Genomic DNA, 115,343 nt, shown 5'->3' with positions numbered 1-115,343 from the left:
TGATGCCAATCACTTTAATGTCATAGCGTGCCAGCACCCTGGCCGCGCCCAGCATATTGCCATCGCCGCCAACCACCACGGCCAGATCGGCCTGCTGGCCTATTTCCGCCAGCGTGCCGGTCTTTACATCGGTTAAGCTCAGCTCGCGCGCAATCTGCTGTTCGACAATCACTTCATATCCCTTATCGGTCAGCCAGCGCCAGAGCATCTCATGGGTGGTTAACGCGGTAGGATGGCGCGGATGACCCACGATCCCGATGCAGCTAAAGTGTTTGTTCATGTGGCGGGTATTCCTCATAAGCCAAAACGGCCTGGCAATGTGATGGGTTCACTTGAAACCGTCAAACTGATCCCCATAATAAGCCAACCAGCGAAATGAATGTGCAAAACGCGGAGAAATTCATGAGTAGTAAAGAACAGAACACCCCAAACGAGCAAGTCTCAGACGAAATTCAACAGGATCAACAGCCGGCGGACGCGGAGACAGCAACTGAGGTGGATCCGCGTGATGAGCGCATTGCGCAACTGGAAGCGGAGCTGACCCAGGCGCAGGGCGGCGTGCGCGAAGCGCAGCTGCGTGCGCAGGCGGAGATTGAAAACATCCGTCGCCGTGCAGAAATGGATGTCGAAAAAGCGCATAAATTTGCGCTGGAAAAATTTGCCAACGAGCTGCTGCCAGTGATTGATAGCCTGGAACGCGCGCTGGAAGTGGCTGATAAAGAGAACACCGGGCTCGCCTCAATGATTGAAGGCATCGAGCTGACGCTGAAATCCCTGCTGGGCGCCGTGCGCAAGTTTGGCGTTGAAGTGGTGGGCGACACCCACGTGCCGTTTAACCCGGATCTGCATCAGGCGATGTCGATGATGGAATCGGATGAGGTTGAGCCGAACCATGTACTGATGGTAATGCAGCGTGGCTATACCCTGAATGGTCGCCTGCTGCGTCCGGCGATGGTGGCGGTCTCTAAAGCCAAAGCCTGAGCAGAGTAGTGCATCACAACGGCCGCCTGACGCGGCCGTTGTTGTTTCAGGGGAGGACTGGCGTCCAGTCGATCGGCGTTTCTCCCGCCTGGCTGAGCAGTGCGTTGGTCTGCGAGAAGTGCCGGCAGCCAAAAAAGCCGCGATGCGCTGAGAGCGGAGAAGGATGGGGAGCTTTCAGCACGTGATGACGCTGCGCATCAATGATGCTGCCTTTCTTCTGCGCGTGCGATCCCCACAGCAGAAAAACCACGCCCTCACGGTGCGTATTGATGGCATCAATCACCGTATCAGTAAACGTCTCCCAGCCAAGCCGCGCGTGCGAGTGTGCTTTGCCCGCCTCAACGGTCAGTACCGTATTCAGCAGCATTACCCCCTGCGTGGCCCAGCTCTCCAGAAAACCGTGCTGCGGCCGCTGAAAACCCTCAATATCCTGTTCCAGCTCTTTGTACATGTTAAGCAGAGAGGGCGGGATGGCCACGCCAGGCAGCACCGAAAAAGCCAGGCCGTGCGCCTGATTCGGTCCGTGATAGGGATCCTGACCCAAAATCACCACCTTGATATCGCCCAGTTCTGTCAGTTTAAACGCGTTAAACACATCTTTCTGTGGCGGATAAACGGTCACGCCCGCCGCCCGCTGCTGCGCAACCGCCTGCAGCGTCTCTTTGAAATAGGGCTTCTCTTTTTCATCTGCCAGCACATCGTGCCAGGTCAGCTTGTCACTCATGGTTAACTCCTGACGATAGTTTTCCTTAGCTTAGCTGCTTCAGCGCGGGAGCAGAAGAATTAACCCCGCCGTTTCAGCTTGATGCAGGTCAAGGCACCGGCGGCGTCCCGGTGATATACCAGCCTGTCTATCTGTCAACGGCGTTCAGAGACAGAACGCCCCTTTCTGGAGATCGCTATGATTACCGGCATTCAAATTACCCAAACCCATAACCCGCTGCTGCTGAACTCATTCTGGCTGCTGGATGAAGAGGCGGGACAGGCGCGCTGTCTGTGCGCCAGAGGCCTCTATGAGGAGGATCAGGTGGTTGCCCTGAGCGAGCTGGGCGAGATGGCATACCGTGAAGTGCCCCTGGAGCAGAAACCGCAGGTGCGCGTTGAGGGCGGACAACATCTTAACGTCAATGTACTGCAGCGGGAAACGCTGGAAGATGCGGTTAAGCATCCCGAAAAGTATCCACAGCTGACCATTCGCGTATCCGGTTATGCCGTACGGTTTAATGCCCTGACGCCAGAGCAGCAGCGCGATGTGATCACCCGTACCTTTACAGAGAGCCTGTAACTGAAGTAGCGATGAAAAGTTGCTCATGCTGCAGGCCAGTGCGGAAGCGGTCCGGAACGCATGCGTTGATTAAAATGCGACATTTACCGGCGTTCGCGCTGACCCGCCTGTCAGTGGCCCTTAAGGCCAGCTGAACGTAAAAAAAAAGCGCCGGTTCAGGCGCTTTTTTTACTGCAGTGACGTTTTATTCCGCACCTGACTCCGGCGTGGTTGATCCGCTTGGCTTGCGGCGTTTACCCACGTTTTTGGTGTCACGATGGCGTTTTTTCACGCGCGGCTTTTCGTCTTCTTTCTCTTTCTTCTCTTTGCGTTTGGCAAGCGCCTTTTTCGACGGCTTTCCGGTGACTTTAGCACTCGGCGCACGCGACTCAGGGCGCAGCTCATCAATCACGCGTGATTTCAGCGGCTCATTAACGTAGCGGCTGATTTTACCCAGCAGAACGTGATCGTGCGCCTCAACCAGCGAGATAGCGATCCCTTTGCGTCCGGCGCGGCCGGTACGGCCAATGCGGTGCAGATAGGTATCTGCCGTACGCGGCAGGTCAAAGTTGATCACGTGAGTCACGTCATCAATATCGATACCGCGCGCCGCAACGTCAGTGGCAACCAGCACATTGACGCGACCATCGTTGATGCGTTTAATCGCTTCATTACGGTTCGCCTGTACCATCTCACCTTCGAGGTAGCTGCTGCGCAGGCCCGCTTCATGCATCCAGGTCACCAGCTCGTGCAGACGTTCACGCTTGCGCACAAACACAATCGCACGCTTCACTTCCGGCTGCTTTAACAGGTGCACCAGCAGTTTGGTCTTGTGCTCAAGGTTATCAGCACGGTAGTACCACTGCTGAATGCGTTTGCGTTCGCTTTTGCTCGGGTCGGCTTCAATCGCGACCGGATCGTTGAGCAGGCGTTCAGCAAAATCTTTGATGTGCTCGCCTTCCAGCGTGGCGGAGAAGAGCAGCGTCTGTTTGCGCCAGCGCGTCTCACCGGCGATGGTCTCGATATCCTGGGCAAAGCCCATATCGACCATGCGGTCCGCCTCATCAAGAATCAGTGTTTCTACCGCGCGGCAGTCAAAGTTCTCTTCTTTGATGTACTGCAGCAGACGGCCGGTGGTCGCCACCACAATATCCTGATTTTCGCTGAAGACTTCAGCGTGGTTCATATAGGCAACGCCGCCGGTGATGGTGGCGATATCCAGATGGGTATGCTTCGCCAGCTCACGCGCCTGATCGGCCACCTGCATCGCCAGTTCGCGGGTAGGGGTGAGGATCAGGATACGCGGCGGACCCGACTTCTTACGCGGGAAGTCCAGCAGATGCTGTAATGCGGGCAGCAGATAGGCGGCGGTTTTCCCCGTTCCGGTGGGTGCCGAACCTAACACGTCACGGCCTTCCAGCGCGGCAGGAATGGCTTCAGCCTGAATGGCCGTCGGGCGCGTGAAGCCTTTTTCCTGCAGGGCATCCAGCAGGCTTTCGTCGAGTTCGAGTTCGGAGAATGTGGTTACTGTCATGTTCTACCTCAGTTTGGGGCGCTGATTATAGACAGATCGGCCGCAATCTTCATCTGTTTGTGTTCATCAGGCGCAGATGAATTCATTGTGCGACCACGTTACACTCTCGCCAGATAACAATTCAATGGCCGAAAGCATGTCTCAGTACCAGCCGCCAGCACGGGCGACATTAAGAAAAGATGGGTTTACGTTTAAACAATTTTTTGTCGCACACGATCGCTGTGCAATGAAGGTTGGCACGGATGGCGTGCTGCTGGGGGCGTGGGCGCCGGTGGCCGGGGCACGGCGTATTCTGGATATTGGCTGCGGCAGCGGGCTTATCGCCCTGATGCTGGCGCAGCGCACGCCGCAACAGGTTACGCTGGATGCGGTCGAGCTTGATAGCGAAGCCGCCGCGCAGGCGCAGGAGAATGTGCAGGCCTCGCCGTGGGGCGCTCGTATCACCGTGCACCAGGCGGATATCCTTAACTGGAGCAGCCGGTGTGAAAAACGCTATTCGCTGATCGTCAGCAATCCACCTTTCTTTGTGCCCGGTATGGCCTCATCCAGCGTCGCGCGAGACACGGCGCGCAGCACCGCCACGCTCGATCACGCCGCGCTGCTGCAGTGCGCGGCACAGCTTATCGAAGAAGAGGGGCTGTTTTGCGTGGTGCTGCCGGTGGAGAGCGGCGAGGCGCTGGTGCAGCTTGCCCGCGCCGATGGCTGGCATCTGCGGCTGCGCTACGACGTTGCGCCTTATGCACAGCGGCCACCCAACCGGCTGGTGCTGGGCTTTTCACCTGCGGCAGGCGAGCTGATACAGGAGCGGCTGGCGATCCGCAATGAAGATAAAAGCTACTCCGCTGACTGGCTGAGCCTGGTGACAGACTTCTATCTTTTCCGCTGAGTATTGGCTGTCACCATACTGCAGCAGCGGTCGCGATCTGTCGTTACGTTCGCAGGATCCCTGCTGCATCGTGTTGCAAAGTGGCGAATTTTGCGCGCTGCCGTCAGCTATGCTGAAAAGAAGAGTAATAAAGATGAAAAAGAGATCGCCTTACGCTACTCTGCCAGCACCGATCGGCACTGCATAAGCTATTGAAAGCGGGTCAGCCGCTACGTCATAACGGGTTGCAATGCCGCGACGAAAAAACAGGTCGTAGTGAACTTCAGGCCAGAACAGAACTCAAAGCGCATGCTTGCTCACGGGTATGAGATGTGCTGGCAGTCCACTTACGCATAAAAGAGTTTTGGGGAGACATTACCTCGGATGAGCGAGCAGTTAACGGATCAGGTTCTCGTTGAGCGGGTTCAGAAAGGAGATCAAAAGTCCTTTAACTTACTGGTAGTCCGATACCAGCATAAAGTGGCGAGCCTGGTTTCACGCTATGTCCCTTCGGGTGACGTGCCCGATGTGGTACAGGAATCATTTATCAAAGCCTATCGCGCGCTGGAGTCGTTCCGCGGGGATAGCGCTTTTTACACGTGGCTTTACCGCATCGCGGTAAACACAGCAAAAAATTATCTGGTGGCTCAGGGCCGTCGTCCGCCTTCCAGCGACGTAGATGCAATTGATGCAGAAAACTTCGAAAGTGCGGGCGCGTTAAAAGAAATATCGAACCCTGAGAACTTAATGTTGTCTGACGAACTGAAACAAATTGTTTTTCGGACAATTGAGTCACTTCCTGAAGATCTCCGTATGGCTATCACGCTCCGGGAGCTGGATGGTCTGAGTTATGAAGAGATCGCTGCCATTATGGATTGCCCGGTTGGTACTGTCCGATCGCGCATATTTCGTGCCCGGGAAGCCATTGATAACAAAGTTCAACCGCTTATCCAACGTTAGTGATAACGGCTACTGAAAGGGTACCAAGGCATGCAGAAAGAAAAACTTTCCGCTTTAATGGATGGTGAAACGTTAGACAGCGAGCTGTTGTCCTCGTTGTCAAAGGATGTCGAACTTCAAAAAAGCTGGGAGAGCTACCATCTTATTCGCGACACCCTTCGCGGGGATGTAGGCGAAGTGCTGCATTTTGATATCTCCGCCCGCGTGGCCGCAGCCATCGAAAATGAACCGCTGCGCCCTGCGGCAACACCGCTGATCCCTGAAGCGCAGCCGGAACCGGCACGCTGGCAAAAAATGCCGTTCTGGCGTCGCGGCGGCAGCTGGGTAGCGTCAGTCACGCAAATTGGCGTAGCCGCCTGCGTATCACTGGCGGTCATTGTTGGCGTGCAGCACTACAACGGCTCTTCTGCCGGTGGGGCAGCAGAGTCCTCAGATGCTCCGGCGTTTAATACGCTGCCGATGATGGGTAAAGCGTCACCGGTAAGCCTGGGCGTACCGTCTGATGCCTTTGAGACCAACAGTTCAAATCAGCAGGTTCAGGATCAGCGGCGTCGCGTTAACGCCATGCTGCAGGATTATGAGCTGCAGCGTCGTCTGCATGCCGATCAGGTACAGTTTGAAAACAGCGTACCGCAGCAGGCGCAGGCCACCGTTCCCGGAACGCAGTCGTTAGGAACTCAACAGCAGTAATGAAGCAGCTCTGGTGCGCCGTTAGCCTTATGGCCGGCAGCCTGCTCTGGACATCAACCGCCCCGGCACAGACGTCGTCTTCCGGGGCGTTGTTACAGCAGATGGAGCAGGCGACTCAAAATCTCAATTATGAATTTGCGTATATTAATGTCTCACGACTGGGCATTGAGTCTCTGCGCTATCGTCACGCCGTGGTGGATAAGCGCGTCTTTGCGCAGCTGCTGCAGATGGATGGTCCGCGCCGTGAAGTGATCCAGCGCGGTAACGACATCAGCTATTTTGAACCCGGGCTGGATCCGTTCTCACTGCCGGGCAACCATATTATCGACGCGCTGCCTTCACTGATGTTTGCTGATTTCTCCCGGCTGGGTCAGGCGTATGACTTTGTGCCGGTAGGGCGATCGCGTATGGCTGACCAGATGTGCGAAGTTGTGCGTATTGTCTCCCGTGACGGTACGCGCTACAGCTATGTGGTCTGGCTGGACGTGGATACCAAACTGCCGCTGCGCATCGATTTACTGGATCGCGATGGTGAAACGCTGGAGCAGTTCCGCGTTATCAGCTTTGCAGTGGATGAGGGCGTGCGCAATCTGATGCAGGGGCTTGAGAAGGCAAATCTGCCGCCGTCGCTCTCCCTGCCGGCGGGCGACAAAGTGGAACTCAGCTGGCAGCCTGGCTGGATACCGGCAGGCATGAAGCTGATTTCGCAGAGTCGTCGCGCAATACCCGCCATGAATAAAACCGTCGAATCGCGTCTCTACAGCGACGGGCTGTTCAGTTTTGCCATTAACATTGCGCCTGCCGATAAAAATAGCGTGCCTCAGCAATTGCGCACGGGACGTCGTACGGTGCAGACCGTTGTGCGCGATAATCAGGAGATCACCGTGGTGGGCGAATTACCGCCCGCAACCGCGAAACGTATCGCCAGCGCTATTGATGCAGGGGCAAAGAAATGATGAGAGAGTGGGCCACCGTGGTGGCATGGCAGGATGGCATTGCCACACTGCATTCCGAAGCGAAAACTTCCTGCAACAGCTGTTCAGCGCGTAAAGGCTGTGGCAGCCATGCGCTCAACAAGCTGGGGCCGAAGAACGCCCATGTCATGACCATTCCCAGCGCTGAGCCGCTACAGCCGGGTCAGCGCATTGAGTTAGGCATTCGCGAAAGCAGCCTGCTCGGCTCAGCGCTGCTGGTCTATATGACGCCGCTGTTTGGCCTGTTTGCTGTGGCTGGCCTGTTTCAGATGCTGTTTCACAGCGACCTCGCGGCCGCCTGCGGGGCGCTGCTTGGCGGCGTGGGAGGATTTATCATTGCCAAAGGCGTTTCATCGCGCTATGCCGGACGCGAAGCCTTTCAGCCGGTGATCCTCAGCGTGGCGCTTCCGCCTGATGCGCTGCGGGTTGAAGATGTCAGCTGATGCCGCCCGGGCCGCCTGCTGTGCGGCCTTTTCATTTCCGCTTACCCGCTGAATTCTGTTGCAAATCCCACAGGTTCCATTCTTTAACGCGCGGCGTTAACAGTGTAATATGCGACGTCATTAATGAGGCCGACAGGGTTCCGGGTAAAGATCGCTTGCCTGAATGTGTCTGTGCTCACGTTTTCAACTGATTCTCTACGTGAAGATATTCATATAAATGAAGCACATACGAAATTTCTCTATTATTGCTCACATTGACCACGGCAAATCAACGCTCTCCGATCGTCTGATTCAGATTTGTGGTGGCCTGAGCGATCGTGAGATGGCGGCGCAGGTTCTTGATTCCATGGATCTGGAGCGCGAGCGCGGCATTACGATTAAAGCGCAGAGCGTCACGCTCGATTACACAGCGCCAGACGGTGAAACTTACCAGCTCAATTTTATCGACACCCCGGGCCACGTAGACTTCTCGTATGAAGTTTCCCGCTCGCTGGCGGCCTGCGAAGGGGCGCTGCTGGTGGTCGATGCAGGACAGGGCGTTGAAGCACAGACGCTGGCGAACTGCTATACCGCCATGGAAATGGATCTGGAAGTGGTACCGGTACTGAATAAGATCGACCTGCCCGCTGCCGATCCTGAGCGCGTAGCCGAAGAGATTGAAGATATCGTGGGTATCGATGCCGTAGATGCCGTGCGCTGCTCGGCTAAAACCGGCATCGGCGTGCCGGATGTGCTGGAGCGCCTGGTGCGCGATATTCCGGCACCGGAAGGCGATCCGGATGGCCCGCTGCAGGCGCTGATCATCGACTCCTGGTTCGATAACTACCTTGGCGTTGTTTCCCTGATCCGTATTAAAAACGGTACGCTGCGCAAGGGCGAGAAGGTCAAAGTCATGAGTACCGGTCAGGTTTATAACGCTGACCGCCTGGGTATCTTCACACCCAAACAGGTTGACCGCACCGAACTGAAGTGCGGGGAAGTGGGCTGGCTGGTGTGCGCCATCAAAGACATTCTGGGTGCGCCGGTGGGCGATACGCTGACGCTGCAGCGCAACCCGGCAGATAAAGCGCTGCCTGGCTTCAAAAAGGTCAAACCGCAGGTTTATGCCGGTCTTTTCCCGGTGAGTTCAGATGACTATGAGTCATTCCGCGACGCGCTCGGCAAGCTGAGCCTGAACGACGCCTCTCTATTCTATGAGCCAGAGAGTTCAACTGCGCTGGGCTTTGGTTTCCGCTGCGGCTTCCTGGGTCTGCTGCATATGGAGATCATTCAGGAGCGCCTGGAGCGCGAGTACGATCTCGATCTGATCACCACTGCGCCAACGGTTGTGTATGAAGTGCAAACCACCGATGGCGAAGTGGTATATGTTGACAGCCCGGCCAAGCTGCCGCCGCTCAACAATATTGAAGAGCTGCGTGAGCCGATTGCAGAGTGTCACATGTTGCTGCCACAGGAGTATCTGGGTAACGTGATTACCCTGTGCGTGGAGAAGCGCGGCGTGCAGACCAATATGGTTTACCACGGCAACCAGGTCGCGCTCACCTACGATATCCCGATGGCTGAAGTGGTACTCGACTTCTTCGACCGTCTGAAATCGACATCGCGCGGCTATGCGTCGCTGGACTACAACTTCAAGCGTTTCCAGGCGTCAGACATGGTGCGCGTGGACGTATTAATTAACGCAGAGCGCGTTGATGCCCTGGCGCTGATCACCCACCGCGATAACTCGCAGTACCGCGGTCGCGAGCTGGTGGAGAAGATGAAAGATCTGATCCCGCGCCAGCAGTTTGATATCGCGATTCAGGCGGCGATTGGCAACCACATCATTGCGCGTTCCACCGTGAAGCAGCTGCGTAAAAACGTCCTGGCAAAATGCTACGGCGGTGACGTCAGCCGTAAGAAAAAACTGTTGCAGAAACAGAAAGATGGTAAGAAACGCATGAAGCAGGTCGGCAACGTTGAGCTGCCGCAGGAAGCTTTCCTCGCCATTCTGCATGTCGGTAAAGACAGCAAATAAGGAACCACAATGGCTAACATGTTCGCCCTGATTCTGGTTATCGCTACGCTGCTGACCGGCATCATCTGGTGTATCGATCGCGTGAAGTGGGCACCTGAGCGTCGGGCAAAACAGGCCGCTGCACAGGCGCAGGCGGGTAACTCGCTCGACAGCAAAACGCTGGCGAAAGTGGCTGCGCAGCCAGGCTGGATTGAAACGGCGGCATCGGTATTTCCGGTGCTGGCGGTGGTACTGATTGTACGTTCATTTATTTTTGAACCCTTTCAGATCCCCTCCGGCTCAATGATGCCCACGCTGCTGATTGGCGACTTTATTCTGGTGGAGAAGTTTGCCTACGGTATTAAAGATCCCATTACGCAGACCACGCTGATCCCGACCGGACATCCAAAGCGCGGCGATGTCGCCGTGTTTAAATATCCGAAAGATCCCAGCGTTGACTACATCAAGCGCGTGATTGGTCTGCCGGGCGATAAAGTGATGTTTGATCCGTTCAGTAAAACGCTGACCATCAATCCCGGCTGCGGTAACGGCAAATGTGATACGGCGCTGCCGGTCACCTATACCAATATTGAGCCAAGCGACTTTATCCAGACGTTCAGCGGCTTTGACGGCAACGAGACCGGCAACGGCTTCTTCCGGAAACCGCAGGGTGAAACGCTGCGCGGTGGCCTGCGTCTCGGGACGCGCAAAGAGACGCTGGGCGATGTGACGCACAATATTCTGCTGGTGAATGAGGCGCAGAGTCAGGCGAACATGTACTATCAGCAGCCGGGCCAGCCGCAGGCGACCTGGGTGGTACCGAAGGGTCAATATTTCATGATGGGCGACAACCGTGACAACAGCGCCGACAGCCGCTACTGGGGCTTTGTGCCTGAGAAGAATCTGGTCGGTAAAGCGGTCGCTATCTGGATGAGCTTTGAAAAACAGGAAGGTGAGTGGCCGACAGGCGTACGCCTGAGCCGTATCGGCGGCATTCACTAAATACGGGTGGCTTCCTGTCTGACAGGAAGCCACTGCACACGAAACAGAACGCGCTGCTATCAGCCCTGTTTCGTATGCAGAGTTACAGACGCACAGAACAACTGGAATCGCATGAACCCCATTCTCATTACTAAGCTGCAGCGCAAACTGGGCTACACTTTTACTCATCCGGAACTTTTGCAGCAGGCCCTGACACACCGCAGCGCCAGCAGCAAGCATAACGAACGGCTTGAATTTTTAGGCGATTCAATTCTCAGCTATGTGATTGCCAACGCGCTTTATCACCGCTTCCCGCGCGTGGACGAAGGCGATATGAGCCGCATGCGCGCCACGCTGGTGCGCGGCAATACGCTGGCTGAGATGGCGCGTGAGTTTGAACTGGGCGAGTGCCTGCGTCTTGGACCAGGCGAACTGAAAAGCGGCGGCTTCCGTCGCGAGTCGATCCTTGCGGATACGGTAGAGGCGCTGATTGGCGGCATCTTCCTCGACAGTAATATCCAGACCGTTGAGAAGCTGATTCTCGACTGGTATCTGAACCGTCTGGAGCAGATAAGCCCGGGCGATAAACAGAAAGATCCCAAAACGCGCCTGCAGGAGTATCTGCAGGGTCGCCATCTGCCGCTGCCTTCCTATCTGGTGGTGCAGGTGCGGGGCGAAGCGCACGACCAGGAGTTCACCATTCACTGTCAGGTGAGTGGCATGGCCGATCCGGTCGTGGGCGTAGGCTCCAGCCGCCGCAAAGCGGAACAGGCTGCCGCCGAACAGGCTTTAATTAAGCTTGGACTCGAATAAATTGTTTTACGACAGCGCCATCCCGGCGCTGACTAAGTCAGGACCCGAATGAGCGAACACGAAACTTATTGCGGCTTTGTCGCGATTGTAGGCCGGCCCAACGTCGGTAAATCAACCTTACTGAACCAGCTGCTGGGGCAGAAGGTCTCGATCACCTCACGCAAACCGCAAACCACGCGCCACCGTATTATGGGCATCCACACCGAGGGCGCTTATCAGGCGATCTACGTGGATACACCCGGGCTGCATATGGAAGAGAAGCGGGCGATCAACCGCCTGATGAACCGTGCTGCCAGCAGCTCAATTGGCGACGTGGAGCTGGTAATTTTCGTCGTGGAAGGCACGCGCTGGACGCCGGATGATGAGATGGTGCTCAACAAGCTGCGCGACGGCAAAGTCCCGGTGGTGCTGGCGGTGAACAAGGTGGATAACATTCAGGATAAAAGTATCCTGCTGCCGCACCTGCAGTTCCTGAGCCAGCAGATGAATTTCCTCGATATCGTGCCTATCTCTGCTGAGAATGGCAAAAACGTCGATACCATCGCAGCGATTGCCCGTAAGCGTCTGCCGCTGGCGGAGCACCACTTCCCGGAAGATTACATCACCGACCGCTCACAGCGCTTTATGGCTTCGGAGATCATCCGCGAAAAGCTGATGCGTTTCCTCGGTGCCGAACTGCCTTACTCTGTGACCGTTGAGATCGAACAGTTTGTGGCCAATGAGCGCGGCGGCTACGACATCAATGGCCTGATTCTGGTAGAGCGTGAAGGCCAGAAGAAAATGGTAATTGGCAATAAAGGCTCGAAAATCAAAACCATCGGCATTGAAGCGCGGCGTGACATGGAAGAGATGTTTGAAGCCAAAGTGCACCTTGAGCTCTGGGTGAAAGTTAAATCGGGCTGGGCAGACGACGAACGTGCGCTGCGCAGCCTGGGCTACACAGACGATCTGTAACTGATGGAAGGCTGGCAACGCGCGTTTGTGCTGCATAGTCGCCCCTACAGCGAAACCAGCCTGCTGCTCGATCTCTTTACGGAAAGTCAGGGCCGCGTTCGCGTCCTGGCTAAAGGCGCGCGCTCGCGTCGCTCTCAGCTGAAAGGCACCCTGCAGCCTTTTACGCCGCTGCTGGTCCGCTGGGGCGGACGCGGTGAAATCAAAACGCTGCGTAATGCCGAAGCGGTTTCGCTGGCGCTGCCGCTCAGCGGCATCACGCTCTACTGCGGTCTCTATGTCAATGAACTGCTGTCGCGCGTGCTGGAGCAGGAGATCCCCTTTTCTGAACTCTTCTTCGATTACCTGAACTGTATTCAGGAGCTGGCCGCCGGCACCGCCTCGCCGGAACCGGCGCTGCGCCGTTTTGAGCTGGCGCTGCTCGGGCATCTCGGCTACGGCGTCGATTTTCTGCACTGCGCCGGCAGCGGCGAGGCGATCGATGACGCCATGACCTACAGCTACCGCGAAGAGAAGGGCTTTATCGCCAGCCTGGTGCTGAATCAGCGCAGCTTTACCGGTCACCAGCTGCGCGCCATTGAAGCGCGCAGTTTCCCCGATGCCGATAGCCTGCGGGCCGCCAAGCGCTTTACGCGCATTGCGCTAAAGCCCTATCTCGGCGGCAAACCGCTGAAGAGTCAGGAGCTGTTTCGCCAGTTTATTCCAAAGAAGAAACCCGATGCGCCGCAGGCGTAGCGGCGGTCAGACCACCTGAACGTATCGTCGCGATACACTGCACTGACATTAAATAAAGAGAAGCGTAGTTATGGCTGAGTTGCTGTTAGGCGTCAATATTGATCATATCGCTACCGTACGTAACGCGCGTGGCACCCACTATCCCGATCCGGTACAGGCCGCTTTCGTGGCCGAGCAGGCGGGCGCTGATGGTATTACCGTGCATCTGCGTGAAGACCGCCGGCATATCACCGACCGCGATGTGCGTATTCTGCGCGATACCATTCAGACGCGAATGAACCTGGAGATGGCGGTCACGGATGAGATGATCGCCATCGCCTGTGACATCCGGCCGCACTTTGTCTGCCTGGTGCCGGAGAAGCGTCAGGAGGTCACCACGGAGGGCGGCCTGGACGTGGCGGGCCAGCAGGCGAGCGTCAGCGCAGCGGTACAGCAGCTGTCAGAGGCGGGCATACTGGTGTCACTGTTTATCGATGCCGACCGCCGGCAGATTGACGCAGCGGTTGCCAGCGGCGCGCCTTATATCGAAATTCATACCGGCGCATACGCCGAAGCGCCGGAAGGGCAGGCGCGTGACGCTGAGCTGATGCGTATTCGCGAAGCAGCGCACTACGCTGCCTCTCTCGGGCTGAAGGTCAATGCCGGCCACGGACTGACTTATCACAATGTGCAGCCCATTGCGGCGCTGCCGGAGATGCATGAGCTGAATATCGGCCATGCCCTCATCGGCCGCGCGCTCTTCAGCGGGCTGGCAGATGCGGTAAGCGAAATGAAGCAGCTGATGCGGGAAGCGCGGCGCTGATGGCGATTCTCGGCCTCGGCAGCGATATCGTGGAAATTGAGCGCATCGCCGGCGTTATCGAACGATCCGGCGATCGCCTGGCGCGCCGCGTACTGAGTGACGCGGAGTGGCAGCAGTATCAGGCGCATCAGCAGCCGGTGCGTTTCCTTGCCAAGCGCTTCGCCGTGAAAGAGGCGGCGGCCAAAGCCTTTGGCACCGGGATCCGCGGCGGACTGGCGTTTAATCAGTTTGAGGTGTTCAACGATGCGCTGGGAAAACCGGGTCTGCGCTTTTTTGAGCAGGCGAGCATCATTGCTGAACGGCTGGGCGTGCAGCGCGTGCACGTGACGCTGGCTGATGAGCGCCACTACGCCTGTGCCACGGTGATCATCGAGGACTGAGCGTTACGCGCTCAGTGCGGCCAGAGCTGTACGAATTTCTCCCACAGCGCGTCGCGGCTTTCGGCGCGCTGTGGGTCGCTGACAATCGTATTGTCGATAGGACAGACGCTCTGGCAGGTTGGCGTTTCATAATGTCCCACGCACTCGGTGCAGCGTGCCGGATCGATTTCATATATCGCCTTACCCAGCGCGATAGCCTGATTGGGACACTCCGGCTCACACATGTCGCAGTTAATACATTTCGCCGTAATCAGTAACGCCATTCTTCACGTCCGTTAATCCTCATTAAAAACGCGGTCATTATAAGCTGGTTTAACGCTTATATCAGCTTTTTCACCAGCGCTTCGCTGTGGCGAATGTGGCTCGATGCCCGCTCCGGATCGTGCTGCACCAGCGCCATAAACAGCAAATCTGTCAGGGCCAGCTGGGCGCTGGTTGAGGAGATTGCCGCGCTGCGCGTGCTCTGCTCCTCTGCAACGGTATAGAGGCAGATTGACGCGCACTGCTGCAGCGCATTTGGCGTAAAACCGGTAAAGGCCACCACATCTGCACCGATAGCGGCTGCTTCCTGTGCCGCCAGATTGATTTCGCGTCGTTCGCCGGTGTAGGAGATGGCCAGCAGGACATCGCCCGGCGCCATCGCCTGAACGCTGGCGAGCAGGGCGTGCATATCCTGCTCTGCCACCGCGTTAATACCGATTTTCATCAGTTTCCAGGAGAAATCTTTCGCCACCAGACCGGATGCCCCGATACCCACCAGCAGAATGCGGTTGGCATTCTTCAGCAGATGCAGCGTCTCCATCAGCTTCTCTTCGCTGTTAATATCCAGCGTGGCGCGGATCGCGGAGATCTTCTCCGTCAGCAGCTTCTCTCCCACGATCTTCAGCGGATCGTCGCTGAGGATATGATTATGCACGGTGATCGCATCGCGATCCGCCAGCGATTCACTCAGCGCCAGCTTCAGTGCAGGAAAGCCTTTATAACCCAGCTTCTGCGCAAATTTCACCACGCTCGACTGGCTGACGCCCGCCTCTTCAGCCAGCTTCTGCGAGCTGAGATGGCGCGCCCGATCGGGCTGTGACAGTAAAAAGTCGGCCAGCCGGCGCTCATTCAGCGCCAGCCGGGGATAGAGCTGACGGATTCGCAGCAGTGAACTCATGGTCGATCCTTACTCCCGGTTTTATAGCATGGCGCGGCTAACCTCTCCGCAGCATGCGCAGCAATAGTCAATATTCCATGACATCAAGAATAAACTATTCAGTGGGCTTTGTAGCTAGCGGAATTAAAAATCACAGCTTCGCTAAGCGCGGTTGCTGGCTACACTGTAGAGCAGCAACTGATTTAAAAAAGGAGAGGGGTTTGACACAGGACTCGCAACGTCGCGTCGTATTTTTCGACCTGGACGGCACGCTGCATCAGCAGGATATGTTTGGCACCTTTATGCGCTTTTTACTGCGCCGGCAGCCGCTGAATCTGCTGCTGGTGGTTCCGCTGCTGCCGGTTATTGGCCTCGGGCTGCTGATTAAGGGCCGGGCAGCGCGCTGGCCAATGAGTCTGCTGCTCTGGGCAATCACGTTCGGGCACAGCGAAACGCGCCTGCGCGCGCGTGAAGCGGAGTTTGCGCAGTGGTTCCGCGAGCGGGTAGTAGCGTTTCCGGTGGTGCAGCAGCGCCTGACCGATTACCTGCAGAGCAACGATGCCGATGTGTGGCTGATTACCGGATCACCGCAGTCGCTGGTGGAGCAGGTCTATTTTGACTCCGCTTTTCTGCCGCGTGTGAAACTGATTGCCAGCCAGATGCGGCCAGGACGCGGCGGACGCGTGCTGGCGATGCGCTGCCTGGGCCACGAAAAGGTTGCGCAGCTGGAAGAGCAGATTGGCACGCCGCTGCAGCTCTACAGCGGCTATAGCGACAGCAAGCAGGATAACCCGCTGCTGTTTTTCTGCCAGCATCGCTGGCGCGTAACGCCGCGCGGTGAACTGCAGCAGCTGGAGTGAATCGCGCGGCGTTTTTGTCTATAATGCGCCGCCTTTTGATTCTGCAGGAGTTACCCGGTGAAGCCACAAACTGATGAATACTGGATGCGTTATGCGCTGCAGCTGGCGCAGCGTGCCCGGGAGCAGGGTGAGGTGCCGGTCGGAGCCGTGCTGGTGCAGGGAGATAAAGTCATAGGCGAGGGCTGGAACCGGCCGATTGGCCAGTGCGATCCCACCGCACACGCGGAGATCATGGCGCTGCGCCAGGGCGGCAAAGTGCTGGATAACTATCGCCTGCTGGATACCACGCTCTATGTCACGCTGGAGCCGTGCGTCATGTGCGCCGGCGCCATGGTTCACAGCCGCATTACCCGCCTGGTCTACGGCGCGAAAGATATTAAAACCGGCGCGGCCGGTTCGCTGCTGGATGTGCTGGGGCACCCGGGGATGAATCATCAGATTGAGATCGCCTGCGGCGTGCTGGCGGAGGAGTGCGCCGGCATGCTGAGCGACTTTTTTCGTATGCGACGCGAGCAGAAGCGCGCGCTGCGTCAGGCACAGCGCGCAGATTAGTTCATGGCAATTTTAGGCTCAACCGCCGGATAGCCGGCGCCCAGCTCTGCTTCCAGCGCTGAACGCTGCGCCAGGCGGCGCTCCTGCTCCTGCAGATAGCCCACCAGGCTTAGCTGATACTTACGGATATTCTCCACGTAGTTATACGCTTCGTGCCCGCGCGCATAGCCGTAGGCGGTTTGCGCGTAGTAGCGCTTCTGGCTGAGCATCGGCAGGCGCAGTTTTACATCCGCCCAGCTGTCAGGGTTACCCCCCTGTTTTGCCGTCAGCCGGCGCACGTCGAGCATGTGCGCATATCCCATATTGTAAGCTGCCAGCGCAAACCAGATGCGCTCGTCATCAGGCACGCTCGCTGGCACTTTATCCATCATGCGCTGCAGATACTCACTGCCGCCGCGAATGCTCTGCTCCGGATCGAGCCGGTCATCAACGTTAAGACTATCCGCCGTGTTGCGCGTCAGCATCATCATGCCGCGCACGCCGGTGGGCGAGGTCGCCTGCGGATTCCAGTGCGACTCCTGATAGGAGATCGCCGCCAGCAGGCGCCAGTCCATGCTCGCCGCATATTTCTCAAACAGCGGTTTGATATCCGGCAGCGTATTGTCAATTGCGCGCAGGAAGGTGCGGGTATCAACATAATCAAACGTGCCAACGTGACCGAGATACTTCTCCTCCAGCCGCGCCATGGTGCCTTCTTCACCCATCTGGCTGTAGAAATCGAGCATGGCCGCGTTGAGGCTGCTGTCAGCATTGCGCGGCAGATACCAGGTCACTGGCTCTTCATCGGTAATATCAAAGGCTACCGCCAGCTGCGGATGAATACGCTGCAGCAGGCCCACGGTCACCGAGTCGCCTACCGTGTAGTCAAGCTTGCCGTCAGCCACCGCCTCCAGCAGCGCTTTCTGTCCCTGATCGGTGGCGATAGCCCAGTCGAGATCGGGATAGCTGTTGGCTTTTTCTGCCCGCAGCGTGGAGAGATAGGCTGAGCCGGACTGCACCACCAGACGGCCTTTCAGGTCGCCCAGCGTGCGCGGACGCGGTTTATCGATACGGTAAACCAGCTGCTGCGACACCGAATAGTAGCTGGGACCGGCCTGATAGTGCGCCAGACGCTCACTGTTATAGATAAGCCCGGCGGCGAGCAGATCGGCTTTTCCGTCATCGAGATCGTCAAACAGATCGCCCAGGCTGGGTCGCACAGTGACTTCCAGCCTGACGCCGAGGTAGTCTGCAAAGCGCTTTGCCAGCTCGTAATCCATGCCAGCCGGTGCCTGATTGACGGTGTAATAGGTCAGTGGCGAATTGACGGTGCTGATGCGCAACACACCGCGTGATTTGATCGCTGTCAGCGCGTCCCGATCGCCCCCGTACCAGGGGATTGCCGGCCACAGCGCCAGCGCCAGCAGCACGGTGATCAGACCGATAAACAGATAATTTAATTTTAGGCGTTTCAAATGGTTGTCTCTTAATGGCTCACAGGCCTCTGTCCTTTAAAGGCAGTATTGGTATTGTTTTTTACTCCCAGAGCGAGGGGCATTTTGCGCAACAAAGCGAAACAGGGCAACTCATATAGCAAGTTTTGCGCAAAATTCAGGCAAATCCCGTATGGCAGTTTTTCTGCGCAAACGGTTTCGTTACCCGCGCGCTTTCTCTATAATACCGCCCGTTTTCCCTGTTGCGCCCAAGGAAGCGTCGCCCGGCGCTTCGAAGACGAGAGATCTTTAATGATGGAAATTCTGCGTGGTTCGCCCGCTCTGTCAGCATTTCGTGTAAACAAACTGCTGACCCGCTTTCAGAACGCTCATCTGCCGGTGAGTGATATTTACGCCGAGTATGTCCATTTTGCTGATGTTGCCGCACCGCTCAGCGCGGATGAACACGCCCGCCTGCAGCGTCTGCTGAAATATGGCCCTTCTCTCGCTGAACATGCGCCTCAAGGGCGTCTGCTGCTGGTCACGCCGCGCCCCGGCACTATCTCTCCCTGGTCATCGAAAGCCACGGACATTGCTCACAACTGCGATCTGCCGCAGGTTAAGCGCCTGGAGCGCGGCCTGGCGTTCTATGTTCAGGCGCCGCAGCTGACAGAAGCGCAGTGGCAGCAGCTGGCTGGCCTGCTGCACGATCGCATGATGGAGTGCGTATTCAGCGATCTGCAGGCGGCAGAGCAGCTGTTTGCTCATCATGCGCCGCAGCCGCTGCAGAGCGTTGACGTGCTGGGAACCGGACGTCAGGCGCTGGAGCAGGCGAATAGCACGCTGGGCCTGGCGCTGGCGGATGACGAAATAGATTACCTGCTGGATGCCTTCACCCGTCTGGGTCGCAACCCCAACGACATTGAACTCTATATGTTTGCGCAGGCGAACTCAGAGCACTGTCGCCACAAAATTTTCAACGCTGACTGGATCATCGATGGCAAAAAACAGCCGAAATCGCTGTTTAAGATGATCAAAAATACGTTTGAGCAGCATCCCGATCACGTGCTGTCAGCTTATAAAGATAACGCTGCCGTGATGGAAGGTTCGGAAGTTGGCCGCTTCTACGCTGATGCGCAGCAGGGCGAGTACGCTTTTCATCAGGAAGCCGCGCATATCCTGATGAAGGTAGAGACGCACAACCATCCAACCGCTATCTCCCCCTGGCCGGGTGCTGCCACCGGTTCAGGTGGTGAAATCCGCGATGAAGGCGCAACCGGGCGTGGCGCCAAGCCGAAAGCGGGTCTCACCGGCTTTTCCGTTTCTGATCTGCGCATTCCGGGCTTTGAGCAGCCGTGGGAAGAGGATTTCGGCAAGCCGGATCGTATTGTTACCGCACTGGATATCATGACCGAAGGCCCGCTGGGCGGCGCGGCGTTTAACAATGAATTTGGCCGTCCGGCGCTGAACGGTTACTTCCGCACCTATGAAGAGCAGGTTAACAGCCACAACGGCGTTGAACTGCGCGGCTATCATAAGCCGATCATGCTGGCAGGCGGGATTGGCAATATTCGTGCCGATCACGTGCAGAAAGGCGAGATCGTCGTGGGCGCCAAACTGATTGTGCTGGGCGGACCGGCGATGAACATCGGCCTCGGCGGCGGTGCTGCGTCATCCATGGCCTCCGGTCAGTCCGATGCCGACCTCGATTTTGCCTCAGTGCAGCGCGACAACCCGGAAATGGAGCGCCGCTGTCAGGAAGTAATTGACCGCTGCTGGCAGCTGGGCGAAGCCAACCCGATTCTGTTTATCCACGACGTCGGCGCGGGCGGTCTCTCTAACGCCATGCCTGAGCTGGTCAGCGATGGCGGACGCGGCGGTAACTTCAACCTGCGCGACATTCTCAGCGATGAGCCGGGCATGAGCCCGCTGGAAGTGTGGTGTAACGAGTCGCAGGAGCGCTATGTGCTGGCCGTTGCGCCAGAGAAGCTGGCGCTGTTTGATGAGCTGTGCCAGCGCGAGCGCGCCCCTTACGCGGTGATTGGCGAGGCGACTGAAGAGCAGCACCTCTCGCTGAGCGACAGCCATTTTGACAACAAGCCTATCGACATGCCGCTGGATGTTCTGCTGGGCAAAACGCCAAAAATGACGCGCGACGTCACGCGGCAGCAGGCAAAAGGCGACGCGCTGCAGCGTAACGGCATCACGGTTGCGGATGCGGTTAACCGCGTGCTGCATCTGCCTGCGGTGGCTGAGAAAACGTTTCTTATCTCCATCGGCGACCGTTCCGTGACCGGCATGGTGGCGCGCGATCAGATGGTGGGACCGTGGCAGATCCCGGTGGCAAACTGCGCCGTGACCACGGCCAGCCTCGACAGCTATCACGGCGAAGCTTTCGCCCTGGGCGAACGCGCGCCGGTCGCGCTGCTTGATTTTGCCGCCTCCGGGCGTCTGGCGGTAGGCGAAGCGCTCACTAACCTGGCCGCTACCGCGATTGGTTCACTGAAGCGCGTGAAGCTTTCTGCGAACTGGATGGCAGCAGCCGGACATCCGGGTGAGGATGCCGGCCTCTACGAAGCGGTAAAAGCCGTTGGCGAAGAGCTCTGCCCGGCGCTGGGGATCACTATCCCGGTCGGCAAAGACTCAATGTCGATGAAAACCCGCTGGCAGCAGGGCAATGAAGAGCGTGAAATGACGTCGCCGCTCTCGCTGGTGATCACCGCGTTTGCGCGCGTGGAAGATGTCCGGCGTACCGTAACGCCGCAGCTGCAGGCGGAGCAGGATAACCTGCTGCTGCTGGTGGACCTCGGCAACGGTGCCAATACGCTGGGCGCAACCGCGCTGTCGCAGGTCTATCGCCAGCTGGGCGATAAGCCGGCTGACGTGCGCGACGCCGCGCAGCTGGCAGGCTTCTTCAACGCTATCCAGACGCTGGTCAGCGAACAGAAGCTGCTGGCTTACCATGACCGTTCCGACGGCGGGCTGCTGGTGACGCTGGCGGAGATGGCCTTTACCGGCCACTGCGGTATTGAGGCGGATATCGCCGCGCTGGGCAGCGATGCGCTGGCGGCGCTGTTCACCGAAGAGCTGGGCGCGGTGCTGCAGATCAACGCGGCCGATCTGGCAGCGGTAGAGAAGGTATTTGCTGACCACGGTCTGCGCAGCGCGCTGCATGTGATTGGCAAGGCGCTGCCGGGCGACCGCTTTGTGATCCGCGCCGGCGAGCATCCGGTCTACAGCGAAAGCCGCACGACGCTGCGTACCTGGTGGGCCGAAACCACCTGGCAGATGCAGCGCCTGCGTGATAATCCGGCCTGTGCCGATCAGGAGCATGAGGCGAAGCAAAACGACAGCGATCCGGGTCTGAACGCTCAGCTGACCTTCCGGCCGGAAGAAGATGTGGCTGCGCCGATGATCGCCACCGGCGTGCGCCCGCGCATCGCCGTGCTGCGTGAGCAGGGCGTTAACTCACACGTTGAGATGGCAGCAGCGTTCCATCGCGCCGGCTTTACCGCCGTGGATGTACACATGAGCGATCTGCTGGCGGGACGTCGCGGCCTGGAGGAGTTCCATGCGCTGGTGGCGTGCGGCGGTTTCTCTTACGGCGACGTACTGGGTGCCGGCGAAGGCTGGGCAAAATCGATTCTGTTTAACGATCGCGTGCGCGACGAGTTTGAAAACTTCTTCCATCGTCCGCAGACGCTGGCGCTGGGTGTCTGCAACGGCTGCCAGATGATGTCAAACCTGCGCGAAGTGATCCCCGGCAGCGAGCTGTGGCCGCGTTTTGTCCGCAATCAGTCTGAGCGCTTTGAAGCGCGTTTCAGCCTGGTGGAAGTGGCGGCCAGTCCGTCGCTGCTGCTGGAGGGGATGGCAGGTTCACGCATGCCGATTGCGGTATCACACGGTGAAGGCTTTGTTGAAGTGCGCGACGGCGCCCATCTGGCGGCGCTGGAAGCAAAAGGCCTGGTGGCACTGCGCTTCACGGATAACTTCGGTAAAGTGACCGAAAGCTATCCGGCTAACCCGAACGGCTCGCCAAACGGTATCACGGCGGTCACCAACGAAAGCGGTCGCGTTACGATCATGATGCCGCATCCGGAGCGCGTCTTCCGTACCGTCAGCAACTCCTGGCATCCGGCAGAGTGGGGCGAAGACAGCCCGTGGATGCGCATTTTCCGTAATGCGCGTAAGCAGCTGGGCTGATCTGCGTTTTACAGCAGGTGCCTGTAAGCAGTAAAAAAAAGCCGCCGCAGTAAAGGGCGGTTTTTTTATCTGACGCAGACGACTGTCGCTCAATTCCGACAAATCGCCTGCCGCACTGTCTCTTTATGGAGACACTTAACTCTTTGATTTATATTAATCAGAAAAATCCGGGCTAAATGCGTCGCTAAGCAGAGACACTTTTATGCGGTCAGCAGCTCAGAGCCACCTGCCGGAGGCAGCGATACTATGGCGCCACTCTGATAAATAAAGAGTTTTAAAAAGTGGCACGATAGTTGCTATAATCAGACCGTGGCTCATTCGCCTGTCTGTGATTGCCCCGTAATTTACGGCAGAGCTCACAGAACCCTGAATGACGCACCAAACGGAGCCTGCCGTCCACCTGACCGATAATCGTCTGCATTGCAGCGTTATCAAGCACCGGACGTAACGTTGAGTTAGGCTCCACCTTTTCTGAGCGGCAGACCTTCGGGTCTGCCGTTTGCATTTCCGGCTTTCTAAGCGCGCCAGAGTTAGCTAGCATGCCTGCAGCACACTTTTTACGAGAGCGCGGCAGTATGAGATGGCGTCCGTTTCCCCGATCCCTGCGACAACTGGTTCTGATGGCCTTTTTACTGGTGCTGCTGCCGCTGCTGGTGCTGGCGTGGCAGGCGTGGGAAAGCCTCTCTGCGCTCAGTAATCAGGCGGCAGATACCAACCGCAATACCTTTACCGACGTGCGGCGCAGCGAGGCGATGGCCCGCACCGCCCTGGAGCTTGAGCGCAGCTATCGTCAATATTGCGTACTCGGTGATGCTGCGCTGGTCAGACTCTATACCACCCAGTGGACCCGCTACGGGCAGATGCTGAACAGCCATGCGGCCAGCCTGCCGGAACTGCCCACGTTTACCCTGCTGCGCAGCACGCTGCCGCAGCTCGCCACGGCCGCCTGCGAAAACGGTAATCCTTCAGCGTCCGGTGCCGCTGCGCTGGAGCGATTTTCTGATGCTAACGCGCGTATGGTGCAGGCGACGCGCGACGTGGTGTTTTCCCGCGGGCTGCAGCTGCAGCGCGATATCGCCGAGCGCGGTCAGTTCTTTGGCTGGCAGGCGCTGATCCTGTTCCTGGTTACGCTGATGCTGGTGCTGCTGTTTACCGGCATGATTATCGGGCCGGTAAAGCGCGTGGAGCGGATGATCAACCGGCTGGGGGAAGGGCAGTCGCTGGAAAATAACGTCAGCTTTCGCGGACCGCGTGAGCTGCGCTCGCTGGGACAGCGTATTGCCTGGCTTAGCGAACGGCTAAGCTGGCTGGAGGCACAGCGACATGAATTTTTACGTCATCTTTCACACGAGCTGAAAACGCCGCTCGCCAGCCTGCGCGAAGGCACAGAGCTGCTGGCCGATGGCGTTGCCGGACCGCTTAATGCAGAGCAGCAGGAGATCGTCGCTATTCTCGACAGCAGCAGTCGCCATCTGCAGCGCCTGATTGAGCAGCTGCTGGATTACAACCGCAAGCTGAACGAGATGCCGCTTACTCCGGAGCCGGTCGCGCTGGATGCAATCGTGGCGGCTGTCACCCGCGTGCATTCACTGCCTGCCAGCGCCCGGCGAATAAAAACGCACGTTGATCTGCAGGCCACCCGCTGTCTGGCGGAAGCGACGCTGCTGGAGCGCGTTATCGATAACCTCTACTCGAACGCCGTGAACTATGGTCGTGAATCCGGTAACATCTGGCTGCACAGCCGGCAAAAAGGCGACCGGGTGTGGATTGATGTGGCGAATAGCGGTACTCCGATTCCGCCAGAGGAGCAGGCGATGATCTTCGAACCTTTCTACCAGGGCAGCCAGCAGCGGCAGGGGCCCGTAAAAGGCAGCGGCCTGGGCCTGAGCATTGCAAAAGATTGTCTGCGGCGCATGCAGGGAGACCTGCAGCTGGTCAGTCACAAAGAGGCAGATGTCTGTTTCCGCATTATTTTACCCGCCGGTGCCAGGAAGCCTGAACCATGAAATGCCTTATCAGACAAGCTCTTCTGAGCGTACTTATTTTAAGCGGCGTGAGCGCCTGCCAGCCGCATGCGGTGCCGGTGCCCCAGCGTGAGCATATAAGCGTCACTGAACCCGATACCCGGCTGCCGGACTACCTTACTACCGCCTGTCAGAACGTATGGCCTGCTGAAACCGCAGCGGCGGTAAACAATCCGCTTTACTGGCAGCGAGCGATTGACTGCAGCGAACGGTTTTCGGCGGCTGAAGCCCGCGCAGAGGCCCGCCGCTGGCCGGTGCAGAGCTGGGCGCGCGCCTTCAAGCAGGGCATTCTGCTGGCGAACGGTAACGTCACGCCGGTTGAGCGCCGTCAGTATATCGCCACGCTCGACAGCTACAGCGCAGACTTTCCCGCAACGGTGCGTCCGCTGATCCAGCTGTGGCGCAGTAACCAGGCTGCGCAGCTGGAGCTGAGCGAGGCGCGCAGCCGCTACAGCGCGCTGCAGCAGAGTCACGATAGCGAACTGGATGCCCTGCGCCACCAGCAGGCCCGGCTGCATCAGGCGCTGAACGAAACCCAGCGTAAACTGGAGCGGCTGACTGACATAGAGCGCCAGCTTTCATCGCGTAAAGCGCCGGACAGCAGCGACAGCCCGCACGCCGGGGATGAAATCCGGGAGGAGCAGCCATGAGTGCACGTGCCCGTTTACTGCTGGTGGATGATGACCCGGGCCTGCTCAGGCTGCTCGGTATGCGTCTCAGCAGTGAGGGTTTTCAGGTCGCTACCGCCGCCAGCGGGGCTGAGGCGCTGCGTCAGCTGCAGAAAGAGCCAGCAGATGTGGTCATCAGCGATCTGCGTATGGATGAGATGGACGGGCTGGCGCTGTTTGGCGAAATTCAGCGGCGTCACGCCGGGCTGCCGGTCATTATCCTGACCGCGCACGGCTCCATACCCGATGCGGTTTCTGCCACGCAGCAGGGGGTATTCAGCTTTCTCACCAAACCCGTTGATCGCGACGCGCTGTATAAAGCGATCGATGAGGCGCTGGCGCTGCGTGCACCGATCAGTGACGACCGGTGGCGTGAAGCGATTGTCACCCGGAATCCGCTGATGCAGCGGCTGCTGGAGCAGGCGCACATGGTGGCGCAGTCGGACGTCTCCATACTGATTAACGGTCAGAGCGGCACCGGGAAAGAGGTGCTGGCGCAGGCAATTCATGCTGCCAGTCCGCGCGCGGCGAAACCCTTTATCGCCATTAACTGCGGCGCACTGCCGGAGCAGCTGCTGGAGTCAGAGCTGTTTGGCCACGCGCGGGGCGCATTTACCGGCGCGGTCAGCGCGCGCGAAGGATTATTTCAGGCAGCAGAGGGCGGCACGCTGTTTCTGGATGAGATTGGCGATATGCCTCCGGCGCTACAGATCAAACTGCTGCGCGTGCTGCAGGAGCGCAAAGTGCGTCCGCTTGGCAGTAACCGGGATGTGGAGATCAACGTACGTATCCTTTCTGCCACCCATCGCGACCTGCCAAAAGCGATGGAGAAAAAGAGTTTTCGGGAAGATCTCTACTACCGGCTCAATGTCGTGAATCTTAAACTTCCGGCGCTGCACGAGCGTGCTGAAGATATTCCGCTGCTGGCTAACCATTTACTGCGTCAGGCCGCCGGGCGCCACAAGCCATTTGTCCGCAGCTTCTCTGCCGGTGCAATGAAGCGGCTGGTCAGCGCCAGCTGGCCGGGTAACGTCCGTCAGCTGGTTAACGTTATTGAGCAGTGCGTTGCGCTGACCGTTGCACCCGTGATTGGTGAAGCGCTGGTGGAGCAGGCGCTGTCGGGCGAGAACACCGCGCTGCCCACCTTTGCGGAGGCGCGCAACCAGTTTGAGCTGAACTATCTGCGCAAGCTGCTGCAGATGACCAAAGGCAACGTTACTCACGCCGCGCGTCTTGCTGGACGTAACCGTACCGAGTTCTATAAGCTGCTGTCTCGTCATGAGCTGGACGCCAGCGACTTTAAAGAGTAGTTAGCCGCGCCACCGGCGCCGTTAGCGATATATACTTTCTGTTATCCGTCCGTCATGGAGGGAGCGAAAAAGGGATCTGCGATGAAAAAGATCGATGCAATTATTAAACCATTCAAACTTGATGACGTGCGTGAAGCGCTGGCGGAAGTCGGCATCACCGGGATGACGGTGAGCGAGGTCAAAGGGTTTGGACGTCAGAAAGGCCACACCGAACTCTATCGTGGTGCCGAATATATGGTCGATTTCCTGCCCAAGGTAAAAATCGAGATGGTGGTCGGGGATGACATTGTCGATACCTGCGTGGAAACCATCATGAAAACGGCGCAGACCGGCAAAATCGGCGACGGTAAAATTTTCGTATTTGACGTGGCGCGCGTGGTGCGTATCCGCACCGGCGAAGAGGATGAAGAGGCAATCTGATCCTCTGTCCGGCGTCACAGTAAAAGCCTGCCTGCCGCAGGCTTTTTTATTGTTGCAATTACAGCACCTTGTGCGGGCCGAAAACCTCATAGTGAATGCGTGCGGTATCGACGCCTGCATCCAGCAGCTGGCGAGCGACAAACTGCATAAACGGCAGCGGCCCGCACAGCCAGAACGTGCGGTCCGGCTGGTTCAGCTCCGCTGACACGCAGGCCAGATCCATTACGCCCTCTGCATCATACCGGCCGGCATCGTCGCTGGCAGGCTGGCGATACCAGACGTGGCTGCGAAAGTGCGGCAGGGTGGCGCCCAGCGCGGCAACTTCCCGCGCAAAGGCGTGCTGCGCGCCATTTTCAGCCGCGTGCAGCCAGGTCACGGCTGCCGGATGCTGTTGCTGCGCCAGCACCGCGAGCATCGCTAACATCGGCGTCTGACCGACGCCCGCTGAGATCAGCGTCACCGGCGTCGCTGGTTCTGTCTGCAGCACGACGTCACCCGCCGGCGCGCTGCACTGCACAATATTTCCCACCCGGGCGCAGTCGTGCAGCCAGCCCGACACGGTGCCGTGCGCTTCACGTTTGACAGCAATACGGTAGGCTTTGCCGTCAGGCGCGTGCGTCAGCGAATACTGGCGATGCTGCATAAACCCGTTTTCTGTCAGACGCAGGCTGAGCGTCAGGTATTGTCCCGGCAGAAAATCGGCCACCGGCTGCCCGTCATTGGGAACCAGCTCCAGACTGGTAATCACGCTGCTTTCCGGCGTAATGCGGCGGATACGAAAGTCACGCAGGCCGCGCCAGCCACCACTCTTCTGCTCAGATGCCTGATAGATAGCTTCTTCACGCTGAATAAAGACCTGCGCCAGCAGCGCATACGCTTTGCCCCAGGCCGCAAGTACCTCCTCGTCCGGATTGAGCTGCTCCTTCATGGTGGCCAGCAGCGTGGCGCCTACCAGATCGTACTGTTCAGGCCGGATATTCAGGCTGGCGTGCTTCTGCGCAATTTTCTCGACCGCCGGCAGCAGCGCTGGCAAATCCTCCAGATGGGTGGCGTAAGCGCAAATCGCATTAAACAGAGCTTCACGCTGATCGCCGCTGCGCTGATTGTTCATGTTAAACACGTTTTTCAGTTCAGGATGATCGTTCAGCAGTTTGTGGTAAAAACAGCCGGTAAGAGCGGGTCCCATTTTGGCTATAGCGGGCACGGAAGATTTAATGGTCGCGATAGTCTGAGCGTCAAGCATGGTGTGTTCCTCAGCGGATAACTTAAAAGATGTATTTTAAATGCATCTTATGCCGTGCACGTCCGGCTGTAAACCGGCAGCAGCAGCTTTTAGCGCGAGCCGGGTACGCATTCCGGGCGGTTTACGCTGATCTTCCGTCAATCCATGCCCTTTTTTTGCGTGCAGCTAAAGCGTAAAAAAGGCGTTCCAGCGGCATGCCAATCGTTTGCGTAAAAAGAGCGCCCTGGCGCTATCGTCCCCTGGCAAAACCGTTTACACTGTTGGCCTTCGCCCCTAAGCGGGGGCTTAAATTGCCGTTAAAGTTGCTGAGTCAGGAGATGCGGATGTTAAAGCGTGATATGAACATTGCCGATTATGATGCCGATTTGTGGCAGGCTATGGAGCAGGAGAAAGTGCGTCAGGAAGAGCACATTGAACTGATCGCTTCAGAAAACTACACCAGCCCGCGCGTTATGCAGGCGCAAGGTTCACAGCTCACCAATAAATACGCGGAAGGCTATCCGGGCAAGCGCTACTACGGCGGTTGTGAATATGTTGATATCGTTGAGCAGCTGGCGATCGACCGCGCAAAAGCCCTGTTTGGTGCAGATTTTGCCAACGTTCAGCCTCACTCTGGTTCGCAGGCAAACTTCGCTGTTTACACCGCGCTGCTGCAGCCGGGTGATACCATTCTTGGTATGAATCTGGCGCACGGTGGTCACCTGACCCACGGTTCACCGGTCAATCTTTCCGGAAAACTCTACAACGTTATCCCGTACGGCATCGATGAAACCGGCAAAATCAACTATGACGAACTGGCCGAGCTGGCGCAGACGCATAAGCCAAAAATGATCATCGGCGGCTTTTCTGCCTACTCCGGCGTCTGCGACTGGGCAAAAATGCGTGAAATCGCTGACAGCATCGGCGCCTGGCTGTTTGTGGATATGGCTCACGTGGCAGGTCTGGTGGCAGCTGACGTCTATCCTAACCCGGTTCCGCACGCGCATATCGTGACCACAACTACGCATAAAACGCTGGCGGGTCCGCGTGGCGGCCTGATTCTGGCGCAGGGCGGAGATGAGGATCTGTATAAGAAGCTCAACTCTGCGGTCTTCCCTGGCGGACAGGGCGGCCCACTGATGCACGTCATCGCCGGTAAAGCTGTAGCTTTCAAAGAGGCGATGGAGCCGGAGTTCAAAACCTATCAGCAGCAGGTGGCTAAAAACGCTAAAGCGATGGTTGAAGTCCTGCTGGAGCGCGGTTACAACATCGTTTCCGGCGGTACGTATAACCATCTGTTCCTGATCGATCTGGTGAGCAAAGGCCTGACCGGTAAAGAAGCGGATGCCGCTCTGGGACGTGCAAATATCACCGTGAACAAAAACAGCGTGCCAAACGATCCGAAAAGCCCGTTTGTGACCTCTGGCGTGCGTATCGGTACACCAGCGGTAACCCGTCGCGGCTTCAAAGAAGCAGACGTGCGTGAACTGGCTGGCTGGATCGCCGACGTGCTGGATAACGTGAATGACGAGGCCACCATCGAACGCACCAAACAGAAAGTGCTCGATATCTGTGCCCGTCTGCCCGTTTATGCCTGACAGGTTTTAACGGATGAAAAAAGGATGGCTCCGGCCATCCTTTTTTATTGGTGCATTTTCCACTGCTTAGCGCACGATTGATCCGCTCTGCGGGTTTCTTTTTAGCCGGTGCTTTGCCAAAGTAGCGCCCAAACCGCAGGCAGTGGCGCGCGCCACAGGAGAGAGCATGACCATCGCATCAGCCAGATGGCTGGGACTGAGCTATTTCACCTACTTTTTTTGCTACGGCATCTATTTACCTTTCTGGAGCGTCTGGCTGCAGGGCAGCGGACTCGATGCGGAAAAAATTGGCCTGCTGCTCGGTTGTGGCATGGTCGCGCGCTTCGCCGGCAGCCTGCTTATCGCTTCACAGGTTAAAAATCCGGCTCAGCTGATTGTCGCGCTGCGGCTGCTGGCGCTTCTGACTGCACTGTTCGCTCTCGGCTTCTGGTTCGGCGGCCAGTGGCTCTGGCTGCTGCTGGTCATGGTAGGGTTCAATCTCTTTTTCTCTCCGCTGGTGCCGCTGAGTGATGCGCTGGCGGCAACCTGGACGCGCCAGATTGGGCTGGCCTACGGTCCGGTGCGGCTGTGGGGATCGCTGGCGTTTGTCATCAGCTCGGCGCTCACCGGCATGCTGGTCAGCGCTTATTCTTATCAGGCGGTTTTGCTGCTGCTGAGTCTGGGCGTCGTGGCCATGCTGAGCGGGATGCTGCTGCCACCGCAGACGCGTCCGCAGGGTGAGGCGCGACAGGGCGCCAGTGGCGGCTGGGCGGCGTGGCGCGATCTGCTGCGGGAAAAGAGCGTCTGGCGTTTTATGATCTGCGTTACGCTGCTGCAGGGCGCGCATGCCGCCTACTACAGCCTCAGTGCCATCTGGTGGCAGCAGGCGGGCTACTCCGCCTCCGTGGTGGGGTATCTGTGGTCGCTCGGCGTGGTGGCGGAGATTGTAGTCTTTGCCCTCAGTAACCGTCTGTTCAGACGCTGGAGCGCGCGCGATCTGCTGCTGCTTTCCGGCGTCTGCGCGTTGCTGCGCTGGACGCTGCTCGGTGCCACGACCGCGCTGCCGCTGCTGGTTGTCGCACAGATTTTGCACTGCGGCAGTTTTACCATCTGCCACCTGGCGGCGATGCGCTTTATCGCTGCACGTAAAGGCACCGAGGTGATTCGCCTGCAGTCGCTCTACTCGGCGCTGGCGATGGGGGGCGGAATTGCCGTGATGACCATGATCTGCGGTGTCCTGTTTGCCCACCTGCAGGGGCATCTCTTCTGGGTCATGGCGCTGGTGGCGCTGCCGGCGCTGTTCCTGCGCCCTGCGGCTCAGGCGTCCAGCAGCTGAAGAATACGCTGCTGCTGATGATCGCTTAACGGCAGTTCTGCATGGATCAGCGGCGGCGAAAAGAGCGGCAGCGAAATAGCATAGGGAGTCACTACCAGCGCCACATCGCGCGGTGCGCCCTCGCGCTGGAAGTGCAGCATATCCTGATAGGTTATATTGATCGGCAGCAGCGTCATGTCGCGCAGCTGCTGCTCCAGCAGCTGCTCCAGCGCGGCGTCGACGCCGGTGAGCAGCAGTACCTGCTTCTCCTGCAGCGCGCTCTCCTGCATCATCCAGGCACCAAACAGCACCGCCACCAGGCTGGTCTCTTCCGCGCTGAACTGCGTGCCAAAGTCGCTGCTGAAATGGTACAGCGCGCGCTCGGTGGTGCGCATCAGCCGCGGATAGAGCCGCGCCACATCCAGCGCCACGCTATTATCGATGCCAATAGAAAAATGGCTGCGGTCCAGCGCCTGCGCCAGATGAGTATAGAGCTGGAGCTTCAGCTCATGCTGGTTGCGGATGCGCGTTTTTGCCAGCTGTTCAAAACGCGCAATCAGCGCTTCGGTGGCACTCATCAACCGGTGCGCCTGTGGCACACTCAGCTGGGTGGCATCAGGCGCATGAATCAGACTGAAGAGCAGCGTCCAGAAATCGGTTTCGCTGGCATCGGGCATCAGATGACAGCGTTTCTGCCAGTGGTGAATGACATCGTCTGCTGCGGCACGCTCCGCTTTGTCTGCCAGCCAGCTGCGCTGCCGCTCGCTGAACAGCGCCGCCTGACGCTGACAAAGGGCATACTTCATAAAAATAAGCAGAAAAAGCTGGTCGCGGGGAGAGAAATTGCGCATCAGCCGCAGGCTGCAGTGCTGGATCAGCGCCTGCAGGTTGATCTCATCCCACAGCGCTTTTTCAATCTGCAAAACTTTGAGCCGCTGACGCAGGGCGGGAACAAAATGGTCGCAGACAAACGCCTGCGACAGGCGCAGCGCGCGTCGCAGCCAGTGGATCAGGCAGAGTCTTCTGTCCAGTTCCGTGCCGTGAATGCGAAAGCTGCCATCCACCATCTGATGCAGTTCCAGCTGATGAAAGCGCTGTATCTCATCGCCCACATCCGCGATATCCTGACGGGCAACCGCAGGATCAACGCCGTTCAGCTGGCACAGTTTATCGAGCGTCAGGGCGGGGGCGGGCAGAAATAACAGCAGTAACAGATGGCAACGTCGCTGGGAACGGCTGAAGAGCGGTGCTGTAGCAGGCGCAAAACTCATCACGTATTTTATCCGCAGCTCATTTTTCAGCTAAGAATAGCCAATATCGCGCTGAAATTACGCTATCGGTGCAGACTTTTACTCAGAGCTTCAGGGCGGGTCACAGTTTTTTTCGGGCCACGTAAACCTTTACCTTATAAATTGTTACTTTATAACATATGAAAATTGCGCTTTTACTGGTTACGCTGTTTTTCTCCGCTGCGGCTGCATGCCATCCGCACAGTTTTATTGCGATGAAAGCAGAGCTGAAAAGCCAGAACGATCGGCTGACCGGCATAAAAATGGTCTGGACGATGGACGAAATCACCTCCGCCGACCTGCTTTATGATGCCGGGCAGGCCAGTCCGGGTGATGTGGTATGGAAAAAGCTGGCGGCTCAGGTGATGGCTAACGTACTGGGTCAGCACTATTTTACCGAGCTGTGGCAGGAGAAAACGCGGATAAAATTTCTTAATTTGCCGCAGGAGTACAATTTGTCGCGTAGCGGACATAAGGCCGTGCTCGAATTTATTGTGCCGCTGGGCGAGCCGCAGCCGTTGGCCGGGAAGCGTTACCGTATGCTGACGTTTGATCCCAGCTATTTTGTTGATATGCAGTATGAGACGTCACAGGATATTGCCATGGATGAGAACCTAAAGGCGCACTGCCAGCTGAAGCTTACGACCCCACAGCCGGACGCGTCGCTGCAGCAGTATGCACTGTCGCTGGATAAAGCTGACGCGCCGCCGGAAGATATGGATTTGGGCCGCCAGTTTGCCCAGACGGTGACGCTGATATGTCGCTGAATATTCCGCTCCCTACGCGGCGTCGCTGGCCACTGCCCGCCGCCGGCCTGTTGCTGCTGCTGACCGCAATGCTGCTCTGGCACGCCTGGCCGCACATTCTGTTACAGAGCGTGCTGTGGCAGAAAGCGCTTAACCATTCCCTGACACAGCTGCTGCAGCAGGTCGCAGCACAGCCGCGCCAGGCGGGGATAACGCTGCTGCTGCTGAGCCTGGCGTATGGCGTCCTGCACGCGCTGGGACCGGGGCATGGCAAAGTGGTGATCGCCACTTTTTTAGCGACGCACCCTGCGCAGTTGCGCACCAGCATTCGTCTGACTCTGCTGGCTGCGCTGCTGCAGGGCGGGGTAGCCATTGCCCTGGTGACGCTGATGCTGGTGGTACTGCAGACCTCATCGCGCCAGCTCCATCTCAGCAGCTACTGGCTGGAAAAGGGGAGCTACCTGCTGGTTATCGCGCTGGGCTGCTGGCTGGGCTGTCGCGCCGTGAAATCGCTGCGGGCAGCCCTGCGTCCGGCGGCGGGCTGGCAGATCCGGGCAATACATACGCAGCATCAGCATGACGCAGCCTGCGCATGTGGCCATACGCATGTACCGGATGCGCATCAGCTGGCGCACGCGGTGAGCTTCAGGACTCAGCTGCTGCTGGTCCTCTCCATGGGCCTGCGCCCCTGTTCAGGGGCGCTGATGATGCTGCTATTCGCTAAAGTGATTGATGTTTATCTGTGGGGCGTGGCCGCTGCGCTGGCGATGGCGCTGGGGACTGCGCTGACGGTGTCGCTGCTGGGTATCGTGGTTCAGCGTTCGCGCGTGATGGCAGCAAAATTGAGCCGTTCAGCAGCCGATCAAAAACGGAGTGCGGTAGTGATGGCGCTGCTTATGCTGCTGGGGGCCATTGCGCTGATACTGGCCGGAATACTTCTGTGGCAGAGTGCACTCCCCGCTGCCAGCAACGGCCTGCGCCCCTTTTAACCGGACCCGGGATAAACATCCGGCCGCGCATAATCTGCCGGATGTTTAATTTTCCGCTATCAGAGAAAAATATCCTGCTGTGCACCTCTGGTGTAAATAGCATTCTCTGTCTACGCTAAATGACATCAGCTGAGAATTAACTTTTTTAAAATAAACTTTTATCAGTCGTCGTTTTTTGCGAGGAGAATACTATGCCTGAAATCCGGACTCATAATGGCATCACGGAGACCGTGACCGATACACATGCGGGACTGCCGTTAAAACGCATTTCATGGAGCGCAATATTTGCAGGTGTTATCGCTGCGCTGATTGTTCATATATTACTGGGAGTATTGGGGACGGCAATTGGTGCCACCACCATCGATCCACAGCAGGAGCAAAATCCTCTGGAGCATCTTGGTACTGGCGCGCTGATCTGGACCGGTGCCAGCATGCTGATTGCGATGGCGGTAGGTAGCTATATCGCCGGCCGTCTGGCACAGCGCGAAGGCGCACTGCACGGTTTACTGATGTTTGGTGTCAGTACGCTTATTACTCTGTGGCTGGCTTTCTCTCTGGCAAGCGGTATTATTGGCGGCGCCTTTAATATTCTGGGTTCAGGTGTAAATGCGCTGGGTAATGGTATTTCTTCTGTTGCGCCTTCGCTGACCAATATGGCGAAAGAGAAGCTGCAGGAAAATAATATTAACCTCGACGATCTGCAGAATGAGCTGGAGACCACGCTGCGCCAGACCGGCAAGCCGGAATTACAGCCAGAAAATCTGCAGCAGGATGCAAATAACGAAGCGAACAACGCTGAGAATCAGGCAAAAAATACGGCACAAAATCCGCAGAACGCGGATGCTGATTTGAGCAACTGGTTTAAAGGCGTGCTGAGCCGTCATTCTGATACGCTGCAGGCTGCTGACCGCGATGCGCTGAAAAATATTATCAAAGCGCGTACCGGTAAGAGTGACCAGGAAGCAGAACAGATTGTTAACCAGGCAGAGCAGAGCTATCAGCAGGCGATGCAGAAGTATCAGCAGCTGAAGCAGGAAGCGGAGCAGAAAGCACGTGAAGCAGCAGAACAGGCTGCCGCTGCTACGGCGAAAGCGAGCTGGTTCACCTTCATCATGCTGATTATCGAAGCCGTGCTGGCAGCGATTCTGGGTGGTGTAGGTCGCCGTACTCAGCCGCGTCAGGTGTTAACGCACGAACGTCGTTAATCAGTACCATTAAAAAAGGCGGCCCGCGGGCCGCCTTTTTTTGCTTAGCGCTTCAGCGCTTCGCTCAGCTCTTCGCGCATATTAGCCAGCATGGCTTTTACGACGCGCGGATTGCCGGCTACGATGTTACCTGAGTGCAGATAACCGTGGTTGCCGGTGAAGTCAGTCACCAGACCGCCAGCCTCACGTACCAGCAGCTCACCCGCTGCAAAATCCCACGGCTTCAGGCCAATCTCGAAATAGCCATCCACGCGGCCGGCTGCGACATAAGCCAGATCCAGCGCGGCTGAACCGCTGCGACGGAAGTCTGCGCACTGGGTAAACAGTTTGCCAACAATATTGATATATGGCGTCGCGTGCTGCTTAACCTTGAACGGGAAGCCGGTCGCCAGGATGGTGCCATCCAGATCGCGGGCGTTGCTGCCGCGCAGACGATAGCCATTCAGCTGTGCGCCCTGACCGCGTACGGCGGTGAAAAGTTCATTACGCATTGGATCGTAAACCACAGCCACTTCAGTGCGGCCTTTAATGCGCACGGCAATAGAGACGGAGAAGTGTGGCAGACGTTTGATGAAGTTGGTGGTGCCATCCAGCGGATCGATTACCCATTGAATATCCTGATCCTCACCCGCCAGCTCACCGCTCTCTTCGGTGATGATGGTGTGTTGTGGGTAAGATTTACGAATGACTTCGATAATCAGGCTTTCTGCGTCACGGTCAACATTGGTCACGAAGTCGTTGCTGCCTTTCTGGCTGGCTTCGACAGCGTCGGGAGTTTCGTAATTTTTGGCAATTAAATTTCCGGCCTTGCGCGCTGCGCGCACGGCGATGTTGAGCATCGGATGCATCGGTATCTCTCGCTGGATGTTAAAGAACGGGGAAAACGGCGCGGAGTATAGCAGCGTGTTCAGCAAATGTCCTGCATTTATGTTAGGATGCGCGTCATCATTTTCTCACCCGCTCATAATTATGCTGCAAAATATCCGAATTGTACTGGTTGAAACGTCCCACACCGGCAACATGGGTTCTGTTGCCCGCGCCATGAAAACCATGGGGTTAAGCAACCTTTATCTGGTGAATCCGCTGGTTAAACCTGACTCGCAGGCGATCTCTCTTGCGGCGGGTGCCAGCGACGTTATCGGCAACGCCCGCATTGTTGATACGCTGGATGAGGCGATTGCCGGCTGCAGCCTGGTGGTCGGCACCAGCGCCCGTTCACGGTCGTTGCCATGGCCGATGCTGAATTCACGCGAGTGCGGCATTAAGAGCGTGGAAGAGGGGCAGCAGGCACCGGTCGCGCTGGTATTTGGCCGTGAGCGCGTCGGACTGACCAACGACGAACTGCAGAAGTGCCATTATCACGTAGCTATTCAGGCTAACCCGGAGTACAGCTCGCTGAATCTGGCGATGGCGGTGCAGATTATCGCTTATGAAGTGCGTATGGCGTGGCTGGATGCGCAGGAAAAAGCGGCTCCGCAGCCGGAATATGAAGCCTCACCTTATCCGCTGGTGGACGATCTGGAACGCTTTTATCAGCATATCGAGCAGATGATGCTGGAAAGCGGCTTTATCCGTACCGGCACGCCGAGCCAGGTGATGAGCAAACTGCGCCGCCTCTATACGCGCGCCCGTCCGGAACGCGATGAGCTGAATATTCTGCGCGGCATGCTCTCCTCCTTTGAAAAACCCAAAGGCGATAAGGGTAATAGTTGAGTAAAACGCCAGGTTAAATAGTTGAGTAAATTACTAGGTTAAATAGTTGACCAAAATACTCGGGAATGGCAGACTGCGCTGACTGACATTCCACCGATAACCCGCCTGAGTAAGGGCGGATGCCGACGAGGTTTTACGCTATGAGACTGACATCCAAAGGACGCTATGCCGTTACCGCTATGCTGGACGTAGCCCTGCATTCGCATGAGGGGCCGGTACCGCTGGCGGATATTTCCGAGCGTCAGGGGATTTCACTCTCCTATCTGGAACAGCTGTTCTCGCGTCTGCGTAAGCACGGCCTGGTTGCCAGCGTGCGCGGGCCGGGTGGCGGTTATCTGCTGGGCAAAGATGCTAATGCTATCGCAGTGGGTGCGGTGATCACCGCGGTAGATGAGTCGGTGGATGCGACCAAATGTCAGGGTAAAGAGGGCTGTCAGGGTGGCGAACGCTGCCTGACTCACGTGCTGTGGCGCGATCTCAGCGAGCGCATCAGCGATTTCCTGAATAATATTACGCTGGCTGAGCTGGTGAATAATCAGGAAATCCTGGATGTTGCTGACCGTCAGAACAGCGTGGATAACCGTCGTTTTCAGCAGCATCGCGTGCAGGAAACCATCAACGTTAATCTGCGTGCCTGATCGCAATCCTATTGCCTGACTGAAGACTGACTTTTACAAAGCCCCGGGCGCTTAGCGATTAAGCCCCCGGGGCTTTGTGCTGTTAGCGCTCCCGTCACCGGCCGCATGACCGGTTTACTCTCTGCAGGCTGAATCATGCTATAAAGACCTGTGTTTTATTTTACGGAGTTACAGCGCCATGAAATTACCGATCTATCTGGATTACGCAGCGACCACGCCTGTGGATCCACGGGTCGCCAGCAGAATGATGCAGTGTCTGACGCTGGATGGCACCTTCGGTAATCCCGCATCCCGTTCCCACCGCTTTGGCTGGCAGGCTGAAGAGGTCGTTGATGTTGCCCGCAATCAGATTGCGGCGCTGGTTAACGCCGATCCGCGCGAAATAGTCTTTACTTCCGGCGCGACCGAAGCGGATAACCTCGCCATTAAAGGGGCAGCACACGCCCGTCAGGCGCGCGGACGGCATATTATTACCAGCCAGACGGAACATAAAGCGGTACTCGATAGCTGTCTGCAGCTGGTGCGCGAAGGGTTTGATGTGACCTGGCTGACGCCCGGCAGCGACGGTATTGTCACGCCGGATATGCTGGCTGCCGCACTGCGCGACGATACCGTGCTGGTGTCGCTGATGCACGTGAACAACGAAACGGGTGTCATCCAGGATATTGCGGCGCTGGGCGCGCTCTGTCACGCGCGTGACATTTTGTTCCACGTGGACGCCACGCAGAGCGTGGGCAAGCTGCCGCTTGACGTCAGCACGCTGCCGGTGGATCTGATGTCGTTCTCGGCGCATAAGCTCTATGGACCCAAAGGCATCGGTGCGCTCTGGGTACGCCGCAAGCCGCAGGTGAAGATTGACGCACAGATGCATGGCGGCGGGCACGAGCGCGGTATGCGTTCCGGAACGCTGCCGGTGCATCAGATTGTCGGTATGGGTGAAGCCTATGCGCTGGCAGGCGAGGTAATGGCAGAAGAGATGACGCGACTCGCCACGCTGCGTCAGCGGCTCTGGCAGGGCATCAGCCAGCTGAGCGGCGTACAGCTTAACGGCTCGCTGGCGCACAGCGCACCAAATATCCTCAATATCAGCTTTGCGCAGGTTGAGGGTGAAACGCTGATTATGGCGCTGAAAGATCTGGCGCTTTCATCCGGCTCAGCCTGTACCTCGGCGAGTCTGGAACCCTCCTATGTGCTGCGCGCAATGGGCGTTGAGCCGGAGCTGGCCTACAGCTCGCTGCGCTTTTCGCTGGGGCGTTTCACTACGCAGGAGGAGATTGACTACGCGATTGCGCTGGTCAATAAAGCCGTCAGCCGGATGCGGGCCGTTGCCCCGGCAGCCGCCCGCTGATCCATGCCACTCCGCGCCGGTCTGGCGTGGAATGAGACCAAACGTAAACGGAGCGACGCGATGACAACACAACCGATGAATATTACGCTCAGCACGCAGCCTGCTGATGCGCGCTGGGGCGAAAAAGCCCTGCTGAGCAGCAGCGAGAGTGGTATGACGCTGCACCTTACGGGCAGTGATGCGCTGCTGACGATTCAGCGCGCGGCGCGCAAGCTCGACAGCCAGGGGATCCGTCACGTTGCGCTGTGCGGTGACGACTGGGATCTGGAAAAGTGCTGGGCATTCTGGCAGGGCTATCGCAGCCCGAAAGGCGCGCGCCAGGTGGAATGGCCGGCGCTCAGCGACAGCGATCGCGCTGAATTCGATCGTCGTCTGCAGATTATTGACTGGGTGCGCGATACCATTAACCTGCCCGCGGAAGACCTGAGCCCGGAACAGCTGGCGCACAGCGCTATCGATCTGATCAGAGACGCGGGTGGCGATGCCGTCAGCTATCGCATCACTAAAGGCGAAGATCTGCGCGAGCAGGGGTATAGCGGTATCCATACCGTTGGGCGTGGTTCGTCGCGCGTGCCGGTACTGCTGGCGCTTGACTTCAACCCGACCGGTGACGCAGATGCGCCGGTTTACGCCTGTCTGGTCGGTAAAGGGATCACCTTTGATACCGGCGGCTACAGCCTGAAGCAGAGCGCATTTATGGACTCTATGAAGTCCGATATGGGCGGAGCGGCGACCGTCACCGGCGCGCTGGCGCTGGCGATTGCCCGCGGGCTGACGAAGCGCGTAAAACTCTATCTCTGCTGTGCCGATAACATGGTCAGCGGCAACGCATTCCGTCTTGGCGATATCATCCGCTACCGCAACGGTAAAACCGTTGAGGTGATGAACACCGATGCGGAAGGGCGTCTGGTGCTGGCGGATGGCCTGATTGACGCCAGCGAGCAGAAGCCGGAGCTGCTGATTGATGCTGCCACGCTGACCGGCGCAGCCAAAACGGCGCTCGGCAACGACTATCATGCGCTGTTTACCTTCGACGATGTGCTGGCTGAGTCGCTGCTGGGCAGCGCCACCGGCGAAAATGAAGCGTTCTGGCGTCTGCCGCTGGCGGAGTTTCACCGCAGCCATCTGCCGTCAAATTTTGCCGATCTCAACAACATCGCCAGCCCTGCTCACGCCGCCGGCGCCAGCAGCGCGGCCGCATTCCTCTCGTGGTTTGTTGAAAAATATCAGCAGGGCTGGCTGCATATCGACTGCTCCGCCACCTACCGCAAAAGCGCGGTGGATCAGTGGTCAGCAGGCGCAACCGGACTCGGCGTGCGTACCCTTGCCAACCTGTTACTGAAATAATCCCGCTTCGGGCAGGCTGGCTCCTGCCCGCTTTTTTGGAATGAAACACGCATGAGTAATCGTCTTGAAGAGGTGCTGAAGCTGGCGGCCACCGAGCCGGCGCATCGCCCGGAGTTTTTTCAGCTGTTGCTGGCCGCAGATGTCTGGGTGCCAGGCGAAAGCCCGGCTGAACAGTTTAACGCGACCTCGCCCGTCGAGTTACAGCACTGGGAGAAAGAGGGAGGCGGTAGCGTGATCCCGTTCTTCAGCTCTGAGGCGGCTATGCGCGAAGCGATAACGGATGAACAGCCGTGGCTGCGCCTGCCGGCGCGTACGCTGTTTGAGATGACGCTGGGGGAAGCGCTGTTTCTGAACCCGAAATTACCAGCGGGTAAAGAGTTTACGCCGGGTGAAATCGCGCATCTGCTGGGTGAGGAGGGAAGTGCGCTGAGCCAGCAGACAGTGCTGGAGGGCGGCCACGCGCTGCTGCTGTCGGAGGTAGCTGAGCCGCCGGCACAGATGATCGACTCCCTGACCCAGCTGTTTGCTAAATATAAACAGGTGCGCCGCGCCTACATTGCCAGCCTGCGTGAAAGCGTGAACGAAGCGCCTAATCTGCTGATTGGTATAGAAGCTGACAGTGATATCGATGAAATTATTCAGGCCGCAGGCAGCGTGGCGACCGATACGCTGACCGATGATGCTCCTGTTGATATCTGCGAAGTGGATGCCGGACAGCATGGCGTCAGCCATTTTTTTACCGCGCATATCACGCCATTTTATGAGCGGCGCTGGGGCAGTTTCCTGCGCGATTTTAAAGGCAGCCAGCGCATCATTTAACCATCGTATGTTGATGCGTATGGCCCTGGCACGCGCATAACGCGGGAATTCCCTGTAGGGGCGCCATTCATGGCGCCCTGGTTTCAGGCAGGTGACTATTTTTCAATCGGTAAATCGTCGCGGCTGCCCCATTCGCCCCAGGAGCCGTCATAGAGCGTTGCGTCGCGGACGCCCAGCGCCGTCAGCGCCAGAATCAGCACCACCGCCGTTACGCCCGAGCCGCAGCTGGCAACGATGGGCTTATCCAGCGCCACGCCTGCCTGCGCAAACTGCTGACGCAGCTCGGCGGCGGGTTTCAGCGCGCCATTCTCCACCAGACTGTTCCACGGCAGATTCAGGCTGTACGGAATATGTCCGCGCAGCAGGCCGGGACGCGGCTCATCCACCTCAGCGTTAAAGCGGTTTGCTGCGCGCGCGTCCACAATCTGCGCGCCTCCTTCATGGCTGAGCAGCAGTACATCGTTCAGTCGCTTCACCTGACTGCTGTCGAAGTGTGCCGCGAAGTCACCTTCCGGCAGCGCCACCGGGCCGTCTGCGGTAGTCAAACCTGCGGCTTTCCAGCCCTGCAGACCGCCGGCCAGAATGGAGATGCGCTGGCAGCCAAAGGTGCGCAGCATCCACCAGGCGCGCGGGGCAGAGAAGAGATTACCCTCGTCATACACAATCAGATGCTTATCCTGCACCACCCCCAGCTCACGCATTGCGACAGCAAAACTCTCCGGGCGGGGCATCATATGCGGGTAAGGGCTGGTGTGATCGGAAAGCGCTTCGATATTAAAGAAAGCTGCCTGCGGCAGGTGACTGGCCAGATACTCTGCGGTGACATCGCGCACTGCATCCTGACCCGGCGGAACCATGCGCGCATCCAGCACCTGTACTTCTTCATCACCGTAGTGCTCATGCAGCCACTCAGCAGATACAAACAGGGGAACCGTCATTGCCATCTTCTCTCTTCTTGCGGAAAAGGTCAGTCTCCGGGAATGTGCAGGCTATCTCAAGCCCGCAATGGCTAAAGTGAGCGCCGCGGGATGAAAATGCAGCATCTGTTCTGCTGAAGATATCCGGCCTGCAGCACAGGGCGTAAACCCGTGGCGGGTGCGTCACGGTGCAGCCTGCACCGCAAAAAGTAATTATTTTCAATAATTCCACCAATCACTCATAGGCAACACGCGTCGATCTCCCTATAATCGGCGCGTTTTTCTTACCGGGAGAGGGTTCCCGGTTTATTCAGGATGCTAATTCAGAGGTAATCATGGCAATCGAACGTACTTTCTCCATCATTAAACCAAACGCCGTTGCTAAGAACGTTATCGGTGCTATCTACAACCGTTTTGAGAGCGCGGGCTTCAAAATCGTTGGCGCAAAAATGCTGCACCTGACCAAAGAGCAGGCTGAAGGCTTCTACGCTGAGCACAAAGGCCGTCCATTCTTTGATGGTCTGGTTGAGTTCATGACCTCTGGCCCGGTAGTGGTTTCTGTTCTGGAAGGCGAAAATGCCGTTCAGCGTCACCGTGACCTGATGGGTGCGACCAACCCGGACAACGCACTGGCAGGCACCCTGCGTGCAGATTACGCAGACAGCTTCACCGAAAACGCGACCCACGGTTCTGACTCTGCAGAGTCTGCTGCCCGTGAAATCGCTTACTTCTTCGCTGAAAACGAAGTCTGCGCGCGCACCCGCTAAGTGCATTGCGGCTGAAGCGGACAGGGGAGTTTACACCTTTTACGCTGGCGTAAAACGGTTACCCTGGCATCGTGCCACAGTTATAGTACAATAATGCGCCCCTGTTGAGCCTGGCTCAGCCGGGGCGCTGTTTTTTCTTCTTCCTAACCAGAGCCGTAACGTGTAACAACGAGGCCAGAGATTATTATGTCTGAACAGATTGTGACGCCAGCTGACGCGTCCCCCGCCGTGGTTTCTCCTAAAAACGAAAAAATTAACCTGCTCGATCTCAATCGTCAGCAGATGCGTGAATTTTTTATCGAAATGGGCGAGAAGCCGTTCCGTGCCGATCAGGTCATGAAGTGGATTTACCACTACTGCTGCGACGATTTCGAGCAGATGACGGATATCAATAAAGTGCTGCGCGGCAAGCTGATGCAGCGCGCAGAGATCCGCGCGCCGGAAGTAGCGGAGGAGATGCGCTCCAGCGACGGCACCATCAAATGGGCGATTCGCGTAGGCGATCAGCTGGTGGAGACGGTCTATATTCCGGAGGCGGAGCGCGCCACGCTGTGCGTCTCTTCTCAGGTAGGCTGCGCGCTGGAGTGCAAATTCTGCTCTACGGCGCAGCAGGGTTTTAACCGCAACCTGCGCGTTTCCGAAATTATTGGTCAGGTATGGCGCGCGGCCAAAATTATTGGCGCCGCGAAAGTCACCGGCCAGCGTCCTATTACCAACGTGGTGATGATGGGCATGGGTGAGCCGCTGCTCAACCTGAACAACGTCGTGCCGGCGATGGATATTATGCTGGATGATTTTGGCTTTGGCCTCTCCAAGCGCCGCGTCACGCTCTCCACCTCAGGCGTTGTGCCCGCGCTGGATAAGCTTGGCGATATGATTGACGTAGCGCTGGCGATCTCGCTGCACGCGCCGAACGATACCATTCGCGATGAAATTGTCCCGATCAACAAAAAATATAATATCGAAACCTTCCTGGCGGCGGTGAAGCGCTATATCGGCAAATCCAATGCCAATCAGGGCCGCGTGACCATTGAGTATGTGATGCTGGACCATATCAACGACAGCACCGACAATGCGCATGAGCTGGCAGCGCTGCTGAAGGATACGCCCTGCAAGATCAACCTGATCCCATGGAACCCCTTCCCGGGAGCCCCTTATGGCCGCAGCTCCAACAGCCGTATCGATCGCTTCTCTAAAGTGCTGATGGACTATGGCTTTACCACTATCGTGCGTAAAACCCGCGGCGATGATATCGATGCGGCCTGCGGCCAGCTGGCGGGCGATGTGATCGACCGTACCAAGCGTACGCTGCGTAAAAAGATGGCGGGTGACGCTATCTCTGTGAAGGCGATCTGAAACCGCACGCCCGCCGATTCGCTGCGGGCGTAAAGCGTGGCACTCTCCCGGTTTATTCGCAGGGAGAGCGCTATGCTAAAAGGATTAGGTATTGCCGTTGCGGCAGGCTTTGTTGTAACCGGGTGTGTCACCGGCCCGTCATCACATCGTGCGGCGGATATTCGTCTGCAGCTGGGACTGCACTATTTAGCCGCAAATAATTTAGCGGCTGCTGAACGCAATCTGCTGCAGGCGCAGCGCGTGGCTCCTGAAGATTACCGCGTGCCCCTGGCGCTGGCGCGGGTCGCTCAGGCGCAGCAGAATAGTATACAGACGCGCCGGTACTACCAGCGGGCACAACAGTTAGCGCCCGCTAATGGTTATGTCGCTAACAATTACGGTGCGTTTCTCTGCAGATTAGGGCAGTATGGCGAAGCGCATCAACAGTTTAAGCTGGCAAGTGCGGCGCCGGAGAGCGATGCCCGTCAGGATCTCCTTCTGATTTCAGGCTATTGTTATCTGCAGGCGGGCGACGAGGCCGCCGGGCGCAAACGGCTGCTGCAGGCGCTGGAAGCCGCACCTGAGCAGGGAAACTGGCTGCTGGAGGAGGGTGAACGGCAGCTGATGCAGCCGGCAGGAAAAATGCTTCCCGTGCTTTTAGAACTCTACCATCAGCGTCTGCCCGCAACGGCAGAGAGTCTGTGGTTACAGATACGTTTCGCCGCGCAACAGGGAAACGCTGCTGACGTTACACGTTATGGCGACCGGTTGGCGCGAAGTTTTCCACAATCGATACAGTACCAGCGTTATTTAGCTAATGAATACTGAAGCCACTCAAGAAAAATCTGCAGTACATTCCACAGGTGAACGCCTGCGTCTGGCCCGTGAGCAGATGGGGCTGACGCAGCAAAACGTCGCTGAGCGCCTGTGCCTGAAACTTTCTACCGTGCGTGACATTGAAGAGGATAAGTCGCCGGCCGATCTCGCATCGACCTTTCTGCGCGGTTATATTCGCTCCTATGCCCGCCTGGTTCATGTACCGGAAGACGATCTGCTGCCGATGATGGCAAAGCAGGCGCCGGTGCGCGCGGCCAAAATCGCGCCGATGCAGAGCTTCTCGCTGGGCAAGCGCCGCAAAAAGCGCGATGGCTGGCTGATGATCTTTACCTGGCTGGTGGCGTTTGTTGTTATCGGCCTGACCGGCGCCTGGTGGTGGCAGAATCACAAGGCTTCGCAGGACGATCTGGTCTCAATGGCCGATCAGAACGGCAGCAGCGACGGCGGTCAGTCTATTCCGCTGGGCGATACCAGCACCGACAGCACCAGTGACAGCGACACCAATGCCGCCGGCACGCCGGTTGATAACGGTGCCGGCGCGGTGACCTCACAGAGCAGCACCGCTGGCAGCGCGGATAACAGCAGCCGCGCGCCGGCTGCCTCTTCGGCCACCTCTGGTGATAACGCGGTCGTTTCTCCTTCGCAGGCGCCGGTTGATAACGCGCCGCCAGCGGCCACCTCGCCGGCACCGGCCAACAGCGTCGCAGCTGGCAGCATGCCAACCGCGAGCGCGGCTGTCAGCCAGCCTGCAGGCGATCCCAACGCTGTGGTTATGAATTTCAAGGCCGACTGCTGGCTGGAAGTCAGCGATGCAACCGGCAAAAAACTGTTCAGCGGGATACAGCGCAGCGGTGGCAAGCTCAGCCTCTCCGGCACGCCTCCGTATCGTCTGAAAATTGGCGCACCGCGTGCGGTTGACGTGCAATATCAGAATCAGCCCGTTGATTTAAGTCGTTTTATCCGTAATAACCAGGTTGCCCGTCTGACGCTGGGTGCGCAATAACGCGCAGCGCGCTTTCCGGGGAATTGTGGAGAGAAAATATGCATAACGAAGCACCCATTATCCGTCGCAAATCAACGCGTATTTACGTCGGCAAGGTGCCAGTCGGCGATGGTGCCCCCATCGCCGTTCAGTCCATGACCAATACCCGCACCACCGACGTGGAAGCCACGGTTAACCAGATCCGCGCGCTGGAGCGTGTGGGTGTGGATATCGTGCGCGTCTCGGTACCGACCATGGACGCGGCGGAAGCCTTTAAACTGATTAAGCAACAGGTCAACGTGCCGCTGGTAGCGGATATTCACTTTGACTACCGTATCGCTCTCAAAGTGGCGGAGTATGGCGTTGACTGCCTGCGTATCAATCCGGGCAACATCGGCAACAACGAACGTATTCGTCAGGTTGTGGACTGCGCCCGCCATTACAACATTCCGATTCGTATCGGGGTGAACGCCGGTTCACTGGAGAAAGATCTGCAGGAGAAGTATGGCGAACCCACGCCGCAGGCGCTGCTGGAATCCGCTATGCGCCATGTCGATCATCTCGATCGTCTGAACTTCGATCAGTTCAAAGTCAGCGTTAAAGCCTCTGATGTGTTTCTTGCCGTAGAGTCTTACCGCCTGCTGGCAAAAGCGATCGATCAGCCGCTGCATCTCGGGATCACCGAAGCGGGCGGCGCGCGCGCGGGTGCGGTGAAGTCGGCAATCGGCCTTGGTCTGCTGCTGGCAGAGGGCATCGGCGATACGCTGCGTATTTCGCTCGCAGCCGATCCGGTAGAAGAGGTAAAAGTTGGCTATGACATCCTGAAATCACTGCGCATCCGTTCGCGCGGGATCAACTTTATCGCCTGTCCGACCTGCTCACGTCAGGAGTTTGATGTGATCGGTACCGTGAATGCGCTGGAAGAACGGCTGGAAGATATTATTACGCCGATGGATGTCTCCATTATCGGCTGCGTAGTCAACGGTCCGGGCGAGGCTACCGTTTCGACGCTCGGCGTTACCGGCGGCAGCAAGAAAAGCGGTTTCTACGAGGATGGCGTTCGTCAACGCGATCGTCTCGACAACGATGACATGATCGATCAGCTGGAAGCGCGCATTCGTGCCAAGGCATCCATGCTGGATGAGAGTCGTCGAATCAGCGTGCAGCAGCTGGAAAAATAACCAGGCGGTGCGCGCCCGGCGCGTACCAGTTTATGAATGAACCTGTGCGGTTTCATCCTCATAAGGTATGATGCCGGACAGGTTTTTTTGTATTAAGAGATTTTAACGTGGCGAAGAATATTCAAGCGATTCGCGGGATGAACGACTTCCTGCCAGCCGACACCGCAATCTGGCAGCGTATCGAGGGCACCCTGAAGCAGGTGCTGGCCAGCTATGGCTACAGTGAAATCCGTCTGCCAATCGTCGAGCATACCCCACTGTTCAGCCGTGCCATTGGTGAAGTGACCGATGTGGTTGAAAAAGAGATGTACACCTTTGAAGATCGTAACGGCGAGAGCCTGACGCTGCGCCCGGAAGGCACGGCGGGCTGCGTACGTGCCGGTATTGAACATGGTCTGCTCTATAACCAGGAGCAGCGCCTCTGGTATGTCGGTCCGATGTTTCGCTACGAGCGTCCGCAGAAAGGGCGCTATCGTCAGTTTCATCAGATGGGCGTCGAAGTGTTTGGCCTGCAGGGGCCGGATGTTGATGCTGAGCTGATTATGATGACCGCGCGCTGGTGGAAAGCGCTGGGCATCGCTGACCACGTTGAACTGGAGCTGAACTCCATCGGCTCTCTGGCGGCGCGCGCGGACTACCGCAGTGCGCTGGTGGCGTTTCTGGAGCAGCATCAGGATGTGCTGGATGAAGATTGCAAACGCCGCATGTACACCAATCCGCTGCGCGTGCTGGACAGCAAAAATCCGGAAATTCAGGCGCTGCTGAATGATGCGCCAACGCTGGGCGAATTCCTGGATGAAGAGTCGCGCGCCCACTTCACCGGACTCTGCGCGCTGCTGGATGATGCCGGTATTCGTTATAGCGTCAACCAGCGTCTGGTGCGCGGCCTCGACTACTACAACCGCACCGTCTTTGAGTGGGTCACCAGCAGCCTCGGCTCGCAGGGCACCGTATGCGGCGGCGGGCGTTACGATGGCCTGGTTGAGCAGCTGGGCGGACGAGCCACGCCAGCGGTAGGATTTGCCATGGGTCTGGAGCGGCTGGTGCTGCTGGTGCAGGCGGTGAATCCTGAATTTGAACCGACGCGGGTTGTTGATGTCTATGTTATCGCTTCAGGGCAGGGCGTTCAGTCTGCGGCTATGCAGCTGGCGGAAACGCTGCGTGATGCCAACCCGGCGCTGAAGCTGATGACCAACTTCGGCGGCGGCAACTTTAAAAAGCAGTTTGCCCGTGCAGATAAATGGGGCGCACGCATTGCGCTGGTGCTCGGCGAAGATGAAGTGAAAGCGGGCCAGGTGGTGATTAAAGATCTGCGCACCGGCGACCAGCAGACGCTGGCTCAGCAGGACGCCGCTGCGACGTTGCAGACGCTGCTGCAGTAAGCAGCACGCGGCAACAGCCATTTTAAGGAGAGGGATTGCGTGGAAGTTTACAGCAACGAGAATGAACAGGTTGATGCGCTGCGCCGCTTTTTCGCCGATAACGGCAAAGCACTGGCGATTGGCGTGGTAGTAGGGATCGCGGCGCTGGGCGGCTGGCGCTACTGGAGTTCGCATCAGGAAAATTCAGGCAAAGCGGCATCTGCGGAGTATCAGCAGCTCACCAGCGCGATGCAGGCGGATAAACCGGAAAGCCTGGAGGCCGTTGCCAGCTTCGCCAGCGAAAACAGCAATACCTACGGTGCACTGGCCGCGCTGGACCTGGCGAAGCAGTACGTTGAGACCAGCCAGCTTGATAAAGCCATTGCGCTGCTGCAGAAAGGACTAAACGACACCAAAGATGCCAATCTGCAGGCGGTTATCAACCTGCGTCTGGCGCGTATTCAGCTGCAGCAGAAGCAGGCTGATGCCGCGCTGGCTACCCTGGATAACGTTAAGGGTGACGGCTGGAGCGCGATTGTGGCAGATATTCGCGGTGAAGCATTGCTGAGCAAAGGCGACAAGCAGGGCGCGCGCGATGCCTGGAGTAAAGGCGCGGGTTCGCAGGCTTCTCCGGCACTGAAGCAGATGCTGCAGATGAAAATAGATAACTTAAGTTAAGCCAGACAAGAGAGCGCACATGGAATTACGTAAATACCTGCTGCCAGGGCTGATTTCCGTCACTCTGCTCAGCGGTTGCTCGCTATTCAGCGGCGAAGAAGATGTAGTGAAGATGGCTCCGCTGCCGAAAGTGGAAAATCAGTTCACGCCGGAAACTGTCTGGAGCACGTCAGTAGGCGACGGCATTGGCGATTTCTACTCCAACCTGCATCCGGCATGGCTGGACGGCACCGTTTACGCTGCCGACCGTTTTGGCGTGGTAAAGGCGCTGGATGCCAGCAACGGTAAAGAGAAGTGGAAAGTCGATCTCTCTGAGAAGACTGGTTTCTTCTCGAAAAACATCTCTGCGCTGCTCTCCGGCGGCGTCACCGCCAGCGGCGATCGGATCTATATTGGCAGCGAGCGCGGGCAGGTATTTGCACTCAACAGCAGCGACGGCTCGCTGGCGTGGCAGACCAAAGTCGCCGGTGAAGCGCTCTCCCGTCCGGTGGTCAGCGATGGCCTGGTACTGGTTCACACCAGTAACGGTATGCTGCAGGGACTGGATCAGAGCAGCGGTGCGGTAAAATGGACCGTGAACCTCGATATGCCGGCGCTTTCGCTGCGCGGTGAGTCTGCGCCTGCGGTCGCCTTTGGCGGCGCTATCGTTGGCGGTGATAACGGTCGCGTCAGCGCGGTGATCCTGAACCAGGGTCAGCTGATCTGGCAGCAGCGCATTTCACAGCCGAGCGGCGCGACGGAGATCGATCGTCTGAGTGACGTCGATACCACGCCGGTTATCGTTAATGGCGTGGTCTATGCGCTGGCGTACAACGGTAACCTGACCGCACTCGACCTGCGTTCCGGTCAGATTATGTGGAAGCGTGAAATCGGCGGCGTTAAAGATTTGATTGTCGACGCCGGACGCATCTATCTGGTGGATCAGGACGACCGCGTGATAGCGCTTAACGCCGATGGCGGCGTAGCGCTGTGGCGTCAGAGCGATCTGCTGCACCGTAATCTGACGGCACCGGTGCTGTTTAACGGTTATCTGGTTGTGGCAGACAGCGAAGGTTACGTGCACTGGATCAACACGCTGGATGGCCGCTTTGTGGCGCAGCAGAAACTGGACAGCGACGGCTTCCAGACCGAGCCGGTTGTGGCCGGTGACAGACTGCTGATTCAGGCGAAAGGCGGCGAGGTTTACGCCATCAGCCGTTAAGTCCTGAGCGCGCGGGAATGGATTTCCGTCAGTAATTACGGCTCCTGATTCGTCAGGAGCCGTTCTGTTTTTTGTCAGGCGTGATATTCTAGGCGCCTTAAGCCTGAAGCGGGCGGCAAATGTCGTTATACTCACGCCATTCGGGCGATTCATTTTTAAACTGAGGCAAGTGTTATGGTACCTGTGGTCGCGCTGGTTGGGCGTCCCAATGTGGGGAAATCCACGCTGTTTAACCGCTTAACGCGCACCCGTGATGCGTTAGTGGCCGATTTCCCTGGACTGACTCGCGATCGCAAATATGGTCGCGCCGAAGTGGAAGGGCGCGAATTTATTGTTATCGATACCGGCGGTATTGATGGCACCGAAGAGGGCGTAGAGAACCGCATGGCGGAGCAGTCGCTGCTGGCGATTGAAGAAGCGGATGTGGTGCTGTTCATGGTTGATGCCCGCGCAGGCGTTATGCCGGCGGATCAGCAGATCGCTAACCATCTGCGCTCCCGTGAAAAAGCGACGTTCCTCGTAGCGAACAAAACGGATGGCCTGGACGCCGATGCCGCCGTGCTGGACTTTTACGCGCTAGGTCTGGGTGATATTCATCCGATTGCCGCCTCGCACGGTCGCGGCGTTACCTCGCTGCTGGAAACCGCGCTGCTGCCGTGGATGGACGTGGCAGACCCGCAGGAAGTCAGCGAAGAGGATGAAAACGAAGCTTACTGGGCCGCATTAGCCGCAGAAGAGAGTGGCGAAGAGGCGGAAGAGGAAGAGGAGTTTGATCCGACCGGCCTGCCGATTAAGCTGGCTATCGTGGGTCGTCCTAACGTAGGTAAGTCAACGCTCACTAACCGTATTCTTGGTGAAGATCGCGTGGTAGTCTATGACATGCCAGGCACGACGCGTGACAGCATCTATATCCCGATGGAGCGTGACGAGCGCGAATATGTCCTGATCGACACCGCCGGGGTGCGCAAGCGTGGCAAGATCACCGATACCGTTGAGAAATTTTCGGTGATCAAAACCCTGCAGGCGATCGAAGATGCTAACGTCGTGATGCTGGTGATTGACGCGCGTGCCGGTATCTCCGACCAGGATCTCTCCCTGCTGGGCTTTATCCTCAACAGCGGACGTTCGCTGGTGATTGTGGTCAACAAATGGGATGGCCTGTCGCAGGAAGTAAAAGATGAAGTGAAAGAGACGCTGGATTATCGTCTCGGCTTTATCGATTTTGCCCGCGTACACTTTATTTCGGCGCTGCACGGCAGCGGCGTAGGTAACCTGTTTGAATCCGTAACGGAAGCGTACGACTGCTCAACCAAACGCGTAAACACCTCCATGCTGACGCGGATTATGAATATGGCAGCAGAAGATCATCAGCCGCCGCTGGTGCGGGGCCGTCGCGTTAAGCTGAAATATGCGCACGCCGGTGGATACAACCCGCCTATCGTGGTCATCCATGGTAATCAGGTAAAAGATCTGCCCGATTCCTACAAGCGTTATCTGATGAACTACTTCCGTCGCTCGCTGAACGTTATGGGTACGCCAATCCGTATCCAGTTCAAAGAGGGTGATAACCCGTATGCCGGCAAACGCAATCTGCTGACGCCGACGCAGCAGCGCAAGCGCAAGCGTCTGCTGGCGCACCTGAAAAAGAATAAGCGTTAAGTAAAAAAGAGCCCGCCGGGCTCTTTTTTTTTGCCTGTGATTTAACAGCGGCTTAGCCCGGCAGATGTAGCAAAAATGCTATTGGCCGGTAAACCCTGCGTTATGATCGTTCACTTTCAATTGTACCATCTGGTACAATCCTGCCGCCTTATGGTGAGCTCGCCCTGATATGCCGCGTTCTCATGCATGAGTGCGCGGTTGCGGACTGCTTTGCGGTTCGTCATTAAACAGGGTGCTGCTGTGTCCCGCGACGAAGCCGGACAGGCGGCATGCACTATTTTTCAGGAGAGTTTGTGTGAAGGCAGAACATTCCACTCGCCCCGGCAGGGGACTCAGCGTCTGGTCCGTGCTGTTCGGGCTGGTGCTGCTGGCGATCGGCCTGTTTTTCGCTATTGGCGGCGGTAAACTGGCGGCGCTGGATGGCAGTAAATACTTTCTGATTGCCGGTATCGTTATGATAGCGTCGGCGGTCCAGTTTATGCGGCGTAAAGCGTCAGCGGTGACGCTGCTGGTCCTGGCGTTTATCGGAACCCTGATCTGGGCGGTAATGGATGCCGGCTGGCACTTCTGGCCGCTGGTTTCCCGGCTGATGGTGCCGGCGGGGCTGATGCTGTTCGCATTTCTGACCTGGCCTGCGCTGCGCAAAAGCGAAGGCAAAGCGCCGCTGGCAACGCTCTCTTACGCACTGTCAGCGCTGATTGCGGTTGGCATGATCGCCACCGTGGTGCAGATGTTTCAGCCGCATCCTACCGTGGCCTTTACCGGTTCGCAGCTGCCGCTGATCCCGGTGGATAAAAGCAAACCGCAGCAGGACTGGAGCAGCTACGGCCGCACGCCGGAAGGGGATCGTTTTGCGGCGATTGATCAGATCACGCGTGACAACGTTAATGAACTGCAGGTTGCCTGGACCTTCCGTACCGGCGACACACCGCTCAGCCCGACCGGCAATGGCGCTGAAGATCAGCAGACGCCGCTGCAGGTTGGCAACACGCTCTATCTCTGCACGCCGCACAACAATGTGATTGCGGTAGAAGCGGACAGCGGTAAGCAGATCTGGAAGCGTGAAATCAATGCGCAGGCGGAAGTGTGGAACCGCTGCCGCGGTCTGGCCTATTTTGACGCCACCAAACCGGTGACGCAGCCCACGCAGCCAGGCTCCACGCCGGTGCCGGCACCGGTTCTGGCCGCAGGCGACAGCTGCCAGCGCCGTATCCTGATGAACACGATCGATGCGCGTCTTATCGCGATTAACGCCGACAACGGTGAGTTCTGCGCCAGCTTTGGCAACAACGGCGTGGTTGACCTGAAGCAGGGGCTGGGCAAGGCGCCCGATCCGCTCTATCAGCTGACCTCCGCACCGCAGGTTGCCGGTACCACCGTGGTAGTCGGCGGTCGCGTGGCGGACAATGTGCAGACCGATATGCCAGGCGGCGTACTGCGCGGCTTTGATGTGATCAGCGGTAAAATGCGCTGGGCGTTCGATCCGGGCAACGACGATCCGAATGCGGTACTGATGCCGGGTCAGGATTATACCCGCAGCACGCCGAACTCCTGGGCGCCGCTCTCCTACGATCCGGCGATGAACACCGTGTTCCTGCCGATGGGCAGCTCGTCAGTGGATCTGTGGGGCGCGAATCGCACAAAGCTCGATCACACCTACGGTGCATCTATCCTCGCGCTGGATGCCACCACCGGCAAACAGAAGTGGGTCTATCAGACAGTTCATAACGACCTGTGGGACTTTGACCTGCCGATGCAGCCAAGCCTGGTCGACTTCCCGATGAAGGATGGCACCACCAAACCGGCGGTGGTCATCGGGGCAAAAACCGGCATGATCTGGGTGCTGGACCGCCTGACCGGCAAGCCGCTGACCAAAGTGGAAGAGCGGCCGATGCCGCAGGGTCACATCCCGAACGAGCAGTACACCAAAACCCAGCCGCACTCGGTTGAGATGCCCAATATCGGCAACCAGACGCTGACGGAATCCGATATGTGGGGCGCGACGCCGTTTGACCAGCTGGCGTGCCGTATCGCGTTTAAAGGCATGCGCTATGACGGTCTGTTCACCGTACCGGACACGGACAAATCGCTCAGCTTCCCGGGGTCTCTGGGTGGTCTGAACTGGGGCAGTATCTCGTTTGATCCCAACAATCAGTATATGTTCGTCAACGATATGCGCCTTGGCCTGTGGGTACAGATGATCCCGCAGGACACCAGCAAAGTGGCTCGCGGCAGCAACGGCGGTGAATCGGTTAACACCGGCATGGGCGCCGTACCGCTTAAGGGCACGCCATATGCGGTGAACAAAAACCGCTTTATGTCGCCGCTCGGCATTCCGTGCCAGGCCCCGCCGTTTGGTACGCTTTCAGCCATCGACATGAAAACGCGTCAGATTGTCTGGCAGGTGCCGGTGGGTACCGTGCAGGATACCGGCCCGTTTGGTATCAAAATGCACGCGCAGATGCCGGTAGGTATGCCAACGCTGGGCGGTACGCTGGCGACGCAGGGCGGACTGGTGTTTATTGCCGGTACTCAGGACTACTACCTGCGCGCCTTTGACAGCTCAACCGGTAAAGAGGTGTGGAAAGCGCGCCTGCCGGTCGGCAGCCAGGGTGGCCCAATCAGCTATGTCTCACCCAAAAATGGCAAGCAGTACATCCTGATCTCTGCCGGTGGCGCACGCCAGTCGCCGGATCGCGGGGATTATGTGATTGCTTACGCGCTGCCAGACAGCAAGTAAGAGTAGCAGGGCCGGCAGAGGATGCCGGCCTTTTTTTTGCCTACTCTCCGTTCTGCCACAGCGCCTGTAGCGCTGGCGGCGCATCTTTTTCCGCTACGTAAATCACGATAGCACCCGCCTCATGGTGGGTGGCGTAGGTGATCTGGATGCGGAAATAGTGCTGATCGCCACTGCCTGCGGAGGTAGCCTGTTCCGCCTGCTCGCCGAGCGGCAGCGCCTGCTCCAGCACCTGACAGACCCGCTGTTTCTGCGGTTCCGGCAGCTGGGCCAGCGCAAAACGCCGCTCTTTACGCAGTTTGGGAATAAAGGCGAAGCCGCCCTCCCGCGCCAGCTCTACGATCGCGTCATCCGTCAGTTCTATGTTCACTTCACACCCACCTCTTGCCAGGCGGCCTGGATCTGCTCCGCGACCTGCCGATCAAAGCGTTTTGCCGCATGCTCAACGGTAAAGCGGGCAAAGGTGCTGAAATCAGCATCCTGCGGCAGGGTTTTGTCACACAGCGTGTCATACCACGCCTGACCGGCGCGTTCCCATGCAAAACCGCCCAGCGCGGTGGCCGCAAGATAAAACGCGCGGTTAGGAATACCGGAGTTGAGATGCACGCCGCCGTTGTCATCACGCGTTTCGATATAGTGCGCCATATCCGCCGGCTGCGGATCTTTACCCAGCAGCGGGTCATCATAGGCGGTGCCGGGGGCTGACATGGAGCGCAGACCGCTGCCGTTAATGCCTTTAGCCAGCAATCCTTCACCGATGATCCAGTCCGCTTCCTCCGCGCGCTGCTGCCGCTGATACTGTTTTACCAGTGAGCCAAAGACATCAGACATCGACTCATTCAGCGCGCCCGCCTGCTGAAAGTAGATCAGTCCCGCTTCGCTTTCCGTGACGCCGTGCGTCAGTTCATGGGCGACCACGTCAATCGCGATGGTGAAGCGATTAAAAATCTCGCCGTCACCGTCGCCAAAGACCATCTGCTGGCCGTTCCAGAAAGCATTCTGATAATTCTGGCCGTAGTGCACGGTACCGTCCAGCTTCAGCCCTTTGTTGTCGAGCGAGTTTCGCTGATAAACGTTCCAGAAAAAATCATAAGTAACGCCCAGATAGTCCCAGGCTTCATCCGCAGCCACGTCGCCGTTGCCAGGCTGACCTTCCTGACGTATCAGCGTGCCGGGCAGCGTCTGACTCTCTCTGGCATCAAAAATGGCGCGCAGCACCTGACCTGGCCGGGCGATATCCGCCGGTGCGATGACGCGGTGCGGCTCCGCCATTAGCTGCTGAACGTGAGTAAGCGTGCGGCGCGCCGACTCCTGTTGCGGCCCTGCACAGTTGTCGATGATGTTACGCAGAATATAGGGGGGAATTACGCTGTATGACATGCCGGACTCCCTGAGTGATGGGTATGCAAAGAGTATAGACCGGGGTCAGGCAGAGCAGGAAACGTGCAGGCAGGGAGGGGATCTCCCTGCGTGCTGGTCAGGATTGGCGGGGTTTACGGCGGCGTTTCAGCGGCGTGAGGGCGGTGACTTCGCTCTCCACCCAGCCATCTTCCAGCCGGGTGCGCAGCCTGTCGCCTGGCTGCAGCGGCGCGATCTGTTTTACAACTTCGCCCTGCGCATCGGTGGTAACGCTGAAGCCGCGCGCCAGCGTCGCCAGCGGGCTGACTCCTTCCAGCTGCGCCATCAACGTGCCAAAGCGCTGGCGATCCTGTCCCAGCTGCTGCTGCATGCTCTGCTGCAGACGGTAGTGCCACTGCGCGAGCTGCTGCTGCGCGCGCAGGATCCGCCCCTGTGGCTGCTGCGCACTGAGCCGCTGCAGCAGCCGATCCTGCTGGCGCTGCGCGCTGCGCAGCTGCCGATCGGCGGCTGCGCCTAAGCGACGCTGCAGCTGAAACAGGGCGGTCTGCTGCCGTGCCAGGCGCAGCTGCGGATGCTGCTGCTGCAGGCGATGCTGAAGCTGCGTGAGATAACGCAGCTTCCCGGCGAGATAGTAGTCCATCGCCATCTCCATGCGCTGCTGCTGTGACTGCAGCTGCCGCAGCAGCTCGACCTGATTGCGGCTGACAATCTCAGCGGCGGCAGAGGGCGTGGGCGCGCGCAGATCGGCGACAAAATCGGCGATAGTGACATCCGTTTCATGCCCCACGGCGCTGACCACCGGCAGGCGGCTGGCAAAAATCGCACGCGCCACGCGCTCATCGTTGAAGCACCAGAGATCTTCCAGCGAGCCGCCGCCGCGGCCGACAATCAGCACGTCACATTCGTTGCGCTGGTTGGCCAGTTCGATGGCACGCACGATAGCAGCCGGCGCATCGGCCCCCTGCACCACGGTGGGATAGATAACCACCGGTAATGAGGGATCGCGGCGGTGCAGCACGCGCAGCACATCATGCAGCGCGGCGCCGGTTGCGGAGGTGATCACCCCGACCTGGCGGGCCGGATCGGGCAGCGGCTGTTTGAACTGCTGATCGAACAACCCTTCTGCGCTGAGCTGCGCTTTCAGCTGCTCAAACTGCTGCTGCAGCAGGCCTTCACCCGCCGGATGCATGCTTTCAATGATTAACTGATAGTCGCCGCGCGGCTCATACAGCGTGACGCTGGCCCGCACCAGCACCTGCTGCCCGTGCTGCGGCCGGAACGTCACGCGCCGGTTGCTGTTGCGGAACATCGCGCAGCGCACCTGGGCGCCATCATCTTTCAGCGTGAAGTACCAGTGGCCGGACGCGGGCTGCGTGAAATTGGAGATCTCAGCGCTGAGCCACACCAGGCCCATCTCATTTTCCAGCAGCGTGCGCACCGTGGTGTTGAGGCGGCTGACGGTAAAAATATTGGCGGTTGCAGGTAGCGACATGTGATGAAGATCAAATTTTAAATCAGAGGGTTAATTCATCGATACTACAGGGCTGCTGCGCAGGATCAAGACTTTTTCTGAAAAAGCAGTAGAGGCAATCGGTTTCGTCCTGTATAATGCCGCGGCAATATTTTATCTGTTTTCAACGCCCCCAGGTGGAGATATTGCAATGCTAAGAATCGCGAAAGAAGCCCTCACATTTGACGACGTCCTGCTCGTTCCCGCTCACTCCACTGTATTGCCCAACACCGCTGACCTCAGCACCCAACTGACCAAAAACATCCGTCTGAACATTCCTATGCTCTCTGCTGCGATGGATACCGTGACCGAAGCGGGTCTGGCGATTGCGCTGGCACAGGAAGGCGGCCTCGGCTTTATTCATAAAAATATGTCGATTGAGCGTCAGGCTGATGAAGTGCGTAAGGTGAAAAAGCATGAGAGTGGCGTGGTAACAGAGCCGCAGACCGTGCTGCCAACCACAACGCTGGCGGAAGTCAAAGAGCTTACCGACCGCAACGGCTTCGCCGGCTATCCGGTCGTCAACGCCGGTAACGAGCTGGTGGGGATCATCACCGGTCGCGATGTGCGCTTTGTAACCGATCTGACGCTGCCGGTTACCGCGGTCATGACGCCGAAAGAGCGTCTGGTTACGGTAAAAGAGGGTGAGGCGCGCGAAGTGGTGCTGCAGAGGATGCATGAAAAGCGCGTTGAAAAAGCGCTGGTGGTGGATGAGAGCTTCCACCTGCTGGGCATGATTACCGTAAAAGATTTCCAGAAAGCTGAACGTAAACCCAACGCTTGTAAAGATGCGCAGGGCCGTCTGCGCGTGGGCGCGGCGGTGGGTGCCGGCGCCGGTAACGAAGAGCGCGTGGATGCGCTGGTTGCCGCTGGCGTGGATGTGCTGCTGATTGACTCTTCGCACGGCCACTCTGAAGGCGTACTGCAGCGCATTCGTGAAACCCGCGCCAAATACCCCGACCTTGAAATCATTGGCGGCAACGTTGCCACCGGTGCCGGTGCCCTGGCGCTGGCTGAAGCGGGCGTCAGCGCGGTGAAAGTAGGTATCGGTCCTGGCTCTATCTGTACCACCCGTATCGTCACCGGCGTAGGCGTACCGCAGATCACCGCTGTTTCTGACGCCGTTGCGGCGCTGGAAGGCACCGGTATTCCGGTCGTGGCGGATGGCGGTATCCGCTTCTCCGGCGATATCGCTAAAGCGATCGCCGCAGGCGCAGCCGCAGTGATGGTGGGCTCTATGCTGGCCGGCACCGAAGAGTCTCCGGGCGAGATCGAACTCTATCAGGGGCGCGCATTCAAATCGTACCGCGGCATGGGCTCACTCGGCGCAATGTCCAAAGGCTCTTCTGACCGTTACTTCCAGACCGACAACGCCGCAGATAAGCTGGTGCCGGAAGGTATCGAAGGCCGCGTTGCCTATAAAGGCCGCCTGAAAGAGATCGTCCATCAGCAGATGGGTGGCCTGCGCTCCTGCATGGGCCTGACCGGCTGCCCGACCATTGATGACCTGCGCACCAAAGCGGAGTTTGTCCGCATCAGCGGGGCCGGCATCAATGAGAGTCACGTGCACGATGTGACCATCACCAAAGAGTCACCAAACTACCGCATGGGTTCCTGATCCCTGAAGATTTCCCGCCCGGCTCTGGCCGGGCGCTTTTATTGTTAAGTCCATCCCACTGGAAATGCCTCAATGACGACTGAAAATATTCATAAACATCGTATCCTGATCCTCGATTTTGGTTCGCAGTATACGCAGCTGGTTGCGCGCCGCGTGCGTGAGCTGGGCGTCTACTGCGAACTCTGGGCGTGGGATGTCACCGAAGAGCAAATCCGTGCGTTCAACCCGAACGGAATTATCCTGTCAGGTGGCCCTGAGAGCACCACCGAGCTGGACAGCCCGCGTGCGCCTGAGTACGTCTTTAACGCTGGCGTGCCGGTACTGGGCGTCTGCTACGGCATGCAGACCATGGCGATGCAGCTGGGCGGCAAGGTTGAAGGCTCAAATGAGCGCGAGTTTGGCTATGCGCAGGTGGAAGTCACCACGCAGAGCGCGCTGGTGCGTGATATCGAAGATGCCATCAGCGCCGCCGGCAAGCCGCTGCTGGATGTCTGGATGAGCCACGGCGATAAAGTCACCGCGATTCCGGCTGACTTCGTCACCGTCGCCAGCACGGAAACCTGTCCGTTTGCCATCATGGCGAATGAAGAGAAGAAATTCTACGGCGTGCAGTTCCATCCGGAAGTGACGCACACCCGTCAGGGACTGCGCATGCTGGAGCGCTTTATCCGCGATATCTGCGGCTGTGAAGCGCTCTGGACGCCGGCGAAAATCATTGAAGACGCCGTTGAGCGTATCCGCCAGCAGGTGGGCAGCGACCGCGTGATCCTCGGCCTCTCCGGCGGCGTTGACTCCTCTGTAACCGCCATGCTGCTGCACCGCGCCATCGGCGATCGCCTGACCTGCGTATTTGTTGATAACGGTCTGCTGCGCCTGAATGAAGCGGAGCAGGTGATGGATATGTTTGGCGACCATTTCGGTCTGAACATTGTCCACGTACCGGCGGAAGCGCGCTTCCTCGATGCGCTGGCGGGTGAAAACGATCCGGAAGCCAAGCGTAAAATCATCGGCCGCGTGTTTGTTGAGGTGTTCGACGAAGAAGCGCTGAAGCTGACCGAAGTGAAGTGGCTGGCGCAGGGCACCATCTATCCGGATGTGATTGAGTCCGCTGCTTCTGCCACCGGTAAAGCGCACGTGATCAAATCGCACCATAACGTGGGCGGCCTGCCGAAAGAGATGAAGATGGGCCTGGTTGAGCCGCTGAAAGAGCTGTTCAAAGATGAAGTGCGCAAGATCGGTCTTGAGCTGGGCCTGCCATATGACATGCTCTACCGTCACCCGTTCCCGGGACCGGGTCTCGGCGTGCGCGTGCTGGGCGAAGTGAAGAAAGAGTACTGCGATCTGCTGCGCCGCGCCGACGCCATCTTTATTGAGGAGCTGCGCAAAGCGGATCTCTACAATAAAGTGAGCCAGGCGTTTACCGTGTTCCTGCCGGTGCGCTCCGTCGGCGTAATGGGCGACGGCCGTAAGTATGACTGGGTGGTCTCACTGCGCGCGGTGGAAACCATCGACTTCATGACCGCACACTGGGCGCATCTGCCATACGATTTCCTTGGCCGCGTCTCCAACCGCATCATCAATGAAGTCAGCGGCATCTCCCGCGTGGTGTATGACATCTCCGGTAAGCCACCGGCGACGATTGAGTGGGAATAACCCCGTTCTGACATAAAGCCCGCCGCATGCGGGCTTTTTTTATGGCTGAACCGCAGCCGCAGCGCACGATGATGGGTCTGCCGTCGCGTTGCGTGCCAGCGCATAGTTGGTGAATAAACAGGCGCCGTTTTGCTGCATAATAACGCACTTATTTTTCTGCCCCGGATACCCTGAATGCTGCCTGTGAAACTTATCCTGCTGACTTTTCTTTGTGCCGTGATCCTGTCGCTGGCGGCGAGCCTGGCGCAGGCGACGCGCAGCGGCGACCTGCAGACCGGGCAGGGCGGCTGGGCCACCGCGCGGCGCGACTCCGCCGGACTGGCGCCCGATCCGCAGCGCTACGCCAGCGAAGCGGTGGTGCAGGTCTATGCGGCTCCCACTTACGGCTGGAAAGGCGCGGTGGCGGTGCATCCGTGGATCATCTTTAAGCGCGCCGGCGAGACGCAATATAATCGCTATGAGGTGATCAGCTGGGGCAGCGGTGACAAGGTGCGGCGTAACCGTAACCTGCCGGATGGCTACTGGTATGGCGCCCGTCCGCGTCTGCTGGTGGATCACCGCGGGGCCGCAGCGCAGGCGATGATCCCGCAGATTGAGGCGGCAATCCGCTCTTACCCGTGGCCCGCCACCTATCGCGCCTGGCCGGGGCCAAACAGCAATACCTTTCTGGCGCACATTGGTCGCGAAGTGCCGGCGCTGAAGCTCGACCTGCCGGCAAACGCGGTTGGCAAGGATTACCGCTCGCTGCTGCACCCGATAGGGCTGCCGCCCTCGGGGCGCGGTCTGCAGCTGTCGCTGCTGGGCGTACTGGGCGTGACGGTCGGTGCGGAAGAGGGGGTAGAGATGAACCTGCTGGGGCTTAATCTGGGCGTCGATTTCACGCCGCTGCGGCTGCGGCTGCCGTTTATTGGCGGTATCGGCCGGGATAACGTGCAGAAGGATAATCCCTGACGGGGGCGCCGCGGATTGCGGCGCGCCGGGCACTCAGCAGACGCCGAAGTCGCCCTCTTCATGATAGAGATTGACGCTGTCTGCTTTAATCTCTATCTCTTTTTTCAGCGGGTCGTCGATACGGGCGCACCAGAGCATATCGCCCTCTGCACGCAGCACCTGCATTTTAGGACCACCGGTTTTCGACTGCACAAAATCGCCTGCGTTAAACATGCTGTATCTCCATCGGATAAGGGTATGAGTGAGTGTAGCTGCGCCAGCATAAAGGCGCAGCTGTCGTGACTCAGTGCGGCAGTAAAAACAGCGTGGCCAGACCGAGAAAGATAAAGAAACCGCCGGTGTCGGTGAGCGCGGTGATCAGCACGCTGGACCCCACCGCCGGATCGCGCTTCATTTTGGTCATGATCAGCGGAATAAGCACGCCCATCAGCGCCGCCAGCAGCAGGTTCAGCACCATCGCCAGCATCATCACGCCGCCAAGCTGAATATTGTCATACATCAGCCAGGTGATGCCGCCCATAATGCCGCCCCAGAACAGGCCGTTGATCAGCGCCACGCCCAGCTCGCGACCGATCAGGAAGGAGAAGTTACCAGGCTCCACCTGATGCAGCGCCAGCGCGCGCACAATCATGGTAATGGTCTGGTTGCCGGTATTGCCGCCAATGCCCGCCACAATCGGCATCAGGGTCGCGAGCGCCACCAGCTGTGAAATTGTGGCTTCAAACAGGCCGATGACGCGCGAGGCGATAAATGCGGTGCAGAGGTTAATGGCCAGCCACGTCCAGCGCTTGCTCACCGCTTTACGCACCGGCGCAAACACATCCTCCTCCTGGCTGATCCCGCCCATTTTACGGATGTTGCTCTCATTCTCCTGGTTAACCAGATCGATCACATCCTCAACGGTAATACGGCCAATCAGTTTGCCTTTGGCGTCGGTAACGGCAGCAGAGATCAGGTTGTAGCGCTCAAAGGCGCTGGCGGCATCCTCGGCGTTGTCATTGAGCTGAAACGTAGTGGGGCGGGGATTCATCACATCTGCGACCAGCGTTTTGGGCTTATTGAGCAGAATATCGGTCAGCGGCAGCTCGCCGAGCAGCTGGTTTTGCGCATTGGTGATAAAGATTTTATCGGTGCCGTTGGGCATACTGCTGCGCTTGCGCAGAAAGCGCTGCACCGTGGCAAGGGTGACGTCGGCGCGCACGGTGAGAATATTGAAATCCATGATGCGGCCTACGCGGTCGCGATCGAGCTCAATCACATCGAGCAGGCGCGCGCGCAGCTGCGGCTCCAGCGTGGTCAGCAGGCGGCCGGTGAGATCGCGCGACAGATAGCGCGCCAGATAGACCTGATCGTCGATATCCAGCGGTTCAATCGCGCGCAGGATCTCGCGGTCGCTCATGCCTTCGGTGAGGCTCTCCCAGACGGTCTCTGAGGCTTCAACCAGCACGCGGCCACGCTGTTCGGAGGGGACCAGCTGCCAGAGCGCCCGGCGCTCCTCTTCCGGCAGCGCTTCCAAAATATCAGCGAGGTCGGCGGCGTGCAGCGGCGCCAGCTCCTGCTCCAGCTGCTGGCGCCAGGCGGCCACTTCACGCAGCTCTGCGGCGTTGAGATCGACGGATTTATCCAGCAGGACATCCACTAAGTCCTGTTTGCTCAGCAGCAGTGAAAGAATGCGCTGGCGGGATTCGGTTAGTTGTTGTGCGTGCGAGGCAGACATAACGCGTCCTTTGTGTCTGTAAAGTCAGCACAAAGTGTAGCGTGTTACCGCCAGAACGGGCAGAACAAAGGCGCCAGTCGCAGCGTCAGCGTGTCTCGCTGCTGCTCAGCGTTGCCGGTTCCGGCAGGGTCTTTTTCTGCTGATGATGCTCAATGGCACCGGGAATGATAAAGATCAGGCGACCAGCCAGAATAAAAAAGCTGATCAGCAAAACGATGCGGGTCATGGTGCCGGTTTTGGGACGTCTTCGTGGTGATAGGGCGCTGTTCACGCGGGTGTTCCTGTTGATACCCCTCAGGGCGATAACAATATTTAGTCACAGTTACCGGATGGGGTCAATCGCTGTATGAAAAATAAGCATTGAATGCGTGCGACAGGGGCCGCAGACCGCGGCCCTGCTTCAGTAACTCGCCTTTTGTGCCAGCAGGGTGGCAAACTGACATTTAATACGGTTGCCGTCAGCGTCACGACGGTGCAGCTCGCCGACATCCTCGTTATATTTTACGATGTGCCAGTTGCGGTAGTAGTGGCTCAGCTCGCCCGATTTAAAGGTAAACGGGAACGCCTGCGTATTGGGGTAATCAGCGGTGCTCATCGCCGCCACAATCAGGTTGTAGCCATACTTCTGCGTACTGGCCTGCATATCGGCAATCAGCTGCGGGATCGTCTCCGGCTGCAGAAACATCATCACCACCGTTGAGAGCACAAACTGATAGCTGCCGTTGAAGCGCAGCTGGTTGAGATCGCACAGCGCTGTCTGAATGTTCGGCAGCTGTTCGGTGGCAATAATGGTATTCAGGTAGTCAAGGCTTGCCGGATTAGCGTCCCAGGCGGTGACGTTAAAGCCGTGCTGGCTGAGATAAAGGCTGTTGCGGCCTTTACCGCAGCCGAGATCCAGCGCGTTGCCCGGCGTCAGCTTCGGCAGCGCCGCGCGCACTTCAGAGTGCGGCGGCGATAAATCATACTTTTCTGTAAACCAGTTATCAGGGCGTATCGTCATTGTCAGACAGCGGGCGGACGGCCCGCGTTACTCCTCTTCCAGCAGCAGTTTCCAGCCGGTCACATCGCTCCAGTACGCCTGCTCGCGCTCCAGATCGAGCTGCACCAGCGTATTCTGGCTGAGAAAACCGGCCGGGAAAGTGAGCGTCCAGTGACCATCGTCCGTTGAGAGCTTCAGTGCATCGGGGCGCGTGGTCGCCTGACGCTGGTTATTCAGCAGCGTGCCGAGGCGCAGCAGAAAAATCATCGGCAGCACCTGCTTTTTCTTAAACAGGGTAAAGCGCGGGATCTCATCCTGCTTCACCGCTTTACGATGGAAGCGTACCAGCGTGGCCAGTAGCATCTGTTGATCCTGATTAAAGCCAGGCATATTGGAGTGCTGCAGAATATAGGCGGAGTGCCGCTGCATACCGCTGTGATTAATGGTCAGCCCGACCTCATGCAGCAGCGCCGCCCATTTCAGCAGAGCGGTCAGCTGCGGGTTCGCCTGTTTCGGATTCTGCTCCTGCCACTGCAGATAGAGCTGCTCTGTCGTCTCCAGCACGCGGCGCGCCTGATCGCTGTCGATCACATAGTGGTTCGCCAGACTCTGTGCGGTGCGGCTGCGGATATCCTGATGGCGGAAACGGCCCTCCATCTCATAGAGCACCCCTTCGCGCAGCGCGCCGTCAGAGAGACGCAGTTCACGGATCGCCAGTGCGTCAAAGACGCCGCACAGAATCGCAAGGCCAGGCACAAACACCGCTTTGCGCTCTTCAGATAAGCCCGGCAGGCTCAGCGCATCAAAGGATTTATGCTTCAGCACTTCACCGACCAGCATATCGAGACTGTCAGGCGTTACGCGCTTCTCTTTCTCGCCCATTGCCAGCAGCACTTCACAGGCGGCTTTAATACTGCCGGAGGCGCCCAGTGCATATTGCCAGCCGTGCAGGCGATACTGCCACGCCAGCGTCTCCAGCTTGTGCGTAGCGGCGAGGCGGGCGCGACGGAAATTATCCTGGCTGATTTCGCCTTTCGGGAAATAGAGATTAGCGAAGCTGACGCAGCCCATGCGGCGGCTCTCAACCAGCTGCGGCTCAAAATCCTCACCGATTACCAGCTCGGTTGACCCGCCGCCGATATCGATAACCAGCTTGCGCCCTTTTTCTGGCTGAGTGTGCTCAACGCCCATGAAGATCAGGCGCGCCTCTTCGTTACCGGAGATGACCTCAATCGGATAGGGGATCACTTCCGCGGCGCGCTGCAAAAACTCTTCGGCATTGGTCGCAATGCGCAGCGTGTGCGTGCCGACAATGGTCACGTTGGCGGCGCTAAAGCCCTGCAGTCGCTCAGCGAACAGGGCCAGGCAGCTCAGGCCGCGCACTATCGCCTCTTCGCTCAGCCGGTTTTGCGCGTCAAGCCCGTCAGCCAGATGCACCCGCTGCTTGAGGCGTCCCAGAACCTGCATGGCGCCATCCACCACGCGGGCGATCACCATATGAAAACTGTTTGAGCCGAGATCGATGGCCGCAAATTCCTGCGGCTTCGGCGTACTCTTCGGAGTAATTGGCATAGGCGTTATTCGGGTTGTTCCAGTCTCTTGATGTAATCGTAAATCGCCAGCTGCGAGCGCACTTTCCTGCGATTGCCGCGCGGAACATAACGGTTACTCAGCTCTTTGTCTACGATACGTGCTTTAACCGTATCACTTAACAGAATGGCGATAATATCCAGAATCCGCTGTTTAAGACGCGGATCGAGCACCGCCACGGCGACCTCAATGCGGTAATCGATGTTGCGCGTCATCCAGTCAGCCGAAGAGAGAAACACCTTTTTCTCACCGCCATTTTCAAAAATATACACCCGGTCGTGCTCAAGATAACGATCAACAATGCTGGTGATGCGAATATTTTCGCTGATGCCAGGCAGGTCCGGGATCAGCGAGCACATACCGCGCACCAGCAGATTGATTTTTACCCCGGCTGACGAGGCTGCATAGAGCCTGTCGACCAAGCCATTATCCACCAGGTTATTGATTTTAAGCGTAATTCCGCACGGCTTACTCTGCTGCGCATTGGCAATCTCCGTGTCAATCAACTGATAAAGCACGGCCCGCGAATTTTGCGGTGACACCATCAGATGTTCAAAGGTAACCGGGCGATAGGGGTTCTCAATGAAGTTAAATACGCGGCGGACTTCGTTCGTGATGCGTGCGTCAGCGGTCAGCAGAGAGTAGTCGGTATACAGGCGCGCAGTCTTCTCATTAAAGTTGCCGGTGCCGATATGCGCATAGCGCACCACCTCTTCACCTTCGCGACGGGAAATCAGAAACAGTTTGGCGTGAATTTTCAGACCAGGCGCAGAGAAGATGACGTGCACGCCCGCCTCAGTCAGCCGCTTGGCCCAGTGGATATTCGCCTCTTCATCAAAGCGCGCCTGCAGCTCAACCACCACCGTCACTTTCTTGCCGTTGTGCGCCGCGTGGATCATCGCATCCATAATGCGGGAGTGTTTGGCTACGCGATAGATATTGATTTTGATCGCCAGCACGCTGGGATCGAACGACGCCTGACGCAGCAGCTCCAGCACATGCTCAAAGGTGTGATAGGGGTAGTAGAGCAGCACGTCGCGATCGCGGATAGCGTCAAAGCCATTTCGGAAGCCATCAAAGCCGATATGGCGGATCTGCGGCAGCGGCCGGTTGACCAGGTTACTTTTGCCGACGTTGGGAAAGCCGATAAAATCTTTAAAGTTATGGTAGCGGCCACCCGGCACAATGGAGTCATAGTTAGAGATAGAGAGCTTGTGGCGCAGCATCTCCACCATGGCATCGGGCATATCGCGCTGATAGACAAAGCGCACCGGTTCGGCAGTAAGGCGCTGCTTCAGGCTGGAGGACATCAGCTCCAGCAGGCTCGACTCCATCTCTGTAACCAGATCATATTCGGCATCGCGCGTCATTTTCATGGAGTAGGCGTTCAGCGCATCGTAGTCAAAGAAGCCTTTAAAAATCTCATCCAGGCAGTAGCGCAGAATGTTATCCAGCAGGATCATCGGCTTGCGGCGGCGTGGCGACTCGGCCGGCAGGTTGATAAAGCGCGGCACTTTGTCTGACGGGATCTCCAGCAGCGCATAGCGGATATCCTCGCCGCGAATGATCTCCACCGCCAGATAGGTGTAGTCATCCTTGAGAAACTCAATCAGATCGGTGTCATGGTTGATCAGAATCGGCGTAACGTGCTGACGCAGCTGGTGTTTGAAATAGTGGCGCAGCCACTCCTGCTGATTGGGTGAGAGCTGGCGTTCGTTGATCAGGAAGATCTGGTTACGCGCCATCTCCAGCAGCAGCTCATTGTAGAGCGCGTCAAACTCCTGATCGGACTTCAGTACCCGCTGCTGGATCTTCTTCAGCAGATGCCGCAGGGGAGTGGGTTTACCCTGCTCTTCGCTGATCAGAATGCGCCGCTTCAGATCGGCAAAGCGCACCTTGTAGAACTCTTCAAGGTTGTTGGAATAGATCCCTAAAAACCGCATGCGCTCAATCAGCGGGTTACTTTTATCCGCCGCTTCCTGCAGCACACGTTCATTAAAGGATAACCAGCTTATTTCTTTTTCTATATACAGCTTTTCCTGACCCATTCTGACTCCGTGATGCTGTGGCGGGACGATATGTCCGGCGCAAGGCGCGCAGTGGTGCGGCTCCGCTCAGTCTCCTTCACCATTATTGCTAGAGTATGGCAGGCTTGTCCAACCGCAACAGTTGTCTTATCAATCCGCTACGGGCAACATAGCGACTCTCTAATCTGAATCCCTGACCGGCATGAGCATAAACCATATTCCTGTTGAATCTAATGACCGTCGCCGGCGCGCCATCGATCGCTTTGTGCGGCGCATGGTAACGGCGTGCGGCGCAGGAATATTGCTGCTGATGCTGCTGCTGTTCTTCTGGCTTATCTGGGTGGTCCTGCCCCTGTTCAGCGCGCCACAGCTTCAGCCTGCGCTCAGCCAGCAGCTGTGGGATAAAACGCCGGCGCTGGCGCTGGGCAGCAGCGACACGCTGGGCTGGCGCATCAGTCGTCATGAAGCGCGTTTTATTCCGCTTAACGGCGACCCCGCCGGACCGGCGCTGGCACTTTCGGATGCGCCGCAGGCCGCCGTGACCAGCAGCGCGGCTGATGCCGTGTTACTCAACGTGCAGGGCGCACTGCTATTGATGCAGCCGCGAATAGAGCACGATCGCGGCGAGTGGTATTTTCCGCTGGGCGATCGGCCGCTGCGCCTGCCGCAGGGTGCCGTCAGCCAGATGGCGCTGGCGCACATCGACGACGGGCAGTGGCGTATTGCTGCACAGACGCCGTCGGGGATCAGCGTGCTGACGCTGGCCAGTCAGCAGCCTGTCAGTCAGGTTATGCTGCCGCAGCAGCATGCCGACCAGCTGCTGCTGTCGCCTGACGGCACGCAGCTCTTTACCAGCCGTGAGCGCCAGCTGCAGGTGTGGCAGATTAGCGCTGAGGGCGCACAGCTGCGCGAAACGCAGGCGCTGACGCAGCCGGTTGCGAGCCTGCATATGCTGGCGGGTGGCCGAACGCTGCTGATCAGAGACGATCGCGGTGTCAGCCAGTGGTTTGCCATTACCGGCGAGCACGGTCCGCGCCTGCAAAAAATTAAAACCTGGCACGGCTCGCAGGGGGCGCAGGGCGTGGCAACCGAGTCACAGCGCCGGGTATTTGCCAGCTGGGATGCGCAGGGCGTACTCAGCCTGTTTGCCAGCAAACAGTCAGGCCCGATCCTCACGCGTCAGCTGGCGCCGGGCATTCAGGCGGTCGCCTTTTCGCCGCGCGGTGACGGCGTGATCGTCGAACACGCCGGGCGCTGGCAGCAGCTCCGGATTGATAACCCGTGGCCTGATGTTACCTGGCGTAGCCTGTGGCAGAAAATCTGGTATGAAAATTATCCGCACGCCGACTGGGTGTGGCAATCCACCGCGGCCGGTGACAGCTATCAGGCGAAGTTCAGCCTGGTTCCGCTGGTTATCGGTACCCTCAAGGCCGCCGCGCTGGCGCTGCTGTTTGCCACGCCGCTGGCGCTGGCTGCCGCTATCTATACCGCCTGGTTTATGTCGCCGGGACTGCGGCGCTGGGTTAAACCCGGCATTGAGATGATGGGCGCGCTGCCGAGCGTGGTGATCGGCCTGATTGCCGGTATCTGGATGGCGCCGCATATCAGCCATGTGCTGGCGGGCGTGCTGCTGCTGCCGGTGATACTGGCCGCTACGCTGCTGCTGTGCGGCGTGCTGAGCCCGCGTCTGCCGGCGCGCTGGCGTCGTCCGGGCGTCGAGGTGCTATTACTTCTGCCGCTGCTGCTGCTGGTCACGCTGCTGACGCTATGGCTGGCAGCCCGGCTCTGGCCGGACGCCGGTGAACAGCTTATCCACTACGAACAGCGTAATCTGCTGGTTGCCGCCGTAGCAATGGGATTTGCGCTGGTGCCGCTGATATTTACCCTGGCGGAAGATGCGCTGTTCAGCGTGCCGGGGGCGCTCGGACAGGGATCGCTGGCGCTGGGTGCTACGCCATGGCAGACCCTGACGCGGGTCGTACTGCCCGGCGCTTCTGCCGGGATTTTTGCCGCACTGATGATCGGTTTTGGCCGGGCGGTGGGCGAGACGATGATTGTGCTGATGGCCACCGGCAACACGCCGGTGAGCGAAGGCGGGCTGTTTGCCGGGCTGCGCGCGCTATCAGCGAATATTGCGATAGAGATGCCGGAGGCGGCAGCGGGCAGCGCGCACTACCGCATCCTGTTTCTCAGCGCGCTGCTGCTGCTGCTGTTTACGCTGGTTATCAACACGGTCGCAGAAGTGATCCGCCAGCGGCTGCGCCGGCGTTATGGCCAGCATGAGGGACAGGGATGAAAAACGCACATCGTCAGAACGATCGCTGGCGCTGGCTGACGGCGGGTGCGGTGGCCGTCTGTTTACTGGCGTTTACGCTGCTGATCGGCCTGCTTGGCTGGCAGGGCGTGCGCGCCTTCTGGCCGCAGCCGGTGGATCGCTATCAGTTTCAGGCTCCCGGCGCGTCGCCGGTTACGCTGCTGGGCGAGACGCTGCAGGCAGAGCGGCAGAGTACCGGATGGCGCTACCTGGTAAAAACCGGCAACCGCGATTTTGCCGCCCCCGATTTCCGCGTCATTTACAGCGCCGGGCCCGCGCGCGCGGAACAGCCGCGTGACGTGCTGGTGCTGCAACGGCGCAACGGCGGTAACGCTTACGGCTGGCTGGTGGCGCTGCGGGAAGACAATGAGACGCTCACCGCACACAACCGTGATGCGCTGCTGCAGCAGCGTCTGCAGCAGGTACAGGAGCAGCTGCGTCAGGCAGAGGATATCCGCCGTATCGATATGGCGCGGCTCAATGCGCAGCTGGAAAATCTGCAGCAGCAGGCGGATGAGCAGCAGCGCGAACAGCGTTTTGGCCTGCAGCAGCAGTCAGAGTTCGACGCCAACAGCGCGGCGCTGCATCGTCGCTTCAGCGCGCTGGCTGAGCAGCTGACGCATCTGCAGCAGGCGAGCCAGCGCGATACGCTGATCCTGCGCGACGCGCAGGGCGCAGAACATACTATCCCGCTGGCGCAGATTGTTGCGGCCTGGTACCCCAATAACATGAGCGTGTCGCAAAAAGCGCAGCACTTTTTGCGGCAGGTGTGGCAGTTTGTCAGCGACTCACCGGCGGCAGGCGGCAGCGAGAGCGGCGCGTTTCCGGCTATCTTTGGCACGGTGCTGATGGTGGGGCTGATGTCGGTCATCGTTATGCCGCTCGGCGTGGTGGCTGCCGTCTGGCTGCATGAGTATGCCGGACGTCACGCCCTGACGCGGCTGGTGCGTATCGCCGTGGTGAATCTCGCCGGCGTCCCCTCTATCGTTTATGGCGTATTTGGTCTCGGTTTTTTTGTCTGGCTGATTGGCGGCACGCTCGATCAGCTCTTCTTTTCCCGTGCGCTGCCGAACCCAACCTTTGGTACGCCAGGCCTGCTGTGGGCGTCGCTAACGCTGGCACTGCTGACGCTGCCGGTGGTGATTGTGGCGACAGAAGAGGGGTTGTCACGGATACCCGATACGCTGCGTCAGGGATCGCTGGCGCTGGGAGCAACGCAGGCAGAAACCCTGTGGCGGGTGGTACTGCCGCTGGCGGTGCCGGCGATGCTCACCGGACTGATTCTGGCAGTGGCGCGAGCGGCGGGAGAGACGGCGCCGCTGATGCTGGTCGGCGTGGTTAAGATGGTACCGGAGCTGCCGGTAGACGCCGTGTTTCCTTATCTGCATCTTGACCGCAAATTTATGCACCTCGGCTTTCAGATTTACGATCTGGCCTTTCAGAGCCCGAACATCGACGCCGACAGGCCGCTGGTTTATGCCACTGCGCTGCTGCTGGTCATGATTATTCTGTCGCTGAATCTGCTGGCGATGGTGCTGCGCCACCGGCTGCGCGAACGCTACCGGCTGATGACGCACTAACAAGGTTGAAATATGACGTCCACTGAGAACATTGCGCTAAGCGTAAACAAGCTATCGCTCTGGTACGGCGAGCGCCAGGCGCTGAACGCTATCGATCTGCAGATCCCGAAAAACCGCATTACGGCGCTGATTGGACCATCCGGCTGCGGAAAGTCCACGCTGCTGCGCTGTTTTAACCGTATGAACGATATGATTAGCGGCTGCCGAACCGAAGGCGAAATCCTGCTTGATCGGCTGCCGGTAATGCAGGCAGGGCAGGATCTGCCTGCCCTGCGGCGGCGCATCGGCATGGTGTTTCAGCGCCCTAATCCGTTTCCCAAATCGATTTATGAGAACGTGGTGTATGGCCTGCGTCTGCAGGGAGTGCGCGACCGCCGGGTTTTAAATGAAGCGTGCGAACGCGCACTGCGCGCGGCGGCGCTCTGGGGGGAGGTGAAAGATCATCTGGCGCAGAACGCGCTGACGCTCTCCAGCGGCCAGCAGCAGCGGCTGGTGATCGCCCGGGCAATTGCCATTGAGCCAGAAGTGCTGCTGCTGGATGAGCCCACCTCCGCGCTCGACCCTATCTCTACGCTGGTGATTGAGGAGCTGATGACCACGCTGAAGGCGCATTTCACGCTGGTACTGGTGACGCATAATATGCAGCAGGCGGCCCGCGTGTCTGATTACACCGCGTTTATGCATCAGGGACAGCTGATTGAGTTCGGCGACACCGATCGGATTTTCACCGCACCCGGCGTGCGCCGCACCGAAGAGTACATCACCGGCCGGTTTGGTTAACGCCGGTTACCGGGGCGTTATTGCGTTCTAACCCAGGGGCGCATAAATGCGCCCCCTACGGGGGCTAGGAGATGGGCGCATTCATGCGCCCCTGACATACCTACGGGGCGTACCCTTCTGCGGGCAGAGGCTGACCATCCAGCCATGCTTTGCCTTTGCGCATCACCAGCCGGCCATCCATAAACCAGCTAATGGCCAGCGGATAGATGGCATGCTCCTGATGCTGCACGCGTGCCGTTATTTCTGCTTCATCATCACCGGGAAAAATCGGTACCCGCGCCTGCAGAACGACCGGGCCACCATCCAGCTCATCGGTGACAAAATGCACCGACGTGCCGTGCTCTTTATCACCGTTCTCCAGCGCCTGGCGATGGGTATGCAGGCCAGGATACTTTGGCAGCAGGGAAGGGTGGATATTCAGCAGGCGATCGTGATAGTGCGCAACAAAGGCGCTGCTGAGGATGCGCATATACCCTGCCAGCACCACCAGATCGGGCTCAAAGGCGTCTATCTCCTGCATCAGCTGGCGATCAAAAGCTTCGCGATCGGGGAAGTCGCCGGGCGACAACGCCAGGCCCGGCACGCTCGCCTGCTGCGCACGCGTCAGGCCGTAAGCGCTCTCTTTATTACTGAAAACGGCAGCAACGCTGCCGTTGATCCGCCCGCTGGCGCAGGCGTCAAGGATGGACTGAAGATTGCTGCCGTTGCCGGAGATCAGTACAACCAGTTTTTTCATGAATTGATAACCACACGCTCTGCGGAATCAGACGCCTTAATAACGCCGATTTTCCACGCCTGCTCACCGGCATCCTGCATCAGCTGTACCGCTTTGTCTGCTTCATCCGGGCTGAGGGCAATCACCATGCCGACGCCGCAGTTAAAGGTGCGATACATCTCATGGCGGCTGACATTCCCCGCCTGCTGCAGCCAGCTGAACACCGCCGGCCACTGCCAGCTCTGCTCATCCAGTACCGCCTGCGTATTGTCAGGCAGCACGCGTGGGATGTTTTCCCAGAAGCCGCCGCCGGTAAGGTGGGCAATGGCGTGCACATCAACCTGCTCAATCAGGCTCAGGATATTTTTTACATAGATGCGGGTCGGGGCCAGCAGGTGATCGGCCAGCGATTTACCTTCCAGCTGCTCGCGTTCCGGATCGGTGGCGCTGACTTCCAGAATCTTGCGTACCAGCGAATAGCCGTTGGAGTGCGGGCCGCTTGCCCCCAGGGCAATCAGAACGTCACCATCCTGAACTTTACTGCCGTCGATGATCTCCGATTTCTCCACCACGCCGACACAGAAGCCAGCGACATCATAATCTTCGCCGTGATACATGCCCGGCATTTCCGCCGTCTCTCCGCCTACCAGCGCACAGCCTGACTGCAGGCAGCCTTCGGCAATACCGGTGATCACCGCAGAGGCGGTATCAACGTCCAGTTTGCCGGTAGCGTAGTAGTCGAGGAAGAACAGCGGCTCGGCGCCCTGTACCACCAGATCGTTCACACACATCGCAACCAGATCGATGCCGATACTGTCGTGACGCTTAAGATCCATCGCCAGGCGCAGTTTAGTACCGACGCCATCCGTTCCCGAAACCAGCACCGGCTCGCGATATTTCTGCGGCAGCGCACACAGCGCGCCAAAGCCGCCCAGTCCACCCATCACTTCCGGGCGGCGGGTTTTCTTTACTACGCCTTTAATACGGTCAACCAGATCGTTACCAGCATCAATATCAACACCGGCGTCTTTGTAGCTGAGAGAGGTTTTGTCGGTCACTGCGGAATCCCCACGCGATTGCGATTGGTGGCAAAAATTAAGCGCGGCAATTCTAACAGCGCAGGCAAACGTTTGCGAGTCTGATCTCACGCCCGATATTCGTTATGTCAGATTTTCGCGATTCCGCTATTCTCAGGACAGGCAGCCATCCCCCTGCGCAATCCGCTGTGGCGCAAAAGCAAAAAGGCGGTATAATCCGGCGATTTTTTTTTAGCTCAACTCAATTCCGGGAGAATAATCATGAAAATCGTGGAAGTCAGACACCCGCTGGTTAAACACAAACTGGGCCTGATGCGTGAGCATGATATCAGCACCAAACGCTTTCGCGAGCTGGCCTCGGAAGTGGGCAGCCTGCTGACCTATGAAGCCACCGCCGATCTTGAAACCGAACGCGTAACGATTGAAGGCTGGAACGGCCCGGTTGATGTTGATCAAATCAAAGGTAAAAAAATTACCGTCGTTCCTATTCTGCGTGCCGGTCTTGGCATGATGGAAGGGGTACTGGAGCACGTGCCGAGCGCGCGTATCAGCGTGGTGGGTGTCTACCGCGATGAAGAGACGCTGGAGCCGGTGCCCTATTTCCAGAAGCTGGTCTCTAACATCGAAGAGCGCATGGCGCTGGTCGTCGATCCGATGCTGGCGACCGGTGGCTCAATGATTGCCACCATCGACCTGCTGAAAAAAGCGGGCTGCAGTAGCATCAAGGTGCTGGTACTGGTAGCGGCCCCGGAAGGTATTGCCGCGCTGGAGAAAGCGCATCCGGACGTTGAGCTGTATACCGCGTCAGTCGATCAGGGGCTGAATGAGAAAGGCTATATCATTCCAGGTCTCGGCGATGCCGGCGATAAGATCTTCGGAACGAAATAATGTTTACTCCGGGCTATGTTGCTGGTCGCGTTGCCTTCGGGCAGTGCCCGAAACCGCTGCCTGCGCCGGTACGCTCCGCGCTGGCCGTGAGCCCAATGCCGCCGGCAACGCCCGGCCTGCAGCTGCAGGCAGAATATGCATTAGCATTTTTAAGAAATAGTATTTGAGCAGCCGACCAGAGAGTCGGCTTTTTTTTAACAAAAAAAACAGTAATTAACCGCCTGTCATACAGGAAGGGAAGGGGATACGATGACGAGACGTGCCATTGGGGTGAGCGAACGCCCGCCGCTGCTGCAAACCATTCCACTCAGCCTGCAGCATCTGTTTGCGATGTTTGGTGCCACGGTGCTGGTGCCGATCCTGTTTCATATTAACCCGGCGACCGTGCTGCTGTTCAACGGCGCTGGTACGCTGCTCTATCTGTTTATCTGCAAAGGTAAAATTCCTGCCTATCTCGGCTCCAGCTTCGCCTTTATTTCACCGGTACTGCTGCTGCTGCCGCTGGGTTACGAAGTGGCGCTGGGCGGCTTTATCCTCTGCGGTCTGCTGTTCTGCATTGTGGCGCTGATTGTGAAAAAAGCGGGCACCGGCTGGCTGGACGTGATGTTTCCACCCGCCGCGATGGGCGCTATTGTCGCCGTGATCGGGCTGGAGCTGGCAGGCGTGGCGGCCAATATGGCGGGCCTGCTACCGGCGGAAGGTACGGCACCGGACAGCACCACCGTACTGATCTCCATGGTGACGCTGGCGGTTACGGTGTTCGGCTCCGTGCTGTTTCGCGGTTTTCTTGCCATCATCCCGATTCTGATTGGTGTGCTGGTGGGCTATGCGCTCTCCTCAATGCTGGGCATTGTTGACTGGCGCAGCGTGGAAAACGCGCCCTGGTTTGCGCTGCCAACCTTCTACACGCCGCGCTTTGAGTGGGCGGCTATGCTGACCATTCTGCCTGCCGCGCTGGTGGTGATTGCCGAACACGTCGGGCATCTGGTCGTGACGGCAAATATTGTGAAAAAAGATCTGATCCGCGATCCGGGGCTGCACCGCTCTATGTTCGCCAACGGCCTCTCGACCATGTTCTCCGGCTTTTTTGGATCAACGCCCAATACCACCTATGGCGAAAACATCGGTGTGATGGCGATCACCCGCGTTTACAGCACCTGGGTTATTGGCGGGGCGGCGATTTTTGCCATTCTGCTCTCCTGCGTGGGCAAGCTGGCGGCAGCGATTCAGGCGATCCCGGTGCCGGTGATGGGCGGCGTATCGCTGCTGCTGTATGGCGTGATCGGCGCCTCCGGTATTCGCGTGCTGATTGAATCAAAAGTGGACTACAACAAAGCGCAGAACCTGATCCTGACCTCGGTGATCCTGATCATCGGCGTGAGCGGTGCCAAAGTCCATATCGGTGCGGCAGAGCTGAAAGGCATGGCGCTGGCCACGCTGGTCGGCGTTGCGCTGGCGCTGATTTTCCGCGTTATCAATATTTTACGTCCGGAAGAGGTGGTGCTGGAGGCGCAGGAGCATCAGGATCGCTAAGCGCAGCCGCCCGGCAGGGACGCCTGGTTCATCTCTGCAGAGGATCGTGATAAACTTGCGCCGTTTTCTGCCCGCTCACTTGCTGAGGTACTTCTGAACACGCCGGCACAGCTCTCACTGCCACTCTACTTACCTGATGATGAAACCTTTGCCAGCTTCTGGCCAGGGGACAATCCGTCGCTGCTTGCTGCACTGCGCGGCGCACTGGCGCAGCAACACGGCAGCTATCTCTACTTCTGGTCGCGCAAAGGTGGTGGACGCAGTCACCTGCTGCACGCGGCGTGCGCTGAAATGTCTGCCCGCGATGAAGCGGTAGGCTATGTGCCGCTGGATAAGCGGACCTGGTTTGTGCCGGAGGTGCTGGAAGGCATGGAGAATCTGGCGCTGGTCTGCATCGACAATATTGAGTGTATTGCCGGGGAAGCGGAGTGGGAGATGGCGATATTTGACCTCTATAACCGCATTCTTGAAACCGGTAAAACCCGCCTGCTGATCACCGGCGATCGGCCGCCGCGCCAGCTCAGTCTTGGCCTGCCCGATCTGGCCTCCCGTCTCGACTGGGGACAAATCTATCGTCTGCAGCCGCTCTCAGATGAGGATAAATTACAGGCGCTGCAGCTGCGTGCCGGGCTGCGCGGTTTTGAACTGCCGGAAGATGTCGGGCGTTTTCTGCTGAAGCGTCTCGATCGTGAAATGCGCACGCTGTTTGAAACGCTGGATCGTCTCGATCGCGCCTCTATCAGTGCCCAGCGCAAACTGACGATCCCGTTTGTTAAAGAGACGCTCGGACTCTGACGTTATCCTTTCTGATACTGCCGGAAACGCCGCTGCAGCTCACGCAGTTGATCGATACGCGCGTCATAACGCGCCTGCTTCAGGCTGCCAAGCGGCACCTGTGCGCTGGCGCTGCCCAGCGCGGTAATGGCCTGATCGAGCTGGCCGCTGAGCGCCAGGCTCTCCGCCCGCGCTGACAGCTCTTCATCGCGTAATCCCTGCGCCGCCGACGCCTGCGCCAGCAGATCCCAGGCGTTAAGATCGTCCGGATGGGCAAAGGTATAGCGGTTAAGAATGCGGCTGGCGCTGGCGGGCTGTTTCGCTTCCACATAAGCGTTAGCCAGGTTGAGCTGCAGCACCGGATTAGTGCCGCCGCCGCGGGCGCTGCTCAGCATGGCGATCGCCTGCTGCGGCTGGTTGAGCCCCAAATCGATATCGGTCATCAAATCAAGAAACCAGACGTTGTCCGGCTGTTTCGCCAGCAGCGGCGCCAGCGTACGTTTAGCATTCGCAAAATCTTTGGCCTGCAGAAACTGCACCGCTTTGCCATACTGCGCGGCCTGCTGTTCACGCAGATTGCCTTTCGCATACTCATTCAGCAGATCGTCGGTGAGCTGATTGCGGCCGGTAGGATACATGCCAAGCACACGCACCTTCGCCATATAGAAATCCTGCGACGACTGTACCACCACCGGACGCATCTGGTTTGCGCGGTTGCGCGCGTCAGAGAGACGGCTGTCAGGCAGCGGGTGCGTCAGCAAAATTTCCGGCGGGCGGGAGGAGAAGCGCGTCTGGTCGGCAAGCTTTTCCAGGAAAGCGGGCATCGCCTGCGGATCAAAACCGGCACGCTGCAGCACCTGAATACCGATGCGATCCGCCTCCTGCTCATTACCCTGCGTAAAGCTGATAATGCCCTGCCGGGTGCCCGCCAGCGTACCGGTCAGCGCCGCCATTCCCGCCTGCGGATTTGCCATCGCCAGCAGAATAGAACCCAGCGCGCCAACCCAGGTCAGCGGCGCGCTGCGTTTCTGCTCCTCCATGGCGCGCGCCAGATGGCGCTGCGTCACGTGTGAAATCTCATGCGCCATCACCGAGGCGAGCTGGCTCTCATTATCGGTATAGCGGAACAGTGAAGCGTGCAGCACCACGTTGCCGCCAAAAAAGGCAAAGGCGTTGAGCTCGTCATTCTGGATCAGGAAAAAGTGAAACGGCGTGCGCACTGAACCGGCGTGCGCGACCAGACGCTGCCCCAGCTCATTAATGTACTGGTTCAGCAGCGGATCCTGAATCAGTGGCGCGCTGGCCCGCAGCTGGCGCACGTAAAAATCGCCCATCTGCAGTTCCTGATTAATCGATAGCGTGGAACCCGCCGTCGTGCCGATGTCGGGCAGATTATCACTGAGGTCGGCGCGTGCGCTGAAGGCGGGCGTCAGCAGCAGCGCAGGAATGAGGGTGGCCAGTACGGAGATACGCAGTCGGTTTAACATGCCTCGATCCTGATGATGCTCATCTGTCGCCGGACAGAAGAGAGGGTAAATGTTCGATGTGAATCGGGTTTTCTGCTCTGTCGTTATCTTAACCGCAGGGCGCCGGGTTGCAAAGAGAGCGGTCGCAGAAGCGCAAAACAGAGCGTGGAGAGCGATGAGTCGCTGATTTGCCGCAAAAAACTGAACAGTAATGCAGCGACAGGCATAAGGTTATGCTGCGATAAATTCAAAGTTACGTAAAGTTGCTCAAAAATATTGAATCTGGCATGGATTTTTCCAGGTATTCTCTGAAAAACAGAGCTGGCCCGGCCTTAACTATCACTCTGTTCCATCAGCTTTTTTTATCATCAGCGTTGAATAAAAACGGACCTTAACAGAAATCGATGGTCAGGATTGAGCCGTTCGTCAACCCGGCCAGTAAGCATAAGTAAACCGATTTCCCGGCCATCTTATTCTGCAGCGCTGGCGCGCTGACCATCGAATTCCCTGTTTAATCAGCACCGCTAATTATGCTGCGCGCAACTAAAGCGTGGTTACACCGCGCCGCTCAGCCACGCCGTTCCGCATACGCTGTGGTATAGATAAGGCACTTTTTTCCCTATGGACTGTTAATACACGTGCCGTGTATGCCGGAGAGTATGTATGCGTTCAGCAGTAAGCTATGCCCTGATTGCTGTTCTGGGAGGCGTGGTCGGAGCAGGAATAATTAAAGGAGACGACCTTTACCAGCGTGTAGCGAAACATTTTACCGCTGAGCCTGCCGATCCCGAAGGATTCTGGAGCACGCCCGCCATTGAAGGCTATGGCAAAATTCATTACGAAGCGGATGCCGCATTTAAGCCGGTGGCCGGCCTGAGCAATAAGGTGGTTTTCCAGCTCACCAAAAATGAGGGTGACATCAAACGTCCTAACCTCGGGCTGGAGCGGGTTGCGCGCGTGGTTAACCTCTACGTTGCCTCCGGCGTTCCTGTTGATCAGCTGGAATTTGTTGTCTCCATGACCGGCGATGCGACGCCTGCCACGCTGGATGACAGCCACTTCAGACAGTTTTATGGTGTCGATAACCCTAATCTGCCGCTGATCAATGCGCTGAATAAGCTGGGCGTAAAAGTGTCCGTATGCGATCAGTCTGTTGCCTTTCACCACTATCCCAGTGCCTGGATCGATCGTTCAGTGATCCATGCGCTCTCCAGCCCGACTACGGTCTCCACGCTGGAAAATCAGGGCTATGCCCTTTTGCAGATGTAATCGTTTCGGTTAAGGAGAAACAGAATGCGTGTAGCGTCTTATATTGTTATCGCCGCGCTGGCAGGCTTTGTCGGCGGCAATGTGTTACAGCTTCCTGAGCTGGTGGATAAGGTCAGCGGTAAATTCGCCGATAAAAAAGCGGAGCCTGCTGACTTCTGGAGCACGCCGGCAATCGCCGGCTATGGCAAAATTCACTTCGTGAACACGCCTGACTACAACCCGGCAATGACGCCGGGGCTGAGCAATAAAATTGTGTTTCAGATCAACCGCAGCGAAGGCGATATCCACCAGGCTAACCTGGGCCTTGAGCGCGTGGCGCGCGTGACCAACCTCTATTATGCTGCGGGCGTGCCGCTTAATCAGTTAAACTTTGTGGTCTCTATCAACAGCGATGCCGTACCGGCTGCGCTGAACAACGAGCAGTTTCATAAGGCGTACGGTTTTGATAACCCGAACCTGAAACTGATCGATGAGCTGAAAAAAGCGGGCGTTAAAGTCACTATCTGCGACCAGTCCGTGGCGTTTCACCAGCTGCAGCGTGACTGGATCGATACCCGCGTGACCCATACGCTCTCCAGCGGCACGACGGTCGCCACGCTGCAGAATGAAGGATACGCCTTTTTGATGCTGTAACATGCGCTGACAGCGGTGCAGGCCGCTGTCACTTCTCTGCCTCCCTCCGCAAACCGATCCAGCGTAAAACAGAGTTCTGTTGCCAGAGCAGCAGGATGATCCGTGCTGAAACGACCTGAGCGGTGTACACTTGTCTCTCTTTCATAACAACAAGTGACCCCCTCAATCACCACAGCGTCAGGCACGTAAATCTATGAAGCAACCTATCCGCGCGGCGGCGTTATGCTGACGCGAATCCGGCCCAAAACTGACCTGCGAACGCTGATCGCGCTGCTGGCAATAATCAGTATTGTCATCACGCTGGCGAACACGCTTTATGCGACCTGGCGCGTGCAGCGTATGGTGCTGATTGAAACCACGCTGGAGGCCAACCGCGCCTATGCGACCAAGCTGGCGACCACCACGGAACTTTTCTTTCAGCAGGCACAGTCGCAGCTGCACTTCAGCGCTAATCTGCTGGGTCAGGCGTTTGATGATGAAGCACTTGCGCAGCAGGAAGTGAATCGCCTGCGCGAGCAGACCAGCAGTTTTAACTCCGTTGCGGTGGTGGACAGTAATGGCATCGTTAAAGCGATTTCACCGGAATCCCTGACGCTGAAAGGCATGCAGCTCACCAGTCAGGCGTCACGGGAAGCGCTGTCGCAGCGGCAGCCGCTGGTCAGCCGGGCAGTGATTTCAGCCGCAAACAACCTGATCGTGTTTGTTTCATGGCCGATCTGGAACAGCGAAGGGCGCTATCTGGGGTACGTGGGCGGCACGCTCTATCTGAAGAAAAAAAGCATCCTGAATGCGCTGCTGGGCGAGCAATATTATCGCGACGGGACGCAGGTCTTTGTTCTGGATCGCAATAATCAGGTGCTTTATCACCAGAACAGCCAGCTGGTGGGTAAAAGCGTGCCGGCGATTATCAGCGAACGCGAGCGGGCGGAGCGCAGCAGCGGTACCGCGCAGATCACAGAGAACAGCAGCAATAAGCTGATTGGCTACGCTGTGGTGCCCGGTACCGGCTGGATGGTCGTGGCACTTAAGCCTGCGGCACTCACGCTGGCGCCGCTTTCCGGTCTGCTGCTGAACGTGCTGAAAAACTCGGTGCCGTTTGCGCTGCTGACGCTGCTGGTAGCGATCGTGCTGGCGCGGCTGATCGCGCTGCCGCTCTGGCAGCTGTCGCGGAAAGCCAGCCAGATGGATACGCAGGGGGTGTCGGCAGAGATCGGCGGCATCCGTGCGTGGTACTTTGAGGCGGCGCAGGTAAAGCGGGCGCTGCTGACCGGTATCGGACTGGTACAGGATAAAATCGGCCGGCTTAACTCAGAAGTACAAAGCGATCCTCTGACGCAGCTGCTCAACCGGCGAGGATTGCACGCCGTGCTCGACTATTTTGAGGCGATGCAGCAGCCATTTGCCGTGCTGGCGCTGGATATCGACCACTTTAAACGGGTAAATGATAATTTTGGCCACGGCGCGGGTGATAACGTCATTAAGCAGGTCGCGCAGACGCTGCGCAGCAACGCCCGTCAGACGGATGTAGTCTGCCGTAACGGCGGCGAAGAGTTTCTGATGCTGCTGCCGGCTACCACGGTCGAAGAGGCGCGGGTTATCGCCGAGCGGGTGCGCGTCAGCATTGCGGAGAGCTGGATCGATCCGCCCGGCCATATCACGCTCTCGGTGGGCATCGCCTGCTGGCAGCCGCAGCAGGGCACGCAGGAGGAGAGTCTCCGGCAGGCGGATGCGGCGCTCTATCAGGCCAAGCACGCCGGACGAAACTGTGTGATGATTGCCGGCCATAACGCACTGGTCAGCAGCATTATACGCTGATATGCGGATCGATAAGCGGGCGGCAGCGTGCCGTGCCGGGGCAGTAAAAGGATAAGGTTGATGTTGTCTCTGTTGTTTCATTGGTACAAGCGTCGCTTCAGCGATCCGCAGGCGATTGGCCTGCTGGCGATCCTGCTGGCGGCGTTCTGCATTCTGTTTTTCTTTAGCGGGCTGCTGGCGCCGCTGCTGGTGGCGCTGGTGCTGGCTTATCTGCTGGAGTGGCCCGTAGTGCGGCTGCAGCGTATCGGCTGCAGCCGCAGCTGGGCAACCAGCATCGTGTTAATACTCTTCGCCGGCATTCTGCTGGTTATGGTACTGATAGTGGCGCCGGTTGCCTGGCAGCAGGGCATTAACCTGACGCGCGACCTGCCCAACATGCTCAATAAACTCTATATCTCAGCGGCTGCGCTGCCACAGCGTTTTCCGGCGCTGGTGGATGCAGGCATTATCGATATCATCGTAGAAAATCTGCGCAGCCGCCTGACCGGCCTGGGTGAATCCCTGGTGCGCTATTCGCTGGCCTCGCTGGTCGGTCTGATGACGCTGATGATCTATCTGGTGCTGGTCCCGCTGATGGTGTTTTTCCTGCTGAAAGATAAAGAGCAGATGCTGAATGCGGTGCGGCGCGTGCTGCCGCGTAATCGCGGGCTTGCGGGCACGGTATGGAAAGAGATGAATCAGCAAATCACCAACTATATTCGCGGCAAAGTGCTGGAGATGGTGGTGACAGGCGTCGTCAGCTGGATCGCCTTTTTAGTGCTGGGGCTCAATTACGCGCTGCTGCTGGCGGTGCTGGTGGGCGTTTCGGTGCTGATCCCTTACGTGGGCGCGCTGGCCGTTACGCTGCCAGTCATTGGCGTCGGGCTGTTTCAGTGGGGGCTTAGCAGCGATTTCTGGACGCTGATGGTGGTGTATCTGGTGATCCAGGCGCTGGATGGCAACGTACTGGTGCCGGTGCTGTTTTCAGAAGCGGTAAATCTGCATCCGCTGGTGATTATTCTCTCCGTGGTCATTTTTGGCGGACTGTGGGGCTTTTGGGGCGTATTTTTTGCTATTCCGCTGGCCACGCTGGTAAAAGCGGTTGTACGCGCCTGGCCGGAAACCACGCCGGAACGGCAGATCGCAGAGTAAGAAATAGCGGGAAGCGGTGCGCAGCAAAGGCGCACCGCTTTTGATCAGGCAGACTTCACGTAATCAAGCACGATATCGTGATGGTCTGCGGTTTTAAAGCTGTCGAACACCTTTTCCACTTTACCATCCTGACCAATCAGGAAACTGATGCGGTGGATGCCGTCGTAGCTTTTGCCCATAAATGACTTCTCACCCCAGACGCCAAACTGCTCGCACACCCGGTGATCTTCATCAGAAAGCAGCGTGAAATTCAGCAGCTCTTTCTCAACAAAACGGGACAGTTTTTCCGGCTTGTCGGTGCTGATACCCAGTACCTCTACGCCCGCTTTTTTCAGCTCGTCCATGTTGTCACGCAGGCCGCAGGCCTGAGTAGTACAGCCTGGCGTCATCGCTTTCGGGTAGAAATAGACCAGAACACGCTGTCCCTGGAAGTCGGCCAAATTTACTTGTTCGCCATCCTGATCGGGCAAGCTAAATTTCGGTGCGGTATCACCGGCTTTCAGTGGATTCATCACAACTCTCCGTTTTTTGTTCATGCTGCGGGTATGACACCCGGCAGTGCCTGCTGGCTGGCCGGACGTTTACCTCAGGGTTATTTCACAACACGTTATGCTGCTGCAACAGAGTGTGTGGCGAAATAACCCGGAGCCTGATTACAGGACATTGCTGCTGTCGTCGGTGACACTATAGAGGCGAATTGAGCCTTGTGCATGCAGTTCTTCACACAGCTGATTAAACGCCTGCTCTATCGATGCGCTTACCCGGTTTGCCGGACTGTGTGCTGTCATCTGAATATAGAGTACCGGCTGTTCATTGTCCTGAGCCGGGTTAATACGCGACACCAGCTCAGCGATATTCAGCTGATGTTTATCGAGCAGATCGGTAAAGCGCTCAATGATGCGTGGCGAATCCGGCACTTCTACCTGAATCCGGACCGTCACCGGCATCGGTGGCGTCGCGCGCGCGTTCGTGCGCTTCATTACGATCAGCAGCTCCAGCTCAGCGCCTTTCATGGGCAGCGTGGATTCAATCAGCGTAATGGCGTTCCAGCTGCCGGAAAGCAGCATAATAAAGGTGAACTCATCGCCGAGCATCGCCAGACGGCTATCTTCTATATTGCAGCCGCAACTGCTGACGTGGCGGGTAATGGCGTTAACGATACCCGGACGATCGACGCCAAGAGCAGTGATGACCAGATGATGCGGCTGTGGCTGCGACAAAATGAGTTTTCCTGTACGTTCGCTAATAACTATAAGGTAAACATAAAAAAAACTGCTGACAAGCGCGGGAATGGGCTGGCTCGCTTGCTTTTCTTTGAAGGTAAAACGTAACATGAGGCACTTGTTTGTCGAGGGGATAGCCCATGTTCACCGGAAGTATTGTTGCACTCATTACGCCTATGAATGACCAGGGCCAGGTTTGCCGCCCGAGTCTGAAAAAACTGATTGATTATCATGTCGCCAGCGGAACCGCAGCGATCGTTTCTGTTGGCACCACCGGCGAATCTGCAACGCTCAGCCATGAAGAGCATGGTGACGTGGTGATGCAAACCCTGGAGCTGGCCGATGGCCGTATTCCGGTTATCGCCGGAACAGGCGCTAACGCCACTGCCGAAGGGATCTCTCTGACAAAACGCTTTACCGGCACCGGCGTGGTCGGCTGCCTGACCGTGACGCCTTATTACAATCGTCCGACTCAGGAAGGGCTTTACCAGCACTTCAAAGCGATTGCGGAAAGCACCGATCTGCCGCAGATGCTCTATAACGTTCCGTCGCGTACCGGCTGCGATATGCTGCCGGAGACCGTGGCGCGCCTGGCTGAAATTAAAAATATTATCGGTATTAAAGAAGCGACCGGGAACTTATCGCGGGTTTCACAGATCCAACAGCTGGTTGGTGACGAGTTCATTATTGTCAGCGGCGATGATGCCACTGCGCTGGATTCCATGCAGCTGGGCGGCAAAGGCGTCATTTCTGTCACCGCTAACATTGCGGCGCGTGAAATGGCTGAACTCTGTGCGCTGGCGCAGGAAGGCAAATTTGCCGAAGCGCGTCACCTGAATCAGCGTCTGATGCATCTGCACCAGACGCTTTTCTGTGAGCCCAATCCTATTCCGGTAAAATGGGCCGCAAAACAGCTGGGATTGATCGCGGATGACACGCTGCGCCTGCCAATGACGCCGCTGACCAGCGCGGGCCAGGAAAAAACGGCGCAGGCACTTATCAAAGCGGGTCTGCGTTAATTTAGGGAGAATCAATGAGTTTTTCAGTTAAGCGCTCGACGCTGGTAACGGTAGCAGGTCTCTCCACTCTGATGCTGCTGACAGCCTGTTCCAGCGATCAGCGTTACAAGCGCCAGGTAAGCGGCGATGAGTCCTATCTTCAGACGCCTGAACTGCGCGATCTGAACGCGCCGGCAGGGGCAATACTGCCGATACAGAACGGCGACTATGAGGTTCCGCATCGCGTAGCTAATGGCGCGCTGGGTAAAGCACTCGATATTCGTCCGCCGGCGCAGCCGCTGGCGCTGATGAACGGTACTCGCGCGCAGTTCACCGGTAATACCGGCGTACTGGCGCTGGAAAGCAGTCGCGGTTCTATCTGGTCACAGGTGGTCAACGTGGTGCAATCCTACAAGTTCCCGATTGCCCAGCGTAACGATGCCGGGCAGCAGCTCACCACCGACTGGGTGCAGTGGAACCGCGCAGATGAAGATAATCAGTATCGCGGCCGCTATCAGATCAGCGTGCAGAATCAGGGGTATCAGCAGGTCCTGACGGTGCGTCTGCTTGAGCTGCAGCAGCAGGGTGAGACGGTGACGTCACCGGCACAGGTTCAGCGCTATACCGGCCAGATGCTCAACGATCTCAGTACCGGTCTGGATAAGATCGATACTGCCAGTCAGGATGCTGCCGCCGGACGTGCGACCGGACAGATCGACGTCCAGAGCGGTGCAGATGAAACCGGCCTGCCGCTGCTGATCCTGCGCTCGCCGTTTAACGTCACCTGGCAGCGACTGCCGGCGGCGCTGCAGCGTGCTGGCATGGAAGTGACGGATGACAACCGTTCGCAGGGCAGTCTGAAAGTGACCTATAAGCAGCCGGGCAGCAGCGCGTTTGACGCGATTGGCGCCAAAGATCCGGAGCTGCCGAACGGTGACTATAAGCTGCAGGTAGGCGACCTTGATAACCGCAGTAGTCTGCAGTTTATCGATCCTAAGGGTCACGTGCTGACCCAGGCGCAGAACGATGCGCTGGTGGCCGTCATGCAGGGCGCACTGAATAAATAATTGTGTAAAGGCCGGAGATTCTCCGGCCTTTTTGTTTTGATTTTGGCATAATGGCGCCCGGCGAGGTAAACGATTGCGTCACGCAGTCGTCGCGCGGTGGAACACCGCTGAACACGGGTTATTTCATGTCTGGAGTTAACAAGATGCAAAAGCGAGCTGAGTTGTATCGCGGTAAAGCGAAAACCGTATACAGTACCGACAATCCGGATTTGCTGGTACTTGAGTTCCGCAACGATACATCAGCAGGAGACGGGGCACGAATCGAACAGTTTGATCGTAAAGGCATGGTAAACAACAAGTTTAACCACTTTATTATGACCAGACTGCAGGAAGCGGGCATTCCTACTCAGATGGAAGCGCTGCTGTCTGATAACGAAGCGCTGGTGAAAAAGCTGGAGATGGTGCCGGTAGAGTGCGTGATCCGCAACCGCGCGGCCGGATCGCTGGTCAAACGCCTTGGGGTGGAAGAGGGCATGCTGCTCAGTCCGCCGCTGTTTGATCTCTTCCTGAAAGATGACGCCAAACATGATCCCATGGTCAACGAGTCTTACTGCGAAACCTTTGGCTGGGTCAGTAAAGCGAACCTGGCGCGTATGCAGGAGCTGACGTATAAAGCCAACGAGGTGCTGAGCAAACTGTTTGATGATGCCGGTCTTATCCTGGTCGATTTCAAGCTGGAGTTTGGTCTGTTTAACGGCGAAGTCACGCTGGGCGACGAGTTCTCACCCGATGGCGCGCGTTTGTGGGACAAAGAGACCATGGACAAAATGGATAAAGACCGTTTCCGTCAGAGCCTCGGCGGCGTCGTGGAAGCGTATGAAGCTGTAGCACACCGCCTCGGAGTCAAACTCGACTAAACCGCATTATGCGGCAGGTGCTATCGGGTCGTCTCTGCAGACGGCCCTTTTTTATATCCGTCATCTGCCTGCCTGCAACGCTGGTGATTATGCCTGGCGCCATCTAAAATCATGCCTATCTGAAGATAAATAAACAGGAGCAGGCCATGCGCTGGCAAGGGCGTCGTGAAAGCGACAATGTGGAAGATCGTCGCGGCGAATCATCAGGTTTTGGCGGTGGCGGGCGACAGATCCGGCTTCCGCGCGGGAAAGGCGGCATTATCCTGCTGGTCGTTGTGGCGGTGGCCGGATATTACGGCTATGACCTTACCGGACTGCTGGGCGGCGGTGGCAGCGCACCGGTGCAGCAGCGCCAGGTGGACTCCGCGCAGGATAACGAGGCGGCGAAATTTACCTCGGTGATCCTCGCGACAACCGAAGATACCTGGGACAAGCTGTTTAAGCAGATGAACAAACAGTATGTGCCACCAAAACTGGTGATGTATCGCGGCGTGACGCGCACCCACTGCGGAACCGGCCAGGCGGCGATGGGGCCGTTTTACTGTCCGGCTGACCAGAGCGTCTATATCGACCTCTCTTTCTATGATGAGATGAAAACCAAACTCGGCGCAGGCGGCGACTTTGCGCAGGGCTACGTCATTGCGCATGAGGTGGGTCACCATGTGCAGAAGCTGCTGGGTATTGAGCCGAAAGTACGTGAAATGCAGCAGGGCGCCAGTGAGAAACAGGTGAATCAGCTGTCGGTGAAAATGGAGCTGCAGGCGGACTGCTTTGCCGGCGTCTGGGGCCACTATATGCAGCAGCAGAACATTCTGGAAGTGGGCGATCTGCAGGAAGCGCTTAACGCGGCCGAAGCGATTGGTGACGACCGCCTGCAGCAGCAGAGCCAGGGGCGCGTAGTGCCGGACAGCTTTACGCACGGCACATCTGAACAGCGCTATACCTGGTTTAAACGTGGTTATGACGGCGGCGATCCGGGCCAGTGCAACACCTTCGCCACTAACTGATGTCCTGTGCGGTTATCACGGCGGCGATGCAGCAGGCAGGCATCCGCCGCTTAGCGGTTATAGCAGGTGATGCAGAGTGGGCGCGCGAGCAGGCCGGTCTATGGCAGCAGGCGCTGCCGGGTGACTGGATCACGCTCAGCAGCGCCTGCGACCTGACGCCGCACGTTGCCCCGACAGCGCTGCGAACGCTGCTGGGACGTGAATTTACCCATGCGCTATTCGATGCGCGGCACGGCTTTCACGCTGAGGCTTTTGCCGCGCTGGCCGGTACGCTGCGCGCCGGCAGCTGGCTGCTGCTGCTGACGCCGCCGTGGGAGAGCTGGGCGACAGCTGCCGATGCGGACAGCCTGCGCTGGGCCGATGTCGCAGAGCCCATCGCCACGCCCCGTTTTATACATCGCCTGCAGCAGCTGATGCTGAAAGATGACGAGGTGCTGCTGCAGCGCCAGCATCTGCCGGTACGTCAGCCGGCCGCAGGTTTCTGGCCGCGCTGGCAATGCCAGGCGCCACAGCAGCAGGCGGCTATTCTTGCTCAGCTGCAGGCGATCGCTTCCGGGGTGGCGGTGGTTACCGCACCGCGCGGGCGCGGCAAGTCGGCGCTGGCCGGCATGCTGGCACGTAATACAACGCACGCGCTGGTCACCGCTCCGGCGAAGGTGTCAACAGAGGTGCTGGCGCAGTTTGCCGGCGAGCAGTTTTCCTTTATGGCCCCTGATGCGATCCTGCAGCAGCCGATCGATCCGCTGCCTGCATGGCTGATCGTTGATGAGGCAGCCGCGATCCCGGCGCCGCTGCTGCAGCAGCTGGTTGCACGCTTTCCGCGTGTGCTGCTGACCACAACCGTGCAGGGGTACGAGGGCACCGGACGCGGTTTTTTGCTGCGCTTCTGCGCCACCCTGCCTGGCGTTCACTATTTCACGCTGGATGAGCCCCTGCGCTGGTGCGCACAGGATCCACTGGAGCAGTGGCTCAACCGCGCGCTGCTGTTTGAAGAAGCGGACCGCGCCGCGCCGGCATCAGAAATCACGTTATACCGAGCGATGCCGGATGCGCACCCCGCCGCGCTGGAGGCGGGCTATCGTCTGCTGGCAAGCGCGCACTATCGCACTTCGCCGCTCGACCTGCGCCGCCTGCTGGACGCGCCGGGGATGCAGCTCTGGCTGGCTGGCGCAGCAGAGAGCGTGGCCGGTGCCCTGTGGCTGGTTGAAGAGGGCGGACTGGATGCAGAACTGGCGCAGGCTGTCTGGGCCGGCACGCGTCGCCCGCGCGGTAATCTGGTCGCGCAGTCACTGGCGGCACACGCCGGTTTCAGCGCGGCGGCGACGCTGCGCTCTCTGCGTATCAGCCGCATTGCGGTGACGGCCGCCCGCCGTCAGCAGGGCATTGGCCGGGCGCTGGTTTCACAGGCGCGTCACCAGGCGGCCGGCTGTGATTTTCTCTCGGTGAGCTTTGGTTACACGGCGGCGCTGTGGCGCTTCTGGCACGCCTGCGGCTTTACGCTGGTGCGGGTCGGATCGCAGCGTGAAGCGAGCAGCGGCTGCTACGCCGCAATGGCCATCTGCGCACTGACGCCGGCCGGGAAACTGCTGCAGATGCAGGCGGCGCAGCGTCTGGCGCGCGATGCCGTCTGGCTGAACGATCTCATCGATTTGCCACTGCCAGAGGAAGCGGGGCTGTCGCAGGATATTAATGAAGAGGATGTGGTGCTGCTGGCAGGTTTTGCCTGGGCACAGCGCCCGTTCGAGGCGAGCTATGCGGTGCTGCAGCGGCTGGTACGCATACAGCCACAGCCGTTAATGCAGGCCATACTGCTTCAGAAACAGACGCTGAGCGAGGCGGGCAGCAGCGCCGGTCTCAGCGGCCGCAGGGCGGTGGTACAGCGGCTGCGTCAGGAGACGGCTGAGGCGCTTGAACGGCTCGATCCGCAGGCAGCGCAGGCCTGGCAACAGCGGCTGACGTTGTTGCAATAAATCAGCGCTCTTGTTCAAATTTTCCCGGTATCACTCTGCTGGCTGCGGCGTATAGTGAATACAGGAGGTCAGTATGGCTTTACGATATGTTGTTGTTCAGCAGCCGGTGCAGGCTGCTCAGCTTTTTTTGCTTTACCATGGCGCTGATGATAACCCTGATGCGATGGCACAAATTGGCACATGGTTTGCTGAGGCGTTTCCGGACGCGCAGGTGGTGTCAGTAGGTGCGCCTTATACCGGTAATGTGCCGCAGGGCCGCCAGTGGTTTATGGACTATCCCGCTCAGGATCGCTCGCCGCAGCAGTGTGTCGATGCGGTCATGCCGCTATTTATCGAGTCTGTCCGGCACTGGCAGCGTACTGCTGGCGTCCGGCCCGAAGCGACGGCGCTGGTCGGGTTCTCGCAGGGCAGCACCATGGTTCTGGAGGGCGTCAAAGCGCAGCCGGAGCTGGCGGGACGGGTGGTGGCGTTTAGCGGGCGCTATACCACGCTGCCGGAACGCGCCAGCAGGCGTAATACCATTCATCTCATTCACGGCGATGATGACGAACAGGTACCGCTACAGCATGCTGAAGCGGCGAACCAGCGTCTGACCGAGCTGGGCGGCGATGTGACGCTGGATGTGGTGAACGATCTGCCGCATGCGATAGATGAACGCAGCATGGCGCGGGCGCTGCATCATCTGCGCTATACCATACCGCGCCGCTATTTTGATGAAGCATTGAGCGGCGCCAAACCAAACGACGACGATGTTGTGATGTTTCTGTAGGGGCGGCATAAATGCCGCCCCTGCAACCAATCCGCCCCCTACAATAACCCGTAGGGGGCGCATTTATGCGCCCCTGATGTTTTTACGCGCCCCTGGCCTATTTTTTCTTTGGCCAGTCATCTTCATCATCCCACTTATCGTTGAAATCACGATGCGGAGGTAAATCCGGCCGGTTATCCATATATTTCTTATGATCGATGCGCTTGAGATCTTTATAGACGTTCATCAGTACGCCCACCATCAGCACAATCACCAGGATCCACCAGTACTCTTTTAACCACTCCATGCCCCGTCTCCTTGTTTATGCGGTCAGGCAATCAGCTGCTCCATAATGCGCTGATACATGCGGCTCAGCAGCTGCAGATCTGACGCTTTGACGCACTCATTGATTTTATGAATTGTGGCGTTAACCGGGCCAAGCTCCACCACCTGCGCTCCCATACGGGCAATAAAGCGTCCGTCAGAAGTGCCGCCCGTGGTCAACAGCTGCGGCTTAATTTCATTATAGTGCGTTACGGCGTTTACCACGGCGTCAACCAGCCTGCCGCGTGACGTCAGGAAAGGCTGTCCGGAAACGGTCCACTCCAGCGTATAGCGCAGCTGATGGCGGTCCAGCAGTTCCGTCACGCGATCTTTAATCATCTGATCGGTCAGCTCGGTGCTGAAGCGAAAGTTAAACTGCACAAAAAATTCGCCGGGAATAACGTTATTGCTGCCGGTACCCGCCTGCACATTCGCAATCTGCATGCTGGTTGGCGGAAAGAATGCGTTGCCCTGATCCCACTCGGTGGCCACCAGCTCATTCAGCGCCGGCATGGCACGGTGTACCGGATTATCCGCCAGGTGCGGGTAGGCGACATGTCCCTGCACGCCGTGCAGCGTCAGGTTTGCGGTCATTGAACCGCGCCGGCCGTTTTTCACCACATCCCCGACGATCTCTGTACTGGAGGGCTCACCCACCAGGCAGTAATCCAGCCGTTCATGACGCGCCATCAGGCGCTCCACCACTTTGACCGTGCCGTTGACCGCGCTGGCCTCTTCATCGGAGGTGATCAGAAACGCCAGGCGGCCCTTGTGCTGCGGATGCGCAGCGACAAAACGTTCAGCGGCGACCACCATCGCTGCCAGCGAGCCCTTCATATCGGCGGCACCGCGCCCAAACAGCATGCCGTCGCGGATAGTGGGCTCAAACGGCGGGTTGATCCAGCGGTTTGCATCACCGGGCGGTACGACATCAGTGTGTCCGGCAAACGCTAAGGTTTCACCGTGACCGCGCGTGGCCCAGACGTTCAGCGTGTCATTAATATGCATCTGCTCAATCTGAAAACCGATCGCCTCCAGGCGGGCGATCAGCAAGGCCTGACAGCCCGCATCATCCGGACTTAGCGAAGGGCGACGGATGAGCTGCTGAGCCAGCTCAATAACCGGACAGAACATGTTATGACTTCTCCTGAATAAAAGCGTGGTAAAGATCGGCGCTGTAGCCCGGCAGCAGGCTGCCATCGGGGGCGGCAAGCAGCGGACGTTTAATGATGGCAGGCTGTGCCAGCATCACGGCGCTGGCGCTGGCGGCATCCTTAATCGCGGCACGTTCTGCTTCCGGCAGCCTGCGCCAGGTGGTACCGCGCGTATTCAGCAGGGCTTCATAGCCAAGCCGATCGATAAAGTGCTGCAGCAGCGCGGCATCCAGTCCATCCGCGCGATAATCGTGAAACCGGTAGTCGATGCCGGACGCGGTTAGTGCATTGCGCGCTTTTTTTACGGTGTCGCAATTTTTGATTCCGTACATCACCCACTGCGCTGTCATAGCTGTTTCCCGTTCTGCAAAAAAATCTGCGCGCGAGTTTACCACAGCGGGGTGCGCGCGGTGAGCGTCAGTGGATATTGCCTGCATTTTTCATCATCTGCGGCCTTTAATCGAAAACGCTAATCAGGACCAGTAAGCGCTTTCATTCTGAGCGCAAACTGCCCGCTGTCTTATTATCAGGCCGGTAAGGATTATCTTAATCACGGAATTGTGCTACAGAATGAAAAAAACATTATTTTTCATTCTGAACAGAAGCTTGCAGAAATGTGCATTACGGCACAAAAAAGAAAAATTGCAGCTTTTCCCCGCGTCTGCCGATAGTGATAAGAGGTGGAAACGTATTCACCTGCAGAAAAAAGCGGCGTACAATTGCCATCACAATAAGAGAGGTTGTTATGGTTGAACATGAACTGGGGAACTGGAAAGAATTTATCGAAGCGATGTTACGTAAGTAACGCGTGACGAGGAAAGCAGGGCGTTTCCCCCCTTGCTGTAATTCTGACCACACACATCAATAGAGCCGCCGGGAGCTTCTCCCGGCGGCTTTTTTCATGCCGGCTAATCGTGCGGTTTCTCACGCAGCGGAAAGCGACGCCGGACCAGCACAAAGAACAGGGGTACAAAGAAAATAGCCAGCAGCGTGGCTGTCAGCATACCGCCCAGAACGCCGGTCCCTACCGCGTGCTGACTGCCTGAACCCGCGCCGCTGCTGATCGCCATTGGCAGGACGCCAAACATAAAGGCAAGTGAAGTCATTAATATCGGACGCAGGCGCTGACGCGAGGCTTCCAGAGTGGCCTCCTTTAACTCACGGCCTTTGCTGTTGATCTCATTCGCAAACTCCACGATCAGAATCGCGTTTTTCGCCGAAAGCCCGATCACCGTCAGCAGCCCGACCTGAAAATAGACATCGTTTTCCAGTCCGCGCAGCCATGTTGCCAGCAGAGCACCGACAACACCCAGCGGCACAACCAGCATCACCGAAAAGGGAATAGACCAGCTTTCATAGAGCGCAGCGAGACACAAAAACACCACCAGCAGCGAAATAGCATAGAGCGCCGGGGCCTGCGCGCCGGATAATCGTTCCTGATAAGATGCGCCGGTCCACTGGAAGCCTACCCCGAGCGGCAGCTGCGCCACCAGCTTCTCCATCTCATCCATGGCGGTTCCGCTGCTGACGCCGCTGGCCGCTTCGCCAACAATTTCCAGCGAGGCGTAGCCGTTATAGCGCTCCAGGCGCGGTGAGCCGGTTTCCCAGCGGCTGGTGGCAAACGCAGAGAAGGGCACCATGCCGCCGCTGCTGTTGCGCACGTACCATTTATTGATATCGCCGGGCAGCATACGAAACTCCGGTGCCGACTGCACATAGACCTTTTTAACCCGGCCGCGATCGAGAAAATCATTCACATAGGTCGATCCCCAGGCGGTAGAGAGGGTCTGGTTGATGGTGTCCAGCGAGACGCCGAGCGCCTGCGCTTTGCGCTGGTCGATATCGATCTGCAGCTGCGGCGTATCGTCCAGGCCATTATGCCGCACGCGCGACAGCGCCGGATCGGCTGACGCCAGCGCCAGCAGCTTATCGCGCATCGCCATCATCTGCGTGTGCCCGATACCGCTGTGATCCTGCAGCTGCAGATCAAAGCCCGAGGAGCTGCCCATGCCGCTGATGGCCGGGGGGCTGCTGGCGACCACGCGTGCTTCAGCAATCGCGGCAAATGCGCGGGTAGCGCGCTCAATAATGGCAAAAGAGGTGCGGTCGTCACCGGGACGTTGATCCCAGGGCGTGAGGCGGACAAACAGCCGCGCCACGTTCTGACCGTTGCCGCCAGGCCCGGATCCAATGGTGGCAAACACGGACGTGACGTTCTCTTTTTCCGCCGTAAGGTAGTAACGTTCAACTTTCTCAACCACGCGGGAGGTCTGCTGCAGCGTTGAACCCGGCGGCAGCTGAATCTGCGTCATAAATACGCCGCGATCTTCCAGCGGCAGAAAAGAGGTCGGCAGACGCAAAAACAGAAAAGCCATCAGGCCGATCAGCGCGGCATAGAGCAGCATCCAGCGGCCACTCTGGCGCAGCAGTCGCGCAACGCCCCGTTCGTAGCGCTGAGTGCTGGCGTTAAACGCGCGGTTAAACCAGCCGAAAAATCCGCGCTGACCGTGATGTTCACCCTGTTTCAGCGGCTTAAGCAGCGTGGCGCAGAGGGCGGGCGTCAGGATCATCGCCACCAGTACTGACAGCACCATAGCGGAGACAATCGTAATGGAGAACTGGCGATAAATGGCACCCACCGTGCCACCAAAAAAGGCCATCGGGACAAAGACCGCGGAGAGAACCAGCGCAATGCCCACCAGCGCGCCCTGTATCTGCCCCATCGATTTGCGCGTGGCGGCCCGTGGCGATAACCCTTCCTCGCTCATGATGCGCTCAACGTTTTCCACGACCACGATCGCATCATCAACCAGCAGGCCAATGGCCAGCACGACGGCAAACATGGTCAGGGTATTAATACTGAAGCCGCAGATATAGAGCACGGTAAACGTACCCAGCAGCACCACCGGCACCGCGATAGTGGGGATCAGCGTGGCGCGAAAATTCTGCAGAAAGAGATACATCACCAGAAACACCAGCAGGATCGCTTCCAGCAGCGTTTTGACGACATCTTTTATGGAGGCCTTAACAAAAGGCGTGGTTTCAAATGCGATTTTCGCTTCAAGGCCGGGGGGAAAATAGTGTGCCAGCTCCGCGACGCGGGCGCGAACCAGCCGGTCAGTATTCATCTCATTCGCGCCGGAAGCCAGCTTAACCCCCAGGCCTGATGCGGACTGACCGTTATAGCGACTCAGGTAGTCATATTTCTCTGCGCCCATGGCGATACTGGCAACATCACCGAGCGTGACAACTGCACCGCTGCCGCTGCTTTTTAAGGTAATGGCGCGAAACTGCTCCGGCGTCTGCAGCATGGACTGCGCGTTGACCGTGGCATTCAGCGCCTGCTTCTCTACCGACGGCAATCCGCCGACCTGGCCGACGGCGACCTGGGTATTTTGTGACTCAATCGCCTGAATGATATCGGCGGTCGTGAGCGCATAGCGCGTCAGTTTGACGGGATCGAGCCAGATGCGCATAGCGTACTGTGACCCATAGGCATCCACCTGACCGACGCCATCGATGCGGCTGAGCGGATCCTGGATGTTACTGGCAACGTAATCAGCAATATCCTGCTTATCCATGCTGCCATCGGTGGAGACAAACGCAATCATCAGAATGTTGCTGTCGCCGGTTTTATTAACATTAACCCCCTGCGCCTGAACGGCGGCCGGAAGTTTGCGCAGTGCGCTCTGCAGCTGGTTCTGCACCTGCTGACGCGCCTCATCGGGATCGGTACCGGCGAGAAAGGTCAGCGTAATCTGCACCTGGCCGGTATTGCTGCTGTTGGAGGACATATACATCAGATTATCGATGCCGGTCATATTCTGTTCGATAACCTGCGTAACGGTATTCTCCAGCGTCTGGGCAGAGGCGCCGGGATAATTGGCCGTGATGCGGACATTGGGCGGAGCAAGATCCGGATACTGTTCAACCGGAAGCGAGGTGATAGCCAGCGTGCCGCACAGACAGAGTAAAATCGCCAGAACCCAGGCAAATACCGGGCGGTCGATAAAAAAGTCCGACATAACTCTGTTACTCCTCAGCGGCAGCTTGTCATTATTATATGAGCAGCGCACGGCTGGCGCGCTGGCAGGCGAGGCGGGCACACTCTGCAGGCGCCTGCCCGCTTTACTTTACGCGGTGTAAATCAGAGAAACGTGGAGTAATTATGGAAGAAATGTAAATGTTGCGCGGCCGGACGGCTCAACCGGTGCCGTACTGCTTTACCTTTCCCGGCAATACAGACATTAATCTGGCTAAACATTAAACAGATTTACCGACCGCCTGGCCTGGTTTGCACAGGCTTGCCAATACTTCTCCTGTCACCCGCTATTTTCTGCCACTCAGGAGATCCTTATGAAACGAGCTACTACCCTCTTTGGTGCGGCCCTGCTTGCCACCGCAAGTTTTTCCACGCTGGCTGCTACGCCGCTGAGCGAGGCGGATGCCCAAAACATGCAGCCTGCAGGCACCATATCGGTCAGCGGCGTGCGCGGCACGCTGGATGACGCCACCCGCCAGCTGTCGCAAAAAGCGGAAGAGATGGGCGCCACACACTTTCGCGTCATTGGCGCGCAGAATCCTGGCGACTCCAGCCTCTGGAACGGCAGCGCTGAAATCTATCGCTGATGCGTTATCCGGGAGCTGCGCAACCGGGCATTTCCCGGCCCGATTTTCTGCTTTTCTGACGCCATCCTGACCGGTCACGCTGCTGACCGGTTTTTTTTGTGCGTCACGACCGATTCTTACAAATCAGATCGTGCGTCCAGCCAGTATATTTTGCTTCGTTCATGCAGAACGGGTAGGATTCATCGCCGTAATTTCCCGGGTCGCCACGCGCATCGTTCCACTGCTCAGGCACCGGTTTTTTACTCCATTTCGCACCGCAGGCGCAAACGATTGGTCAGCCGGTGATTGATGGTCAGGACAAACAGGAAAGCTATGAAACATACTAAAAAAACGCCCGACGAACAGCGTGCTGCGAGAAGGCGCTGGCTGAACTCTCACGATACCGGTTACCACAAAGCAATGGGTAACCGACAGGTACAAATGATCGCCATCGGCGGTGCTATCGGCACTGGTCTGTTCCTCGGCGCAGGCGCACGCCTGCAGCTGGCAGGTCCGGCGCTGGCACTGGTCTATCTGGTGTGCGGCATCTTCTCTTTCTTTATTCTCCGTGCGCTGGGCGAGCTGGTACTGCATCGCCCCTCAAGCGGCAGCTTTGTCTCCTATGCGCGTGAATTCCTCGGGGAAAAAGCGTCTTATGTAGCGGGCTGGATGTATTTCGTTAACTGGGCGATGACCGGGATTGTCGATATCACCGCCGTGGCGCTTTATATGCATTACTGGGGCGCGTTTGGCGACGTACCGCAGTGGGTATTTGCGCTCGGCGCGCTGGCCATTGTCGGCACCATGAACATGATTGGCGTTAAGTGGTTCGCCGAAATGGAGTTCTGGTTTGCGCTGGTCAAAGTGCTGGCAATTGTGATCTTCCTGATTGTTGGCGTGGTGTTTCTCGGTACCGGCAAACCGCTCGACGGCAACGCGACCGGCTTCCATCTGATCACCGATAACGGCGGTCTCTTCCCGCATGGCCTGATGGCCGCACTGGTGCTGGTGCAGGGAGTGGTATTTGCCTTTGCCTCGATTGAGCTGGTAGGAACCGCAGCCGGCGAGTGCAAAGATCCTAAAACCATGCTGCCGAAAGCGATCAACAGCGTGATCTGGCGTATTGGCCTGTTCTATGTGGGTTCCGTGGTGCTGCTGGTGCTGCTGCTGCCGTGGAACGCCTACCAGGCGGGACAGAGTCCGTTTGTGACTTTCTTCTCAAAGCTGGGCGTTCCCTATGTCGGCAGTATTATGAACATTGTGGTACTGAGCGCGGCGCTCTCCAGCCTTAACTCCGGTCTCTATTCAACCGGCCGTATTCTGCGATCCATGTCGATGGGCGGCTCAGCGCCGCAGTTTATGTCGAAGATGAGCAAGCAGCAGGTGCCGTATGCCGGTATCCTGGTCACGGTTGCGGTTTACATCGTTGGCGTGGTGCTGAACTACTACGTGCCGTCGCAGGTGTTTGAGATTGTCCTGAACGTTGCCTCGCTGGGGATCATCTCTTCCTGGGGCTTTATCGTGGTCTGCCAGATGCGTCTGCGCAAAGCGATCAAAGAGGGCAAGGCTGAGGATGTCAGCTTTAAGCTGCCGTGGGCGCCGTTCACCTCCTGGCTGACGCTGCTGTTCCTGCTCAGCGTGCTGGTGCTGATGGCGTTCGACTACCCTAACGGCACCTACACCATTGCATCCATTCCTCTGATCGCCGTACTGCTGGTGCTTGGCTGGTTTGGCGTACGCAAGCGCGTCCAGGCAGAGGCAATGAAAGAGCATGAGGTGCACGCGGATGAGAGCAGCGATGCGTCACCGCAGCTGGCGGACGAAAGCGGACGCTAAACCTTTCTCTGTAGCGTAACGGGAGCCTGGCTCCCGTTTTTTTTACCCGCCGCTGCGCAGGTAATTCAGATAGTTTTCCCCGCCGCTGCCGCCTATCATTTCAGCCTCTCTCAGCAAAGCAGCGGAGCGCTCATGGCATTCATTATCAACGTCATTAAAAACAAGATCCTGTCTGAAAACTGGTTTGTGCTGCGCAATTACACCTACGAGCTGACGCGCAGCAATGGCGAGGTGGTGCGGCACAAACGTGAAGTATACGATCGCGGTAACGGCGCAACCATCCTGCTCTACAATCGTGAAAAAAACAGCGTGGTGCTGACCCGGCAGTTTCGCATCGCCACTTACGTTAACGGCAACGAAAGCGGTGAGCTGATTGAAGCCTGCGCCGGGCTGCTGGACGACGACACGCCCGAAGATTGCATCCGTAAAGAGGCGATTGAGGAGACGGGCTATCAGGTAGGGAAGGTTGAGAAACTCTTTGCTGCCTACATGTCACCCGGCGGCGTTACGGAACTGATCCACTTCTTTGCTGCAGAATATAGTGAAGCGATGCGTGCTAACAGCGGCGGTGGCGTTGAAGATGAAGCGATAACCGTGCTGGAGCTGTCGTTCCCGCAGGCGCTGGCGAGGGTAAAAGATGGGCGCATCTGTGACGGTAAAACCATTATGCTGCTGCAGCATGCGCAGCTTGCCGGATGGCTGAAGCCGTAATCAGGGCGCAGTGATGCGCCCCCGCGGCGGGCCTGCATGGCTGAATAGCTCTGCCTGAAGCTCAGTTACGCCACCGCGTTCTCTATCTCCCCGACCACGCACTCCGGATGCGCCTGCAGTCGTGCCAGCGCCTCGGCATAGGAGGGCATTGAGTCGGCTGCGCCAGCGCGCTCAACGCAGAGCGAGGCAAACGCTGCGGCAAACCGCGCCGCCTGCGGCAGATCGTCGCCTGAGGCGAGACGCGCGGCAAGCGCACCGTTAAATGCGTCACCCGCGCCGGTGGTATCGCGCGGCTGCGCCGGAAAGAGCGGAATACGCTGCTGCCGGTCAGGCGTGGAGAGCAGGGCTCCCGCCATGCCCAGCGTAATAATGACCTGGCGCGCGCCTTTGCGGTGCAGCACGTCGGCGGCACGGCGCGCGCTGGCGAAATCGGTTACCGTTACGCCGCTGAGCTGGGTCGCTTCGGTGCTGTTCGGCGTCAGCAGATCGACCTTTGCCAGCAGCGCATCGCCGATCTTCTGCCACGGTGCCGGGTTAAGGATGACAAAGGTGCCGCTGGCGCGGGCGTTGTCGATCATACGCTGGATAGCGCTGAGATTATTCTCCAGCTGCACCAGCAGAATGTCGGCTGCGGCGACCGTAGGCTGGCAGCGCGTCACCTCGGCTGCGGTCACGGTGGTATTAGCGCCCGGATAGACTGAAATCATATTCTCCGCGTCGTCGCCCGCGACGTAAATCAGCGCATTGCCGGTTGGCTTCTCTTTACAGGTAAACAGCGTAATGGCATCGAACCCGGTTTTTTCCAGATGACGGCGGGCAAACAGGCCAAAATCGTCATTGCCTACTTTGCCAATGTAGTGCACCCGCGCACCTGCGCGCAGCGCCGCCGTGGCCTGATTAGCCCCTTTGCCGCCTGCGCCCATCATACTGTGGTGCGCCGTCAGCGACTCACCCGGCAGCGGAAAGCGGCGCATTACCGCCACGATGTCGAGATTAAAGGAACCAAAAACACACACCTTTCCTTTCATCATGCGCTCCTGAACAGGCGTTCGGCGGCCAGACAGGCACCGCGGCAGCCCGTGTAGTCGGTTGAGTGGCTGAAGATAATCTTCAGGTTTTCACGGGTTACCGGTGGCCGCAGATGCTGCTGGATCTGGCTGCGCAGCTGCGCCAGCGGAAAATCAGCCATCGCCAGTACGCCACCCCCGAGGATCAGGTACTCCGGATCGAGAATATTCATTTCGGTCGCGATCAGCTCAGCCAGCCGCCGGACAAACGCCTGCAGTTCCGGCTGTTCGCCGTGGCGGGTAAACAGCGCCGGCATCGGCGTATCGGCGGCGTTCTGTGCGGCCCAGCGGCTCAGCCAGTGGCCCGACGTCAGCGTTTCTGCACAGCCGTGGTTGCCGCACGGGCAGGGCAGGGCGTTGCCCGCCACCGGAATATGCCCCAGCTCGCCGGCACCGCCATGTTCACCGTGATAAAAGCCACCGTTCAGCCACAGGCTGTTGCCCATGCCGGTGCCGGGATAGAGGCCCACGGCGTTGTCCGGCAGCTGCTCCAGCTGCAGCAGATCCCACAGCATCAGATGGTTCACATCTTTGTCCATCGCCACCGGCACGCCAAGCAGCGCGGTGAGGCGCGACGCGACCGGCTGGCCATCCAGCGCCTGAATAAAGGGCAGCGAAATCACCTGCTGCCGGTCGCGGCTGAGAATACCCGGCAGACCCAGCATAATGCCGCTTACCGGCTGCTGCTCCAGCGTGTCGCGGATGAGCTGAGCAAGCGCCAGCAGCGCGTCGGGCTGCTGTGCCCAGCTGGCGGTGGCGACTTTGCGAAAGCTGCTCCAGACGCCACCCTCTTCCATCAGCTGCAGCCGCGTACCGGTGCCGCCGATATCGATACCGAGCCAGCGTGGTTTCATGCGGACACCTGCGTCAGCCCCTGGGCTTCATCAATGCTGTCGCGCATCATCTCCCACGCGGTCGCCAAATCATCATGAATGTTAAACAGGCCGGATGTGCCGACAATCAGCACTTCTGCACCGGCCCCAATCAGCTGGTTATAGGTGCGGGTGTTGCAGGAGCCGTCGATCTCAACCAGATAATGATAACCGTGCTGCTGTTTAAGCGTTTTCAGCTCGCGCACTTTCTCCACCATCTCCGGAATAAAGGGCTGACCGGCGTAGCCGGGATCCACCGTCATCACGGTGATTTTATCCAGCAGGTGAATATAGTGCTGTATAAAGGAGACCGGCGTGGCGGGATTCAGCACAACACCCACTTTTTTACCAAAGCTGCGGATCAGATTGATCACGCGGAAGGCGTCGCGGTTAATGGTTTCTGCATGCGGGCAGATGTAATCAGCGCCCGCTCTGGCGACCGCCTCGATAAAGTCAGTCGGCTCTTCCACCATCAGATGTACATCAATGGCCACGCGGGTATAGGGCCGGATCTGTTCAATAAAGAAAGGGGAGAGCGTGATGTTTTTAACGTAGTGACCATCCATGATATCCACGTGAAGAAAGTCAGCGCGCGAATCGAGAACCTGCAGCTGGTGCTTGATCTCCATCAGGTTCATACACATCAGTGACGGGGAGATTTGAATACGCATCATACTTCCTTCTTTTCAGTCAGAGGATTAAGCACCGCGGCCAGCTTGCTGAGCTTTACCGCACGGTGTTCGTTGAGTCGGGTTTTGAGCTGTTTAAAGGCGAGTACCACAATCAGCACCGCGCCCCACATCGCCAGACTGACGTGCTGGCTGATATTCATCAGGTTGAAGCCGGTTGAGAGCACCTGCAGCGCAATCAGCGCCAGCACGACACCGGTGACGCGACCAAAGCCGCCGTTGGGATCGGTGCCGCCGAGGATAATCGCCAGTACCGTCAGCAGCAGGTAGGCGTCGCCGTAGCCCATGCGCGCGGAGTTAAAGCGCGCCATCATAATCAGGCCCGCCAGCACGCAGAGCAGGCTGGAGATCACGTAAACCAGCATCACCATGCGGTGGGTGTTAATGCCGCTAAACCAGGTTGCGTTGATGTTGCTGCCGCCCATATAGATACATTTGCCGGCCCGGGTTTTACCGAGAAACAGCGCCAGCAGCGCGGCGGCGATGAGGAACACCCAGAGCGGCAGCGGCATCCCCAGCAGCGTATCAGCGCCCAGCGCCTGCACTACCGGCGGCATGCCGCTGACGGCTGCGCCTTTGGTCAGCCAGATACCGATCCCGTTCAGCGTCATCATCGTAGCCAGCGTCACCAGAATCGGATGCGCGCCGATGCGCGTAACCATCAGGCCGGTGATGACGCCGATGGCGGCGGCAATCAGCATGGCGCCGATAATGGCGATAACCAGCCACAGCAGCTGCAGCGCCATCCCGGCACCGGCGGGCAGGGCGCTCATCAGCGCCCAGGCGATAAACAGCGCGGTCAGGTTGGCGGTGGCAATAATGGCGAGATTCAGGCCGCCGCTGAGAATGGCGATAAACATCGCCAGAGTCAGTAATCCCAGTTCCGGCAGCTGAAACGCCATGCTCATAAAGGTGGAGTCGGTCAGGAAGCGACCCGGCAGCATCAGCGTAAAGGTCGCCAGCGCCAGCGCGATCAGCAGCATCAGACCAAGGTTGGTGCCGTCAGGGCGCAGTGCAGTCAGTGATTTCATCATCAATGCCCTCAGTCACACGAAACTGACATCAGTTTCTTTGCGTTTTTTGTAGTGCGTTACGGCGATCGCAATCATGATGACGCCGCCTACCACGATGTTCATGAAGTAGTTCGACACGCCCACCAGGTTAAGACCGTTCTTCAGGATGGCGATCAGAAAGACCCCCATCAGCGTGCCGCTGACCGTGCCTTTACCACCCATCAGACTGGCGCCGCCCAGTACCGTTGCCGCCAGCACATCAAGCTCGCCGCCGACCAGCGCATTAGGCACCACTTCGCCCATGCGATAGACCTGTACCAGGCCGCCAACCGCCGCCATGGCGCCCAGCCAGCCGTAGGCAAAAACGTGGATCAGGCCGACGCGGATGCCGATACGTCGCGCAGACTCTGCGTCGCCACCCACCGCATAAAGCTGGCGCCCGAGGTTGGTTTTGTTCAGCAGCAGTGCCGTCGCCGCGGCAATGATCAGCATGGTGGCCAGCGGTAAACCGACCTGAAAGCTCTCGCCCTGCCAGCTGAACGGCAGCACGTTACGCAGGGTGATCCACCACTCCGGCAGCGAATAGAGGCTGCGGCCGCCGGTCACCCACATCAGCAGGCCGAACAGCAGCGACTGCATGCTGATAGTGATGATGATGGAGACCACCCGCAGCGTGGTGATCAGCAGCGCATTGATCACGCCAAACAGCGTGCCGCACACGATCGCCAGCACAATGCTGAGCAGCGCGTTATCAAACTGAAACTGCACAAACAGGGACGCAAGCAGGTACTGCACCACTGAGGCAACGGCGGCAAAAGAGATATCGATCCCGCCGGTCACCAGCACTACAAACAGGCCCAGCGCAAAGATGCCGGTGACCGCGTAGCTCTCCGCCAGATCCAGCAGGTTCTGTACGGTAAGAAACTGATCGCTGGTCACAGAGAAAAACAGAATGAACGCCAGCAGCACCCAGGCGAGCCAGCCCTGGCTGGAGTGCGGACGTAAACGGGAAAAATCAGGCATTGATCACCTCCGCCAGCTGCTGCTGCTCGACGCTATCGGGTTGATATTCGGCATGAATGGTGCCATCGCGGAAGTGCAGGATACGGTCGCAGTTGTACCAGACCTCCGGCACCTCATCAGAGATCAGGATGATCGACAGGCCCTCTTTCGCCAGCTCATGGATCAGCTGATAGATGCTGGCTTTGGCACCGACGTCTACGCCAACGGTAGGCGAGTCGAGGATCAGAATACGCGGCTGCGTCAGAACCCACTTTGCCAGCACAATTTTTTGCTGATTGCCGCCGGAGAGGGTAGAGATGGCAAGATTCGGGTCGGCAACGCGCACGCCGAGCTGCTGGATCCACTGCAGGATCAGTTTATTTTTACGGTACTCATCGATCAGGTGAAAGCGGTTCTGCAATTTGTCGAGGATCGGCAGCACCATGTTGTCGGCCACCGACTGCTGCTGCACCAGCCCCAGCGTCAGGCGATCTTCTGACACATAGCCAATGCCGGCTTTGATCGCATCTTCATGACCGCGAAAGCGGACCGGTTTGCTGTCGAGCCAGATTTTGCCGCTGTCGGGACGCGTCATGCCAAACAGCGACAGCGCCAGCTCGGTACGTCCGGAGCCAAGCAGACCGCACAGCCCCAGTACTTCGCCCTCATAAAGTTTAAAGCTGACGTCACGGTACTGACCGGCACGGGTAAGATTATCTATCTCCAGGATCACGCGCTCGCTATTACGCGTCGGTGCTTTCAGCTGGTAGTCGAGCTTCAGGCCGGTCATCAGCTCGGTCAGATGATGCGGCGTCATCTCCCGGGCGGGCCAGCAGCCCATTTTGCGGCCGTCGCGGATCACCGTGACGCGGTCGGAGATCTCCAGCACCTCATCAAGCCGGTGGCTGACAAAGACCACGCAGATATTTTTATCTTTCAGATAGCGCACGGTGCGCAGCAGCTGATTGACCTCGGTACGGGTCAGCGAGGCGGTTGGCTCATCCATGATCACCAGGCGCGCATCGGCGACCAGCGCGCGGCAGATCGCGACCTGCTGGCGCTGGGCAATCGAAAGCGCCGCGACTTTCGCATCCAGATCGAGGTCAAATTTCAGCTCGGTTATAATGCTGCGGGCGCTTTCACGCAGGCGCGCGCTGCGGTGCCAGCGCAACAGGCCATTGAGGTTATGCTCAAACGCGATGTTCTCCGCCACGCTCAGGTTGGGGAACAGCGAGAGGTCCTGATAGATGACCTGAATACCGAAATCACGCGCCTGTTGCGTGGTCAGGCGCGGCAGTGCCGGGCCATCGCCCAGCGTAATATGGCTGCCGCTGTCCGGGGCGTGCACCCCGGAAATGACTTTGATCAGGGTGCTCTTGCCACAGCCGTTGGTGCCAGCGAGACAGTGCACTTCGCCTGCCAGTAAGGTCAGGGAGATATCGCTCAGCGCGCGGTTGCCACCAAATGTTTTCGACAGATTCTCGAGCGCAATTAGCGTCTGTGGAATGACCTCTTGCATATCAGAGCCCCATTTTTACCAGTTTTGGCAGGTTGTCTTTATCCAGACTCTCTGTGTTGTTGCCGAGAATGGTATGCGTCGCTTCATCCACTTTGACTTTGCCCAGTCCTTCAATCGTCATACCGTCGGTGATCGGCTCTTTCTTCTGCATCATGTCGGCGATACGCACAAAGACTTCACCTGCGGTTTCCGGATTCCAGATGTAGCCGCCTTTGATGGCGTTACGCTGCACCAGCGAGGCGCCCTGACCCGGACTGAAGGAGCCAATGACGCAAACCTGGTCAATTTTTTTGCGGTTCATGACGGCGCGCCCGGCACCAATCGGCCCCTGTGAACCAAACGCCATAATGCCTTTCAGATCGGGATATTTAGACATCAGCTCGTTGGTGGTACGGATGGAGTCATCCAGCGATTCGCCGACGCCAAATTTGTCGGTGACCAGCTGCATGTTGGGATAGTGCTCTTTCTGATAATTGAGCGCGGCATCGGTCCACTGCTGATGCAGCGGTACGGTGAGGCTGCCCACGTACATGGCGTATTTGCCCTCGTCGTGCATGCACTTCGCCAGCGCTTTCATGTGATTGATTCCGTGGGTTGCGGCGTCAACCAGCTCAAAATCCCAGTTGGCACCCTGCTGGCCGGGTGACTCATGCGTAATCACTTCGATACCGGCGTCCCGCGCCCGTTTCAGTACCGGCTCCAGCACTTTCGGATCGTTGGGTACCACGCCGATGATGTCGACTTTCTGCGCAATCAAATCTTCAATGGCGCGCACCTGCAGTGCCGGATCGGCTGCGGTAGGGCCGACCATCCATGCATCAATGCCGCGCTTCGCCGCCTCGCTTTTAATGCCCGCTTCCATGGCGTTAAACCAGGGAATACCCCCGATTTTAACGACGATACCCATGCGTAATTTATCAGCGGCCTGCGCGCCGGTAGCGGCAAACAGGGCAAGCAGAGAACAGGCGATAAGATGTTTTTTCATACAGACTCCTGGTTAATTTTTAATTAGCTGCATGGACTGATGACGCTGAGAACAGACAATGACGTTAACGCCATTCCACGCCAGTTCCTGCTCCAGCTCTTTATCTTTTAATTGGTCAGTTATCAGAAAATCGACATCACGGTAGTGACAAACACGGGCAAAAGAGGGGCGCATAAATTTACTGCCATCCAGTAACAGATGTTTTCTTTCAGCGGCCAGTAACATTTGTTGTTTTAAATGCGCGTTATTCTCATTGCCTTCACGTAAATATCCGTCATTACCTAAACTGCTACAGGAAAAAAAGATCTTATTAATCTGAAATTCACGCAGCGGCTGCTCAGCCACCACGCCGTGAAAATCCTCATCGCGGTCAGAATATTCTCCGCCGAGGCAGATAGTGCGAATGCTGCCGCGCGCCGCCAGCGTCTGCACGATGCGTAGCGAATTGGTTAGCACGGTTAACTCGATATCGGGCAGCTGCCGCGCCAGATACCAGCAGGTGGTACTGCTATCGAGCAAAATACAGTCACCCGGCGTGATAAAATCGAGCGCGCGCTTGGCAATGCTCATTTTTGCATCGACATGCTCATTAATACGCTGCCGAAAAGATAATTCGTTTTCTCTGACAGCTCTGTTATTTCCCTGAATGCCGGCGTTCTGTTTTTTTACCGGAACAGCACCACCATGACTGCGCTGTAATAATCCTCTTTTTTCCAGCTGGCTTAAATCACGCCGTATGGTTTCCTGCGAAACCTGACATAGCGTGACCAGCTCTGAGACAATTACGCGGCCATTTATATTAAGTTCGTTAATAATTCTTTGCTGTCTTTCAATCGGCAACATACTTATCCTCCGATGGCTATAAATTACTGGAAGCGGGCACGGGAAAATGTGGACTGGGCAGGAGTCCACGGTGGTAAAAAAAGAGGCCCGTTATTGAGTGATATAAGTTCAGTTATTAATGTAATGCTTAACGCTTATTTGCACGTAATGTTGATGTGGCTCACATAATTAACCCCTGAAGCGTCAAAGTTAAAACAGATCCGATCGCCAGCTTATTAATCCATAGCTACCATAGCATGACTGTTTATGACCGTTTATGCGGGATTGACCGTTTCAGACTGCGCCCTGATAGTCAGGGGAATCTGATTGAGCCGCCGTCAGGCGCAGTGGATGATGGGACCGCAGCGTACAACCTGTCCGTACGATGATGAATCGCTGATTTAATAAGCAGTTAATTCTGCTTTTCAGGCCGCTTCACACTTCCAGCCTGCTGATAACGCACGCAGTGCGCTATGATTTTCTTTCCAGAAATTCGGGGACCGGGTTGTTAATGTCGTATTGGATAAAGTCACTGCTCTTGAGCTCTCTGGCAGCCAGCGCCAGCGTGCAGGCTGAACCTCTGCAGAAGTCTTTTTCTGACTGGCAGCTCACCTGTAACAATGCGGCTTTTTGCGTGGCGCGCAGCTTTCCCGGCGACAATGGTCTGGTGATGACGCTGTCGCGCCACGCCGGCGTCGACGATCGTCCGCTGCTGCGTATCGACTACGGCAGCGCCTATACCGGCGCGCTGCCGGGTGGCCCGCTGAAAGATAATCTGCTGCTGGATCAGCGTCGCCTGAAGCCCGACCTTAAACACTGGACGGTTGAGCCGCACCATCTTGCTACCAGCAACGCTATTGCGATTGATGAGTTTCTGGGACAGACGCTGGACGCGAGCACGCTGCAGCTGACGTACCAGGCCAAAGCGGTGGTTCCGCTGCGTGGCCTGAAAGCTGCGCTGCTGCTGATGGATGATGTGCAGGGGCGCGTAAACGGGACCAGCGCATGGGTCAGGCGTGGGGCGCAGTGGGATCTCCCGCCACCGCCGTCGCTGCCATCGCTGCCGTCATCAGCACCGCCGCCCGCGCCGCTGACGCAGGAAGAGACCAGCGGATTGATCGACTATGGAACCTGGCGCATCACCACCGATAGCTGCTCACTGGATCCGCTGCGGCGCGAGGTGAGCGTCGCGCCGCTGACCGACAGCAAAGCGCTGCTGCTGGTCAGCTGTGAAACCGGTGCCTACAACGTTATCGATCTGGCGTTTGAAGTGACGCGCAGCCAGCCCTACGTATCACGCGGGCTGACGCTGAATCTGCCTTTTGTTCCTCCGGCGCGCAGCGACACGCAGCTGGAGCTGGTGAACGCAGAGTTTGATGCCAGTAATGGCCTGCTCTATACCTTCAGTAAAAATCGCGGGCTGGGTGATTGCGGTACGGCAACACGCTGGCAGTTTGATGGCAGCGCGTTTGTTCTGGCGGAATATGCGGAAGAGCAGATCTGCGACGCCTGGCACAGCAGCGACGACTGGCCCACGCTGTGGGTAAGCCAGCCGGCGCGCTGAGCGACTTTCCGGGTGTCAGGGGATCGCGCCGATCATCATCGGCGAACCCGTCTTATTGCCCGCCAGCTCTGTCAGCAGATTATTCACGCCGTCGCTCATGGGCGTAAAGCGGCTGAGCGGTGAGCGGGTGACGACCACAAACACGCCAAGGTTATGCTGCGGAATCATCGCCATATAAGTAATGAAGCCGCCGGCACCGCCGGTTTTCTGAATGATACCGGGCCGGCCCGCTTTGGGGGCCATATAGACCCAGCCCATACCCAGCGCATCGGCACGTCCGGGTACATCCATCCCTTCAACTTTGGTCAGCTGATCGCGCCGGTAGATCAGCGTCTGCAGGCGATCGATCTGCGGCGTGCGGTGGCTTACCGCTGAGTCGAGGAACTGCTGCATCCAGCGCGCCATATCATCAGGGGTGGAGTAGACGCCGCCGCTGCCGATCGCCGCCAGAGTATTATTACAGGGGCTGGCCCCTTTTTCCGGCACCATCAGGCGCTGGCACTGGTCCGGTGAGGGTGTAAAGGTGGTGTCCTTCATCCCCAGCGGGCGCGTGACTAACCGCTGCAGCAGCGCCGGATAGGGCGTGCCGCCCGCTTTCGCCAGCGCGTCAGCCAGCAGGTCAAACCCGAGGTTGGAGTAGGCCGCCTGAGTGCCGGGCGCGGCTTTCAGCGTGGCGTTGCCCAGCCACTGCCAGCGATCGCTTTTAGTTGGCCAGACAAACACCGGACGGTGCGGTTTACCGCCGGGCTGTTCGCGCGGCAGCGAGGCGGTGTGGGTGGCGAGGTTGATCAGGCGAATCGTCTGGCCGTTATAGGCCGGAACGCGCGCCCCCGGCGGGGCGTAGCGGCTGAGCGGGTCATCCAGGCGGATCTGCCCGCGCTCGGCCATTTTCACCATCACTTCGCTGGTCATCAGCTTGCTGAGTGACGCGATGCGGATAACGGAGTCCTGCTGCGGCCGGACATTATTACCGGGGCGGGTTTCACCAAAGCTGGTAAAGACGCGCTGATTGCCGTCGATGGCGACCAGCGCCATGCCGGTTGCACCGCTGGCGTAAAAAATATGTTCGGCATAGCGATCAACAATCTGCGATGCCAGCAGAGGATTAGGTGAGACCTGTGCCATACCGCTGACAGGCAGCACGGAGACCATCAGGGCCAGTAAAAATGAAGTCGGTTTTTTCAACGGGAGTGCGTCCGCTATCAGAATCGGAAGAAAACCTATAGTAATCAGTTTGCGCAGAGCGGGAAGGGGAAAACGCGATTTTTTTTGTATAGAAAGTGCTAAAAAAAACGGCCCTCACCGTTATCGGGTGAGGGCCGTGGGGCTTATGCCGGTTTCAGCAGCGATTCCGCCTGGCTTACCACGTTTTCAACGGTAAAGCCGAAGGCCGGGAACAGCTTGCCGGCCGGCGCGGATTCACCAAAGGTGGTCATGCCGACGATTTTGCCGTCGATGCCGACATATTTGTACCAGTAGTCTGCAATACCTGCCTCAACCGCGACGCGGGCGCGTACGGTAGTGGGCAGCACGGATTCACGGTAGGCGCTATCCTGCTTATCGAACACATCGGTGCTGGGCAGTGACACGACCCGGACCTTGTGGCCATCCGCGCTGAGTTTCGCTTCCGCTCCCAGCGTGATCTCCACTTCTGAACCGGTGGCGATCAGAATCACATCCGGCGTGCCGTCGCAATCCTTCAGGATATAGCCGCCGCGCGCAATGTTTTCGACCTGCGCCTGGCTGCGCTCGGGCTGCAGCAGGTTCTGACGGGAGAGGATCAGCGCGGTCGGGCCGTGATGACGCTCAACGGCTGCTTTCCATGCCACCGCGGTTTCGACCTGATCGCACGGACGCCAGGTGCTGAAGTTAGGCGTCAGACGCAGGCTCGCCAGCTGCTCGACCGGCTGATGCGTCGGACCATCTTCGCCCAGGCCGATAGAGTCATGGGTGTAGACCATGATCTGGCGCGCTTTCATCAGCGCAGCCATACGGGCGGCGTTACGCGCGTACTCAACAAACATCAGGAAGGTTGCGGTGTAAGGAACAAAGCCGCCATGATGCGCGATGCCGTTTGCAATCGCGGTCATACCGAACTCACGCACGCCGTAGTGGATATAGTTCCCGGCCGCATCCTCTTTGATCGATTTTGAACCTGACCAGATGGTGAGGTTACTCGGTGCCAGGTCAGCCGATCCGCCCAGGAATTCCGGCAGCAGTTTGCCAAAGGCTTCCAGTGTATTCTGTGACGCCTTGCGGCTGGCGATCTTCTGCGGATTCGCCTGCAGGTCGCGGATAAAGTCAGCGGTTTTGCTTTCCCACTCCGCCGGCATTTCGCCGTTAAGACGACGGCTAAACTCCTGCGCCAGCTGCGGATGCGCCTGCTGGTAAGCCGCAAATTTCTCATCCCAGGCTTTTTCGTGCGCCGAACCCGCTTCTTTTGCATCCCACTGCTGGTAGATATCCTGCGGGATTTCAAACGGCGCGTAGTTCCAGCCGAGCTGCTTACGCGTCAGCGCAATCTCTTCGTCGCCCAGCGCCGCACCGTGTGACTCCTCTTTGCCCGCCTTGTTTGGCGAACCAAAGCCGATGGTAGTGCGGCAGATAATCAGTGACGGCTTATCGGTGACGCTCTGCGCCTCTTTAATCGCGGCGGCCACGGCGTCGGCGTCGTGACCATCAATGCCTTCAGCGCTGCCGATCACGTGCCAGTTATAGGACTCAAAGCGTTTATGCGTATCATCGGTAAACCAGCCTTCGGTTTCACCATCGATAGAAATGCCGTTGTGATCGTAAAAGCCGATCAGCTTGCCGAGGCCCAGCGTACCCGCCAGCGAACAGACCTCGTGTGAGATGCCTTCCATCAGGCAGCCGTCACCCATGAACACATAGGTGAAGTGGTCGACAATATCGTGTCCTGGCTGGTTGAACTGCGCGGCCAGCGTACGCTCAGCAATCGCCAGACCCACCGCATTCGCCAGACCCTGGCCGAGCGGGCCGGTGGTGGTTTCGACGCCTGGCGTATAGCCAATTTCCGGATGTCCCGGCGTTTTTGAATGCAGCTGACGGAAGTTTTTCAGCTCTTCCATCGGCAGATCGTAACCGCTGAGATGCAGCAGGCTATAGAGCAGCATTGAGCCGTGGCCGTTAGAAAGGATAAAGCGGTCACGATCGGCCCATGCCGGGTTAGTGGGGTTATGTTTCAGGAAGTCGCGCCATAACACTTCCGCGATATCGGCCATGCCCATCGGCATACCTGGGTGACCGGAATTTGCTTTCTGTACCGCATCCATACTCAACGCGCGAATCGCGTTAGCCAACTCTCTGCGTGAAGACATAGGGTTCTCCCTTGTAGTAAAGCATCAGCGGGTTCGCCTCGGCTCGCCCGCACTCAACGGTGGTGCAATCAGAGGCGTGCTGACAGCACATCTTCCAGTTTCTGCTGGTCAACGGCGAACTGGCGGATACCTTCAGAGAGTTTTTCAACCGCCATCGGATCCTGGTTGTGCTCCCAGCGGAACTCCGCTTCTGACAGCGAGGAAGGCTGATGGAAACCTTCGGTAGAAGGTTCCAGCTTGCGCTCAACCGGCGCATCGCTGTTCGCCAGCTCTTCCAGCAGGTTAGGGGAGAGAGTCAGACGATCGCAGCCCGCCAGAGCCAGAATCTGCTCAACTTTGCGGAAGCTGGCGCCCATGATCACCGTGCTGTAGCGATGCTTTTTGTAGTAGTCATAGATGCGACGCACAGATTTCACGCCCGGATCTTCATCCACAACATAGGGGTCCATTGGCTTACGCGTGTTGTACCAGTCATAAATGCGGCCCACAAAAGGTGAGATCAGATAGACGCCCGCTTCTGCACAGGCGCGCGCCTGCGCAAAGGAGAACAGCAGCGTCAGGTTGCACTTAATGCCGTTTTTCTCCAGCTCTTCAGCCGCTTTGATCCCTTCCCAGGTTGAGGCGAGCTTGATAAGAATACGTGAGCGGTCGATACCGTGCTCTTCATACAGGCGTACCAGCTTTTCTGCTTTGGTCACGCACATACCGCGATCGAAAGAGAGGCGAGCGTCAACTTCAGTTGAAACGCGGCCCGGCACGCTTTTCAGGATTTCCATGCCGAGATTGACAGCCACTTTGTCGCTGGCGTTGATAATCTGCGTCTCTTTACTGCCACCCTGCTTTTTCGCATAGTCGATGGCGTCATCAATCAGGTGTTTATAAGCGTCAAGACCGGCAGCTTTCAGGATCAGAGAAGGGTTGGTAGTGGCATCTTCCGGATTATAATGACGAATGGATTCGATATCGCCACTGTCCGCCACCACGGTGGTGAACTGTTTTAGTGCGTCTAGCTGGTTCATCGCTTAACTCCTTGATTAGCAATATTGTGGGCAAAAGAATGCCGGGCAACCGTCGCCTTGTCTGCGCCCTTTGCTGGGGATAGTGGTTCCACACAGTGCTACAGACGCCCGCTGATTAAAATGCGTTTTCTCTGATTATGGCGTGGCGGAGAGAGAGGCGGCGTAATCGGTTCAGCCATGTTTTGCCATCTTCAAGCATAGCAGCTTGCGCCAGAGATGCAGGCGAGGCGGTAAGTTTGCCGTCAGCTGCGGCGGCAGCTTTTGCTCCGGCACGGCGATCGGGCAGAGGACGCCTGGCCGCGTCCTCTGTACTCCCCGATTTAGCGCCAGCTGCGTGCTGCTGCGCCGGGGCGCATGTTAAGCGCTGGTTCCGTTCGCCGTCAGCTGCGGCGGCAGCTTTTGCTCCGGCGCGGCGACCGGGCAGAGGACGCCTGGCCGCGCCCTCTGCACTCCCGGGCCCTGCGCCAGCCCCGTCCGCCGCTGCGCGGTTCCCTCGCTCACGCCCGCTTCCCCGGGACCGGCCGCCATTCGCTCCTGCTCACCGCGCCCTTTCGCCGACGTCCTGTCGGCTCATCCCGGAACCGTGCCCTCCCTCGGCGGACCCGGATGGCGCTTCCCGCCGCTGCTGGTTTTTTCTCTTTTTCTTACGTTTTTTATGGCTGAAGGTTTCGTGAAGAAGCTTCAGACCACACCGCAACACTTTAAAAAAAAACAAAATGAAAAATTTACAGGCGGGGAGGAGGGGCGCCATCCGCAGCGCCGGGCGCAGAGCGACGGCCAGGGCGAGCCGGC

Annotated in this window: 105 protein-coding genes (1 of these 105 cut by a window edge); 65 read left to right on the top strand and 40 right to left on the bottom strand. The window is 58.0% G+C overall.

The genetic code is table 11. The annotated features are described in order from the left end of the window. Window positions 1–280: the start of an NAD(+) kinase gene (gene nadK / locus B4M48_RS13590; protein WP_039379723.1), read on the bottom strand. 599 nt of this gene lie to the left of the window's left edge; only the first 280 of its 879 coding nucleotides appear in the window; the start codon lies at window positions 278–280; its stop codon lies beyond the left edge, outside the window. A 122-nt stretch (window positions 281–402) separates the two neighbouring features. Here nadK and grpE point away from each other — a divergent pair, with 122 nt between their 5' ends. After that, on the top strand, window positions 403–981 hold the full coding sequence (gene grpE / locus B4M48_RS13585; protein ID WP_071667881.1) for a nucleotide exchange factor GrpE: 579 nt from the start codon (window positions 403–405) through the stop codon (window positions 979–981). A 46-nt stretch (window positions 982–1,027) separates the two neighbouring features. Here the strand turns inward: grpE and ung are convergent, their stop codons facing one another. Continuing rightward, window positions 1,028–1,705: a uracil-DNA glycosylase gene (gene ung / locus B4M48_RS13580; protein ID WP_166714075.1), complete on the bottom strand. Its 678-nt coding sequence runs from the start codon at window positions 1,703–1,705 to the stop codon at window positions 1,028–1,030. 177 nt (window positions 1,706–1,882) lie between these two features. Between ung and grcA the strand changes: the two genes are divergently transcribed. Beyond that, a complete protein-coding gene (gene grcA, locus B4M48_RS13575; protein WP_039379718.1) occupies window positions 1,883–2,266 on the top strand; it encodes an autonomous glycyl radical cofactor GrcA in 384 nt (127 codons plus the stop codon). A 184-nt stretch (window positions 2,267–2,450) separates the two neighbouring features. Here grcA and srmB read toward each other — a convergent pair whose 3' ends face one another. Further along, a complete protein-coding gene (gene srmB / locus B4M48_RS13570; RefSeq protein ID WP_039379716.1) occupies window positions 2,451–3,779 on the bottom strand; it encodes an ATP-dependent RNA helicase SrmB in 1,329 nt (442 codons plus the stop codon). A 136-nt stretch (window positions 3,780–3,915) separates the two neighbouring features. On the opposite strand from srmB, the gene trmN reads away from it, so the two are divergent. The 12 genes from trmN to acpS all read left to right on the top strand — a co-directional run bounded on the left by trmN (window position 3,916) and on the right by acpS (window position 14,369). Next, window positions 3,916–4,665, top strand: coding sequence for a tRNA(1)(Val) (adenine(37)-N(6))-methyltransferase TrmN (gene trmN, locus B4M48_RS13565; protein WP_039385615.1), 750 nt, complete (start codon window positions 3,916–3,918; stop codon window positions 4,663–4,665). Window positions 4,666–5,028: 363 nt separating this feature from the next. Beyond that, window positions 5,029–5,604 carry an RNA polymerase sigma factor RpoE gene (gene rpoE / locus B4M48_RS13560; protein ID WP_039379714.1) on the top strand — a complete coding sequence of 192 codons (576 nt, stop codon included), beginning with the start codon at window positions 5,029–5,031 and terminating at the stop codon, window positions 5,602–5,604. A 30-nt stretch (window positions 5,605–5,634) separates the two neighbouring features. Beyond that, window positions 5,635–6,294 (top strand): anti-sigma-E factor RseA, encoded by a 660-nt coding sequence (rseA, locus tag B4M48_RS13555; RefSeq protein WP_039379711.1) that lies wholly within the window; start codon window positions 5,635–5,637, stop codon window positions 6,292–6,294. Next, window positions 6,294–7,250, top strand: a complete 957-nt coding sequence (gene rseB, locus B4M48_RS13550; RefSeq protein WP_071667883.1) for a sigma-E factor regulatory protein RseB — start codon at window positions 6,294–6,296, stop codon at window positions 7,248–7,250. Before rseA ends, rseB begins: the two co-directional genes overlap by 1 nt. Then, window positions 7,247–7,711, top strand: a complete 465-nt coding sequence (gene rseC, locus B4M48_RS13545; protein ID WP_039379706.1) for a SoxR-reducing system protein RseC — start codon at window positions 7,247–7,249, stop codon at window positions 7,709–7,711. Before rseB ends, rseC begins: the two co-directional genes overlap by 4 nt. A 217-nt stretch (window positions 7,712–7,928) precedes the next feature. Continuing rightward, entirely contained in the window at window positions 7,929–9,728 is a 1,800-nt protein-coding gene (gene lepA, locus B4M48_RS13540; protein WP_039379703.1) for a translation elongation factor 4, read from the top strand. Between the two features lie 9 nt (window positions 9,729–9,737). Then, window positions 9,738–10,709: a signal peptidase I gene (gene lepB / locus B4M48_RS13535; RefSeq protein WP_039379701.1), complete on the top strand. Its 972-nt coding sequence runs from the start codon at window positions 9,738–9,740 to the stop codon at window positions 10,707–10,709. 111 nt (window positions 10,710–10,820) lie between these two features. Further along, entirely contained in the window at window positions 10,821–11,501 is a 681-nt protein-coding gene (rnc, locus tag B4M48_RS13530; protein WP_039379698.1) for a ribonuclease III, read from the top strand. A 48-nt stretch (window positions 11,502–11,549) separates the two neighbouring features. Then, the gene (era, locus tag B4M48_RS13525; protein WP_039379695.1) at window positions 11,550–12,455 is read left to right on the top strand and encodes a GTPase Era; all 906 of its coding nucleotides are present in this window, start codon (window positions 11,550–11,552) and stop codon (window positions 12,453–12,455) included. Window positions 12,456–12,458: 3 nt separating this feature from the next. Beyond that, window positions 12,459–13,187 carry a DNA repair protein RecO gene (recO, locus tag B4M48_RS13520; protein ID WP_288656911.1) on the top strand — a complete coding sequence of 243 codons (729 nt, stop codon included), beginning with the start codon at window positions 12,459–12,461 and terminating at the stop codon, window positions 13,185–13,187. Window positions 13,188–13,257: 70 nt separating this feature from the next. Continuing rightward, complete coding sequence (gene pdxJ / locus B4M48_RS13515) at window positions 13,258–13,989, top strand: pyridoxine 5'-phosphate synthase (RefSeq protein ID WP_039379691.1); 732 nt, start codon at window positions 13,258–13,260, stop codon at window positions 13,987–13,989. Further along, window positions 13,989–14,369, top strand: coding sequence for a holo-ACP synthase (gene acpS / locus B4M48_RS13510; RefSeq protein WP_039379688.1), 381 nt, complete (start codon window positions 13,989–13,991; stop codon window positions 14,367–14,369). The genes pdxJ and acpS overlap by 1 nt, the downstream gene beginning before the upstream one ends. 11 nt (window positions 14,370–14,380) lie before the next feature. Here acpS and B4M48_RS13505 read toward each other — a convergent pair whose 3' ends face one another. Together B4M48_RS13505 and B4M48_RS13500 are read right to left on the bottom strand one after the other, a co-directional pair. Next, window positions 14,381–14,632: a YfhL family 4Fe-4S dicluster ferredoxin gene (locus tag B4M48_RS13505; protein WP_039379685.1), complete on the bottom strand. Its 252-nt coding sequence runs from the start codon at window positions 14,630–14,632 to the stop codon at window positions 14,381–14,383. 56 nt (window positions 14,633–14,688) lie between these two features. Then, window positions 14,689–15,528: a MurR/RpiR family transcriptional regulator gene (locus B4M48_RS13500; RefSeq protein WP_071667885.1), complete on the bottom strand. Its 840-nt coding sequence runs from the start codon at window positions 15,526–15,528 to the stop codon at window positions 14,689–14,691. A 200-nt stretch (window positions 15,529–15,728) separates the two neighbouring features. Here B4M48_RS13500 and yfhb point away from each other — a divergent pair, with 200 nt between their 5' ends. Both yfhb and tadA read left to right on the top strand, forming a co-directional pair. Then, entirely contained in the window at window positions 15,729–16,367 is a 639-nt protein-coding gene (gene yfhb, locus B4M48_RS13495; protein WP_094112077.1) for a phosphatidylglycerophosphatase C, read from the top strand. A gap of 57 nt (window positions 16,368–16,424) precedes the next feature. Beyond that, window positions 16,425–16,919, top strand: a complete 495-nt coding sequence (gene tadA, locus B4M48_RS13490; RefSeq protein ID WP_071667886.1) for a tRNA adenosine(34) deaminase TadA — start codon at window positions 16,425–16,427, stop codon at window positions 16,917–16,919. On the opposite strand, the gene mltF is transcribed toward tadA, so the two are convergent. Beyond that, a complete protein-coding gene (mltF, locus tag B4M48_RS13485) occupies window positions 16,916–18,373 on the bottom strand; it encodes a membrane-bound lytic murein transglycosylase MltF (protein WP_039379675.1) in 1,458 nt (485 codons plus the stop codon). The two genes, tadA and mltF, sit on opposite strands and share 4 nt — an antisense overlap. A gap of 270 nt (window positions 18,374–18,643) precedes the next feature. Between mltF and purL the strand changes: the two genes are divergently transcribed. From purL to glnB, 5 genes are all read left to right on the top strand, one after another. After that, window positions 18,644–22,534 (top strand): phosphoribosylformylglycinamidine synthase, encoded by a 3,891-nt coding sequence (gene purL, locus B4M48_RS13480; protein ID WP_286877206.1) that lies wholly within the window; start codon window positions 18,644–18,646, stop codon window positions 22,532–22,534. A 575-nt stretch (window positions 22,535–23,109) separates the two neighbouring features. Next, on the top strand, window positions 23,110–24,540 hold the full coding sequence (locus B4M48_RS13475) for a sensor histidine kinase (protein WP_071667889.1): 1,431 nt from the start codon (window positions 23,110–23,112) through the stop codon (window positions 24,538–24,540). Then, window positions 24,537–25,208, top strand: a complete 672-nt coding sequence (gene qseG, locus B4M48_RS13470; protein WP_288656907.1) for a two-component system QseEF-associated lipoprotein QseG — start codon at window positions 24,537–24,539, stop codon at window positions 25,206–25,208. The genes B4M48_RS13475 and qseG overlap by 4 nt, the downstream gene beginning before the upstream one ends. Then, window positions 25,205–26,536, top strand: coding sequence for a two-component system response regulator GlrR (gene glrR, locus B4M48_RS13465; RefSeq protein ID WP_039379663.1), 1,332 nt, complete (start codon window positions 25,205–25,207; stop codon window positions 26,534–26,536). Before qseG ends, glrR begins: the two co-directional genes overlap by 4 nt. 81 nt (window positions 26,537–26,617) lie before the next feature. Then, the gene (glnB, locus tag B4M48_RS13460; protein WP_007886217.1) at window positions 26,618–26,956 is read left to right on the top strand and encodes a nitrogen regulatory protein P-II; all 339 of its coding nucleotides are present in this window, start codon (window positions 26,618–26,620) and stop codon (window positions 26,954–26,956) included. A 58-nt stretch (window positions 26,957–27,014) separates the two neighbouring features. Here the strand turns inward: glnB and hmpA are convergent, their stop codons facing one another. Next, window positions 27,015–28,199 (bottom strand): NO-inducible flavohemoprotein, encoded by a 1,185-nt coding sequence (gene hmpA / locus B4M48_RS13455; RefSeq protein WP_071667890.1) that lies wholly within the window; start codon window positions 28,197–28,199, stop codon window positions 27,015–27,017. A gap of 323 nt (window positions 28,200–28,522) precedes the next feature. On the opposite strand from hmpA, the gene glyA reads away from it, so the two are divergent. Both glyA and B4M48_RS13445 read left to right on the top strand, forming a co-directional pair. Beyond that, window positions 28,523–29,776, top strand: a complete 1,254-nt coding sequence (glyA, locus tag B4M48_RS13450; protein ID WP_039379655.1) for a serine hydroxymethyltransferase — start codon at window positions 28,523–28,525, stop codon at window positions 29,774–29,776. A 166-nt stretch (window positions 29,777–29,942) separates the two neighbouring features. Next, window positions 29,943–31,091, top strand: coding sequence for a 3-phenylpropionate MFS transporter (locus B4M48_RS13445; protein ID WP_288656904.1), 1,149 nt, complete (start codon window positions 29,943–29,945; stop codon window positions 31,089–31,091). On the opposite strand, the gene csiE is transcribed toward B4M48_RS13445, so the two are convergent. After that, a complete protein-coding gene (csiE, locus tag B4M48_RS13440; RefSeq protein ID WP_071667892.1) occupies window positions 31,073–32,341 on the bottom strand; it encodes a stationary phase inducible protein CsiE in 1,269 nt (422 codons plus the stop codon). The two genes, B4M48_RS13445 and csiE, sit on opposite strands and share 19 nt — an antisense overlap. Before the next feature lie 158 nt (window positions 32,342–32,499). Between csiE and B4M48_RS13435 the strand changes: the two genes are divergently transcribed. The 3 genes from B4M48_RS13435 (at window position 32,500) to B4M48_RS13425 (ending at window position 35,299) form a co-directional block, all read left to right on the top strand. Then, entirely contained in the window at window positions 32,500–33,126 is a 627-nt protein-coding gene (locus B4M48_RS13435) for a DUF1007 family protein (RefSeq protein ID WP_094112081.1), read from the top strand. After that, window positions 33,117–34,094 (top strand): nickel/cobalt transporter, encoded by a 978-nt coding sequence (locus B4M48_RS13430; RefSeq protein WP_288656902.1) that lies wholly within the window; start codon window positions 33,117–33,119, stop codon window positions 34,092–34,094. The genes B4M48_RS13435 and B4M48_RS13430 overlap by 10 nt, the downstream gene beginning before the upstream one ends. A 191-nt stretch (window positions 34,095–34,285) precedes the next feature. Then, a complete protein-coding gene (locus B4M48_RS13425; RefSeq protein WP_039379643.1) occupies window positions 34,286–35,299 on the top strand; it encodes a TIGR04086 family membrane protein in 1,014 nt (337 codons plus the stop codon). Window positions 35,300–35,343: 44 nt separating this feature from the next. On the opposite strand, the gene suhB is transcribed toward B4M48_RS13425, so the two are convergent. Continuing rightward, the gene (suhB, locus tag B4M48_RS13420; RefSeq protein ID WP_039379640.1) at window positions 35,344–36,147 is read right to left on the bottom strand and encodes an inositol-1-monophosphatase; all 804 of its coding nucleotides are present in this window, start codon (window positions 36,145–36,147) and stop codon (window positions 35,344–35,346) included. A gap of 121 nt (window positions 36,148–36,268) precedes the next feature. Here suhB and trmJ point away from each other — a divergent pair, with 121 nt between their 5' ends. The 5 genes from trmJ (at window position 36,269) to sseB (ending at window position 41,164) form a co-directional block, all read left to right on the top strand. Continuing rightward, on the top strand, window positions 36,269–37,012 hold the full coding sequence (gene trmJ / locus B4M48_RS13415; RefSeq protein WP_039385614.1) for a tRNA (cytosine(32)/uridine(32)-2'-O)-methyltransferase TrmJ: 744 nt from the start codon (window positions 36,269–36,271) through the stop codon (window positions 37,010–37,012). A 140-nt stretch (window positions 37,013–37,152) separates the two neighbouring features. Beyond that, entirely contained in the window at window positions 37,153–37,650 is a 498-nt protein-coding gene (iscR, locus tag B4M48_RS13410; RefSeq protein ID WP_039379638.1) for a Fe-S cluster assembly transcriptional regulator IscR, read from the top strand. Between the two features lie 178 nt (window positions 37,651–37,828). Next, window positions 37,829–38,998 (top strand): IscS subfamily cysteine desulfurase, encoded by a 1,170-nt coding sequence (locus B4M48_RS13405; RefSeq protein ID WP_250341262.1) that lies wholly within the window; start codon window positions 37,829–37,831, stop codon window positions 38,996–38,998. Window positions 38,999–39,058: 60 nt separating this feature from the next. Further along, window positions 39,059–40,345, top strand: a complete 1,287-nt coding sequence (gene pepB, locus B4M48_RS13400) for an aminopeptidase PepB (RefSeq protein ID WP_039385612.1) — start codon at window positions 39,059–39,061, stop codon at window positions 40,343–40,345. Window positions 40,346–40,396: 51 nt separating this feature from the next. Further along, window positions 40,397–41,164, top strand: a complete 768-nt coding sequence (gene sseB, locus B4M48_RS13395) for an enhanced serine sensitivity protein SseB (protein WP_039379633.1) — start codon at window positions 40,397–40,399, stop codon at window positions 41,162–41,164. Between the two features lie 95 nt (window positions 41,165–41,259). Here sseB and sseA read toward each other — a convergent pair whose 3' ends face one another. Further along, complete coding sequence (gene sseA / locus B4M48_RS13390; protein ID WP_039385610.1) at window positions 41,260–42,102, bottom strand: 3-mercaptopyruvate sulfurtransferase; 843 nt, start codon at window positions 42,100–42,102, stop codon at window positions 41,260–41,262. A 314-nt stretch (window positions 42,103–42,416) separates the two neighbouring features. On the opposite strand from sseA, the gene ndk reads away from it, so the two are divergent. From ndk to B4M48_RS13340, 10 genes are all read left to right on the top strand, one after another. Then, window positions 42,417–42,848: a nucleoside-diphosphate kinase gene (gene ndk, locus B4M48_RS13385; protein ID WP_039379630.1), complete on the top strand. Its 432-nt coding sequence runs from the start codon at window positions 42,417–42,419 to the stop codon at window positions 42,846–42,848. Between the two features lie 186 nt (window positions 42,849–43,034). Continuing rightward, on the top strand, window positions 43,035–44,204 hold the full coding sequence (locus tag B4M48_RS13380; RefSeq protein ID WP_039379627.1) for a bifunctional tRNA (adenosine(37)-C2)-methyltransferase TrmG/ribosomal RNA large subunit methyltransferase RlmN: 1,170 nt from the start codon (window positions 43,035–43,037) through the stop codon (window positions 44,202–44,204). Window positions 44,205–44,276: 72 nt separating this feature from the next. Further along, window positions 44,277–45,011, top strand: coding sequence for a type IV pilus biogenesis/stability protein PilW (gene pilW / locus B4M48_RS13375; protein WP_071667896.1), 735 nt, complete (start codon window positions 44,277–44,279; stop codon window positions 45,009–45,011). Continuing rightward, window positions 45,001–46,023 (top strand): cytoskeleton protein RodZ, encoded by a 1,023-nt coding sequence (gene rodZ, locus B4M48_RS13370; protein ID WP_071667897.1) that lies wholly within the window; start codon window positions 45,001–45,003, stop codon window positions 46,021–46,023. Before pilW ends, rodZ begins: the two co-directional genes overlap by 11 nt. Before the next feature lie 38 nt (window positions 46,024–46,061). Next, window positions 46,062–47,183: a flavodoxin-dependent (E)-4-hydroxy-3-methylbut-2-enyl-diphosphate synthase gene (gene ispG, locus B4M48_RS13365; RefSeq protein WP_039379618.1), complete on the top strand. Its 1,122-nt coding sequence runs from the start codon at window positions 46,062–46,064 to the stop codon at window positions 47,181–47,183. 107 nt (window positions 47,184–47,290) lie between these two features. Beyond that, window positions 47,291–48,565 (top strand): histidine--tRNA ligase, encoded by a 1,275-nt coding sequence (gene hisS, locus B4M48_RS13360; protein ID WP_288656897.1) that lies wholly within the window; start codon window positions 47,291–47,293, stop codon window positions 48,563–48,565. Window positions 48,566–48,604: 39 nt separating this feature from the next. After that, a complete protein-coding gene (locus B4M48_RS13355; protein ID WP_039379613.1) occupies window positions 48,605–49,222 on the top strand; it encodes a YfgM family protein in 618 nt (205 codons plus the stop codon). A 19-nt stretch (window positions 49,223–49,241) separates the two neighbouring features. Next, window positions 49,242–50,423 (top strand): outer membrane protein assembly factor BamB, encoded by a 1,182-nt coding sequence (bamB, locus tag B4M48_RS13350; protein ID WP_071667898.1) that lies wholly within the window; start codon window positions 49,242–49,244, stop codon window positions 50,421–50,423. A 174-nt stretch (window positions 50,424–50,597) separates the two neighbouring features. After that, on the top strand, window positions 50,598–52,082 hold the full coding sequence (gene der, locus B4M48_RS13345) for a ribosome biogenesis GTPase Der (RefSeq protein WP_039379608.1): 1,485 nt from the start codon (window positions 50,598–50,600) through the stop codon (window positions 52,080–52,082). Window positions 52,083–52,377: 295 nt separating this feature from the next. Then, on the top strand, window positions 52,378–54,822 hold the full coding sequence (locus B4M48_RS13340) for a glucose/quinate/shikimate family membrane-bound PQQ-dependent dehydrogenase (RefSeq protein ID WP_039379605.1): 2,445 nt from the start codon (window positions 52,378–52,380) through the stop codon (window positions 54,820–54,822). A 40-nt stretch (window positions 54,823–54,862) separates the two neighbouring features. Here the strand turns inward: B4M48_RS13340 and B4M48_RS13335 are convergent, their stop codons facing one another. The 3 genes from B4M48_RS13335 to xseA form a co-directional block, all read right to left on the bottom strand. Further along, window positions 54,863–55,189, bottom strand: a complete 327-nt coding sequence (locus B4M48_RS13335; RefSeq protein ID WP_039379602.1) for a protealysin inhibitor emfourin — start codon at window positions 55,187–55,189, stop codon at window positions 54,863–54,865. Then, window positions 55,186–56,199, bottom strand: a complete 1,014-nt coding sequence (locus tag B4M48_RS13330) for a M4 family metallopeptidase (protein ID WP_039379600.1) — start codon at window positions 56,197–56,199, stop codon at window positions 55,186–55,188. The genes B4M48_RS13335 and B4M48_RS13330 overlap by 4 nt, the downstream gene beginning before the upstream one ends. 97 nt (window positions 56,200–56,296) lie before the next feature. Next, window positions 56,297–57,670, bottom strand: a complete 1,374-nt coding sequence (xseA, locus tag B4M48_RS13325; protein ID WP_071667900.1) for an exodeoxyribonuclease VII large subunit — start codon at window positions 57,668–57,670, stop codon at window positions 56,297–56,299. A 169-nt stretch (window positions 57,671–57,839) separates the two neighbouring features. Between xseA and guaB the strand changes: the two genes are divergently transcribed. The 3 genes from guaB (at window position 57,840) to B4M48_RS13310 (ending at window position 61,910) form a co-directional block, all read left to right on the top strand. Further along, a complete protein-coding gene (gene guaB, locus B4M48_RS13320) occupies window positions 57,840–59,306 on the top strand; it encodes an IMP dehydrogenase (protein ID WP_071667901.1) in 1,467 nt (488 codons plus the stop codon). A gap of 72 nt (window positions 59,307–59,378) precedes the next feature. Continuing rightward, window positions 59,379–60,959 (top strand): glutamine-hydrolyzing GMP synthase, encoded by a 1,581-nt coding sequence (gene guaA / locus B4M48_RS13315; RefSeq protein ID WP_071667902.1) that lies wholly within the window; start codon window positions 59,379–59,381, stop codon window positions 60,957–60,959. A gap of 174 nt (window positions 60,960–61,133) precedes the next feature. Beyond that, window positions 61,134–61,910, top strand: coding sequence for a DUF3750 domain-containing protein (locus B4M48_RS13310; protein WP_039379583.1), 777 nt, complete (start codon window positions 61,134–61,136; stop codon window positions 61,908–61,910). Window positions 61,911–61,943: 33 nt separating this feature from the next. On the opposite strand, the gene B4M48_RS13305 is transcribed toward B4M48_RS13310, so the two are convergent. From B4M48_RS13305 to ppk1, 6 genes are all read right to left on the bottom strand, one after another. Then, window positions 61,944–62,123 (bottom strand): hypothetical protein, encoded by a 180-nt coding sequence (locus tag B4M48_RS13305; protein ID WP_039379580.1) that lies wholly within the window; start codon window positions 62,121–62,123, stop codon window positions 61,944–61,946. A gap of 70 nt (window positions 62,124–62,193) precedes the next feature. Beyond that, window positions 62,194–63,627 (bottom strand): magnesium transporter, encoded by a 1,434-nt coding sequence (gene mgtE, locus B4M48_RS13300; protein WP_039379576.1) that lies wholly within the window; start codon window positions 63,625–63,627, stop codon window positions 62,194–62,196. Window positions 63,628–63,712: 85 nt separating this feature from the next. Beyond that, window positions 63,713–63,898, bottom strand: a complete 186-nt coding sequence (locus B4M48_RS13295; RefSeq protein WP_039379573.1) for a YfgG family protein — start codon at window positions 63,896–63,898, stop codon at window positions 63,713–63,715. A gap of 129 nt (window positions 63,899–64,027) precedes the next feature. Further along, on the bottom strand, window positions 64,028–64,627 hold the full coding sequence (gene tehB / locus B4M48_RS13290; RefSeq protein WP_071667903.1) for a tellurite resistance methyltransferase TehB: 600 nt from the start codon (window positions 64,625–64,627) through the stop codon (window positions 64,028–64,030). Window positions 64,628–64,654: 27 nt separating this feature from the next. Further along, the gene (gene ppx, locus B4M48_RS13285) at window positions 64,655–66,178 is read right to left on the bottom strand and encodes an exopolyphosphatase (RefSeq protein WP_039379568.1); all 1,524 of its coding nucleotides are present in this window, start codon (window positions 66,176–66,178) and stop codon (window positions 64,655–64,657) included. A 5-nt stretch (window positions 66,179–66,183) separates the two neighbouring features. Next, window positions 66,184–68,244 carry a polyphosphate kinase 1 gene (gene ppk1 / locus B4M48_RS13280; protein WP_039379564.1) on the bottom strand — a complete coding sequence of 687 codons (2,061 nt, stop codon included), beginning with the start codon at window positions 68,242–68,244 and terminating at the stop codon, window positions 66,184–66,186. A 181-nt stretch (window positions 68,245–68,425) separates the two neighbouring features. Between ppk1 and B4M48_RS13275 the strand changes: the two genes are divergently transcribed. Genes B4M48_RS13275 through pstB form a run of 3 tightly spaced genes read left to right on the top strand, consistent with a single transcriptional unit; the run spans window position 68,426 to window position 72,897 of the window. Continuing rightward, window positions 68,426–70,519, top strand: a complete 2,094-nt coding sequence (locus B4M48_RS13275; protein WP_071667904.1) for an ABC transporter permease subunit — start codon at window positions 68,426–68,428, stop codon at window positions 70,517–70,519. Then, on the top strand, window positions 70,516–72,117 hold the full coding sequence (gene pstA, locus B4M48_RS13270; RefSeq protein WP_288656890.1) for a phosphate ABC transporter permease PstA: 1,602 nt from the start codon (window positions 70,516–70,518) through the stop codon (window positions 72,115–72,117). Before B4M48_RS13275 ends, pstA begins: the two co-directional genes overlap by 4 nt. 12 nt (window positions 72,118–72,129) lie before the next feature. Next, a complete protein-coding gene (gene pstB / locus B4M48_RS13265) occupies window positions 72,130–72,897 on the top strand; it encodes a phosphate ABC transporter ATP-binding protein PstB (protein ID WP_039379558.1) in 768 nt (255 codons plus the stop codon). 100 nt (window positions 72,898–72,997) lie between these two features. Here pstB and purN read toward each other — a convergent pair whose 3' ends face one another. Beyond that, window positions 72,998–73,633, bottom strand: a complete 636-nt coding sequence (purN, locus tag B4M48_RS13260; protein WP_039379556.1) for a phosphoribosylglycinamide formyltransferase — start codon at window positions 73,631–73,633, stop codon at window positions 72,998–73,000. Next, window positions 73,630–74,670: a phosphoribosylformylglycinamidine cyclo-ligase gene (gene purM / locus B4M48_RS13255; protein ID WP_039379553.1), complete on the bottom strand. Its 1,041-nt coding sequence runs from the start codon at window positions 74,668–74,670 to the stop codon at window positions 73,630–73,632. The genes purN and purM overlap by 4 nt, the downstream gene beginning before the upstream one ends. A gap of 240 nt (window positions 74,671–74,910) precedes the next feature. On the opposite strand from purM, the gene upp reads away from it, so the two are divergent. The 3 genes from upp (at window position 74,911) to hda (ending at window position 77,865) form a co-directional block, all read left to right on the top strand. Beyond that, window positions 74,911–75,537 carry a uracil phosphoribosyltransferase gene (upp, locus tag B4M48_RS13250; protein ID WP_039379551.1) on the top strand — a complete coding sequence of 209 codons (627 nt, stop codon included), beginning with the start codon at window positions 74,911–74,913 and terminating at the stop codon, window positions 75,535–75,537. 249 nt (window positions 75,538–75,786) lie between these two features. Further along, window positions 75,787–77,070: a uracil permease gene (gene uraA, locus B4M48_RS13245; RefSeq protein ID WP_071667906.1), complete on the top strand. Its 1,284-nt coding sequence runs from the start codon at window positions 75,787–75,789 to the stop codon at window positions 77,068–77,070. Between the two features lie 93 nt (window positions 77,071–77,163). Further along, a complete protein-coding gene (gene hda / locus B4M48_RS13240; protein ID WP_288656977.1) occupies window positions 77,164–77,865 on the top strand; it encodes a DnaA inactivator Hda in 702 nt (233 codons plus the stop codon). Between the two features lie 2 nt (window positions 77,866–77,867). Here the strand turns inward: hda and B4M48_RS13235 are convergent, their stop codons facing one another. Continuing rightward, window positions 77,868–79,331 (bottom strand): tetratricopeptide repeat protein, encoded by a 1,464-nt coding sequence (locus tag B4M48_RS13235; RefSeq protein ID WP_039379543.1) that lies wholly within the window; start codon window positions 79,329–79,331, stop codon window positions 77,868–77,870. A gap of 642 nt (window positions 79,332–79,973) precedes the next feature. On the opposite strand from B4M48_RS13235, the gene B4M48_RS13230 reads away from it, so the two are divergent. The 4 genes from B4M48_RS13230 to B4M48_RS13215 all read left to right on the top strand — a co-directional run bounded on the left by B4M48_RS13230 (window position 79,974) and on the right by B4M48_RS13215 (window position 84,158). Further along, window positions 79,974–80,579: a DsrE family protein gene (locus tag B4M48_RS13230; protein WP_039379540.1), complete on the top strand. Its 606-nt coding sequence runs from the start codon at window positions 79,974–79,976 to the stop codon at window positions 80,577–80,579. A 24-nt stretch (window positions 80,580–80,603) separates the two neighbouring features. Beyond that, on the top strand, window positions 80,604–81,212 hold the full coding sequence (locus tag B4M48_RS13225) for a DsrE family protein (protein ID WP_039379537.1): 609 nt from the start codon (window positions 80,604–80,606) through the stop codon (window positions 81,210–81,212). Window positions 81,213–81,434: 222 nt separating this feature from the next. Continuing rightward, window positions 81,435–83,027: a sensor domain-containing diguanylate cyclase gene (locus tag B4M48_RS13220; RefSeq protein ID WP_071667908.1), complete on the top strand. Its 1,593-nt coding sequence runs from the start codon at window positions 81,435–81,437 to the stop codon at window positions 83,025–83,027. A gap of 60 nt (window positions 83,028–83,087) precedes the next feature. Further along, a complete protein-coding gene (locus B4M48_RS13215; protein WP_039379532.1) occupies window positions 83,088–84,158 on the top strand; it encodes an AI-2E family transporter in 1,071 nt (356 codons plus the stop codon). Between the two features lie 44 nt (window positions 84,159–84,202). Here the strand turns inward: B4M48_RS13215 and bcp are convergent, their stop codons facing one another. Both bcp and B4M48_RS13205 read right to left on the bottom strand, forming a co-directional pair. Beyond that, a complete protein-coding gene (gene bcp, locus B4M48_RS13210) occupies window positions 84,203–84,670 on the bottom strand; it encodes a thioredoxin-dependent thiol peroxidase (RefSeq protein WP_039379530.1) in 468 nt (155 codons plus the stop codon). A gap of 141 nt (window positions 84,671–84,811) precedes the next feature. Then, a complete protein-coding gene (locus B4M48_RS13205; protein ID WP_283341283.1) occupies window positions 84,812–85,378 on the bottom strand; it encodes a glycine cleavage system transcriptional repressor in 567 nt (188 codons plus the stop codon). A 143-nt stretch (window positions 85,379–85,521) separates the two neighbouring features. On the opposite strand from B4M48_RS13205, the gene dapA reads away from it, so the two are divergent. From dapA to ypfH, 6 genes are all read left to right on the top strand, one after another. Then, window positions 85,522–86,400 carry a 4-hydroxy-tetrahydrodipicolinate synthase gene (dapA, locus tag B4M48_RS13200; RefSeq protein ID WP_071667911.1) on the top strand — a complete coding sequence of 293 codons (879 nt, stop codon included), beginning with the start codon at window positions 85,522–85,524 and terminating at the stop codon, window positions 86,398–86,400. A 14-nt stretch (window positions 86,401–86,414) separates the two neighbouring features. Beyond that, window positions 86,415–87,446, top strand: coding sequence for an outer membrane protein assembly factor BamC (bamC, locus tag B4M48_RS13195; protein ID WP_071667912.1), 1,032 nt, complete (start codon window positions 86,415–86,417; stop codon window positions 87,444–87,446). A gap of 143 nt (window positions 87,447–87,589) precedes the next feature. Continuing rightward, window positions 87,590–88,303 (top strand): phosphoribosylaminoimidazolesuccinocarboxamide synthase, encoded by a 714-nt coding sequence (gene purC, locus B4M48_RS13190; protein ID WP_039385608.1) that lies wholly within the window; start codon window positions 87,590–87,592, stop codon window positions 88,301–88,303. A gap of 146 nt (window positions 88,304–88,449) precedes the next feature. Beyond that, complete coding sequence (gene ypfJ / locus B4M48_RS13185; RefSeq protein WP_039379523.1) at window positions 88,450–89,310, top strand: KPN_02809 family neutral zinc metallopeptidase; 861 nt, start codon at window positions 88,450–88,452, stop codon at window positions 89,308–89,310. Then, a complete protein-coding gene (locus B4M48_RS13180) occupies window positions 89,310–91,280 on the top strand; it encodes a tRNA(Met) cytidine acetyltransferase TmcA (RefSeq protein WP_283341285.1) in 1,971 nt (656 codons plus the stop codon). Before ypfJ ends, B4M48_RS13180 begins: the two co-directional genes overlap by 1 nt. A gap of 73 nt (window positions 91,281–91,353) precedes the next feature. Next, the gene (gene ypfH, locus B4M48_RS13175) at window positions 91,354–92,049 is read left to right on the top strand and encodes an esterase (RefSeq protein ID WP_071667914.1); all 696 of its coding nucleotides are present in this window, start codon (window positions 91,354–91,356) and stop codon (window positions 92,047–92,049) included. Window positions 92,050–92,146: 97 nt separating this feature from the next. Here ypfH and B4M48_RS13170 read toward each other — a convergent pair whose 3' ends face one another. The 3 genes from B4M48_RS13170 to B4M48_RS13160 are packed head-to-tail and all read right to left on the bottom strand — an operon-like array spanning window position 92,147 to window position 93,856. Continuing rightward, complete coding sequence (locus B4M48_RS13170; RefSeq protein WP_039379517.1) at window positions 92,147–92,335, bottom strand: YpfN family protein; 189 nt, start codon at window positions 92,333–92,335, stop codon at window positions 92,147–92,149. Window positions 92,336–92,358: 23 nt separating this feature from the next. Further along, entirely contained in the window at window positions 92,359–93,486 is a 1,128-nt protein-coding gene (dapE, locus tag B4M48_RS13165; RefSeq protein WP_039379515.1) for a succinyl-diaminopimelate desuccinylase, read from the bottom strand. A 1-nt stretch (window position 93,487) separates the two neighbouring features. Further along, window positions 93,488–93,856, bottom strand: a complete 369-nt coding sequence (locus B4M48_RS13160; RefSeq protein ID WP_071667924.1) for an ArsC family reductase — start codon at window positions 93,854–93,856, stop codon at window positions 93,488–93,490. Between the two features lie 395 nt (window positions 93,857–94,251). On the opposite strand from B4M48_RS13160, the gene ypfM reads away from it, so the two are divergent. Further along, the gene (ypfM, locus tag B4M48_RS18045; RefSeq protein ID WP_104085366.1) at window positions 94,252–94,311 is read left to right on the top strand and encodes a protein YpfM; all 60 of its coding nucleotides are present in this window, start codon (window positions 94,252–94,254) and stop codon (window positions 94,309–94,311) included. 103 nt (window positions 94,312–94,414) lie between these two features. Here the strand turns inward: ypfM and acrD are convergent, their stop codons facing one another. Further along, window positions 94,415–97,531 carry a multidrug efflux RND transporter permease AcrD gene (gene acrD, locus B4M48_RS13155; RefSeq protein ID WP_071667915.1) on the bottom strand — a complete coding sequence of 1,039 codons (3,117 nt, stop codon included), beginning with the start codon at window positions 97,529–97,531 and terminating at the stop codon, window positions 94,415–94,417. Window positions 97,532–97,862: 331 nt separating this feature from the next. Here acrD and B4M48_RS13150 point away from each other — a divergent pair, with 331 nt between their 5' ends. From B4M48_RS13150 to nudK, 3 genes are all read left to right on the top strand, one after another. Next, window positions 97,863–98,135, top strand: coding sequence for a DUF1471 domain-containing protein (locus B4M48_RS13150; RefSeq protein ID WP_071667916.1), 273 nt, complete (start codon window positions 97,863–97,865; stop codon window positions 98,133–98,135). A gap of 312 nt (window positions 98,136–98,447) precedes the next feature. Then, window positions 98,448–99,950, top strand: a complete 1,503-nt coding sequence (gene ansP / locus B4M48_RS13145; protein WP_039379509.1) for an L-asparagine permease — start codon at window positions 98,448–98,450, stop codon at window positions 99,948–99,950. A 132-nt stretch (window positions 99,951–100,082) separates the two neighbouring features. After that, a complete protein-coding gene (nudK, locus tag B4M48_RS13140) occupies window positions 100,083–100,661 on the top strand; it encodes a GDP-mannose pyrophosphatase NudK (RefSeq protein WP_071667917.1) in 579 nt (192 codons plus the stop codon). Between the two features lie 65 nt (window positions 100,662–100,726). Here the strand turns inward: nudK and B4M48_RS13135 are convergent, their stop codons facing one another. The 8 genes from B4M48_RS13135 to B4M48_RS13100 are packed head-to-tail and all read right to left on the bottom strand — an operon-like array spanning window position 100,727 to window position 108,651. Continuing rightward, window positions 100,727–101,689: a ribokinase gene (locus B4M48_RS13135; protein WP_039379505.1), complete on the bottom strand. Its 963-nt coding sequence runs from the start codon at window positions 101,687–101,689 to the stop codon at window positions 100,727–100,729. Further along, entirely contained in the window at window positions 101,689–102,582 is an 894-nt protein-coding gene (gene alsK, locus B4M48_RS13130; protein ID WP_039379503.1) for an allose kinase, read from the bottom strand. Before alsK ends, B4M48_RS13135 begins: the two co-directional genes overlap by 1 nt. Continuing rightward, complete coding sequence (gene alsE / locus B4M48_RS13125; RefSeq protein ID WP_065648729.1) at window positions 102,579–103,271, bottom strand: D-allulose 6-phosphate 3-epimerase; 693 nt, start codon at window positions 103,269–103,271, stop codon at window positions 102,579–102,581. The genes alsK and alsE overlap by 4 nt, the downstream gene beginning before the upstream one ends. Continuing rightward, the gene (locus B4M48_RS13120; RefSeq protein WP_288656976.1) at window positions 103,271–104,320 is read right to left on the bottom strand and encodes an ABC transporter permease; all 1,050 of its coding nucleotides are present in this window, start codon (window positions 104,318–104,320) and stop codon (window positions 103,271–103,273) included. The genes alsE and B4M48_RS13120 overlap by 1 nt, the downstream gene beginning before the upstream one ends. 15 nt (window positions 104,321–104,335) lie before the next feature. Next, the gene (locus tag B4M48_RS13115) at window positions 104,336–105,325 is read right to left on the bottom strand and encodes an ABC transporter permease (RefSeq protein WP_039379498.1); all 990 of its coding nucleotides are present in this window, start codon (window positions 105,323–105,325) and stop codon (window positions 104,336–104,338) included. After that, the gene (locus tag B4M48_RS13110; RefSeq protein ID WP_039379496.1) at window positions 105,318–106,823 is read right to left on the bottom strand and encodes a sugar ABC transporter ATP-binding protein; all 1,506 of its coding nucleotides are present in this window, start codon (window positions 106,821–106,823) and stop codon (window positions 105,318–105,320) included. The genes B4M48_RS13115 and B4M48_RS13110 overlap by 8 nt, the downstream gene beginning before the upstream one ends. 1 nt (window position 106,824) lies before the next feature. After that, window positions 106,825–107,808 (bottom strand): substrate-binding domain-containing protein, encoded by a 984-nt coding sequence (locus tag B4M48_RS13105; RefSeq protein WP_039379493.1) that lies wholly within the window; start codon window positions 107,806–107,808, stop codon window positions 106,825–106,827. 12 nt (window positions 107,809–107,820) lie between these two features. Further along, window positions 107,821–108,651: a DeoR/GlpR family DNA-binding transcription regulator gene (locus tag B4M48_RS13100; RefSeq protein WP_071667920.1), complete on the bottom strand. Its 831-nt coding sequence runs from the start codon at window positions 108,649–108,651 to the stop codon at window positions 107,821–107,823. A 490-nt stretch (window positions 108,652–109,141) separates the two neighbouring features. On the opposite strand from B4M48_RS13100, the gene B4M48_RS13095 reads away from it, so the two are divergent. After that, a complete protein-coding gene (locus tag B4M48_RS13095; protein WP_039379487.1) occupies window positions 109,142–110,194 on the top strand; it encodes a DUF1176 domain-containing protein in 1,053 nt (350 codons plus the stop codon). 15 nt (window positions 110,195–110,209) lie between these two features. Here the strand turns inward: B4M48_RS13095 and ampH are convergent, their stop codons facing one another. The 4 genes from ampH to B4M48_RS13075 form a co-directional block, all read right to left on the bottom strand. Next, window positions 110,210–111,379, bottom strand: a complete 1,170-nt coding sequence (ampH, locus tag B4M48_RS13090; protein ID WP_288656876.1) for a D-alanyl-D-alanine-carboxypeptidase/endopeptidase AmpH — start codon at window positions 111,377–111,379, stop codon at window positions 110,210–110,212. A gap of 143 nt (window positions 111,380–111,522) precedes the next feature. After that, window positions 111,523–113,532, bottom strand: a complete 2,010-nt coding sequence (gene tkt / locus B4M48_RS13085) for a transketolase (RefSeq protein WP_250341267.1) — start codon at window positions 113,530–113,532, stop codon at window positions 111,523–111,525. A gap of 68 nt (window positions 113,533–113,600) precedes the next feature. Beyond that, window positions 113,601–114,551 (bottom strand): transaldolase, encoded by a 951-nt coding sequence (gene tal, locus B4M48_RS13080; protein WP_039379481.1) that lies wholly within the window; start codon window positions 114,549–114,551, stop codon window positions 113,601–113,603. A gap of 538 nt (window positions 114,552–115,089) precedes the next feature. Continuing rightward, a partial coding sequence (locus B4M48_RS13075) for a hypothetical protein (protein ID WP_288656871.1) occupies window positions 115,090–115,343 on the bottom strand: 254 nt, incomplete at its 5' end.

The sequence above is a fragment of the Pantoea sp. UBA6567 genome (assembly GCF_002434165.1).
GTDB classification, from domain to species: domain Bacteria; phylum Pseudomonadota; class Gammaproteobacteria; order Enterobacterales; family Enterobacteriaceae; genus Pantoea; species Pantoea eucrina.
This window is presented reverse-complemented; position numbering and strand designations above follow the sequence as displayed.

Bases quoted from the DNA above. Each gene is read 5' to 3' on its own strand.
- grpE (WP_071667881.1), top strand. From the start codon at position 403: ATGAGTAGTAAAGAACAGAACACCCCAAACGAGCAAGTCTCAGACGAA.
- ung (WP_166714075.1), bottom strand. From the start codon at position 1,705: ATGAGTGACAAGCTGACCTGGCACGATGTGCTGGCAGATGAAAAAGAG.
- grcA (WP_039379718.1), top strand. From the start codon at position 1,883: ATGATTACCGGCATTCAAATTACCCAAACCCATAACCCGCTGCTGCTG.
- srmB (WP_039379716.1), bottom strand. From the start codon at position 3,779: ATGACAGTAACCACATTCTCCGAACTCGAACTCGACGAAAGCCTGCTG.
- trmN (WP_039385615.1), top strand. From the start codon at position 3,916: ATGTCTCAGTACCAGCCGCCAGCACGGGCGACATTAAGAAAAGATGGG.
- rpoE (WP_039379714.1), top strand. From the start codon at position 5,029: ATGAGCGAGCAGTTAACGGATCAGGTTCTCGTTGAGCGGGTTCAGAAA.
- rseA (WP_039379711.1), top strand. From the start codon at position 5,635: ATGCAGAAAGAAAAACTTTCCGCTTTAATGGATGGTGAAACGTTAGAC.
- rseB (WP_071667883.1), top strand. From the start codon at position 6,294: ATGAAGCAGCTCTGGTGCGCCGTTAGCCTTATGGCCGGCAGCCTGCTC.
- rseC (WP_039379706.1), top strand. From the start codon at position 7,247: ATGATGAGAGAGTGGGCCACCGTGGTGGCATGGCAGGATGGCATTGCC.
- lepA (WP_039379703.1), top strand. From the start codon at position 7,929: ATGAAGCACATACGAAATTTCTCTATTATTGCTCACATTGACCACGGC.
- lepB (WP_039379701.1), top strand. From the start codon at position 9,738: ATGGCTAACATGTTCGCCCTGATTCTGGTTATCGCTACGCTGCTGACC.
- rnc (WP_039379698.1), top strand. From the start codon at position 10,821: ATGAACCCCATTCTCATTACTAAGCTGCAGCGCAAACTGGGCTACACT.
- era (WP_039379695.1), top strand. From the start codon at position 11,550: ATGAGCGAACACGAAACTTATTGCGGCTTTGTCGCGATTGTAGGCCGG.
- recO (WP_288656911.1), top strand. From the start codon at position 12,459: ATGGAAGGCTGGCAACGCGCGTTTGTGCTGCATAGTCGCCCCTACAGC.
- pdxJ (WP_039379691.1), top strand. From the start codon at position 13,258: ATGGCTGAGTTGCTGTTAGGCGTCAATATTGATCATATCGCTACCGTA.
- acpS (WP_039379688.1), top strand. From the start codon at position 13,989: ATGGCGATTCTCGGCCTCGGCAGCGATATCGTGGAAATTGAGCGCATC.
- B4M48_RS13505 (WP_039379685.1), bottom strand. From the start codon at position 14,632: ATGGCGTTACTGATTACGGCGAAATGTATTAACTGCGACATGTGTGAG.
- B4M48_RS13500 (WP_071667885.1), bottom strand. From the start codon at position 15,528: ATGAGTTCACTGCTGCGAATCCGTCAGCTCTATCCCCGGCTGGCGCTG.
- purL (WP_286877206.1), top strand. From the start codon at position 18,644: ATGATGGAAATTCTGCGTGGTTCGCCCGCTCTGTCAGCATTTCGTGTA.
- B4M48_RS13475 (WP_071667889.1), top strand. From the start codon at position 23,110: ATGAGATGGCGTCCGTTTCCCCGATCCCTGCGACAACTGGTTCTGATG.
- qseG (WP_288656907.1), top strand. From the start codon at position 24,537: ATGAAATGCCTTATCAGACAAGCTCTTCTGAGCGTACTTATTTTAAGC.
- glrR (WP_039379663.1), top strand. From the start codon at position 25,205: ATGAGTGCACGTGCCCGTTTACTGCTGGTGGATGATGACCCGGGCCTG.
- glnB (WP_007886217.1), top strand. From the start codon at position 26,618: ATGAAAAAGATCGATGCAATTATTAAACCATTCAAACTTGATGACGTG.
- hmpA (WP_071667890.1), bottom strand. From the start codon at position 28,199: ATGCTTGACGCTCAGACTATCGCGACCATTAAATCTTCCGTGCCCGCT.
- glyA (WP_039379655.1), top strand. From the start codon at position 28,523: ATGTTAAAGCGTGATATGAACATTGCCGATTATGATGCCGATTTGTGG.
- B4M48_RS13445 (WP_288656904.1), top strand. From the start codon at position 29,943: ATGACCATCGCATCAGCCAGATGGCTGGGACTGAGCTATTTCACCTAC.
- csiE (WP_071667892.1), bottom strand. From the start codon at position 32,341: ATGAGTTTTGCGCCTGCTACAGCACCGCTCTTCAGCCGTTCCCAGCGA.
- B4M48_RS13435 (WP_094112081.1), top strand. From the start codon at position 32,500: ATGAAAATTGCGCTTTTACTGGTTACGCTGTTTTTCTCCGCTGCGGCT.
- B4M48_RS13430 (WP_288656902.1), top strand. From the start codon at position 33,117: ATGTCGCTGAATATTCCGCTCCCTACGCGGCGTCGCTGGCCACTGCCC.
- B4M48_RS13425 (WP_039379643.1), top strand. From the start codon at position 34,286: ATGCCTGAAATCCGGACTCATAATGGCATCACGGAGACCGTGACCGAT.
- suhB (WP_039379640.1), bottom strand. From the start codon at position 36,147: ATGCATCCGATGCTCAACATCGCCGTGCGCGCAGCGCGCAAGGCCGGA.
- trmJ (WP_039385614.1), top strand. From the start codon at position 36,269: ATGCTGCAAAATATCCGAATTGTACTGGTTGAAACGTCCCACACCGGC.
- iscR (WP_039379638.1), top strand. From the start codon at position 37,153: ATGAGACTGACATCCAAAGGACGCTATGCCGTTACCGCTATGCTGGAC.
- B4M48_RS13405 (WP_250341262.1), top strand. From the start codon at position 37,829: ATGAAATTACCGATCTATCTGGATTACGCAGCGACCACGCCTGTGGAT.
- pepB (WP_039385612.1), top strand. From the start codon at position 39,059: ATGACAACACAACCGATGAATATTACGCTCAGCACGCAGCCTGCTGAT.
- sseB (WP_039379633.1), top strand. From the start codon at position 40,397: ATGAGTAATCGTCTTGAAGAGGTGCTGAAGCTGGCGGCCACCGAGCCG.
- sseA (WP_039385610.1), bottom strand. From the start codon at position 42,102: ATGACGGTTCCCCTGTTTGTATCTGCTGAGTGGCTGCATGAGCACTAC.
- ndk (WP_039379630.1), top strand. From the start codon at position 42,417: ATGGCAATCGAACGTACTTTCTCCATCATTAAACCAAACGCCGTTGCT.
- B4M48_RS13380 (WP_039379627.1), top strand. From the start codon at position 43,035: ATGTCTGAACAGATTGTGACGCCAGCTGACGCGTCCCCCGCCGTGGTT.
- pilW (WP_071667896.1), top strand. From the start codon at position 44,277: ATGCTAAAAGGATTAGGTATTGCCGTTGCGGCAGGCTTTGTTGTAACC.
- rodZ (WP_071667897.1), top strand. From the start codon at position 45,001: ATGAATACTGAAGCCACTCAAGAAAAATCTGCAGTACATTCCACAGGT.
- ispG (WP_039379618.1), top strand. From the start codon at position 46,062: ATGCATAACGAAGCACCCATTATCCGTCGCAAATCAACGCGTATTTAC.
- bamB (WP_071667898.1), top strand. From the start codon at position 49,242: ATGGAATTACGTAAATACCTGCTGCCAGGGCTGATTTCCGTCACTCTG.
- der (WP_039379608.1), top strand. From the start codon at position 50,598: ATGGTACCTGTGGTCGCGCTGGTTGGGCGTCCCAATGTGGGGAAATCC.
- B4M48_RS13330 (WP_039379600.1), bottom strand. From the start codon at position 56,199: ATGTCATACAGCGTAATTCCCCCCTATATTCTGCGTAACATCATCGAC.
- xseA (WP_071667900.1), bottom strand. From the start codon at position 57,670: ATGTCGCTACCTGCAACCGCCAATATTTTTACCGTCAGCCGCCTCAAC.
- guaB (WP_071667901.1), top strand. From the start codon at position 57,840: ATGCTAAGAATCGCGAAAGAAGCCCTCACATTTGACGACGTCCTGCTC.
- guaA (WP_071667902.1), top strand. From the start codon at position 59,379: ATGACGACTGAAAATATTCATAAACATCGTATCCTGATCCTCGATTTT.
- B4M48_RS13310 (WP_039379583.1), top strand. From the start codon at position 61,134: ATGCTGCCTGTGAAACTTATCCTGCTGACTTTTCTTTGTGCCGTGATC.
- B4M48_RS13305 (WP_039379580.1), bottom strand. From the start codon at position 62,123: ATGTTTAACGCAGGCGATTTTGTGCAGTCGAAAACCGGTGGTCCTAAA.
- mgtE (WP_039379576.1), bottom strand. From the start codon at position 63,627: ATGTCTGCCTCGCACGCACAACAACTAACCGAATCCCGCCAGCGCATT.
- tehB (WP_071667903.1), bottom strand. From the start codon at position 64,627: ATGACGATACGCCCTGATAACTGGTTTACAGAAAAGTATGATTTATCG.
- ppx (WP_039379568.1), bottom strand. From the start codon at position 66,178: ATGCCAATTACTCCGAAGAGTACGCCGAAGCCGCAGGAATTTGCGGCC.
- ppk1 (WP_039379564.1), bottom strand. From the start codon at position 68,244: ATGGGTCAGGAAAAGCTGTATATAGAAAAAGAAATAAGCTGGTTATCC.
- B4M48_RS13275 (WP_071667904.1), top strand. From the start codon at position 68,426: ATGAGCATAAACCATATTCCTGTTGAATCTAATGACCGTCGCCGGCGC.
- pstA (WP_288656890.1), top strand. From the start codon at position 70,516: ATGAAAAACGCACATCGTCAGAACGATCGCTGGCGCTGGCTGACGGCG.
- pstB (WP_039379558.1), top strand. From the start codon at position 72,130: ATGACGTCCACTGAGAACATTGCGCTAAGCGTAAACAAGCTATCGCTC.
- purN (WP_039379556.1), bottom strand. From the start codon at position 73,633: ATGAAAAAACTGGTTGTACTGATCTCCGGCAACGGCAGCAATCTTCAG.
- upp (WP_039379551.1), top strand. From the start codon at position 74,911: ATGAAAATCGTGGAAGTCAGACACCCGCTGGTTAAACACAAACTGGGC.
- uraA (WP_071667906.1), top strand. From the start codon at position 75,787: ATGACGAGACGTGCCATTGGGGTGAGCGAACGCCCGCCGCTGCTGCAA.
- B4M48_RS13235 (WP_039379543.1), bottom strand. From the start codon at position 79,331: ATGTTAAACCGACTGCGTATCTCCGTACTGGCCACCCTCATTCCTGCG.
- B4M48_RS13230 (WP_039379540.1), top strand. From the start codon at position 79,974: ATGCGTTCAGCAGTAAGCTATGCCCTGATTGCTGTTCTGGGAGGCGTG.
- B4M48_RS13225 (WP_039379537.1), top strand. From the start codon at position 80,604: ATGCGTGTAGCGTCTTATATTGTTATCGCCGCGCTGGCAGGCTTTGTC.
- B4M48_RS13220 (WP_071667908.1), top strand. From the start codon at position 81,435: ATGCTGACGCGAATCCGGCCCAAAACTGACCTGCGAACGCTGATCGCG.
- B4M48_RS13215 (WP_039379532.1), top strand. From the start codon at position 83,088: ATGTTGTCTCTGTTGTTTCATTGGTACAAGCGTCGCTTCAGCGATCCG.
- bcp (WP_039379530.1), bottom strand. From the start codon at position 84,670: ATGAATCCACTGAAAGCCGGTGATACCGCACCGAAATTTAGCTTGCCC.
- dapA (WP_071667911.1), top strand. From the start codon at position 85,522: ATGTTCACCGGAAGTATTGTTGCACTCATTACGCCTATGAATGACCAG.
- bamC (WP_071667912.1), top strand. From the start codon at position 86,415: ATGAGTTTTTCAGTTAAGCGCTCGACGCTGGTAACGGTAGCAGGTCTC.
- purC (WP_039385608.1), top strand. From the start codon at position 87,590: ATGCAAAAGCGAGCTGAGTTGTATCGCGGTAAAGCGAAAACCGTATAC.
- ypfJ (WP_039379523.1), top strand. From the start codon at position 88,450: ATGCGCTGGCAAGGGCGTCGTGAAAGCGACAATGTGGAAGATCGTCGC.
- B4M48_RS13180 (WP_283341285.1), top strand. From the start codon at position 89,310: ATGTCCTGTGCGGTTATCACGGCGGCGATGCAGCAGGCAGGCATCCGC.
- ypfH (WP_071667914.1), top strand. From the start codon at position 91,354: ATGGCTTTACGATATGTTGTTGTTCAGCAGCCGGTGCAGGCTGCTCAG.
- B4M48_RS13170 (WP_039379517.1), bottom strand. From the start codon at position 92,335: ATGGAGTGGTTAAAAGAGTACTGGTGGATCCTGGTGATTGTGCTGATG.
- dapE (WP_039379515.1), bottom strand. From the start codon at position 93,486: ATGTTCTGTCCGGTTATTGAGCTGGCTCAGCAGCTCATCCGTCGCCCT.
- B4M48_RS13160 (WP_071667924.1), bottom strand. From the start codon at position 93,856: ATGACAGCGCAGTGGGTGATGTACGGAATCAAAAATTGCGACACCGTA.
- acrD (WP_071667915.1), bottom strand. From the start codon at position 97,531: ATGTCGGACTTTTTTATCGACCGCCCGGTATTTGCCTGGGTTCTGGCG.
- B4M48_RS13150 (WP_071667916.1), top strand. From the start codon at position 97,863: ATGAAACGAGCTACTACCCTCTTTGGTGCGGCCCTGCTTGCCACCGCA.
- ansP (WP_039379509.1), top strand. From the start codon at position 98,448: ATGAAACATACTAAAAAAACGCCCGACGAACAGCGTGCTGCGAGAAGG.
- nudK (WP_071667917.1), top strand. From the start codon at position 100,083: ATGGCATTCATTATCAACGTCATTAAAAACAAGATCCTGTCTGAAAAC.
- B4M48_RS13135 (WP_039379505.1), bottom strand. From the start codon at position 101,689: ATGAAAGGAAAGGTGTGTGTTTTTGGTTCCTTTAATCTCGACATCGTG.
- alsK (WP_039379503.1), bottom strand. From the start codon at position 102,582: ATGAAACCACGCTGGCTCGGTATCGATATCGGCGGCACCGGTACGCGG.
- alsE (WP_065648729.1), bottom strand. From the start codon at position 103,271: ATGCGTATTCAAATCTCCCCGTCACTGATGTGTATGAACCTGATGGAG.
- B4M48_RS13120 (WP_288656976.1), bottom strand. From the start codon at position 104,320: ATGAAATCACTGACTGCACTGCGCCCTGACGGCACCAACCTTGGTCTG.
- B4M48_RS13115 (WP_039379498.1), bottom strand. From the start codon at position 105,325: ATGCCTGATTTTTCCCGTTTACGTCCGCACTCCAGCCAGGGCTGGCTC.
- B4M48_RS13110 (WP_039379496.1), bottom strand. From the start codon at position 106,823: ATGCAAGAGGTCATTCCACAGACGCTAATTGCGCTCGAGAATCTGTCG.
- B4M48_RS13105 (WP_039379493.1), bottom strand. From the start codon at position 107,808: ATGAAAAAACATCTTATCGCCTGTTCTCTGCTTGCCCTGTTTGCCGCT.
- B4M48_RS13100 (WP_071667920.1), bottom strand. From the start codon at position 108,651: ATGTTGCCGATTGAAAGACAGCAAAGAATTATTAACGAACTTAATATA.
- B4M48_RS13095 (WP_039379487.1), top strand. From the start codon at position 109,142: ATGTCGTATTGGATAAAGTCACTGCTCTTGAGCTCTCTGGCAGCCAGC.
- tkt (WP_250341267.1), bottom strand. From the start codon at position 113,532: ATGTCTTCACGCAGAGAGTTGGCTAACGCGATTCGCGCGTTGAGTATG.
- tal (WP_039379481.1), bottom strand. From the start codon at position 114,551: ATGAACCAGCTAGACGCACTAAAACAGTTCACCACCGTGGTGGCGGAC.